Below are 115343 nucleotides of genomic sequence, written 5' to 3'. Positions count from 1 at the left end.
TTGAAAGGTTTTGTAAATGGAAAGGCTGTTTTAGTGGGTAACAAAGCACTAATGTTAGCCAACAATATTAATGTTTTAGAGGAAACAGAAACTATCGTAGAGTCTATAGTATTAGTATCTATAGACAATGCATTTTCAGGTTATGTTGTCATTGCAGACGAATTAAAAGAAGATGCAAAAGAAACGATTACTGCGTTACATAAAGTAGGTGTCAAAAATATAATGATGCTCTCTGGTGATAAAGACTCTATTACTCAAAAAGTAGCTTCTGAATTAAATATTGAAAATGCAAAAGGCGGTTTATTACCAGAAGATAAATTAAGTGAAGTTGAGGCTTTAAAGAAAAATCCAGAAAACAAAATCGCATTTATTGGAGATGGTATTAACGATGCACCTGTTTTAGCAGCAAGTGATGTAGGAATTGCGATGGGAGGTTTAGGTAGCGATGTTGCTATTGAAACTGCAGATGTTATTATTCAAACAGACCAGCCTTCCAAAGTGGTAAAAGCTGTAAAAATTAGTCGTTCCACTAGAAAAATTGTTTGGCAGAACATCATATTGGCATTTGGAGTTAAAGTAATAGTTTTAATTTTAGGAGCAGGAGGATTAGCAACGATGTGGGAAGCCGTTTTTGCAGACGTTGGAGTAGCATTATTAGCAATTTTGAATGCAGTTAGATTACAGAGGATGAATTGGGATTAAATTAAGTGAAAATGTCACATTATAGAAACAATATGAAAAAGTTTAGGAAATCAAAAAAGTCAAATAAGAGCAATGTTACGCAGAAAGATAAAATTGTTACAGTGTTGGCTTTTATAGCTTTATTTATAGCTCTGTTTTTGATTGTTAGGTTCGTGCTTTAATTTTTTGTTAAAAAACTGCCTATTGTTTGATTTTTTGTAACTTAGCGATTAGTATGAAACAAATATTCCGAAACATAATGTCTTTGGTGATGGCTTTTGTAGTGTTATTTTCTACACTATCATTTACTATTAACATGCATTATTGTGGAGGAGCTTTAGTGGAAACTGCTATTTCCCATAAAGTCAAAGGTTGCGGCATGGAAATGGAAAAACCTTCTACCGATGGTTGCTCAATTACAAAGAAAAATTGCTGTGATGATAAACAATTAGTAGTTGATGGTCAAGACGAATTACAACTAGCTGTTGACAAAATTTCGTTTGAGAAACAGATATTCATCACTTATTTTGTTAACACGTATATCAATCTTTTTGAAATAGTTGAAGAAAACATTTCATCATATGAAGATTATTCACCACCACTCGTCGTCAAGCAACTCTACAAAATAGACGAGACTTATTTAATTTGATTTTTAAACATTAAAATACGTTATCCAATAGCTTATGTTATGGGGTAATTTGTTGTATATGGTATTTTTCTAATATCAATACTATTTGTTTAATTATCATATTAAAACGTTATGAACATTTATAAAATAATCACAAGAGTTATAAAAAAAATCCGAAATGAAGGGCTATTAAAAACCTTAATGGATTTAATATCTTATTTATATGATCACTACTACGATATAAAATATAAAATTGATACTTATTCTTGGGTGTCTAAACAAGATTTAACTGCTGAAGATAAAATTGCTGAACACGCATCGTGTTATCAAGCTACAAAAGTATTGCCTTTAAGGAATCTTCTTAAAAAAATGAATATTCCAAAGGGCAAGGTGCTTGTAGATATTGGTTCAGGCAAAGGAAGAGTTTTATTAATAGCTTCAGAATTTGGATTTAAAGAAGTAAGAGGTATTGAATTATCATCTAAACTGTGCTCAATTGCAAATAAAAATATTACAAATTTCAAAAGTAGAGTTAATACAAATACCCTTTTTGAGGTAATTAATATTGATGCAACACAATATAATTTTAAAGATGATGAGTATGTTTTTTTTATGTACAATCCTTTTGACGAATTTATACTAAAAAAAGTATTGAATAATATTTTAATTTCTATAAAAAGGCAAAATAGACCAATTTTAATTGTCTATGCATATCCAGTTAATAGAGGTGTAATAGAAGAAATTATGAATATCAAAAAAGTAACAAATTATAAAATTTGGAATGGTGAATATACGGTATTTGAAATATAGATTAACCTTGAATAATAATTATTAAAAATCAAACCCAATGCTAAATAAAAGCATAAAATTTCTAATAGAAAATAAACTCGTTGCGGTACTAATGCTTGTCCTATTTATTGGATGGGGAACAGTAAATGCACCATTTAATTGGGACACAGGGTTTTTGCCAAGTAATCCAGTTTCAGTAGATGCTATACCTGATATAGGTGAAAATCAACAAATTGTGTTTACTAAATGGGATGGTCGTTCACCACAAGATATTGAAGACCAAATCACATATCCTTTAACAACTTCATTACTGGGTATACCAGGAGTAAAAACCATTCGTAGTTCATCTATGTTTGGCTTTTCTAGCATCTATATCATTTTTGAAGAAGATATAGAGTTTTATTGGAGCCGAAGTCGTATCCTCGAAAAACTTAACTCTCTACCTAGTGGCTTATTGCCAGAAGGCGTTAATCCAGCACTTGGACCAGATGCTACAGGTTTAGGTCAGATATTTTGGTACACACTTGAAGGACGTGATAAAAACGGTAATGTTACTGGTGGATGGGATTTGCAAGAATTACGTAGTATTCAAGATTACTATGTAAAATATGCGCTTTCTTCCGCGAGTGGCGTGTCCGAAGTCGCTTCCATTGGTGGTTATGTTCAGGAATATCAAATTGATGTAAATCCAGAGTTAATGCGTCAATATAACATCGGTTTAAATCAAGTGGTTAAAGCGGTTAAAGAAAGCAATAGAGATATTGGAGCACAAACACTAGAAATTAATCAGGCTGAATATTTAGTGAGAGGTTTAGGTTATGTGAAATCTATTCAAGATATAGAAAATGCAGTAGTTACTTCTGAAGATTACACATCAATACGAATAAAAGATATTGGAAAAGTATCATTAGGACCAGCAACACGAAGAGGTATATTGGATAAAGAAGGTGCAGAGGTTGTAGGTGCTGTTGTTGTAGCTCGCTATGGTGCTAATCCAATGGAAGTCATTAACAATGTTAAAGAAAAGATTAACGAGTTAAGTTCAGGATTACCTTCTAAAACATTAAGTGATGGGAGAACTTCACAAGTTACAATAGTGCCATTTTATGATAGGACAGAGCTAATTGAGGAAACATTAGGAACACTTAATGAAGCCTTAATTTTAGAAATTCTGATTACTATTTTGGTCATTATTGTAATGGTCTTTAATCTTCGAGCTTCAATACTTATATCAGGGTTATTACCAGTGGCTGTTTTAATGGTTTTTATTACCATGAAACTCTTTGGGGTCGATGCAAATATTGTTGCTCTTTCAGGTATTGCTATTGCTATTGGTACTATGGTGGATGTGGGTGTGATATTATCAGAAAACATAATTAGGCACTTGGATGAAGATGATAAAAACTTGCCTATCAATTTAGTTGTTTATAACGCCACAGCTGAAGTTTCTGGAGCCATTGTTACAGCTGTTGCCACTACTATCATTAGCTTTATACCAGTATTTACAATGATTGGAGCTGAAGGGAAATTGTTTAGACCTTTAGCTTTTACTAAGACCTTTGCTTTAGCTGCTGCTCTTATAATAGCATTGTTTTTAATTCCACCATTTGCTGCTTCCATATTTAAAAAGGCGAAGATTAGAAAGACAAGTTATTATGTTCTAAATGGACTTATGATTGTTCTTGGTATAGTCATTATGTTTTTTGGCTATTGGATTGGGATATTGCTGATAGGTTATGGCATTGTTGCATTTTTAAAATCAAATCAAAAGCTAACAGACAAAAGAGCTAACCTAATTAATATTATTATTTCAGCATTAGCCATTGTGTTTTTATTAGCTGAATATTGGAGACCACTTGGAGTTGATAAAAGCATAATATTAAACTTAATTTTTGTGAGTATTATTTGCTTTGGGTTATTGGGTGTTTTTGTGCTATTTCAGCATTATTATAGTAAAATATTAAAATGGGCATTAGAGAATCGATTACTGTTTTTAACTATTCCAACCACGTTGTTGATTTTTGGTTTTTATATCATGAAAAATACAGGCAAGGAATTTATGCCTTCTTTAAATGAAGGTTCTTTTCTATTAATGCCAACGTCAATGCCTCATTCTGGAGTTGAAGAAAACAAAAGAGTTTTACAACAGTTGGATATGGCAGTAGCCAGTATTCCAGAAATTCAAACAGTAGTTGGAAAAGCTGGTAGAACAGAGTCAGCATTAGATCCAGCACCTTTATCAATGTATGAGAATGTTATTCAGTACAAACCTGAATATATGTTGAATGAAAAAGGCGAACGTCAACGATATAAGGTGAATGAAAATGGGCTATTTGAATTGAACGATGGACGTTTTATCGCAAATCCAAATAATACTAATAGCTCAGTCATAACCAAACTTGATAGGGCTCAATTAATTGAGGATAAAGATGGGGAGTTTTATCGCAATTGGCGACCTGAAATACAATCACCAAATGATATTTGGAATGAAATCGTAAAAGCTACTAAGTTACCAGGCGTTACTTCTGCACCTAAATTGCAACCCATTGAAACACGATTAGTAATGCTACAAACAGGTATGCGCGCACCAATGGGAATTAAGGTGAAAGGTCAAGATTTAAAACAAATAGAAGCATTTGGGATACAATTGGAAAACATTTTGAAACAGGCTGAAGGTGTTAAACAGGAAGCAGTTTTTGCAGACCGTATTGTAGGTAAACCCTATTTGTTGATAGATATTGACAGAGAGAAAATTGCACGATACGGTATCACTATTGAGGAAGTCCAAAATGTATTAAAAGTGGCTGTTGGTGGTATGGTGCTAACTCAAACTGTTGAAGGAAGAGAGCGATATGGAGTTCGTGTACGTTACCCAAGAGAGTTAAGAGCAAATCCAACCGATTTAGAACAAATATATGTGCCTGTTGAAAAAGGTAGCCCAGTTCCATTAAGCGAATTAGCTACTATTAGATATGAACAGGGACCACAAGTAATTAAGAGTGAAGACACCTTTTTGGTAGGATATGTGTTGTTTGATAAATTGGATGGTTTTGCAGAAGTAAATGTGGTCGAAAATGCGCAGGCTCTTATTCAGAGCAAAATCAATTCAGGCGAACTTATAGTGCCTAAAGGGTTAAGTTATAAGTTTACAGGTACTTACGAGAATCAACTACGTGCAGAAAAAACCTTATCTATTGTTGTGCCATTAGCACTAGCAATCATCTTTCTTATTCTTTATTTTCAATTCCGTTCGGTGTCAACCTCATTAATGATTTTTACTGGTATTACTGTTGCCTTTGCTGGAGGTTTTATCATGATGTGGCTGTATGGACAAGATTGGTTTTTAAATTTCAGTTTGTTTGGTGAGAACTTAAGGGAACTCTTTAATATGAAAACAATCAATTTAAGTGTTGCTGTTTGGGTTGGGTTTATAGCCTTATTTGGCATTGCTACAGATGATGGTGTTGTTATGGCAACTTATTTAACCCAAAGCTTTGATAAAGAAACTCCAACGGATAAAAAAGGAATTCGATTAGCAACGTTAGAAGCAGCAGGAAAGCGTATTAGACCGTGTTTAATGACAACAGTTACTACTGTACTCGCATTGCTTCCAGTATTAACATCGACAGGCAGAGGGAGTGATATTATGATACCTATGGCTATTCCAATTTTTGGAGGTATGATTATAGATATTACATCTTATTTTATTGTTCCCGTTTTGTTTAGCTGGAAAAAAGAATTTCAACTTAAAAGATTAACAAATGAAAAATAAAGGTCATTACCTCAAATTAGTTTTATTTCTTGGTTTTTGTTTCATAGGGCTGAATACTCATGCACAAAAATTAGAAGTTCTTATTGATGAAGCTATAAAAAACAATCCAGAAATTCAAAAGGTTGAATTGCAATACAGTATAGCTTCTGAAAAAGTAATTGAAGTTAATTCTATACCCAATACTGAATTTGCAGTTGGGTATTTTATAAGTGAGCCAGAGACAAGAACAGGAGCACAACGTGCTCGTATTTCCGTAAAACAAATGTTGCCATGGTTTGGTAGCATTACTGCAAGAGAAAACTATGCGAGTTCGCTAGCAGACGCTAAATATGAGGACATTGTTATTACTAAACGCAAACTCATCACGTCTGTGTCGCAATCTTATTACAATCTCTATACTAATAAAGCTAAACAGCTTGTGTTGACTGAAAATATAAAACTATTGGAAACCTATGAAACTTTAGCTCTTACATCAGTTGAGGTAGGAAAGGCTTCAGCAGTAGATGTGTTGCGCTTGCAAATGCGCCAAAACGAAATGCAACAATTGAAAGATGTTTTGCAACAACAATTTTTGGCTGAACAAACTAATCTTAATAATCTTTTAAATAGAGACGATGCAATGTCAGTCCAGTTAATAGATGAATTGATAATTCCTTCAGAAGATGTTGAAATCAATTTAGGAGAATTGGCATTGCATCCAGAATTGTTGAAATATGATAAGCTTTATAAATCAGTAGAGCAATCTGAATTATTGAACCAAAAAGAAAGTAGCCCAATGATAGGTTTTGGGTTGGATTATATTCCAGTATCAGAGCGTACAGACATGAACTTAATAGACAACGGCAAGGATATAGTAATGCCAATGGTTTCGGTTTCCATACCAATCTTTAATAAGAAGTATAAATCGATTTCAAAACAAAACGAACTGCAACAACAAGAAATCAATTACCAAAAACAAGAACGATTAAATTCTTTGGAAACTCTTTTAGATAAGGCAATAAAAGAACGTATTTCTGCAAGAATAAGTTATGTAACCCAAACTAAAAACCTAAAACAAGCCAAAGATGCAGAGGGCATCTTAATCAAAAGCTTCGAAACAGGAACGATAGATTTTAATGATGTTTTGGATATTCAAGAATTACAACTAAAGTTTCAAATGAACCAGATAGAATCTATTAAAACCTATTACGTGCAGACAGCGATTATTAATTATTTAACTAATAGATAAAATGAAAAAGCAAATAAAATGTGTAGTTATATTCTTTGGAATACTGCCAACTTATTTCATATTCGGTCAAAATGTTGTTCGTTATAATTTAACAATGACAGACACAATTGTTAACTATTCTGGTAAAGAAAAAAGGGCAATTGCAGTAAACGGACAAATACCAATGCCAACCTTGACATTTACAGAGGGAGACATTGCGGAAATTGTAGTTCATAATAAATTAAACGAAAGCACCTCATTACATTGGCACGGAGTTTTTCTTCCCAACAAGGAAGACGGAGTTCCTTATTTAACTCAAATGCCAATTAAGCCTAGTGAAACATTTACCTATCGCTTTCCAATTATTCAGAGTGGAACGCATTGGTATCACAGCCATAGTGGTTTGCAAGAGCAAATTGGAATGTATGGCTCGTTGGTTTTATTGAAAAAAAAGGATGACCCAACATTTAGAAAGGGAATTGATGATTTGCCTGAAGTCCCGATAATATTAAGTGAGTGGACAGATATTAAGCCCGAAAATGTTCATCGAATGTTGCATAATGCAAACGATTGGTTTGCTATTAAAAAAGGTACCGTTCAAAGCTATTCAGAAGCCATAAAAGCGGGACATTTCAAAACCAAATTAGGAAATGAATGGAAACGTATGTTGGCAATGGATGTAAGTGATGTGTATTATGATAAGTTTTTAATTAATGGGAAAAACGAAAGCCAACTATCACAATTCAAGGCTGGAGATAAAGTTCGTTTACGCATTTCAAATGGTGGTGCATCCTCGTATTTCTGGTTGAATTATGCTGGAGGTAAAATGACCGTTGTAGCCAATGATGGTAATGATGTGGAGCCTGTAGATGTAGACAGATTGATTATTGGAGTTTCTGAAACTTATGATGTTGTAGTTACAATCCCAAATGATGATACGGCTTATGAATTTTTGGCAACACCAGAAGACCGAACAAAATCGGCTTCAATTTTTTTAGGAAAAGGTAAAATGCAACTAAAAAGTAGAATGCCGAGGCTAAAGTATTTTGAGGGAATGAAGATGATGAACAATATGATGAATATGGATGGTTCTATGGACGATATGGGAATGGATATGTCCTACCAGCAAATGGATATGAATACAGTAATGTATCCAGAAATTACAGGGAATCCTGAAATGAAAATGGATGAAAAGATGGTAATGGACGATAATATGAATCATTCCAACGATTCAATGAATGCTAACCAGGATATAATAACTTTAAATTATGGAATGCTGAAAGCACCACAGCCAACAACATTGCCAAAAGATGCACCAGTAAGGGAGTTGCGCTTTGAATTAACAGGAAATATGAACCGTTACGTTTGGAGTATGGATAACAAAGTACTTTCTGAAACCGATAAAATCCTCATAAAAAAAGGAGAAAATGTAAGGATTACCCTTTATAACGGTTCAATGATGCGACATCCAATGCACCTTCACGGACACGATTTTAGAATTTTAAACGGACAAGGTGATTATGCACCACTAAAAAATGTGTTAGATATAATGCCAATGGAAACCGATGTTATTGAGTTTGCTGCCAATGTTGAAGGCGACTGGTTTTTTCATTGTCATATTTTATATCATATGATGGCTGGAATGAATAGGGTTTTCAGTTATGAAAAACAAGCACCAAATCCATATTTACCAAATAAAGAATGGGCTTATAGGAAACTGCAATCAGAAAGCAACCAACTTCATTTTATGGCAGAAAATGACTTTGCAACCAATGGAAATGACGGAAAAGCAATGTTTCAAAATACACGATGGAGTTTTGGTACAGAATGGCGTTTGGGTTATCACGATGAACACGGTTATGAAACTGAAACGCATATTGGACGGTATATTGGTAAGAACCAATGGTTTATGCCATTTGTAGGTTTTGATTGGCGATACCGAAAAACCAATGGTAAGGTTGAAACAAACATTTTTGGACAAACCAACACAAAAGACCAAAGAGCGGTTTTGAGTTTAGGAGCAGAGTATACCTTACCTATGCTTGTTATATTACAAGGAGAAATTTTTACAGATGGCAATGTACGTTTTCAGTTAATGCGAGAAGATATTCCTATTTCGCCAAGATTTCGTTGGGCATTTATGATAAATACAGACAAGGAATATATGACTGGTCTTAAATATATAGCTACCCGAAATTTAGGAATTTCAACGCATTATGACAGCGATATGGGAATTGGTTTTGGTGCAACTTTAAACTATTGATAAATAGGGATATGGATTTTGAATTAAATAACCTCAAATCGGAAGAAAAAAACAATTTTAATTAAATAATAATCTAAACATAAACAAAATGAAAAAAGTAAGCGTAACAACAGCAATTATGGTAATGACTTTCGTTAGTCTATCAGCAATGTCTTGTAAAGACAGTAAAAAAGAACATTCAGTAGATGCAATGCACTCAGAAATGAATCACGATGAGGTAATGAACCACGACAATTTAAACACACCAAATGATGTGGTAGACAATAACGTTCAAACATCAGATGCAAAACAAGTTATGGCAGACTATATGACTCTTAAAGAAGCATTGGTAGCAACCAATAAAGAAGATGCTGCAAAAGCAGGTAAAAAATTGGAAAGTTCTTTAAAAAGTTTTGACGTAAGCAAATACACTGCTGAACAGCAAAAAGAGTTAAAAGATATCATTGCAGATGCAATAGAACACGCAGAGCATATCGGCAAAAGTGAAATGGATCACCAACGTGAGCATTTCAAGACCTTGAGCAAGGATATTATTGATATGGTTGCCATTACTGGAACAGAAAATACGTTGTACCAACAATTCTGCCCAATGTATGATGGTGGAAGCGCTTGGTTGAGTATGAGCAAGGATATTAAGAACCCATATTATGGTAGCAAAATGATGTCTTGTGGTAAAGTACAGAAAGAAATAAACTAAATGAAAATTGTAAAAATCATAGCATTGATTTTATTGGTAGCTTTTGTAGGCATACAGTTTGTGCCCGCAGAACTAAACCAAAGCGATGTTGTTCCTAAAACTGATTTTTTATTGGTAAACAATCCACCAGAAAACATTAGTACACTATTACAAGAATCTTGCTATGATTGCCACAGTAACAATACATCATACCCTTGGTATAATAAAATGCAACCAGTTGCTTGGTTTTTAGAAGGTCATATTAAAGAAGGAAAAGCCGAATTAAATTTTAGTGAATGGGACTCTTTATCAAATCGAAGAAAGGCAAGTAAACTTCGGTCAATTATAAAGCAAATAGAAAGTAATAAAATGCCATTAGAGTCTTATAAATCTATTCATAAAGAAGCAGAATTTTCAGAAGAAGAAAAAACAACTATTATTCAATGGATAACACTATTGGATGACAGTTTATAAATCATATCATATTATGAAACACACATATCACATACACGGAATGACCTGTAAGGGTTGTCGTACGCACGTAGAAGAAACACTTTCTAAAGTGGAAGGTGTGTCAAAAGCAACAGTTAATTTGGAAAAGGCAGAAGCTACCATTGAAATGACATCGCATATTCCAATAGAAACATTTAAAGAAGCCTTAAAAAAGGATGGTGATAGATACAGTATTCACAATCAAGGTGAACATCATCATCATTTAGAAGATAAAAAGGAAAACCAGCCAAAAGCAAAAGGCACAGGTACCTTTTATTGTCCTATGCATTGCGAAGGAGATAAAAATTATGATAAAGTAGGCGATTGTCCTGTTTGCGGTATGGATTTGGTTGAAGAGAAAAATCAATCATCAGCTCCAACAGAACAATGGACGTGTCCAATGCACCCAGAAGTTGTAAAGGATGAAGCAGGTTCATGTCCTATTTGCGGTATGGATTTAGTACCAATGCAACCAGACCTTTCAGCAGAAGAAAAAACCTATAAAAAACTATTGAAAAAGTTTTGGATAGCTTCAGCTTTTACACTACCTATTTTCTTAATAGCTATGAGCGAAATGCTAAATAATAATCCATTGTATGATATTATTGGGCAAAAATATTGGAATTGGGTACAATTCGTGTTATCAATTCCAGTAGTATTTTATGCTACTTGGATGTTCTTTGAACGAGCATACAAAAGTATTAAAACGTGGAATCTCAATATGTTTACGCTAATAGGAATAGGTGCTGGTGTAGCTTGGTTATTTAGTGTTTTTGGAATGCTTTTTCCAAATATATTTCCTGAACAATTTAAAACGGAATTGGGTGCGGTACATGTTTATTTTGAAGCAGCAACTGTGATTTTAACTCTTGTTTTGTTAGGGCAGTTGTTGGAAGCACGAGCACATAGTAAAACCAATTCAGCAGTAAAAGAATTATTAAAGTTAGCACCTAACAAAGCTATAAAAATAATAGATGGTGAAGAAGTTGAAGTTAGTATAGATAAAATAGAATTAAATGATATTCTAAAAGTAAAACCTGGCGATAAAATCCCTGTGGATGGTGTGATAACTGAAGGCGAAACAACTATTGACGAATCAATGATTACGGGAGAGCCTCTTCCTGTAAACAAATCACAATATGATAAAGTAAGTAGCGGAACAATCAATGGTAATCAATCCTTTTTAATGAAAGCGGAAAAGGTAGGAAGTGACACTTTATTATCTCAAATCATTCATATGGTTAATGATGCTAGTAGAAGCCGTGCGCCTATTCAAAATTTAGCAGATAAGGTATCAGGTTATTTTGTGCCAGTTGTAGTCTTTGTTTCTATCATCACATTTATTGTATGGTCTATTTGGGGACCAGAACCAGTCTATGTATATGCGTTTGTAAATGCCATTGCAGTTCTAATAATTGCTTGTCCTTGTGCTTTAGGTTTAGCAACACCAATGTCCGTAATGGTTGGCGTGGGTAAAGGTGCTCAAAACGGTGTATTGATTAAAAATGCCGAAGCTCTTGAGAAAATGGATAAAGTGAATACACTTATAGTTGATAAAACAGGAACAATAACAGAAGGGAAACCAACGGTAGAAAAAGTAGGTGTTTTTAGTGATACTCTAAACGAAAAAGAGCTACTACAATACATAGTTTCATTGAATACCAATAGCGAACACCCATTAGCAGAAGCTACGGTTAAATATGGAAAAGAGCGCAATACAGAAATTTTAGAATCACAAGATTTTAGTGCTGTTACAGGAAAAGGTGTTGAAGCTATAATAAATGATAAAAAAGTAGCATTAGGAAATCCTAAAATGATGGAATATGTCAAAGCAGATATTACTTCTAAAATGAAAGAAGAAGCTAAAAATTACCAAAAACAAGGTAAAACAGTTTCTTATTTATCATTAGATAAAGTCGTGGTTGGGTATGTAGTTATAGGAGATAAAATAAAAGAAACAAGTGCCAAAGCGATTAAAGCGCTTCAAGATAAAGGCATTGATGTTATAATGTTAACAGGCGATAATCATGATACAGCACAAGCAGTAGCATCAGAGCTTAATCTCGCAGATTTTAAAGCCAGTATGTTACCAGAAGACAAGCTCAAAGAAGTAGAGAAATTGCAAGAAAAAGGAAAAGTGGTTGCAATGGCAGGTGATGGTATTAATGATGCACCAGCATTGGCAAAAAGTGACGTTGGTATTGCAATGGGAACAGGTACCGATGTAGCTATAGAAAGTGCAATGATAACTTTGGTAAAAGGTGATTTACACGGAATTGTAAAAGCTAGAAATTTAAGTCATTCTGTGATGAGAAATATTAAACAAAATCTATTTTTTGCACTTATTTATAACACATTAGGAGTGCCTATTGCAGCTGGAGTGTTATTTCCATTTTTTGGCATTTTACTTTCGCCAATGATAGCGGCTTTAGCAATGAGTTTTAGCTCTGTTTCAGTAATAGTAAATGCATTGAGATTAAGAACAATTAAAATTTAACTATAAAAACAAACATATGAAAAACTTAAGTTTATTTATTGCCATTATGTTTCTAGTTGTAAGCTGTAAAGATAAAGAAGCCAATTCAAGTGATGAACAGCATCAGCATGTTGAAACTGAAAAATCTGAAGAAACTAAAAAGAAACCTCTAAGCCCACATACATCTGTAATGGAAATGATTGGCGATGCGCATATTCATATAGACTATTCATCACCAGGAGTAAGAGGGCGAATCATCTTTGGTGGGTTAGTTGGTTATGACAATATATGGCAAGCAGGAGCGCATAATGCCACTTGGATAGAAACAAATAAAGATTTAATCATAAATGGCGATATTCTTCCAAAAGGTAAATATGGATTTTTTACAATTCCATCAAAAGAGGATTGGACTATAATGATAAATAAAAACTGGAATCAGCATGGGAAAGACGATTACGATGAAAATGATGATGTAATAAGATTTAAAGTAAAACCAAGTATTTCAGATGAAATTAAAGAACATTTAGAATATAAAATAGATAAGATTAGTGAAACTGAAGGCAACATTTCTCTTACTTGGGAAAAAGTGACAATAAGTATTCCATTCAAAGTAAATCAATAAAATGGTAAGAAGGAATACAGCATTAAAAATTAGAAAAACACATCGTTATTTAGGATTGTTTTTGGGTATTCAATTTTTGTTTTGGACTATTAGTGGTTTATACTTTAGTTGGACAAATATCGATGATATACATGGTGACCATTTTAAAAATCTGGAATATCAACCTCAAGCATTCAGTAATTTAATTAGCCCATCACAACTCGATATTGACAATGGTGTTAATACTATTGAATTGAGAGATATTGATAATACGCCTTACTATTGGGTAAATAGCAAGCAATTATATAATGCTTTAGATGGAAGCACAAAGAATAGCATTACAAAAGAAGAAGCTTTATATATAGCTAAACTCAATATAAAAAATGATTTAGAGGTAGAATCTATAGAACAGATTAATGCAACTGGAAAACATCATGAGTATAGAGAAAAGCTCTTACCTGCTTTTGTGATTTCCTATAAATCTAATGAAGCTTTAAAGGCTTACGTATCTGTTGCTGATGGAAAATTTCAAACTGTTAGACACAGGAGTTGGCGTTGGTTTGACTTTTTATGGATGACACATACAATGGATTATGAAGGAAGAGATAACTTTAATACAGTTGTTTTAAGAGCCTTTTCATTACTCGGATTAATTACTGTATTGAGTGGGTTTTTATTGTGGTATACATCATCACATTCAATTAGAAAATTTTTAAAAAGAAATAAAAAATAAGAGATGAAAAAAAATGCAATTTATATAGGAATATTTGCTGTAGGCTTACTTTTAGGTTGGATGCTTTTTGGTGGTTTGTCAAAAGAAAAAATAGACCATAAGGTCGATGAGGTTTTGGTAACCAATCAAATGTGGACATGTTCCATGCATCCACAAATTATGCAACCAGAACCAGGCGATTGTCCTATTTGTGGAATGGATTTAATTCCAGCTGAAAGTGGAAGTGATGGGTTATTAGCAGACCAATTTAAGCTGACCGAGAACGCTATGGCATTGGCTAATATTCAAACTACCATAGTAGGTAAAGGAAATGTTGACGGTACATCACTTAAGTTATCTGGTAAAATAGCTGAAAATGAAGAATCAAATGCAGTACAGGTAAGTTATTTTTCTGGCAGAATAGAACGATTAAACATCAATTTTACAGGGGAAAAAGTTAGTAAAGGGCAACTTTTAGCAACTATTTATTCGCCAGAATTGTATGCGGCGCAACAAGAATTGATCACAGCTGCATCTTTAAAAGAATCGCAACCTGCATTATATAAGGCAGTCCGAAACAAATTAAAGTTGTGGAAACTTTCTGACAATCAAATCAATCAAATTGAAGATACGGGAAAAATAAAAGAGAACTTTCCAGTTTATGCAACCGTTTCAGGAACAGTTACCGAAAAACTGGTAGAACAAGGCGATTACATCAAACAAGGTCAGCCTTTATTAAAAATTGCCAATCTCAATACGGTTTGGGCTAATTTTGATGTATATGAAAATCAAATAGATTATTTTAAAATAGGGCAACAGGTAGTTGTAACTACAAATGCATACAACAATAAAGAGTTTAAAGGTGAGGTCGATTTTATTAATCCCGTTTTAAACGCTAAAACAAGAACAGTAATCCTCCGAGTTGTGTTGAACAATCAAGAGAATTTATTTAAGCCTGGAATGTTTGTTTCTGCACAGATTGAAGGTGTGATAAATAAAAATAAAGAAGTTTTAACTATTCCATCCTCTGCTATTCTTTGGACAGGGAAACGTTCTGTCGTGTACATAAAAAGTAATCCAGAGCAGCCAATTTTTCAAATGCAAGAAGTGGTTTTAGGAAATCAAATAGGTGATGAATATGAAGTGTTAGAAGGATTATTTTCTGGTAATGAGATTGTAACAAACGGAACTTTTACAGTAGATGCCGCAGCACAACTACAAGGCAAAAAATCAATGATGAATACAAATAGTAGTAATGTAAGGACGGGGCACGAAGGGCATTTGGGGATTGATAATATTGAGTCAAAAGAAGAGGATGTTAAATCGAATATGAATGAACGCATTGTGGTATCAGATAAATTTAAAAAGCAATTACTAATTGTCTTTAACGATTATATCGATTTAAAGGATGCTTTAGTTAAAGAAGCTCCAAAAGCTACGTCAGACAATGCAGCACGTTTACTAAACAATTTAAGTAAAGTAGATATGAAACTTTTGTCAGATAATAATGCTCATAAACACTGGATGTCCTTACAAAAAGAAATAAACTCATCTGCCAATTCAATTTCTAAGACATCAGTAATAAAAATTCAAAGAGACCATTTTAAGCATTTATCATCACACCTAATTAATGCTATTCAATTGTTTGGTGTGAATGAAAGAGTTTTTGTAGAATTTTGTCCAATGGCAGATAACAACAAAGGGGCGTATTGGTTGAGCAAAGAAGAAAAAGTAATCAATCCTTATTTTGGTGAATCAATGCTAACCTGTGGAGAGGTAAAGCAAATAATAGAATAATAATAAATCAAATAATAACAATTAAAATTTAGAACAATGAAGAAAGTAATATTAAGCGGAGCTGTAATAGCAATATTGGGTTTAGCAAGTTGTAAAAACGAAACAAAAAAAGAAACAGAAACAGCAACAATTGAAGCGTCTAATAAAATGGCTATGACAAATCTATCTTTTGGCGTAAGAGGTAATTGTGGAATGTGTAAAAAAACTATTGAAAACGCAGTCAATAATGTTGAAGGTGTAACAAGTGCTAATTGGAATGTAGATAAAAAGAAAATTGACGTGTCATTTGACGAAACAAAAACTGATATAATGTCAATTCACAATGCAATAGCAGCTTCAGGTTATGATACTGAAAAAGTTTTAGGAGATAAAGAAGCTTACAAAAATTTACCAGGATGTTGTCAATATGACCACGAAATGAAGATGAATCAATAAAGGGAAATTTTTTTTTGAAAAAATTTAAAGGAACAATATTTAATCAATATCGTCCCCAATGTTGTCCCCGTTAAAAGCAAAAACCCTTAAAACACTAATGTTTTAAGGGTTTTCTGGTGGTGCCTCCAGGAATCGAACCAGGGACACAAGGATTTTCAGTCCTTTGCTCTACCAACTGAGCTAAGGCACCAGTCGCTGTAAATGCGGATGCAAATATATATTCATTTTTATTATTCACAAAAATAAAATATATAAAAATTGCTTTTGTAAATTTACAGCTTTTAATTTAGATATGAACTTAATCATTGATGTAGGTAATACTTTTGTTAAATTTGCTGTATTTCAGCAGGATAGCTTGGTTGAAAAAAAGTCTGTTTCAGGTGAATTTTTTTTAAAAGAATTTAAAAATATTATCAAAAACCATAAAGAAATTGATAAATGTATTATCTCTTCAGTAGGAAAATTGAACAATCAAGATGTAAATTATCTCCAAAAAAAGCTAAAAACCTTTGTTTTAAATTCTGAAACTAAATTACCATTTAAAAATTTATATGAAACTCCTAAAACTCTTGGAGTAGATAGAATTGCTTTGGTTTGTGCATCTGTTGAACAATTTCCAGATAAAAATGTATTAATTATTGATGCAGGAACGTGTATTACATATGATTTTATTACAACAAAAAACGAGTATTTAGGTGGTGCAATATCGCCAGGAATCAGATTGCGTTATCAGGCATTACATAATTTAACGGCCAATCTTCCGTTATTAGAAACTAAAATGCCAGAAAGTACTATAGGAAACTCTACTGCTAGTTCAATTCATTCTGGAGTAGTTTTTGGTATTTTGAAAGAAATTGATGGCGTAATTGATGAATATCAACAAAAATATTCAGATTTAACAGTTATTTTAACAGGAGGTGACGCTAATTTCTTGTCAAAACAATTAAAAAATAGCATATTTGCCAACTCAAATTTTCTTTTAGAAGGTTTAAACTTTATTTTAGAATATAATTCAAACTAATGATAAAAAAACTTGTAGTAGTTTTAATAGTGGCTTTTGCATCTCAGTTGCAGGCTCAAGAAGGAACAGCTTCACCATATTCATTTTATGGAATTGGAAGTTTAAAGTTTAAAGGTACTGTTGAAAACAGGAGTATGGGTGGGCTTAGTATTTATAATGATAGTATTCATTTAAATTTATTAAATCCTGCAGGTTACACAGGTAATAATATAAAATCTTTTAATAACGAAAGTCGCCCTGTTAAATTTGCAATTGGTGGTAGTTATAGTAGTTTAAATCTTAAAAGTGATTCTGGAAGTGAAAAGGCTAACTCTACAACCTTTGATTATTTAGCATTGTCTGTACCTATGGGCAAATTTGGATTTGGATTTGGGCTTTTGCCTTATACTTCTGTAGGATATAAACTTGAGTCTAGAAATGATAATGATGATGTATCTAACAGGTATAGAGGAGAAGGTGGAGTTAATAAAGCGTTTGCTGGATTAGCATATCAAATTAACGAAAAGCTTAGCGTTGGAGTAGAGGCAAGTTATAATTTTGGAAATGTCAAGAATAGCTCAGTAGCTTACTTGTACGATGACGAAGGTAATTTAGCTCAATATCAATCAAGAGAAAATAACAGGTCAGATTTAAGCGGGTTAAATTTTAATATTGGATTGTCATACAAAACAATGATTAACGATAAATTAGAATTATCATCTGGATTAACTTATGCACCTGGAAGTAATTTAACATCAAACAACACAAGATCGTTTTCTACAATAATTATTAACGAAATTAGTGGGCAAGAGTTTGTAGTGAATACTATTGATGCAGATTTAGAAGATCAAAACTTAAAAACTACTGATTTATCATTGCCGTCAAGAGTTTCTTTTGGAGCAGGAATAGGTGAGCCTAGAAAATGGTTTTTAGGAGCTGAGTACACTTACCAAAATACAAGCAAATTCTCAAATCCAATATTTAGTATAGATAATGCTACGTTTGTAAACGCATCAACCATAGCTCTTGGAGGTTTTTATATTCCTGATTACAATTCTTTTTCAAATTACTGGAAAAGAGTAACTTATAGAGGAGGGTTGCATTACGAGAACACAGGTTTAGAAATTAATAATGAAACTATTAATGAGTTTGGCATGTCTTTTGGAGTTGGGTTACCAGTTGGAGGTTTATTTTCAAATGCAAATCTTGGACTTGAATTTGGTAAGCGTGGAACAACAAACCAAAATTTAATTCAAGAGAATTTTATAAATCTTCAAATAAGTTTATCTTTAAATGATAGATGGTTCCAAAAAAGAAAATATAACTAATAGATTAATAATTACAAAAATGAAAACGAGAATTACTTTAGTATTTGCAGCCCTTTTATTTGGTCTTAATATGAGTTTTGCTCAACAAGATGAAGAGTGCATGACTAACTTGACCATCTTTACAGATTACTACAAGAGCAAAAAGTATGATGAGGCATATAGTCCATGGATGAAAGTGCGTAACAAATGTCCAAAATTCAACAGAGCAATTTATGCTTATGGAGAAAAAATATTAGAGCACAAAATTGAGAACTCAACAGGAGCAGATAAAGTTGGTTATATTAACGACTTAATGAAGCTTTGGGATGAAGCTTTAGTTAATTTTTCATCTAACTATAGCAATGGAGAAGTTCTTGTTGACAAGGCTGAGTTAATGTACGATCATAAAAAAGAACTTGGTTTAAATGACAAGCAAATCTATGATGCTTTTGATAAAGCTTTTAAAACAGACTTAGAAAACTTTTCAAGCCCTAGAGGTTTATATATTTACTTTTCTACATTAGTAGATTTACATAATGCAGGTCAAGCGCCAATTCAAGATGTATTTAACAAGTATGATGATGTAACTGGTAAAATTGAAACAGAAAAAGATGCTTATACTAAAAAGCTAAATGAATTAATAGAAAAAGAAGAAAGTGGAGAAGGTCTTTCGTCTAAAGACGAGCAACGTAAAGCGTCTTATAACAGTTACCTTGAAAACTACGAAACAATTGGTGGAAGTATAGATAGTAAATTAGGGATTTTAGCAAATTGCGAAAACTTAATTCCTTTATATACTAAAGATTTTGAAACTTTTAAAAATGATGCAGTTTGGTTACAACGTGCTGTAAGCAGAATGTATAACAAAGAGTGTACTGATGATCCTTTATATATAAAATTAGTTAAGGCTTATGATGAAACTGCACCATCTGCAGATACCAAATATTTCGTGGCTAGTTTATTATTTAAGCAAGGTAAGAATAAAGAGGGTATGGATTACCTTAACCAATCTTACGATTTAGAAACAGATAACTTTAAGAAAGCAAAATTAGCTTATAGAATTGCTGGAAGTTTAAAAAACAAAGGAGATTACTCTGCAGCAAGAAACTATTACAGAAAGGCGTTAAGTTTAAGTCCATCAATGGGTAAAGCTTACACTTCAATAGCGCAAATGTATGCTGCAAGTGCTAATAGCTGTGGTAAAGATGAATTTGATAAAAGAGCAGTGTATTGGTTAGCAGCAGCAGAAGCACGTAAAGCTGCAAGAGTTGATTCTAATTTAGCATCATACGCTAACGGTTTAGCCGATAGTTATGAAGGAAAAGCTCCAAGTAGAAGCATGATATTTGAACAAAGTAAAAGTGGACAAGTAATCAATATTGGTTGTTGGATAGGTGCAAGTGTAACTGTGCCAAAACTATAAATGAAAAATAATAAATCATATAATTTACTATACATAGTCACAGCAATTGCTGTGACTATGTTTTTTTCATGTAAAAACAATTATGATGAAGTGCAACAAATAGGTATTTTACAGAACGAGCCTATTGGTGTTGCAGATACAATAAATTTAAAATACACAGATTCTGGAAGGATAAAAGCAGATTTAGTAAGTGTAAAGATGCTAGATTTTTCTAATAGAAATTTTGCTTTTACTGAGTTCCCAAAAGGGATTAAACTTACCTTATTTAGTGATAATAACAGAAAAAGTGTTATTCTATCAGATTATGCAATTTCTTACAGTGAAACCGATTTAATAGACTTACAGGGTAACGTTACAATTATTACTCAAGAAAACGACACGTTATTTGCAGAGCAATTATATTTCGATCAAAAAAGAGAATGGGTGTTTACAAATAAACCTATTCGCTTTGTATCTCCAACAAAAATAATGACAGCAAACGCTTACGATTCAGATAAAGATGTTAATGTCTATGGCTTAAGCGAAATAACAGGAATAGTTAATTTAGATTAATAATTAGTTATCTTTGCTCAATAATTAACTTATACAACCAACAATGCTTCAAAAAATTATTCAATACGCATATCTTTTTATAGCTGTTTTCTTTAGTTACGAAACTTACAGAAACTGGAATGTAGATAGAGAAAGAGCTTACATGCTTTTGTTTTTTGCTGTTTTAGCTGTTTTTATGTACTTTTTCAAAAAGTATTTCAGAAAAAAAATGGATAATAATAAGCAATAATCTATGGACGTTAATGTCTTAATAATTATTATATCACTTATTGCCTCTGCATTCTTTTCAGGTATGGAGATTGCTTATGTATCTTCAAACAAAATACATATAGAAATTGAAAAAAAGCAAAAAGATTTACTGGCAAGAGTATTAACTAAACTTACTGCAAAACCTTCAAAGTTTATAGCAACTATGCTTATTGGTAATAATATAGCATTGGTTGTTTATGGGTTTTTAATGGGAGACTTATTGGTTAATTGGTTTCAAAGTATGGTGCCAACACAATTACCTCAATTAGACTACTTACTAGTAGACTTAAGTTTATTGTCTCAAACCATAATTTCTACATTAATAATATTAATTACAGCTGAGTTTTTGCCTAAAGTTTTCTTTCAGATTTATGCTAATTACCTTTTAAAAGCATTAGCTATTCCAGCTTATGCATTCTATTTTTTATTTTGGTATGTTGCAGATTTTGTTATTTGGATTACTAATATGGTTATTAAGCATATTTTTAAAGCTCAAGGTGAAGATGTGCAATTAGTAATGACTAAAGTAGAATTAGGTAATTATATTAGTGAGCAAATGGAATCTGTTGAAGAGCATGATGAGGTAGATAGTGAAATTCAAATATTTCAAAATGCTTTAGAATTTTCCGAAGTTAAAGCTCGTGAAGTTATGATTCCTCGAACAGAAATAATAGCTGTCGATGTTAATGACTCTCTAAAAAATCTTAATGCACTATTTACATCTTCTGGGTTGTCTAAAATATTGGTTTATAAGGATACTATTGATGATATTATTGGGTATGTACATTCGTTTGATTTATTTAAAAAACCCAAAACCATCAAATCAATTGTAATGTCTGTTGAATTTGTTCCAGAAACAATGTTAGTTAAAGACGTACTTAATCTTTTAACTAAAAAAAGAAAAAGTATTTCTATAGTAATTGATGAGTATGGAGGAACCTCTGGAATTATTACTGTAGAAGATATAGTTGAAGAATTAGTTGGCGAGATTGAAGATGAACATGATACAGTAGAGTTGATTGAAGAAAAAATTGATGAAAACAACTATAAATTCTCAGCGCGATTAGAAGTAGATTATATAAACGAAACCTACAAATTAGATCTTCCAGAAGGAGAAAATTACGAAACTCTTGGTGGACTCATTGTTGATGAAACAGAAGAAATTCCTCATGTTAGCGATCAAATTATAATAGATAATTTCTTGTTTACAATTTTAGAAGTATCAACTACAAAAATAGACTTAGTTTCTTTAAAAGTGCTAGAAGAAGATTAAAACGACATCTTACAAATAAAAACCGATATTCTACTTTTATTATTTAATAGAAATTGGTATTTTCGCGCACTTATATTTTATAAACGTATACAACAAAATGGCAGTTTTAAATAAAATTAGACAACGTTCACTTTTCTTAATACTTATTATCGCGTTAGCACTTTTCTCATTTGTGCTTTCAGATTTATTTAAAAACAGTAGTGCTTTTACTGGTTCTCAAGATATAGTTGCAACAATTAATGGTCAAGACGTAAACCGTGTTGATTTCATGAATAAAGTTGAATTGGCTCAACGTCAATTAGGACCTAATGGTACTTCAACTCAAGCAATGAATAGAGTTTGGGATTTAGAAGTTAGAAAAGCAATTATGAAAACTCAGTTTGATGAGTTAGGATTAACTGTTGAAAAAGACCAGATGAGAGATTTATTGAAAAATAGTTTTTCAAGTTTTCCTGAGTTTTTAAATGAAGCTGGTGTTTTTGATGAAAATAAATTAAACGAGTTTATTGCTAACTTAAAAGCAACTGCTCCAACTCCAACTGTACTTGGTGGACAAATACAAATAAATTATGATGATTGGGTAGATAACGAAAAATCTATTGCTGTTGGTGCTCAAGAGCAATCATATTACAATATGATTAAAGCTGGTATTACAAGCACAATTGGAGAAGCTAAGGTTGATTATGTTCTAGAAAATGAAGCAGTAGATGTAAAATTTGTTCAAGTGCCTTTTACATCAATTTCTGATAGTATAGTAAAAGTATCAAAATCTGAAATTGAAGATTATATTAATGCTAATCAAAAGAAATTTGAAGTTGATGCATCAAGAGATATCAATTTTGTTGAGTTTAAAGAGGTTGCTTCAATTGAAGATGAAGAAGCAATAAAAAACAGTGTAATTGCATTGTTAAACAATAAAGTTGAGTATAATGATGTATCAAAGTTAAATGATACAATTATTGGATTACGTGAAACTAAAGACGTTGAAAATTTCATTAACACATATTCAGATGTTAAATACAACGACAACTTTGTTTCGAAAAATACATTACCAGCTACAGTACAAGATAGTATCTTTAAGTTAGGTGTTGGTCAGTATTATGGTCCTTACAAAGACAACGGAATGTTTAAAATTTCTAAAGTTGTTGCTGAAAAAACAATTCCAGATTCAGTAAAAGTAAGACACATATTAATCCCATTTGTTGGTGCACAAAGTGCGCAACCAGATGTTACGCAAACTGAAGCAGAAGCAAAAAAGACTGCTGATAGCGTTTTAGCAGTTGTAAAAGCTAATAAATCTAAATTCCCTGAATTAGTTACAGCTTTATCTTCAGATCTTGGAAGTGTTGAAAAAGGAGGAGAATATGATTTTCACCCATACAATACTATGGTTCCAGAATTCAATGATTTTGAGTTTGAAGGGAAAACAGGAGATTTAGGAGTTGTGAAAACAGCTTTTGGTTTCCATATTATCGAAATACTTGGTCAAAAAGAAAAGAATAGAGTTTTAAAAATAGCAACGTTAGGTCAAAAAATTGAGCCTTCAGAAAAAACAATTGATGATGTGTTTAATGCAACATCTAAATTTGAAATTGCTATTCAAGATAAAGATTTTCAAGAAGTAGCTACAAAAAACAGCTATGAAGTAAAACCAGTTAATGGTATTAAAGAATTAGATGAAAACATTCCTGGATTAGGAAGTCAACGTTCAATTGTTCGTTGGGCTTTTGAAGATGGAACTAAAGTAGGTGACTACAAGCGTTTTTCTATTCCTAATGGAGGTTTTGTTGTAGTACAATTATCTGCATCAAATAAAAAAGGGTTAATGAGTGTTGAAGCTGCCTCTGTAACTGCAATTCCAGAAATCAGAAAAGAGAAAAAGGCTAAAATGATTAGAGAGAAGATTGCAGGAAAGTCTATGGATGCAATTGCATCTAGTCAAAACGTAACTGTACAAAATGCTTCAGCTGTAAATATGAAAAACCCAACATTATCTGGAGCAGGTAATGAGCCATTAGTTGTTGGTAATGCTTTTGGATTAAAAGTAGGACAGAAATCAAAATTAATTGATGGTAACAACGGTGTTTACATGATTGAGGTTACTAATAAAACTGAAGCGCCTAAATTAGACAATTACCAAGCTGTTGCAAATAGGCTTACAGCTGCAAGAGTTGGTGCTGCACAAGTAAAAGTATATAATGCTCTTAAGGAAGCTGCAGAAATAGAAGATAATAGAGCTAAATTTTATTAATAAGTTTAGTTAATGCATAAAAAAAGCCTCACTAAAAGTGAGGCTTTTTTTATAGAATCATTTTTGAGTATCTTATGACTGTCTGGTAACCTTTGTTTTTAAAATAATCTACAGGGTTCTCTTTACAAGCGACCAAAACAAAATCTCCTCCCCAAGCACCAAGACTTTTTATACTGCCTTTAAAATCATTAAAAAGTTGCTCTTTTACTGTTTTTTGATGTATTGTTTTTGAAATTATAGATTCATGCTTGTCAATTAACAAGCTAAACTCATCAATTGTTTTACAAGACATCATTTGTGTAGTAATATCATTTATTTGATTAATTGCAACTTCAGTATTCGACTTGTTAGTTTTGTAATGAGCAATAGCATCTCTGCTGTTTTGCTTTTGGTTTAAAAATACAAAGTATAAATTGTCTTTAAATTCGGGTTTAAAAGCCACTGATTTTACTAAAGGTTTTTTGTCTTTTAATTGATATGTTATAGCTGAATTATATTGCGCACAAGCAATGTCGTAACCACTTCCTCCAAAAGTAAGTGCTAACAATTTGTAGGCGTCCACATTTGCCCAATTAGCAATATTATTAATTAGAGTAGAAGATGAGCCAAGTCCCCAATTTTTTGGAAAATCGAGCTTTGTAGTGACTTCAAATCCGCTTTTGGGATTTAAAAAGCCTGGATTTAGTTGTTGAGCAGCATTTAAAATTTGAATTAACTTGTTAGAAATATCATCATGTGTTGTATTTAAACCTTTTGAAATTTCATCTAAAGAAAGCTCATTTTCAAACCAAATATCATTGTTACAATCAATGCTTTTCCAAAGTAATTTTGATAATTTAATTGGATTTACTGTAAGAGACTGGCCATAAGTTGTAGGCAGAGCAAGTGATAATGCGCCATCAAGAACAAGATATTCTCCTGTGATCAATAATTTTCCGTTGCTGTAGTAGGTTTTCAATTTAGCTTTTTATTTCTTAACTTATTTATAGCCTCAACAACAGCATGGTGTGTCACGACATTGGTTTTAAAGTGATCTACAAGAATTATTTTCTCGTTATCTGTGGCTTCAAACTGATTAAGAATGTTCATTAAATGCATTTTCATATGTCCTTCTTGTATTCCTGTAGTTGTAAGTGAGCGTAATGCTGCAAAATTTTGAGCCAATCCAGCAACAGCTACAATTTTCATTAATTCTTTTGCTGAAGGCTTGTGAAGCATTTCTAAAGATAATTTTACTAAAGGATGCAAATTGGTTAATCCGCCAACAGTACCTAGTGCTAAAGGAATCTCAATCCAAAAGGTGAAGATTCCATTTTCAATTTTAGCATGTGTTAAACTTGAATATCTTCCATTTCTTGAAGCGTAAGCATGAACTCCAGCTTCAACAGCTCTAAAATCATTTCCTGTAGCTAACACAACAGCATCTATACCATTCATGATGCCTTTGTTATGAGTAACAGCTCTATAAGGCTCAACTTCTGCTATATTTACAGCTTGTAAAAATTTAGTAGCAAACTCTTCTGATGATACTTTTTTGTCATCACTTAACTCTTCAATCTTACAACTCACTTCTGCTCTTACTAAACAATTTGGCACGTAGTTAGATAAAATACTCATCACAATTTGAATATTTTTTTCTTCTGAAGTGAATAATTCAAAATGATGAGCTTCAGATTTAAAAGTTTTGGCAAATTGCTCTAAACACGAATTAATGAAATTAGCTCCCATTGCATCCAACGTTTCGAATGTTGCATGTAATTGATAATAGCCTTTAATATCTTTTGTTTTATCTCGTAATTCAATATCTAAAATTCCACCTCCACGTTTTTGCATGTTTTTTGTGAGAGATTCGGTATCTGCAATAAGTTTTGATTTTACACTGTCAAAATATTTTTTAAGCGTTTCTGTCTTTCCATTATAAATAAAATGTACTTGACCTATTTTTGTGGTTGATAGCACTTCGGCTTTAAAACCACCTCTGTCATACCAAAATTTAGCAGCTTTACTAGCAGCAGCCACAACCGAACTTTCTTCAATTGCCATAGGTATGGTGTACGATGTTCCGTTAATTAAAAAATTTGGAGCGACACCAAGAGGTAAATAATAATTGGTAATTGTATTTTCAATAAACTCATCATGAAGTTGTTGCAGCTTATCGTTAGAATTCCAATATTGTTTTATAATGTGTTTTGCATCTTCTTTATTAGAAAAATAGGTATCAACAATCCAATCGATTTTTTTGGATTTAGACAATTTTGAAAAACCAGAAATAGTTTTACTCATTAACTTTTATTTAGGTTTACAAAGATACTATTCTTAATACTAAAATTTGCAAGTTGTCCAACATTGCTTATTTAACGTTCAATAGTTAGTGTTTTTGCTTAATTTTTAGTAAACTTGGCATTATTTTGTCAAAAAATCAGACTTTCGTCTAAAAGACAGAAACTTAACAAACTATAACTAAACACATAAATTTATGTCTGCTACAACATTAAAGCCGCATCAAAAAGAACTTTTTGGGCAACCTATAGGACTTTATATTTTATTTTTAACAGAAATGTGGGAACGTTTCTCATATTATGGAATGAGAGCATTACTCGTATTATATATGACAACTCAAACTGTAGGAGACGACAGAGGAGCTGGATTAGGTTGGACAAATCAAGAAGCTTTAGCGCTTTATGGATGGTACACTATGTTAGTTTATGTAATGTCTATTCCTGGAGGAATGATTGCAGATAAATTAATCGGTCAGAAAAAATCAGTTTTAATAGGTGCAATTATACTGTGTTTAGGGCATGGTGTGTTAGTACTTACAGATATTTGGGCATTTTATACTGGTCTTGGATTAGTAATATTAGGAGTTGGATTATTAAAGCCAAACATATCTACTATGGTTGGTGGTTTATATAAAGAAGGTGATATACGACGCGATAAAGGGTTTAGTATTTTTTATATTGGTATTAACCTTGGGTCGTTACTAGCTACAATGATTGTAGGTTTAGTAGTCGCAAAATGGGGATGGCATGCAGGTTTTGGACTTGCAGGTATTGTAATGGTATTAGGATTAATTAATTACATATATGGGCAAAAATATTTGGTTCATGTTGGTAATTTTGTGCCTAGTAAAGGTGATAGCAATGCAATCTCATACGGACAATTATATTCTAAATTATTTAGCTCACCAAAGCAATTATTATTTACTGTAGTCCTATTATTAGCATCAGCTTTTGGATGGTATAAATTAGGATGGGGTTACGGATTGTTGTTTTTATTCTTAACAGCTATTGCTGCACTTTTAATGATGATTTATAAAGAACTAGACACACAAGTTTTTAAAGACCGTTTTATGGTATTATTGTTATCGTTTATAATGGTAATTATATTCTGGGGAGCTTTTGAACAAGCAGGTGGATTAATGAACTTATATACTGAGTCAAATACTGATAGAGTATTATTTGGTTGGGAAATTCCAACAGTAATGTTTCAAAGTTTAAATGCTGGATTTATTATCATTTTTGCTACAATTGTAGCAAGCTTCTGGGCAAAACGACAACTTAAGAGTAAAGAGGCTTCGTCGTTATTTAAAATGGCATTAGGTATTATAATTATGGGCTTTGGGTTCTTATTTATGGTATTTGCAGCTATGGAATTTGAAAAATCAGGAACATCAAGTATGATATGGTTAGTATTAGCTTACCTGTTTCATACTATTGGTGAGCTTTGTATTTCTCCTGTTGCCTTATCGTTTATTACAAAACTTGCTCCAGTAAAATATGCATCATTATTAATGGGTGTTTATTTTGCAGCAACAGGATTAGGTAATAAAGTGGCAGGTGTTGTTGGAGAATCAGCTTCAGAATTTGGAGAATATACTGTGTTTTTAGGAATATTAGTATTTACAGTTATAATTGGATCATTATTTATCATGATATTAAAGCCTTTAAAGCGTCTTACACATGGTGCTGAAGATAACGAACGCGTTATGCACACTGATGAAACAGAAGGCTTCGAATTAGCTGATAAACAATAATATAATAATGAGATAACCCTTGCAAAATAGCTTTTGTGAGGGTTTCTCTTTTTTAATAACCTTAATATTTTTTTATGAATACAGATATAGAAAATCTATTTAAAGACAAAGTTATTGGTCATCCTGCTGGGCTTTTTGTAATATTTTTTACTGAAATGTGGGAGCGTTTTTCATTCTATGGGATGAAAATACTTTTAGTTCTTTTCTTAACAGCACCTTTTTTAAGCGACAATCCAGGTTGGGAATGGTCACGCGAAAACGCTTTAGCATTAATAGGAACTTATTCTTCATTGTTATATTTAACACCAATTGTAGGTGGATGGATTGCAGATAAAATTACAGGCTATAAATGGGCAGTTATTATTGGATGTTTTATAATGATGCTAGGTCATGCTGCAATGGTTTTTGAGACAACTTGGTCTCTATACTTAGGTTTAGCTCTACTGGTTATAGGTACAGGGTTTTTTAAGCCTAATATGACCTCTATGATTTCTGAAATGTATAAAGGCAAAGAATCTAAAAAAGATGGAGCTTATACCATTTATTATATGGGAGTAAATGCAGGAGCATTCTTTGGAATGATGTTGTGTGGTTATCTAGCTGAAAACATTGGATGGAGCTATGGTTTTGGTTTGGCTGGTATTTTTATGCTTGGTGGATTAATTCAGTTTTGGCTTGCAAAAGATTTGTTTGGTTCAATAGGTGAAAGACCATCTAAAGTTCATGAAGTAGAATTACCTCAAAATATTAATGAAGAGAGTCCAAAAGAGCATGATACAACAGGTGCAACTGAAAAATTAAACCCATTTACTTCAATAGATATGGTTTTAATTGTATTGTCTTCTTTAGGAGGTGTATTGTATTTGTTTAATGATCCATTATCAAAAATTGGAAATATTAATTTATTAAATTTTAAGATTGGAAGTCTAGATGGTTCTAATGTTGTTATTCTTACAGCCTTGGTTCTGTTTTTATATTTAATTATTACAAGAATTGGTCGTTATTCAAAAATGGTTAGAGATAAAATTATAGCTGTTTCAATATTCGGAATTTTTACTGTGTTTTTCTTTGCTGCTTTTGAACAATCTTTGGGCTCAATGACTTTATTTGCAAGAGATTATACTGCTCGTGCCTTAACTGGAGATTCAGCAATGATATTTAAAATCATTGATTTAATTTTAACTGTAGCACCACTAGCCATAATAACTTGGGTGTTATATTTATTATTCAAAAAGACCTATAAAAAAATCCCATATTCAAACATTATTTTAGCTCTTACTTTTGTTTTTCTTTGGTATGTGGTGTTTTATAAAATTAATAATGAATTTAGTAAGGATACAACCGAAGTTGGTGCTTCATGGTTTGGAATATTAAATTCATTTTTTATTATTACGCTGGCGCCTTTGTTTTCAAAATGGTGGGAAAGTAAATATAACCCAAGTGTTGCTATGAAATACGGAATTGGACTCATATTATTAGGTCTTGGATTTGGTATTTTGGTGTTTGGTACTATGGGAATTCCTCAAGGAGCTAAAACAGCTTCAGTTAGTATGATATTTTTAATTTTAGCATATTTAATGCATACAATGGGAGAGCTTTGTATTTCTCCTGTAGGTCTTTCATATTTAAGTAAGCTAGTTCCAGGTCGTATGATAGGTTTTATGTTTGGTATTTGGTATTTGGCAATTGCTATTGGTCAAAAAGCTGCAGGTACAATGGGAGGAATGATTGATAAAATAACTGAACAATATTCATTAAGTACTTTCTTTTTAATATTTACGTTAGTTCCAATAGGTATTGGTCTTGTATCAATGATATTAAATCCTGTACTTAAAAAGTTAATGCATGGTGTAAAATAACGAATAAATCGTTAAAATAAAGACAAAATGCTCCAACTTGGAGCATTTTTTGTAAGTTCGGAATAACTTTTGCTTCTAAATGGTGAAGTAAATAAAAGATAAAAGAAAACGAAGATGAAAAAATTAGCAGTTGTATTTGCCTTAGCTTTATTTGTTTCTGCAAATAGTATAGCTCAAGAAATTAAATGGGTGACTTTTGAAGAGGCTTTAGCACTTCAAAAAAAGAAACCAAAAAAAATAATGATGGATGTTTACACTAACTGGTGTGGACCTTGTAAAATGTTAGATAAAAACACATTTCATAATCCAGATGTAGTTAAATATGTTAATGAAAACTACTATGCGGTTAAATTTAATGCAGAAGGGAATGATGTTGTAAAATATAAAGATAAAACATATTCTAATCCCAACTATAAAGCTGAATTAGCGTCCCGAAGAAACAGCGTGCACGACTTAACTCGTGTTTTAAAAGTCAATGCTTATCCAACCATTGTGTTTTTTGATGAAAAGGGAGAAACAATTTTCCCTGTTCGTGGATATCAAAATCCTCAACAATTAGAATTGTACCTTAAAATGTTTAAAGATGATAAGCATAAGGATATGAAGAAGCAAGAAGATTTTAATGCATACTATTCGGCATTTGTGCCTGCATTTAAAGGATAAGAAATCATTTACTTATTATAAAAGCTCCCTTTTCACTGGTTTTATAGAAAGGGATTTTTAGTTTTTTACAAGTTTCTTCCCACTGTTTAGTATACGATTTATAATTACTTCCATCTGCAATTATGAGTTCAGGTTTTAGTGAATCGGTTAGCCTTTTTAAATTTACTTTTGGAGAGTTTCTTAATAGAATGTAGTCTACATGAAAAGATTTTACATTGTAAACACCTAAGCTGTCTATAACAAGTAGTTTTTTATTAGCAAAGGTATATACTGACTTTAAATCGGTTTGATTAATTTTCTTAATATAGTTTCCAACTGAGTAGCTTTGTAAACTATTTTCGTTAAAAACTGAAGAGCTATCTATAGTGTGTGCAATAGTTAAGTTATTATTTTCTTTTAAACCAATTATAGTATGCCTGCTCTTATGAAAAATTACAAGCTCATTATTTTTAGTATCAAGCTTATTGAATATAAAAACGGATTGAAGAACAATTACAGAAATTAGTACAAAAGATAATCTTAAGTAATTTGGCTTTTTAAAATATTTAGTAACAGAAATGATTATTAAGTACGTTGCAATAACAAAACCAATTCCAAAGGAAATATCTTTAAACAAGAAACTCTCTTGTTGAGAAACCCATTCGATAAAGTGGTTCATTAAACTAATTAAACCTCCATAAATATCTGCAACAAATTGAGGAAGTATTTTTAGTGATGCTAAAATAATTACAATAAAACCAAGCCCTAAAATAAGTCCTAAAAAAGGAAGAATAACTAAGTTGGATACAAAAAACAACCCAGGAAATTGATGAAAGTAATAAAGGCTAATTGGTAAAACACCAATTTGAGCAGCGATTGTGACAGTAAAAATATTCCAAAAATAATTAACAAGTTTATACTTTGGAGTCCATACTTTTATAATCAATGGCTGTATACTCACAATTGCCAAAACAGCAATATAACTCATTTGAAATCCTACATCAAATAGGAGTAAGGGTTTAAAGAGTAATAAAAAGAACATCGAAATAGCTAAAGTATTATAGATGTTTGAAGGCCGTTTTAAATTCATAGCAATAGCTATAACAGTAAACATAGTTACTGCTCGAGTTACTGAAGGTCTTAGTCCTGCAATTACTGCAAAGCACCAAAGTAAAAGCACAACAATTGTAATTTTAATGTACTTGCCATTTTTTAAACGCTCTATTGGTTTGAGGCAAAAGTTTAGTATCAGAAAGATAATTCCAACATGAAGACCAGAAACAGCTAAAATATGAATTGCTCCAGCGCTAGCATAGTTGTCATAAACTTCGGAACTTATATCATGTCGCTGACCTAAAAGTAATGCATTAATTATAGCCAATTCATCAGGTTTAAAATGATAAGCCTCTAGTGAATTACTAATCTTTGTATGAATTTTATTTGCTAATCTAGAAATAGTATTGGGATCTGAACTTATTTTAAAAACGGATTGATAATCAGTCGAAATTTGATAGTAAACATATTGCTTTTTGAGATATGCACTATAATTAAATTGATAAGGATTTAGTGGTCGATTTATTTCTTTCAATGAAGTTGAAACGAACAACACATCATCTACATTTATTTTGTTTTCTAAAGAATCTTTATCAATATTAAACAACAATTTTCCTGTTACTGTTTGGTTGTCAATTTTTAAAATATCAACAATATACTTGTCATGGTATAATGTAGGTTTTAAAATATTTTTAACCTTAAAAGTAATTTGATGAGTTGAATTGTTTTTAGACGAAAAACTATGAGTATAATGAGAATTAAACTGTTTCTGATTGTGCAGTTGCACTATTAAAACACCAATACAAACAGTTGTAAAGTAAGCTAACAAGCCAAACCAAATGGTTTTGTGAATCTGTTTTTTAGCCAGAATTAAAGTGACTAAAAGGAATGCTAATAAAACAATACTTAAAAATAAAATTAGGTAAAAAGGGAGTGTAAAAAAAGTTGCTATGAGAATACCAATTATCAAAAACAAGGTTAATTTGATAATGGGAAAGTTTAGCAATTTCATCAATTTCTATTTATCGTTTTTCAATTTTTATATGTTATAAAATCCTTCGGGCTTCAACAAACGAAGTAAACCAATAACGCTCTGCTAAAGACGACACAATAACTCCTGCTTGGGTTGTAGAATGGATGAACTCTACTAATCCAGTTCGTGAGGTTACAACCAAACCAACATGCGATATTGTGTTTCTCTTTTTAGGGTTAGTGTGAAAAAATAGTAAATCACCTTCTTTTACATCTTCAATTTTTATTTTAACACCTTTTGTTGCCATATCTCTGGAGCTTCTAGGCAATAAAATATCGTAGGCTTTAAATGATTCAAAAACTAAACCAGAACAATCCATTCCGCTTTTTGTTGTGCCACCATATTTATACCTCACACCACTAAATTGTTTGGCATAATCTATAATATTAAAAGCTAAAACTGTTTCTGTTTTATTCGAATTAGTATTGGAAACATCTGGAAAATCTGTTGTATTAAGTTTTACTGAGTTGTCTTCAGGCAATGTTGTTTTGTTTGGCCTTGTATTTACATTGGTTGGAGCTTTAGTATTCTTAGAAGATTTACAATTATAAAAGCAAACAGATAAGCATATTAGTATTAGTAATTTTTTCATGAATTGTTATTTTTTATAGCATTAAAAATCAGACTAGCAGTTTTTTCACTAGCGCCTTTTCCACCAAGTTTTTTCTCTAATTCAAAATAATTCATAAATATATCTTCTCTTTTACTTTTGTTTAAAATATTATTAAGTTCTTTTTTAAGTCGTTTTGGGTTAAAATCATTTTGTATTAATTCGGTAACCACTTCCTTATCCATTATTAAATTTACTAAAGAAATAAATTTTAATGTTATAATACGTTTAGCAATTTGATACGAAATAGAATTAGCTTTATAACAAACAACTTGAGGTACTTTAAATAATGCTGTTTCTAATGTTGCTGTTCCAGAAGTTACTAATGCAGCAGTTGAAACACTTAATAAGTTGTAGGTTTCATTATTAATAAATGAAACATTGGCTTTTTTTATAAATGTATCATAAAATGCTCTGTCTTGACTTGGCGCACCAGCAATCACAAATTGATAATCTTTAAAATCATTTACTAAACTTAACATTACACCCAGCATCTTGGTAATTTCTTGTTTTCTGCTTCCTGGAAGTAAAGCAATAATAGGTTTGTCAGATAAGGCATGTTTTGCTCTAAACTCATATTCATTTATTTGAGTCCTGTCTGCAATAGCATCAATTAAAGGATGTCCAACAAAATTTACTTCATAGTCATGTTTGTCATAGAATTCTTTCTCAAAAGGGAGTATAACATACATAGCATCAATATCGCGTTTTATTTTTTCAACTCTACTAGCTCTTGATGCCCAAACTTGTGGGGAAATATAATAATGTGTTTTAAAATTTTGTTCTTTAGCCCATTTTGCAATACGAAGATTAAATCCTGAATTATCAATAAAAATAATTACATCTGGTTGAAAATTCTTAATATCGTTTTTACAATATTTTATAAGCCCTAAAATTTTTCTTAGGTTAAAAATTACTTCAGCAAAACCCATAAACTGGCGTTCTTTGTAATGTTTAACTAAAGTGCCACTAACAGACTGCATTAAATCGCCTCCCCAAAATCTAAATTGAGCATTAACGTCTTGTTTTTGTAATGCTTTCATTAAATTGGAACCATGTAAGTCTCCTGAGGCTTCGCCAGCGATAATGTAGTATTTCATGTGTTATGAAAAATATAAGTAATATACAATAAATGCAACTAAAAAGGTTGATAATACAATGCCTCTTGCTCTATAGTCTTTTTTCTTGTTAAGTAAAACAAAAAAAGCAATTTGACTAGGTATTGCTCCTAAAGCTAATAAAGCCCAAAGACGATTTTGTTCTTTTATAATATCGAAAGTTGAGGTAAACGATAGCTTTTGAAAGAAACTAAAAATGATAGTAGTTATAATAACACCAATTACCGTCGAGAGAATACCTATAATAAAACCAATAAATACTTCTTTTTTAATCATTTAATTCCCAAGTGTTTAAATTTTGAATTGCATGATGAGCAGTTAAATCAAATTGAACAGGTACAACAGAAATATAATTATTTTTTAAAGCCCATTCGTCAGTGTCTTCACCATTATCTAAATTTACAAATTTACCAGTTAGCCAATAATATTCTCGTCCTTGCGGATTTTTTCGTTTATCAAATTCCTCTTCCCAATTAGCTTTAGCTTGCCTGCAAACCTTAATGCCTTTAATGTCTTTTTTAGCAAGATTAGGAATATTAACATTTAAAACAACTCCATTTGGTATCCCATTTTTAAGTGCATTTTTAACAATAGTTTTTACAAAAGGCTTTGCGTGTTCAAAATTCGCATTCCAATTATAATCAAGTAACGAAAATCCAATTGCAGGTATGCCTTCAATGCCAGCCTCTAAAGCAGCACTCATTGTGCCAGAATATATTACATTAATTGATGAGTTTGAGCCATGGTTAATACCAGAAACACATAAGTCTGGTCGTCTGTCTAAAATTTGTTTTACTGCAAGTTTTACGCAATCAGCTGGAGTTCCAGAACAGCTATATTCGGTTTGATTCCCTTTATCTATAACTACTTTTTCTACAAATAAAGTAGAATTAATTGTGATGGCATGACCCATTCCGCTTTGAGGACTATCAGGTGCAACAACAACTACATCGCCTATTTCGTTCATTACTTCAATAAGAGCTCTAATTCCTGGAGCTGTTATTCCATCATCATTTATAACTAAAATAAGTGGTTTTTTTGACATAAATCTATCTTAAATTAAGGCTACTAAAATACATAATTTACCATTGAAATGCCCTATAAATAAGGTTTAACAAAAAATTAGTAGAGATTGGTTTTATTGGCATGATTTTTTCTTTTACTTTAGTGAAAAATATGCGTGAAATTTTATTATCTTATCAACCACACTTACAATAAGTAATATAAAGTGTAGTTTAATATAAATTGATTTCATAGTCCTAAAATTAATATGATGAACATTATGAAAAGGAATTATAAATTGTTGTTACTAGTACTGTTATTAGCTTTTGCTTCTTGCAGTTTTACAACAAAAAAATTTAGTGATCCAGACAAAGATAAATTACTTGTACAATTAATTACATACGTGCTCGATCAAGGTCATTTTAGCCCTAAAGATTTAAACGATAGTTTTTCTGAGCAAGTTTTTGACGATTATTTAGAGCAACTAGACCCATTTAAACGCTATTTCTATGCGTCTGATATTAAAGAATTTGCTGTATATAAAGACAAGTTAGACGATCAAATAAAAGCTTATGATTTATCGTTTTTTAATCTCACTCACGAGAGATTATTACAGCGTTTAGAAGAATCTAAGCAGGTTTATAAGGAAGTGTTGTCTGAACCTTTTAATTTTAATATTAAAGAAGATTTTTCGACAGATTATAAAGATTTACCTTATGTAAATAGCAAAAAAGAAATGAAAAATCGTTGGAGACAACAACTTAAGTTTTCAACAATTGCTAATTATGATGATTTAATCTCTCAACAAGAAAATGCAGTAAAAAATAATTCTGAAAAACCTAAATCACTTTTAGAAATAGAAAAAGAAGCTAGAGAAACTACTTTAAAATCTCTTGATGAGCTTTACGATTTTATTGATGACAGACAACGCCAAGATTGGTTCTCAGTTTATATTAATGCTATTGTAGAAGAGTTCGATCCGCATACATTTTATTTTGCACCTGAAGAAAAAGACCGTTTTGATGTAGCTATGTCTGGTAATTTTGAAGGTATAGGAGCGCGTTTACAGAAAAAAATGGATGTCATCACTATTAACGAAATTATTAGTGGAGGACCAGCATGGAGACAAAACAAGTTAGAAGTTGGTGATCAAATACTTAAAGTAAAACAAGATAGTGACGAGCCAGCAGTAAATGTTGTAGGTATGCGCTTAGATGATGCTGTTAAATTAATAAAAGGACCAAAAGGAACTGATGTTATTTTAACATTAAAAAAAGTGAATGGAACTATTGAAGATTTAAGAATTACACGAGATGTTGTTGAGTTAGAAGAAACTTATGCTAAGTCTTCAACAGTGATTAAGGACGGAAAAACATTTGGTGTTATAAACCTTCCAAAATTCTATGTAGATTTTGAAGATTATAACAAGCGTAATGCAGCGTCAGATATAAAACTAGAAATTGAAAGATTAAAAGCAGAAGGTATTGAAGGATTAGTTTTAGATTTAAGAAACAATGGAGGAGGATCTCTACAAACTGTTGTTGATATGGCAGGCTTATTTATTAAAGAAGGTCCTATAGTACAAGTAAAAACTGCAGGTGAGCCAAAAGAAGTATTAAATGACAAAGATCGTTCTATAGTTTGGGATGGTCCATTAGTTATTTTAGTGAATGAGCTTTCAGCATCTGCGTCTGAAATTTTAGCAGCTGCAATGCAAGACTATAAACGAGCAATAGTAATTGGTAGTAAACAAACCTATGGTAAAGGAACTGTTCAGAATGTATTAGATTTAAACAGAATGGTACGTAATAATACTAATGGTGATATGGGAGCATTGAAGTTTACAACTCAAAAATTCTATAGAATTAATGGTGGCTCAACGCAATTAGAAGGTGTAAAAAGCGATGTTGTAGTACCAGATCGTTATAGTTATATTAATGTTGGAGAGAAAGACCAGGAAAACCCACTTGCATGGGATAAAATTGAGCCAGCAGATTATACCTTATGGGAAAATTACTTTGATTATAATAGTACTATAGAGAAAAGTAAAGAGCGAATGGCAAATAATGAGCAATTAAAATTAATTGACCAGAACGCTCAATGGGTTAAAAAAATTAGAGACAGAGAAATTTATTCTCTTAATTATGACGATTATAAAGCTACTTTAAAGCTAAACGAAGAAGAGGCAAAACGATTTGATAAACTTTCAGATTATAAAACAAATCTAACTTTTAAATCATTGCCTTATGAGAATAAGCAAATGGAAATTGATAGCGTTTTAAAACAAAAGCGTGAACGCTGGCATGAAAGTTTAAGCCAAGATGTATATATCGAAGAAGCGTTAAATGTTTTAAACGATTTAAAAATGGCTTATCCAGTTAAAACTAAAGTTGCTACAAATGCAAAACAATAGTATAAATGAGTAAAGACAATAACTCATTATCTCAATTAGCGCTCCAAAAGTTCAAGAAGAACATTTGGGGCGTTTTAAGTTTTTGGTTTATTGTATTTGTTGGTGTTATTTCGATTTTTGCTTATGTTTTAGCTCCAGATAATTCTCAAAATGCAAATCAAATGCATTTAACAATCCATTCAAAAAAGCCTGGATTTAATGTTCAAATGCTAACAATCCCTTCACAAATTAAAAATGAGCAGTCATTTTTTTCAAAAGTGTTTTATGGAGTCAAAAACACTGATACTGAAATACCTATTACAAATTATAAAATTGAAAATAATGAGTTAGTTTATACCGAATACGCATCAGATGGATTGGAAGGTGTAACAAAACAGATATCATTAAATTCTTTTCCAAATCAAGATTATAAGCAATTTATAACCCTAAAAACATTTCAATTTGGAACAGATAAGTATGGGAGAGATTACTTAAGTAGAATATTAATTGGCTCTAGAATATCTTTTTTTATAGGTTTTATAGCTGTTTTTATTTCTTTAATTATTGGCATTTTTATGGGAAGCATTGCTGGTTATTTTGGAGGCAAAGTAGATGCGATAATTATGTGGATTATTAATGTGACTTGGTCCATACCAACACTACTGCTTGTAATTGCAATTACATTAGCTTTAGGCAAAGGGTTTTGGCAGGTTTTTATAGCAGTTGGATTAACAATGTGGGTTGAAGTGGCTAGAGTTGTGCGAGGACAGGTTATTAGCGTAAAAGAAATGCAATATGTTACAGCTGCAAGAGCATTAGGGTTTAATGATTATCGTATAATAACAAGGCATATATTGCCAAATATTATGGCTCCAGTAATAGTCATTTCTGCAGCTAATTTTGCAGGAGCTATACTTATAGAAAGCGGATTGAGTTTTCTGGGTATTGGAGCACAACCACCAATGGCAAGTTGGGGAGCAATGATAAAAGATCATTATAATTACATTATTTTAGGTAAGCCTTATCTAGCATTAATACCTGGTTTGTGTATTATGCTTTTAGTTATGGCTTTTATGTTAATTGGTAATGCTTTGCGTGATGCTTTAGATGTAAAAAACTAATTCTGTCTTAGTTTATTAATTTCCTGATTTGTAATATCTATATTTTGAAGTACTTCATCTCTGCCAACCGAAGATGTTGACGAGGTTATAAAATATGTAGGTGTTTCTTCCCAAGTTTTTAGTAACTCTTGAGTATAAGCCTCTACATTTCGCTCAATAGCTTTTGGTTTTAGTTTGTCGGCTTTTGTAAATATAATTGAAAATGGAATCGCATTTACTCCCATCCATTCCATAAACTCTAAATCTATTTTTTGCGGCTCATGTCGAATATCTACTAATACGAAAGCAGCAACCAATTGTTGTCGCTTTTCAAAATAATCTGTAATAAACTTTTGAAATTTCTTTTTTGCAGTCTTTGAGACTTTTGCATAACCATATCCAGGTAAATCTACCAAAAACCAATTTTTATTAATCAAAAAATGATTGATTAACTGTGTTTTTCCAGGACGTCCAGAGGTTTTTGCTAAATTTTTATGGTTAGTTAGCATATTAATTAACGAAGATTTTCCGACATTACTTCGACCAATAAATGCATATTCTGGGAGCACATCTTTAGGGCATTTAGCCACTTCAGAATTGCTCATCACAAATTCAGCAGTTTTAATAAGCATAATTTATAGTTTTCGGTCAGTCAACCATTTATCAAGAATACTATTGAATTCATCAGGATGCTCCATCATTGCAGCATGTCCGCATTTATCTATCCAAAACAAATCTGAATCAGGAAGTAATTGATTAAATTCTTCAGCAACTTCTGGTGGAGTCACATTATCATTTTTACCCCAAATAATGCAAACAGGAAGTGACATTTTTGGTAAATCTTTAGCCATATTATGGCGTATTGCACTTTTAGCAATGGCAAGTGTTTTTATAAGCTTATTTCGGTCGTTTACAGTCTCATAAACTTCATCAACAATCTCTTTTGTTGCAATTGCAGGATCGTAAAAAACTTCTTGAGCTTTTTTCTTTATAACTTCATAATCACCACGCTTGGTGTAGCCTCCACCCATAGCACTTTCGTATAAGCCAGAGCTACCAGTTATAACAAGAGCTTTTACTTTTTCTGGATATAATTTTGTATGATATAATCCAATATGACCTCCAAGCGAGTTGCCTAATAAAATAACATCATCTAGACCTTTAAAAGCAATAAAATCATGAAGATATTTAGCAAAGCTTTTAACATTGGTTTTAAGTAAAGACATAGAATATATTGGTAATTCAGGTATTATAACTTTATAACCCTTGTTACCAAAATAATGTAAAACAGCATCAAAATTACTTAATCCACCCATTAATCCGTGAAGAACAATAATTGGTTTGCCTTCTCCAACTTCAATATAACTGTAATTTTTTTCTTTTTTTAAGAGGTGTTTCATGTAATTGGTTAGTCATTTACTTAAAAAACAAATATAGTCAAATCATTCAAATTTTATTTCTTTTTCACAAGACTTCCAAAGATTAATCAAATAATAGTTTTCGACAAGCAATTGATAAGTTTTTTACCACTTTTTAACATATTGATATTTAGAGTGTTGTAGCTTTTTGTGGTGCCCTAAAAATATAAAAACACGCTCATTTTTTAAAATTTATTAACAAAAGTGGTAAAATGTGGTAAAATGTGGTAATATTTTCAATATATTTGAATTCTAGTCGTTAGAAACATAAACCAATCAGTTTGAACTCATTAATTGGAACATACGAGTGTAAAGTTGATGCCAAAGGAAGGCTGATGCTACCTGCTTCGATAAAGAAGCAGTTATCTCCTATGCTTCAAAATGGTTTTGTTTTAAAGCGTGCTGTTTTTCAGCAGTGCCTAGAATTGTATCCAATGACTGAATGGGAAGCATTAATGCAAAAAATGAATAAGCTTAATCGCTTCAAAAAAAAGAACAACGATTTTATTCGTCGTTTTACAGCTGGAGTTAAAATGGTTGAGGTTGATAGTGCAGGACGTTTATTAATCCCGAAAGATTTAATGTTATTCTCAGATATTACTAAAGATATTGTTGTGTCTTCAGCAATAAACATTATTGAGATTTGGGATAAGCAGAAATATGAACAAGCAATTGATGATGCAACAGTAGATTTTGCTGATTTAGCAGAAGATGTAATGGGACAAGATGATGATAACAATGGACTATCATAATGCAGTTTTACTTAAAGAGACAGTAGATGGTTTAGATGTTAAGCCAGATGGTGTTTATGTAGATGTCACCTTTGGAGGTGGAGGACATAGTCGTGAGATTTTAAAACGATTAGGGCCAAAAGGGAAGCTGTATGCTTTTGATCAAGATAAAGACGCTCTTTTAAATACTATTGATGATAATCGCTTTACACTGATTAACGAAAATTTTAGATTCATTAAACGATTCTTAAGGTTTTATGGAGTTAAAGAAGTTGATGGAGTTCTTGCAGACTTTGGAGTTTCTTCTCATCAGTTTGATGTTGCCGAACGAGGATTTTCTACTCGCTTTGAAGCTGATTTAGATATGCGAATGAATCAAGACAGTCAATTGTCGGCTTTTCATGTAATTAATAAATATGAAGAAGAGCAATTAAAGAATGTGTTATTGCAATATGGCGAATTAAGACAAGCTCCTGCAATGGCAAGAGTGATTATTGAAGAACGAGTTCAAGGAGAAATTAAATCGAGCGAACACCTTAAAGAAGTTTTAAAAAAATTTGTAAAACATAAAAACGAGCATAAAGTATTAGCACAGATTTATCAAGCTATAAGAATTGAAGTGAATCAGGAAATTGAAGCTTTAAAAGAATTATTAAGTCAAATGCCTGAAGTTTTAAAAGTAGGTGGGCGCTTAAGTTTTATTTCTTACCACTCTTTAGAAGACAGGTTGGTAAAGCGCTTTATAAGAAACGGATTATTTGAAGGAGAACCTGTTCGGGATGTATATGGAAATTTTGAAGTGCCTTTAAGAAAAGTTGGAGGTTTAATAGTGCCATCAAAAACAGAAATAAAAGAAAACAATAGAGCTAGAAGTGCAAAGTTAAGAGTTGCAGAAAAAATATGAAACAAAGTATTTACAGCATATTAAAAGGTAAATTTTTGGTTAGTGATGATTCTTTTAAAAATTGGAGAATCATCATATTCATTTCTGTTTTAGCGATTATTATGATTGCTAGTTCGCATAGTGCAGACAAAAAAGTGCATGAAATTGCACAATTAAATAATGAAGTAAAAGAATGGCGTTCGGCATTTGTTGATGGACGTTCAAAATTAATGAGGCTAAAAATGGAGTCGGCTCTTGTTGAAAAAATGGCAAAAAAAGGAATAGCGCCTTCAGTGATTCCACCAAAAAAAATAAAAGTAAAAACTCAAGAATAAGCTAAGTGGCAGTTACAGAGAAACGCATATTAAACCGATTGTATTTTGTTGCAAGCATTATGTTTGTTTTCGCAATAGCTATTGCTTTTAAGTTATTTAATATTCAATTTGTTCAAGGAGAAAAATATAGAGATTTAGCAGAGCAACGTACTATTAAAAATGTTATAATTCCTGCTAACAGAGGTAATGTTTATGCTTCAGATGGAAGTTTGTTAGCAACTTCAATACCTAAATATGATATAAGGCTCGATGCAATTACGCCAACAAATAAAATATTTGAAAAATATATAACACCGTTATGTGACTCTCTATCAAAATATACAGGTAAATCGTCTAGCTATTATCAAAAAGATATTAGAAAAGCAAGAGCTAATAAAAACAGGTATTACCTAATTGCAAGAAATATAAATTATACAGACTATACGCGTTTAAGAAATTTTCCATTATTAAATCTTGGAGCTTTTAAAGGCGGATTAATTGTTGAGCAAACCACTAAGAGAGAACATCCAATGGGTGGAATTGCACAACGTACTATAGGCTATGAGCGTATTGATGAAGATAATAATGTAACTAGAGCAGGGATTGATGGTGCTTTTGGGGTAAAATATTTAAGAGGAACCGATGGTCATCGTTGGAAACAAAAAATAGGTCATGGACAATGGAAGCCAATAACAGACTTCAATGAAGTAGAGCCTAAAGATGGTTATGATGTGTACACAACTATAGATGTAAATATTCAAGATATAGCACATCATGCACTTTTAGAACAGCTTGAAAAATATAAAGCAGATCATGGATGTGTTATTGTAATGGAGACCAAAACTGGCGAAATTAGAGCTATTTCAAACCTAGGGCGTAATAGTGATGGTTATTATTATGAAAGGTTAAATTATGCAATTGGCGAATCTCATGAGCCAGGTTCTACTTTTAAATTAATGGCTTTAACTGCTGCTTTAGAAGATAAAGTTATTGATACAAGTGATGTTGTTGATACTAAAAATGGGGTCTTAACTTTTTATGGAAAGCCAGTAAGAGATTCAAAACATGGTGGATATGGAAAAATATCTATCGCTAAAGCTTTTGAGGTGTCTTCAAACACAGGCATTGTAGCAGCAATAGATAAAGCATATAAAAATCAACCAAGTAAGTTTGTTGAACGATTATATTCAATGAATCTTAATAACGATTTAGACTTGCCATTAATTGGTGAGCCTAAACCAATAATTCCAGATCCTAGAATTAAAAATGGCAGATGGAGTGGTATTGCTTTGCAGTGGATGGCCTATGGTTATGGAGTTTCGTTTACACCACTTCAAACATTAACTTTTTATAATGCTATTGCAAATGATGGTGAAATGGTGAAACCTCAATTTTTAAGAGAGGTTAGAGAGTTTGATAAAACAATTGTGCCTTTCAAAAAAGAAGTCATTAATCCGCAAATCTGTTCTAAAGAAACAATTCTTAAGGTAAAACAATTGCTAAAAGAAGTTGTTGAAAAACCACATGGCACTGGGCATAAGTTGTATTCGCCAAATTTTTCTATGGCTGGTAAAACAGGTACTTGTCAAAAGGATTATGCTCAAAAAGATAAACTGAGTTATATCTCATCTTTTGCAGGTTTTTTTCCTGCTGAAAACCCAAAATATTCTTGCATTGTGGTAATACATGAGCCAGATAAAAGTGTAGGGTATTATGGCGCTGATGTTTCAGGTCCTGTATTCAAAAAAATTGCTCAAAAAATATTTACAGATACACCAATTACAGACGAAGTTAAGTCACTTCAGTTTAAAAATACAATTGTAGATAATGATTTTCAGACCTACTATGATGTAGCCCAAACTTATAAAACCATAATGCCCGATGTTACAGGAATGCCAACAATGGATGCTTTAGCATTGCTTGAAAATATGGGACTAAAAGTTAAAATCGGTGGTGTAGGAATTGTAAAATCACAATCAATTGAAAAAGGAATAAAAGTAAAGCGAAATCAAACAGTCTTTTTAGAAATTTAATGACAGAGTTAAAAGACATATTATATAAGGTAACCATTAATGCAGTTGTAGGTAGTACAAGTGTAAAGGTGAATGCTGTTGATTTCGATTCTAGAAAAATATCAAAAAACGACGTTTTTGTGGCTATTAAAGGTAGTGTTGCTGATGGTCATAAGTTTATTGATGTTGCAATTAATAATGGTGCTGTAGCTATAATTTGTGAAGAGTTACCAATAAATCTTCAAGACGGAATTACTTATATACAAGTAGAAAGTGCAAGTCAGGCACTAGCATTTATGGCTTCAAATTATTATGAGAATCCTTCAGAAAATTTGAAACTCGTTGGTGTAACTGGTACAAACGGAAAAACTACAGTTGCCACTTTGTTATATCAATTATTCAAAAAAGCAGGCTATAAAGTTGGGTTACTTTCTACTGTAAAAATAATGGTTGATGACAAAGAGTATAAAGCTACACATACTACACCAGATTCATTAACTATTAATAAGTTTTTAAGTTTGATGAATGATGAAGGTGTTGAGTTTTGTTTTATGGAAGTAAGCTCACATGGAATACATCAAAACAGAACAGAAGGGTTAAAATTTGAAGGCGGTATTTTCACAAATCTGTCGCATGATCATTTAGATTATCACGACACATTTGCAGAATATAGAGATGTAAAAAAATCATTCTTCGATAATTTACCTAAAGATGCCTTTGCATTAGTAAATATTGATGACAAGAATGGGTTAGTAATGCTTCAAAACACAAAAGCTAGAAAAATTACTTATGCATTAAAAACCTATGCAGACTATAAAGCACAAATTTTAGAGAACCAACTCGGAGGTTTACTTCTTAAAGTTAATGAAAGTGAAGTTTGGACACGATTAATAGGCAATTTTAATGCTTATAATATATTGGCAATTTATGCTACTGCTGAATTATTAGGACTTGAAAAAGTTGAAAATCTTCGTCTTATAAGTGAGTTAGAAAGTGTTAGTGGGCGTTTTCAGTATTTAATTTCTGATGAAAAAATCACTGCTATAGTTGATTATGCACACACTCCAGATGCATTGCAAAATGTGTTAGAGACAATTAATAGTATTCGTACTAAAAATGAAGAGCTAATTACAGTAGTTGGTTGTGGTGGAGATAGAGATAAAACAAAGCGTCCGAAAATGGGACATATAGCTTCGGCTTTGAGTACTAAAGTCATTTTCACAAGTGATAATCCACGTAGCGAAGTACCAGAAACAATTATTGAAGAGATAGAAAAAGGTGTTGAACCTCAAAATTTCAAAAAAATTGTTTCAATTGTAGATAGAAGACAAGCCATAAAAACAGCTTGTCAATTAGCGCAACCTAATGATATTATACTAATTGCAGGAAAAGGTCACGAAACTTATCAAGAAATAAAAGGTGAACGATTTGATTTCGATGATTATAAAATAGTACAAGAACTTTTAAAACAATTACAAAAATAATTATCTAAATGTCACCTTGAGCGTAGTCGAAAGGTCTTAAAAATGAAATTATAATATGCTGTATTACCTATTTGAATATTTAGAAAAGCACTTTCAGATTCCTGGAGCATCTCTTTTTGGGTTCATCACCTTCAGAGCTGCAATGGCTATAATTCTGTCGTTGCTTATTTCAACTATTTATGGTAAGCGCATTATTAAATTTTTACAAAGACAACAAGTAGGTGAAACTATTAGAGATTTAGGATTAGAAGGTCAAGTGGAAAAAGCTGGCACACCAACAATGGGTGGAATTATAATAATTCTAGCAACACTTATTCCTGTAGTATTACTTTCAAAGTTAGATAACATATATGTTATTCTTTTAATAATTACCACGCTTTGGATGGGAACCATAGGGTTTATTGATGATTATATCAAAAAATTTAAAAAAGACAAAGAAGGACTAAAAGGAAGGTTTAAAGTTTTAGGTCAAGTAGGATTAGGAATAATTGTAGGCGCAACATTGTTTTTTCATAAAGATGTAACTATAAAAGAAGAATTGCCACAAAAGCAACAGCAGGTTTTAGTGATGTCTAATGCTCCAATTACCAAACAATTTAAGCCTGAAGAAAAATCAACAAAAACAACAATTCCATTTGTAAAAGAAAACGAATTCGATTATGCAGATGTTATTACTTGGATTAACCCAGAGTTAGAAAAATATTCTTGGATTGTTTTCATACTTGTAAGCATCTTTATTATCACAGCAGTATCTAATGGTGCAAATCTTACGGACGGAATTGATGGCTTGGCAGCAGGCACATCAGCAATTATTGTCCTCACTTTAGGGATTTTTGCTTGGGTTTCTGGTAACATCATTTTCTCAGACTACCTCAATATAATGTACATCCCAAGAGTAGAAGAGATTACTATTTATATCGCAGCATTTGTGGGAGCACTCATTGGGTTCTTATGGTATAATACTTATCCAGCTCAAGTGTTTATGGGAGATACAGGAAGTCTTACAATTGGTGGAATTATAGCAGTTATAGCAATTGCAGTTCGTAAAGAATGGTTAATTCCTGTATTGTGCGGAATTTTCCTAGCCGAAAACTTATCTGTAGTCATGCAAGTAAGTTGGTTTAAATACACAAAGAAAAAATATGGTGAAGGACGACGCATTTTCAAGATGTCGCCTTTGCATCATCATTTTCAAAAATCAGGTTACCACGAAAGTAAAATTGTAACACGATTTTGGATTATAGGAATCCTACTCGCAATTGTATCTATAGTGACACTGAAAATTAGGTAGAATGAAACGATTAGTGATTCTAGGAGGAGGAGAAAGTGGTTTAGGTACAGCGCTTTTGGGTAAAGCAAAAGGGTATGAAGTTTTTGTTTCAGATAAAGGAACAATTAAAGAAAAATATAAAAACGTTCTTATAAATAATGAGATTGAATTTGAAGATGAGCAGCATACAGAATCGAAAATACTGAATGCTGACATTGTGATGAAAAGTCCAGGAATTCCTGACAAAGCACCTTTGGTAAAACAAATACGTGATAAAGGAATTTTGGTGATTTCTGAAATTGAGTTTGCTTCAAAATATACCAATGCAACTATTGTAGGTATAACAGGAAGTAATGGTAAAACAACAACAGCAACATTAACGCACCATATTCTAAAACAAGAATTAGAAGTTGGTTTGTCAGGAAATATTGGTGAAAGTTTTGCAAATCAGATTTTAGAAAAAAATTATCCAAACTATGTGTTAGAAATTAGCAGTTTTCAGTTAGATGATATTGTAGATTTTAAACCACATATAGCTGTACTGTTAAACATCACACCAGACCATTTAGATAGATATGATTACAAGTTTGAAAATTATATCAATTCTAAATTTCGAATAGCCTTGAATCAAACCAAAGAAGATTATTTAATCTACGATGCAGATGATGAGGTTATTAATGAGTGGTTAATGCTAAACAAAATTCAATCCACATTATTGCCATTTTCATTAACAAGAGTCATTGAAAATGGAGCGTATTTAGACAAAGAGAATATAAAAATAACAATAGATAACAACCAGATAATTATGCCAACAGCAAATTTAGCTTTAGAAGGAAAACACAATATTAAGAATGCAATGGCAGCGTCGACTGTGGCGCATTTGTTAAAAATTAGAAAACAGACAATAAGAGAAAGTTTAGAAAACTTTCAAGGTGTTGAGCATCGTTTAGAGCATGTACTAAAAATTAATAAGGTGCAATATATAAACGACTCAAAAGCAACTAATGTTAATGCAACATATTATGCATTAGAAAGTATGGATACACCAACGGTTTGGATAGTTGGAGGAGTTGATAAAGGCAACAATTATGAAGAACTTTTTCCTTTTGTAAACGAAAAAGTAAAAGCTATTGTTTGTCTAGGTGTTGATAACGAAAAATTAATGAGCACATTTAGCAATATGGTTGATGTTATTATTGAAACACAATCAATGAATGAAGCAGTAAAAATTGCTTACAAACTTGCTGAATCTGGTGATTCTGTATTGTTGTCTCCAGCATGTGCAAGTTTCGATTTGTTTGAAAATTATGAAGATAGAGGTCGCCAATTTAAAGATGCGGTTAGAAATTTATAATTAAATCATTCTGTTAAAACAGAATTTAAAAGGTTAGTGTTTCTGTGTTTGGTACCACAGAATAAAAAAGGGGAAAATGGATAATGTTTTAAAAAACATAAAAGGGGATCGATTAATTTGGGCGATAGTTACACTATTGGCAATTTTCTCATTCCTTCCTGTGTACAGTGCTGCTAGTAATTTAGCATATTCTGTAACTTCAGGAAGCACCTTTGCATTTTTTATTAAACATTTTATGCATCTCTTTTTAGGGTTTGTAATAATGTATGGTGTTCATATAATTCCATACAGATATTTTAGAGGCTTATCTATGGTAATGTTACCAATTGTTTTGGTATTACTTGTGGTAACTATGCTTCAAGGTACTACTATTGAAGGCGCAAATGCAAGCCGATGGATACAAATTCCAATAGTTGGAATGTCTTTTCAAACATCAACTCTGGCTGCAGTTGTGTTAATGGTATATGTAGCGAGGTATTTATCTAAAATACAAGACAAGGATATTACTTTTAAAGAGTCAATTTTGCCATTATGGTTACCAGTTTTTTTAGTATTAATATTAATTCTTCCAGCTAATTTTTCTACAACAGCTATCATGTTTACAATGGTACTGATATTAGCTTTTATTGGAGGTTATCCAACAAAATATATTGCAGTAATCATTGGTACAGGAATAGTCGCTTTAGGATTATTCGTGTTGGTTGCAAAAGCGTTTCCTGACCTAATGGAAAATAGGATAAATACTTGGGAAAATAGAATCGAAAATTTCATGCAAGGTGGTGAAGATACTGAAGCTGATTACCAAATTGAAAAAGCTAAGATTGCTATTGCTTCTGGAGGAATACAAGGCGTTGGACCAGGCAAAAGTGTACAAAAGAACTTTTTACCTCAATCGTCGTCAGATTTCATATTTGCCATAATCGTTGAAGAATATGGTTTAATTGGAGGTTTGTTTTTAGTTGTAATGTATTGCTGGTTGTTATTTAGAATAGTAATTATTTCGCAAAAAGCAGATACTATTTTTGGCAAACTTTTAGTATTAGGAGTTGGGCTTCCAATAGTATTTCAAGCATTTATAAATATGGCTGTTGCAGTAGAATTATTTCCTGTTACTGGTCAAACATTACCATTAATTAGTAGTGGTGGAACATCAATTTGGATGACATGTCTTGCTTTTGGAATCATTTTAAGTGTAAGTGCTAAAAGAGAAGAAATAAAAGAAAAAGAAGCTAGTGAAGAAAACCCACTCGAAATTTTAAGTGAAGCAATTTAATGAGCAAGTATAAAATCATATTATCAGGTGGCGGAACAGGTGGACATATCTATCCTGCAATTGCTATTGCAAATGAGTTAAAATCTCGTTTTCCTGATGCTGAGTTTTTATTTGTTGGTGCAATGGATAGAATGGAGATGGAAAAAGTACCACAAGCAGGTTATAAAATTGAAGGACTTTGGATTTCTGGCATACAACGAAAACTTAGTTTGAAGAATTTAGTATTTCCATTTAAGTTGATAATAAGTTTGTTGAGAGCAAGAAAAATTATAAAATCATTTAAGCCAAATGTAGCAATTGGTACTGGTGGTTTTGCTAGTGGTCCATTATTAAAAATGGCTACTGCTAACGGAGTTCCAAGTTTAATCCAAGAACAGAATTCTTATCCTGGTATTACAAATAAATTGTTAGCTAAAAAAGTTGATAAAATATGTGTTGCTTATGACGGTTTAGAGCGCTTTTTCCCAAAAGATAAACTTATTAAAACTGGAAACCCAATACGTCAAGATTTATTAAAAATTGACAATAAAACAATTGAAGCTAAAGACTTTTTTAAGCAAAAACATGGTAAGCATACACTGTTAGTTTTAGGAGGAAGTTTAGGAGCTAGAAGAATAAATGAGCTTATAGAAAAAGAGTTGGAGTTTTTGCAAACACAAAATGTACAAGTTATATGGCAATGTGGGAAGTTGTATTACGATATGTATAAAAAATACAATAACAATGACGACGTACAGGTTCATGCGTTTTTAAATAATATGGATTTTGCTTACGCAGCATCCGATTTTATTATCTCGAGAGCAGGAGCAAGTTCTGTTTCCGAACTGTGTGTAGTTGGTAAACCTGTTGTTTTTATTCCTTCTCCAAATGTGGCGGAAGACCATCAAACTAAAAATGCAATGGCTATTGTAAACAATGATGCAGCATTGCTAATTAAAGAAGAAGATTTAGATATAGATTTTGAAAACAGGTTTTCTCAGCTAGTGTCATCTGTAGAAAAACAAAAAGAATTAAGCAATAACATAAAAAAATTAGCTTTAGTAAATGCAACAAAAGACATAGCAGATGAAGTTGAAAAACTATTAAAAAGTAAATGAATATAAACAACATACATAACGTCTATTTTATAGGAATTGGAGGTATCGGAATGAGTGCTCTTGCTCGTTATTTTGTTGCTAATGGAAAAATTGTTGCTGGTTATGACAAAACTAAAACAGATATAACAGAGGCGTTAGTTGATTTAGGTGTGAAAGTTCATTTTGAAGATTCAGTAAATAATATTACTGCACCATTTTTAAATGCTGAAACAACTTTAGTAATTTATACTCCAGCTGTGCCAAAAGATCATAAAGAATTAAACTTCTTTAAGAATAATAATTATGAAGTTTTAAAACGATCAACAGTTCTGGGCGAAATCACAAAAAATACATTTTGTCTAGCAGTTGCAGGCACTCATGGTAAAACAACAACAACAAGTATTCTTGGGCATTTGTTATACCAAAGTAATGTTGAAGTCACAGCTTTTTTAGGCGGAATAAGTGAAAACTATAATTCTAATTTTATCCTAAACGGAACTAAAGTTACTGTAGTTGAAGCTGATGAATTTGATCGTTCGTTTTTAACTTTATCGCCAGACATGGCTTGTATTACATCAATGGATGCAGATCATCTCGATATTTATGGTGAAGCAGATGAGCTTAAAAAATCCTTTGTAGAGTTTTCAAAAAAAATAAAGCCTAATGGTAAACTATTCGTTAAGAGCGGATTACCTATAAAAGGAATTACATACGGAATAGAAGATGATTCTGATTATTCTGTTCAAAATATAAAAATTATTAATGGCAGTTATGAGTTTGATGTAAAAACACCAACTCAAACGCTACACAACTTCAAATTTAACCTACCTGGTAGACATAACTTGTCGAATGCATTAATAGCCTTGGCGATGTCTGTAGAATACGGCATCCCTCAGCAACAGCTCGCCACGGCATTAGCATCTTATAAAGGGGTTAAAAGAAGATTTACATATCAAATAAAAACAGAAGATTTAGTTTTTATTGATGATTATGCACATCATCCTGAAGAAATAAATGCAGTACATCAAGCTGTACGAGAAATGTATCCTAACAAAAAAGTGTTAGCTATTTTTCAACCGCATTTATTTAGCAGAACAAGAGATTTTGCAGACGATTTTGCGAAAAGCCTCTCGCAATTTGACGACATTTTATTGCTAGATATTTATCCAGCAAGAGAGTTGCCAATTAGCGGAATTAATTCAGAATGGTTATTGACAAAAATTAAAAATAATAACAAGAAGTTAATTCAAAAATCAGAATTAATTTCAAGTATAAAGCAGTCAAATGCCCAAGTTATTTTAACTATTGGAGCAGGCGATATAGGTGAAGAAGTTAAACATATAAAACAAGCTCTAAGCGTTGCGAGTTAATTATAATTACATAAAAATCAGTGTATTGCTAATTTTGGTAATATTCCTTTTTGCATTTTCTTCATTTAGAAACTCTGCAAGAAAAGTGAGTGCGCCAAACATTGAATTTATTGGTGAAGAAAATTTATTCGTAACAAATGAAACTGTTAGTAAATTGTTAATACAAAATCAACAGAGTGTTACGAATAAGCCTAAAGAAATTATAGATTTGAACGAGTTGGAAAATACCCTAAATTCTAACCCAATGATTAAGGAAGCGCAAGTGTTCATCAATGTTGATGGAACATTAACAGCCGAAATCATTCAGAAAAAACCTATAGCAAGAATAAGTACAAATGCGTCCTATTACGTTGATGACGAAGGGAAAGACATGCCTTTATCAACAAATTACAGTGCAAGAGTGCCTTTAGTGACTGGATTTGTAAACAAAAAAGAATTATATAATGTGACTGTTGTTGCAAAAAAAATTCAAAGTGATGAGTTTTTAAAAAACCATGTTGTAGAAATTCATCAAAACGAAAATAGAAGTATCGATTTAAGATTTAGAAAGAACGATTTTAAAGTTCAATTAGGGTCTATAAAGCAATTAGATAAAAAAATAAATAATCTCAAAGCTTTTTACCAAAAGGCAATGAGAGATAATACGCTTAATAGTTATAGTGTAGTGAACTTAAGGTTTGATAAACAAGTCATTTGCACCAAAAAGTAAACGATGGAAAACAATAAAATTTCAGTAGGATTAGATATCGGAACCACAAAAATTGTGGCTATGATAGGTCGTAAAAACGAATATGGCAAAGCCGAAATTTTGGGTATCGGAAAATCCAAAAGTTTAGGTGTGCACAGAGGAGTTGTTAATAATATTACACAAACTATTCAATCTATTCAGCAAGCTGTACAAGAGGCTGAAGCTGAAAGCGGATTAAAAATAAAAGACGTAACTGTTGGTATTGCTGGACAACACATTAGAAGTTTACAGCATAGTGATTATATAACTAGAGCAAATTCTGAATTGGTTATTGATGAAGATGATATTGATAGACTAATCAATCAGGTTCATAAATTGGTAATGTTGCCAGGTGAAGAAATTATTCATGTATTACCACAAGAATATAAAGTTGATGGTCAGGCAGAAATTAAAGAACCTATTGGGATGTATGGTGGACGTTTGGAAGCAAACTTTCATGTTGTAGTTGGGCAAGTGTCTTCAATAAGAAATATAGGACGTTGTGTTAAAAGTTCAGGATTAGAACTTGAAGGGATTACACTAGAGCCATTGGCATCTGCAAATGCGGTTTTAAGTCAAGAAGAAAAAGAAGCTGGAGTTGCATTAATCGACATAGGTGGTGGAACTACAGATTTAGCTGTCTTTAAAGACGGAATTATTCGTCATACAGCTGTTATTCCTTTTGGTGGCAATGTAATTACTGAAGACATTAAAGAAGGTTGTTCAATAATTGAAAAACAAGCTGAATTATTAAAAATTAAGTTTGGTTCAGCATGGCCAGGAGAAAATAAAGACAATGAGATTGTATCAATTCCAGGATTACGAGGAAGAGAGCCAAAGGAAATTACTCTTAAAAATCTTTCTAAAATTATTCATGCTCGAGTAGTTGAAATTATTGAGCAAGTGTATGTAGAGATTAAAAACTATGGACACGAAGAACAAAAAAAGAAACTTATTGCAGGAATAGTTTTAACAGGTGGAGGAGCACAATTAAAACACTTAAAGCAATTAGTAGAGTACATAACAGGAATGGATACCAGAATAGGGTTTCCTAATGAGCACTTAGCTGGAGATAGTGATGAAGAAGTTGCAAGCCCATTATTTGCAACAGCAGTTGGTTTAGTAATGGACGGATTAAAACGCCAAGAACGCAAACGAATTGAAATAGAAGCCTTAGAAGAGGCAGAAGCTGAATCTAATGAAGAAGCAATTATTGAAGAAGAAGAGATAGTGCAACCAAAAAAAGAGCGTAAATCGTTTTTAGATAAACTAACAGAACGTGTTAAAGATTTTTTAGATAACGCAGAGTAAAAATATTAGATATTAATTATAAATCCAGAAAAAACCCAAGTATATGAGCAACAAAAATGAATTTGGAAACATCGCATTCGATTTGCCAAAAAATCAATCCAATGTCATTAAAGTGATAGGTGTTGGTGGAGGTGGAAGCAATGCTATTAACCACATGTTTCAACAAGGTATTAAAGGAGTTGATTTTGTAATCTGTAATACAGATGCTCAAGCACTGCAAAACAGTGGAGTCCCAAACAAAATTCAACTTGGTGTGAACTTAACCGAAGGTCTAGGAGCAGGTGCTAATCCAGATGTTGGAGAGCAAGCTGCTGTTGAGAGTTTGGAAGATATCCACAGAATGTTAGATACCAATACAAAAATGGTATTTATAACTGCTGGAATGGGTGGAGGAACAGGTACTGGAGCTGCTCCTATCATTGCTAAAATGGCAAAAGAATTAGATATTCTTACTGTCGGAATCGTTACTATGCCTTTTCAATTTGAAGGTAAAACACGTAACGAACAAGCACAAAAAGGTATAGAAACACTACGCGCTCACGTAGATTCATTAATAGTTATTAATAATAATAAGCTTCGAGAAGTATATGGTAATCTTGGTTTTAAAGCAGGATTTTCTAAAGCTGATGAAGTTTTAGCTACTGCCTCTAGAGGTATTGCTGAAGTTATTACACATCACTATACACAAAACATCGATTTACGTGATGCAAAAACTGTGTTAAGCAATAGTGGAACAGCAATAATGGGTTCTGCAACGGCATCTGGAAAAACACGTGCTCATGAAGCAATTATGAAAGCCCTCGATTCGCCATTGTTAAATGACAATAAAATTACTGGAGCCAAAAACGTATTGTTGCTTATCGTTTCTGGGTCTCAAGAAATTACTATTGACGAAATTGGAGAAATTAATGACCATATTCAAAACGAAGCTGGTCATGGAGCAAATATTATTATGGGAGTTGGTGAAGACGAATCTTTACAAGAATCAATTTCTGTTACAATTATTGCTACTGGGTTTGATGTAGAACAACAAGACGAAATATCTAACACAGAAGTTAAAAAAGTAATTCATGCATTAGAAGATGATCAAAATAACGACGTACATGTTAAAGAGCGTGAACCAGCAATTATTACTCCAGATATCATTCTTGAAAAAGAAGAAGAAAAGGAAACTATAGTAAAGCATACACTTTTTGAAGATGAAGTCGTAATTGACACAAAAATGGATTTAATACCAACAACCGAGTTTATTAAAAATTTGAATGTTGTTTATGATGAGGTTTTAGACACTATTGAAGAAGACGATTTTGTTATTACACCAATTCAACCATTTAAAGACGAGGTTGAAGAAATTATTGAGGAAGAAGAACAAATCACATTAACCTTTGATTTGCCTTTGTCTGATGCTCAAAAAGAGGCAGTAAGTAATGATGAAAATAGAGTGTTATTTGAGTTAGAAGATGAAGTGAAAGATTTAAAAGTAAACGATTATGTTGAAATTATTCCTGTAACTGAAGCAAATGAAGAAGGTGAAAAAAGATATGCTTTAGATGATTTTATGTCATTTGAATCATCAATGAATACTACAAAAAAGAAAGTAATAGAAATTGATGAAGAAATTGTTTTTGAAAAGAAAGTAGTTGCTTCTGATGAAGCTATATCTACTGAAAAAGCTGAAATAGACCCTATGAACAGTCCAATTTCAGATATGTTAAAAGAAAGAGCAGATGAAAGAAGACGTAAGATGAAAGATTTCAATTACAAATTCAACAATGCTAAAATAGATGAAATTGAAAAAGAACCAGCTTATAAAAGACAAGGTGTGAACTTGGAAGACACACAACACTCTTCTGAGACGAATGCTTCTAGAATGTCTGTTGGCACTGACGACAACGACGATATTCAATTACGAAGCAATAATTCGTTTTTACATGATAACGTAGATTAATAGCAAATTTTAGTTTAGTGTTTCACACTTTCTAACCCGAAAAGTTTAATTACTTTTCGGGTTTCTTTTTTATCTTCGCACAAAACAAATGATTATGAGTTTACAAGAAGGTATCATGGCAGCAATGAAAGCAGCCATGAAAGAAAAAAATCAAGAGGCATTAGCAGCATTAAGAGCTGTAAAGTCGGAAATATTATTAGCTCAAACCGAAACAGGTTCAAAAGAGGAGTTAACAAAAGACCAAGAAATTAAAATTCTTTCAAAACTAGTTAAACAACGAAAAGACAGTGCGGCAATTTTTACAGAACAAAACAGAACCGATTTAGCTACACCAGAATTGGCACAAGCTGAAATTATTAGTCAGTTTTTACCAGCTCAATTAAGTGAAACAGAGATTGAAAAGGTAGTTGTAGAAACTATTGCTAAAGTAGGAGCAGAAGGAATGAAAGATATGGGTAAAGTAATGGGAATTGTTAATCAACAATTGGCAGGAAAAGCAGATGGTAAAACAATTTCTACAATTGTAAAATCTAAACTTTCTTAAATTACCTAAGCAGTCTATAATTAGTATTAAAGGCTGCGTAGCTCAATTGGATAGAGCACTGGATTTCGGCTCCAGCGGTTGTAGGTTCGACTCCTATCGCAGTCACGAGTAAAACAAAAAGCAAGCTTTATATTTAGCTTGCTTTTTGTTTTGTATATTTATTTCAAAATAATAAAACCCTCACAATGTAGATTATGAATTAACGTTATTTAAAAGTGGTAAATAAGCATCTAATTCTAATAGAACAATTTTCTTTGGGAGGAAAGATTATAATCGGAGTTTTCTTTTGTGTTCTACTCGTTATGCTTTTTAGTTTTGTGCTAAAAATGTTAGAGATGGGATATGTGATGAGGCATAAAAAGCCATTTTTTGTTCATTCACCTTTCTTTTTAAAAAAACTAAAACCTAATCAAAAGTTTATTTTAGAACAACAGTTTAAGTTTTACAATAAACTAACTCCCAAGCACAAGATATATTTTGAGCATAGGGTAGCATCTTTTATAATTGATAAACATTTTATTGGCAGAGATAACTTACATGTCACTGAAGAAATGAAAGTACTTATATCAGCTACTGCTGTGATGCTCACTTTTGGTTTTAGAGACTTTTATATAGGTTTAATAAATAAGATATTTATTTATCCAGAAGAGTTTTATTCAAATATGAATCAAGATTATCATAAAGGGGAATTTAATCCAAGGTTGGAGACTTTAGTTTTGTCTTGGAAAGATTTTAAAAAGGGTTTTGAAATTGAAAAGGATAAACTAAACTTAGGAATTCATGAGTTTGCTCATGCTATACATTTAAATAGTATGAAAGAGAGAGATGTGAGTTCTACAATTTTTTCAGACTCTTTTAAAGAGCTTACAGAACTTTTAGCAAATACCGAAACATTACGAAAAGACTTAATAAACTCTGAATATTTTAGAGAATACGCATACACTAATCAATACGAGTTTCTTGCAGTAATAATTGAATCCTTTATTGAATCTCCAGAAGATTTTAAAACTCAATTTCCAGAAATCTATAGTAAAACTAAGCAAATGCTTAATTTTAATTTTGCAGGTTACTAATTAAGAATTAGCTAAAATTCTTAAGTCTTTTATTGTTTTTGGCTGGTCACTGCTTTTAAAAACATAACTCCCAGCAACCAGAACATCAGCTCCAGCATCAACTAATTGTTTTGCGTTTTTATTAGTAACACCACCATCAATTTCAATTTTTGTAGAAGCGCCTTTACGTTCAATTAAAGCTTTTAATTGTGTGACTTTATTATAAGTGTTTTCAATAAAACTTTGACCTCCAAAACCAGGATTTACACTCATTAAGCAAACTAAATCTATATCATTAATGGTGTCTTCTAAAACATTCACATTTGTATGAGGATTAAGAGCGACACCTGCTTGCATTCCTTCTGCTTTTATAGCTTGCAATGTTCGGTGAAGATGAGTACAAGCTTCATAGTGAACAGTTAAGATATTGCTTCCTAATTCTGCAAAAGTTTTAATATAACGATCAGGTTCAACTATCATTAAATGCACATCAATTGTTTTTTTGGCATGTTTGCTAATAGCTTTCAAAACTGGCATTCCAAAAGAAATATTAGGCACAAAAACACCATCCATAATATCTATGTGAAACCAATCTGCATCACTTTGGTTAATCATTTCTATATCACGTTGAAGATTTGCAAAATCTGCTGCTAAAACTGAAGGTGCTATTAATTTAGAACTCATTGTTGTGTTGTTGTTATGTTTTTGCAAAAGTAGGTAAAAAAATGAACCCAGAGTAATCAGCTCTGGGTTCTTTCATCAATCAAAAAACGAACAGTTATGTTGTAACTGTTTGTTACGTTAATTTAGTCGTAATTATTGGGGATTACTAACCTAAATATGTTTTTAATATTTTGCTTCGTGAGGTATGTTTCAACCTACGAATTGCTTTTTCTTTAATTTGACGTACGCGCTCACGAGTTAGGTCGAATGTCTCACCAATTTCTTCTAAAGTCATTGGGTGTTGATCTCCTAAACCAAAGTATAAACGAATAACATCTGCTTCACGAGGTGTTAATGTTTCTAGAGCTCTTTCAATCTCTGTACGTAAAGATTCATGTAATAAATCTCTATCAGGATTTGGAGACTCTCCAGAACGTAATACATCGTATAAGTTAGAGTCTTCACCTTCTACTAAAGGAGCATCCATACTTACGTGACGACCAGAGTTTTTCATAGACTCTTTTACGTCGTTTATAGTCATGTCCAACTCTTTTGCAATCTCTTCTGCACTTGGTGGGCGTTCATGACTTTGCTCTAAAAACGCAAATGTTTTGTTTATTTTGTTAATAGAGCCAATTTTATTTAATGGTAAACGTACAATACGAGATTGCTCAGCTAGTGCTTGAAGAATCGATTGACGAATCCACCATACTGCATAAGAAATGAATTTAAAACCACGAGTTTCATCAAAACGTTGTGCAGCTTTTATAAGACCTAAATTACCTTCATTTATTAAATCTGGTAAAGTTAATCCTTGATTTTGGTATTGTTTAGCTACCGAAACCACAAAACGTAAATTAGCTTTAGTCAATTTTTCTAAAGCAACTTGATCTCCTGCTTTAATACGTTGTGCTAATTCTACTTCTTCGTCTGCGGTAATTAAGTCAACTTTTCCAATTTCTTGAAGATATTTGTCTAGCGAAGCTGTTTCTCTATTGGTAACCTGCTTCGTAATTTTGAGTTGTCTCATCTAATGTCTTTCTGTAAATTATAAATGTGAATATTACATTGCTACATAGTTATACGTAAGAAGTTGTATAAATGTTACAATAATCTCAAAATTAAATTAAATTTTAATAGGTTTTTTGTCTTCAAGATGAATGTCTTCTAACATTTCTTGAGTGAATTTATAATGACCACGTGTTGTGATAATTTTAAAACGACGTGATTTTAAATTGCTCAATGTGTTTAAAAACAACCATTTAGATTTTAAAAGTTTAGGCTTGTCTGATTTTAAACTCAACTCAAAATAATGAGTTCTACCTTCTTTTTCGGCAACAATATCTGGTGTAATATTAATTTCGCTTCCTTTTTTAAGATACGATTTTGGAGTTTCATAACCCTCAGCATCGGCTTTGATGTTTTCAAAACCACTGTTTTCTAAATACGTTAATGAGCTGTTTAAAATGTCCGAGTATTTCTCTTTGTCTGTATAAATCATAACTGATAATATAATGAAAATATCGAGAAAAGCAAATTATGACATGTTTTTAACAATTTAAAATTTATATTCAAGGCCACTTGTTATAGAAATTACAAAAGGATTAAAATCATTTTGTACTGAATATGGTTCAAAGTGATACTTAAACATTGGCTCCAGATTCAAATAGAGATTATTATAAATTTTGGTTTGAAAACTTAAGCCTGCATTTAGTGATAAAGTAGATTGATTAAATGAATCTGAATTATCGATAATTAAGTTGATATTACTCTCATCTGTTGAAGTTTTTGTTGCATCATTTAGAAATAGATAACTAAAGCCACCAACAAAATATGTTTTTATTTTATGTTGTGTTAATGCATACTTAATTTCTAAAGGAACTTCTATATAGTTTACTTCTTGTTTTATTGTACTGTTATTGTTGGTGTATGTTTGCTTTAAGTTTAGTTTATTTACTCCAAGTCTAAAGTTAATTTTATCAGATCCAATATAATTGAAGTATATACCATAAGTAATTGAAGTTTGATTTTTAAAAGATGTTTTAAAGCCATCATAATATACAATAGAAGCATTAGGATAAACACTCCATTTTGACTTTTGTGGACTTTTAATAGAGTCTTCTATAGTTAACTCTTTTTTTAACTCTTCCTCATTGCTTGCTAACTCATTGCTATTTGAAATTGAGTCTAAAAGAGTTTTTTCTATTATGTTTTCACCAAATTCTTTTGGTAAAATATTAGAAGTTTTCTCTTTAAAATTTAAGTTATTGGCTACATCCTTGTTTGATGCAACTTTTTTATCTGCTTTATATATAGAGGTAGATTTGGTGGCTGTTGTTTTAGATGATGAATTATTGGTATTTAATACTATAATAACTTCCTCTTTTGAGTTTAATATTTTAGTATTTATAGGATTATTTGAATGATTTGAGCTGTTTATTAAATCTGATTTTTTATTCTCATTATTTGTAACTGTATTTGAGCTAGTATTTATTGTGTTTTTTGGTGAATTATTATTGAAGATAGAATCTTTATTCAGAAATAAGATCATAAGCAATACTGCAGCAATGCTTCCGTATTTTAACCAAAACGGAATAACTCGATCATCTTCTTTTTCTTTCTTAAGTTTGGCTTCAATGTTCTCCCAAACTATGTTATTGGGTGAGTCATTAAATTCTGATAAGCGTTCTTTAAACGCATTTCCTATATCTTTTTTAGTTCCCATGATGTTTTATTTTGTGAATTTGGGATTCGTTAATTTTTTTTATGTTCTCTTTCAAGATTAGTTTCGCCCTATGCAAATTCGATTTAGATGTTCCTTCAGTTATTGATAACATTTTTGAAATCTCTTTATGAGAATAATTGTCTAACTCATAGAGATTAAAAACCAATCGATACCTGCTAGGTAGTTCTTGAATTAAGTTTAAAATAATATGCAGAGGCACATTTAAATTGTCTGTATCTATAGTTGTGTCTTCTAAAATGTCATCATTAATTACAATGTTTATATAGCTTTCTTTTTTGTACTTATCTATAGCCTTATTAATTGTAATTCGTTTTATCCATCCTTCAAAAGAGCCTTTACCATTATATTTTTTTATATTCTTAAAAATTTCAATAAAAGCATCTTGAAGATTGTCTTGTGCTTCTTCAATATTTTTGCAATACTTTAAACTTAAAGTAAACAAGATGTCTTTGTATGTGTTATACAAATCGCATTGAGCTTTAAGATTGTTTTTTTTGCAATCTTTTATTAATTTTTCTAGATTCAAACACTTTATTTTTTAAGTAATTATAAGCTTAGTTAGATGTTTGCGATTAATTTCATATTGTTTTATCTTTTATTTATCGTTATTGATTCGGTACAAATTTCATCTCCAACAGCTCTTCCAAGAACAACTCCAGTAGTAAAATCATTTCCAAATTCTAAAGTAACTACTGATGTGTTTTGCCCAGAAATAATTGTAATTGAACCAGAAACTATTTCCCAAGTAAAAACTGAGCTAATTATGTTGCTGTTATACTGATAAGTCAAATTTTCTCCAGGATTTGCTAGTTCTGAACCAGTTACGCAACAAATAGTCCCAGAGTAATTTAAAATTTCTTCACCACAAACTAATTCTGAATTTGCATTATTGTTGTCATCAGTATTTGAGCACGAAATAAATACAAAGGCAAAAAAGGTAAATTTTCGAAAACTTTTTAAAATTAATCTCATTATGGGTTTCATAGGTTTAATAATTTAAAGTTAACAACTAATAGCGTTAATAGTAATAGGAATTATAATATATTCTAAAGAATCTAAATTTTCAATTCTAACCCAAATCACTTGGTCTTGTTCTAAATTAATATATGGTTGTGAAGATAAAATTGCATTAGAATTAGTTTCAGAATCATCATATGTTTCATGAAAAGTAACATTTAAATTTTCTGCATCAGTAATACCTTCAACAAGAAAAAGAGTTAAAATACAGGTCTTATAATTATCAAAAATAAATTCTGCATGTCCAGAATTATTGGTTAATTCACATTCATTATAATTTAATCCTGTATTTGTGCACGAATTGTTGTTGTCACAGATTTGAGTTAATAAAACAGAATGATTTTCTGTTGATAAACGCATTGCACTGCTTCCTAAATATGTTACAAGCCAATCGTTATTCCAAAAATCAGCTACTTCATTTGTGCTATTAAGATGAATGTTTAAATGTAATTCGTCTTCAATAAATAATGGAGACCAAGAACCGAAAAGTATATTGCCATCAAAATTAAAGGTGGTTGCTCCATCGTTTTCTTGAAAAATTCCACCTACATATGTGTTTTCAGAATCTTCTAAATAAATCACTTTCCATATGCAATTTCTAATTAGTTCTTGGCAATTACCAATAGCTTCGTCTCTTATACAATTATCTATAGCTTCTTTTAGCTGCTCATTAGTTTCAATTACAAAAGTGCTACCATCGTTTAATGTGCTTGTTATAGGATAGCTAACGCTTATTGAGTATGTTATATCTAAACTCCCTAATAAATCACTAAACTGTTGGTCTGTTGTTATATATTGTGTGTTAGAATATTCTAAGTTTTCATCAAAAATATAAATGGTTAAAGGATAAACAAACTCTATACAAGTTATCGGTTCTAGTTCTTCACCTTCGTCAGCTATACGTTCTAATAAATTATAAAGCTCAGAGTCTACGTTTATGACTTCTCCGTTTACAAATATGCCGCCAAATGGCTCGTTGTCGCATGATGTTATTGAAATAAATAAAATAAAGACTGATAATATTTTTAAAATTGATTTCATAGCTTAGTTCTTTTGTTTTAACTATAGTCTGAAAAACAAAAAAAGGTTGCGTTAAAACAAAAAAAACCTCGCAATATTAATTGCGAGGTTTTCATTTATTGAGTTAAAAAGAATTAATCTTCTTTTTTATCTTCTCTTGGTTTTCTATCGTCACGTCTATTATCACGTCCACGATTATCTCTACCTCTGTTATCACGTCCACCACGATCGTTATTGTCTCTTGGTGGTCTAGCAACATAACCTTCTGGCTTATCTAATAATGCTTTACGAGATACTTTTTCTTTACGTGTTTTTGGATCTACACCAAAATATTTCACTTTAAAAACGTCTCCCATATTAACAACGTCAGATACATTCTCTGTACGTTCCCAAGCCAATTCACTTACGTGTAGTAAAACTTCGTTTCCTGGAGCTTGAGTATATTCAACAACAGCACCAAAATCTAACATTTTAATTACTTTTACTTCGTAAGTTCCACCAACTTCAGGCTTAAACAATAAAGAATCTATTTTTGCTAATACAGCATTAATACCATCTTGACCTACACCTAAAATTTCAACAATACCTTCTTCAGTTACTGGGTCTTCGTTAATAACAATTGTAGTTCCAGTTTCTTTTTGTAATTCTTGAATTACTTTTCCTCCAGGACCAATTAATGCACCAATAAATTCGTTAGGAATTCTTCTGGTAATCATTTTAGGTGCATGAGGCTTAACATCTGCTGCAGGAGCTGCAATTGTTTCGGTTAATTTACTTAGTATGTGTAAACGTCCATCACGTGCTTGTTTTAAAGCATTTACTAAGATTTCATACGATAATCCTTTTACTTTAATATCCATTTGGCAAGCAGTAATACCATCAGCAGTACCTGTAACTTTAAAGTCCATATCTCCTAAGTGATCTTCATCACCTAAAATATCAGATAATACAGCATATTTTCCAGAATCTCCATCAGAAATTAATCCCATTGCTATACCAGAAACAGGTTTTTTTAATGTTACACCAGCATCCATAAGTGCCATAGTTCCAGCGCAAACAGTTGCCATAGATGAAGAACCATTAGATTCTAATACTTCAGAAACTACACGTACTGTGTATGGGAAATCTGAAGGAATCATATTTTTTAATGCACGTTGTGCTAAGTTTCCATGTCCTACTTCACGACGAGAAGTACCTCTTAAAGGTCTAGCTTCTCCTGTCGAAAAAGGAGGGAAATTATAATGTAAATAGAAACGCTCTTCACCTTCAAAAGATGGCATATCTATTTGGTTAGCTTCTCTTGATGTTCCTAAAGTTACTGTAGCTAATGCTTGAGTTTCTCCACGAGTAAAAATTGAAGAACCATGTGTAGATGGTAAATAGTCAACTTCACACCAAATTGGTCTAATTTCATCAGTCTTACGACCATCAAGACGTAAACCTTCATTTAAAGTAAGGTCACGAATTGCAGCTTTTTCTGCTTTGTAGTAATATTTAGAAACTAATCCGTCAAACTCGGCTAATTCTTCTTCAGAGAAAGTAGCTTTAATTTCTTCCTTAATAGCATCAAATGCAGCACTACGTTCGTGCTTTGCAGAAGCAGCTCTTGCAACAGCATACACTTTATCGTAAGCCATATCACGAACTTTCTTTTCTAAAGCTTCATCTTCACGTTCTGGTTCGTACTCACGAGTTTCTTTCTTACCGAAAGCTTCAGCTAATCTTATTTGAGCAGCACATTGCACTTTAATAGCTTCATGAGCAAATTTAATTGCCTCTGCCATTTCTTCTTCAGAAATTTCTAGCATTTCGCCTTCAACCATCATTACTGAGTCTGCAGATGCACCAATCATCATATCGATGTCTGATTCTTCTAATTGTGCTCTTGTTGGATTGATAATAAACTCACCATTAATACGTCCAACTCTTGCTTCAGAAATTGGAGTTTCAAAAGGCACGTCAGATAATTGAATAGCAGCAGATGCAGCTAAACCTGCCATAGCATCTGGCATAACATCTTCATCATGAGACATTAATTGAACCATCACTTGTGTTTCTGCATGATAATCTTTAGGGAATAATGGACGTAAAACACGGTCTACAAGACGCATTGTTAATACTTCACCATCACTTGGTCTAGCTTCTCTTTTGAAAAAACCTCCAGGATAACGTCCTGAGGCAGCAAACTTTTCTCTGTAATCTACAGTTAATGGTAAAAAGTCTACATCACTTTGTTTGTAATTGGAAACAACTGTACATAATAACATACATTTTCCAGATTGTACAACAACCGATCCATGAGCTTGTTTTGCTAATTTTCCGGTTTCGATGGAAATAGTACGTCCATCACCAAGGTCAATGACCTCTTTAAAAACTTTTGGAATCATAAATTTTTTAATTCTAATTAAACAATGGTCGTTGTGTTGTTGTAGTTGTTGTGTTTGTGACCAATGAAAAACTATAATAAGCTTCTTCAATGCGTATTTATACTCTGCGCAGAGTTGTATTTAAAACAAAAAAAGAGGCGCGAAGCCTCTTAATTTGATTATTTTCTTAATCCTAATTCTTTTACTATGGCACGATATCTTAAGATATCTTTCTTAGTTAAGTAATCTAGTAAGCTTCTTCTTTTACCTACTAACTTTACTAATGAACGCTCAGTGTTAAAATCTTTACGATTGTTTTTTAAGTGCTCAGTTAAATGGTTAATTCTGTAAGTGAATAAAGCAATTTGCCCTTCTGCAGAACCTGTGTCTTTTGCATCTTTACCGTGTTTTTTAAAGATGGCTTCTTTTTCTTTTTGATCTAAATACATGCTAATATTATTGTAAATGATTTTTATGTATATGAAAGTTTCTCTTTCAAGCGGCAAATATAGTAATTTTTAGTGATTTACAAGCTAAAGCTTATTTTTTTGATGTCATTCATCGAATTTTTTATAATGATATTAAACCTTTTTACTCATAGTTGGTCTTAACTTTATATTAACATTAAATAAAGTAATGATGAAAAAAATTGATTTAACAAAAAAGGTTATGTTTTTCCTTGTGGTTTTAGGATTGGCATTTACAAGTTGTAGTGATGAAGAGTCTGTAGATACTCAAGAACAAGATACTACTGAAGTTGCAAAATCGTCAGAAATTGACGAAATAGAAGTTGTGTTAGGTGATGTTATTATTGATGCTTACGAGGGTCAGGAATCTGATGAGTTAGGTCGTTCCGCTCAACAATCTGGGTTGCCAGCTTGTGTAACTATTACTGTGGTTATGCAGCAAAATTACAGAGAAGTGACTGTAGACTTTGGTACAGAAGGTTGTATAGTTAATGGTCATTTACTAAAAGGACAAATTGTGTTTACTTATAGTAGAAATCCAGAAGCCCAACAAGTATTGATTACTTATACTCTTGAAGATTTCTATTTTGACAATAAGAACATAATTGGTAGTAAAACTTTATTGAAAGAGTTGTCTAATGATAATGGAAACCCACAGTTTACACATACTTTAGATTTAACTGTAATTTGGCCAAACGGAGCACAAGCAAGTAGAGAAGGAGTAAAAATTAGAGAATGGGTTGAAGGTTTTGGTAGTGGAGTTTGGAGTGATAATGTTTTTGAAATTACTGGAAACTGGTCAACTACTTTTGTAAATGGTAATACACATACTTATGAAGTTGTTATACCATTACGTAGAGAGGTTATTTGCTTTTATTTTGTTAGCGGAAGCATTAACGTACAGCGTACAAACTTTGGTGGTGTGTTTGATTATGGTAATGGTAATTGTGATAACCAAGCAACATTTACGTTTAACAATGGTAATGTTGTAAATATTACATTGAATTAATTTATTGCTATTAATTTAAAAAGGCGAACCAATTGGTTCGCCTTTTTTTTATGTTTTAAACTCTTAAAGGTTGATTTGTTATTAAATCAATATATAAGTTGACTTTATTTTTTAAGTCTCTACGTTCAGTAATAAAATCTAAAAAGCCATGTTCTAATAAAAACTCAGCAGTTTGAAAATCTTCTGGTAATTCTTGTCCTGTTGTGTCTCTTACAACTCTAGGACCTGCAAAACCAATTAATGCTCCTGGCTCACTAATATTAATATCACCAAGCATAGCAAAAGAAGCAGTTGTTCCTCCTGTTGTTGGGTCTGTAGATAATGAGATGTAAGGAATATTTGCATCAGCTAATTGCGCGAGCTTTGCTGATGTTTTTGCAAGTTGCATTAATGATAATGCAGCTTCTTGCATACGTGCTCCACCAGATTTTGAGATAATCATAAACGGGATTTTCTTTTTTAGAGCATAGTCTGCTGCGCGTGCAATTTTTTCACCTACAACGCTACCCATTGAGCCTCCAATAAAGTTAAAATCCATACAAGCAATAACCAAATCTTTACCTTTAGATTTTCCTACTGCACATCTTACAGCATCTTTAAGATTTGTTTTTGCTTGAGCAGCTTTTAGTCGATCTGGATATTTTTTAGTATCCTCAAATTTTAAAGGATCTTTAGAATCTAAATTTGCATCTAATTCTTTAAATTTATTGTCGTCAAATAAAATTTGAAAATATTCTCTACTACCAATTCTTACATGGTATCCATCTTCTGGACTTACATAAAAGTTTTTTTCTAACTCTTCTGTATCTATAATTTTTCCTGTTGGTGATTTGTACCACAGACCTTTAGGAGTATCTTTCTTCTCTTCGGTTGTGGTAGTAATACCTTTTGTTTTTCTTTTAAACCAAGACATTAAAAGTGAGTTTTAGTTATTTAGTTATGGTGCAAAGTTATAAAGTATTTACATTATTTAGGTCTTCAAACGCTTTTTTTAAGCGTTCAACAAATGTTTGTTCGCCTTTTCGTAGCCAAGCCCTTGGGTCATAATACTTTTTATTTGGAGAATCCTCACCATCTGGATTCCCAATTTGTGATTGCAAATAAGCTTCATTAGATTTAAAATAATCACGAACTCCACTCATAAAAGCATATTGCATATCTGTATCGATGTTCATCTTTATAACACCATAACCTATTGCTTCTCTAATTTCTTCTACTGTAGAACCAGAGCCACCATGAAACACAAAGTCGATATGATTATGGCCTACTCCAAATTTTTTAGACACATAATCTTGAGAATTTTTTAAAATTTTTGGTGTCAGCTTTACATTACCTGGTTTGTAAACACCATGTACATTTCCAAAAGCAGCTGCTATTGTAAACTGATTACTTATTTTACTTAACTCTTCATATGCATAAGCAACTTCTTCAGGTTGAGTGTATAATTTTGAATCATCAACATCGCTATTATCTACACCATCTTCTTCGCCACCTGTAATTCCTAATTCAATTTCTAAAGTCATTCCCATTTTACTCATTCGTTTAAGGTATGCTTTACAAATCTCGATGTTTTCTTCAATAGGTTCTTCAGATAAATCAATCATATGAGAACTATAAAGAGGTTTTCCTGTTTCAGCAAAGTGTTTTTCGCTTGCATCTAATAAACCATCAATCCAAGGCAATAAGTTTTTTGCACAATGGTCTGTATGTAAAATGACAGGTACACCATATGCTTCTGCTAATAAATGAACGTGTTTAGCACCAGCAATTCCGCCAGCAATAGCTGCTTTTTGGTTATCGTTACTTAAACCTTTACCTGCATTAAATACTGAGCCTCCATTAGAAAACTGGATGATAACAGGAGCGTTTAAAGCTGCTGCTGTTTCTAATACTCCATTTATACTACTAGAACCAATTACATTAACTGCTGGTAATGCAAAGTTTTTTTGTTTTGCTAGTTTAAAAATATCTTGTACAGCTTTTCCAGTTGCAACTCCTGGTTTTATGTTGTGACTCATTTTTTTTGATTTTATAGTTGAAAAATATGTGACTCAAAAGTAATCAATTTTTCAATAATTTTTGGAGAATTATAAACTTACTTCGACTTAAAAACAGCGAAAACGTTATAGCAAAAAAGATGTTTTGTTCTAGAAAGGATAGTTAATACCTATATTATATACAGCATTACTAAAGTTATAATCTTTAAACCAACGATTACCATCATTGTTTGATGGATCGTAAGTTTTAAAACCAATATCACCACGCAAAATGAAGAATCTAAAATCATAACGTAACCCAAAACCTGAGCCAACAGCTATATCTTTTAGAGAGCTTAAACTACTAAAGGTATAAGAGTCATCAGTAATATTATCGAAAACATTCCAAATGTTTCCTGCGTCAACAAATAGTGCTCCATTAAAACTTCCAAAAATATTAAAGCGCTGCTCTGCACTAAAGTGAAGTTTTAAATTTGCTTCATTAAACTCGTTTGTTGAGTTTGAGCTTCCTGGGCCTAAGTTGTAAGCTGTCCATGCTCTGTTGTCATTAGGTCCTCCTGCAAAAAAACTTTTTGAAAAAGGTATGCTGTTTGAGTTGCCATAAGGGATAGCAATACCAAAATAGCTACGAACAGCAAAAACATTACGTTTTCCTAAATCCCAATATTTAACATAGTCAAATTCAGTTTTTGCATATTGAGAAAAAGCTACGCCAAAAACTTCGTATCTATTGTCTGAATTTTTATTTAAACCTGCTAAACTAGAAATGTTTGAAAGTAAATTTCCTGCTAGTTCTAATCGGAAACGTAATATGGAAAAATCATTATCAAATAAATTTTCTCTTCTGTTTTTAACATAGTTAAAACTACTTGCGAAGATGAGGTTGTTTTCTGTTAGTCTATTCTTACGTTGTGAAATATTGCTTACGTTAATTAAATCATCATCAGTTAGATTTAAGGTTGAATTTGGATCAAGAGCATCTGTAATAAAACTATTTGCGCCTTGCGGAATGATTAAATTGCCATTTGTATCAAAATAACTAGGATTGGTATTGTAAGTTTGGGCAATAGTATTAAGTCTACTAAATGAGTTTTGATATACACCAAAATAATTGTCAATATTTAGATTTTTTACAAATTGAATATTAAACAAATCTAAAGTGTTTGTTACTTTTCGGGAAGGGTACCAATTATAACTAAGTAAACCAGTAAAACTTTGCTTGTCTAAACCAATATTTTGCTGACTCGTAGCACCTAAGCCTATTCTTGTAGTTGGAGACATGAATTTTGGAATTACTTTATTAGTATTCACAGGAAAAAACATACGAGGAATAGTTAACTTTATATTTGCGCCAACTTCATTAATATCAAAAAACTGGTCTCTTGAGTTTCCAGCTTCTTTAGAAGCACCAATAGCTCCTAATGCAGAAATTTCAAGGGTTTCGGCACCTCTAAATATGTTTCGGATTAATAAACCTGTACTAAATGAAAACCCAACTGTTTGTATATTGCTTTGGGTAATATCAAGATCTATATTAAGCCCATATTTCTTTTTAGGAGTTAAGTAAATATTTGCAGTTAGTGTTGTGTCGTTAGCGTTTTCGATATACTCAATATTAGGGTATTTAAAAATCTTTAACTCACTTAAATACCTATAAGTACGACTTCTATCAATATCTTTAAATACATTTCCTTTAGTTATAAAAACTGCGTCTGTAATGGCTTTAGGCCTGTATTTTAACTTATTATAACTATATAAATTGTAGTTTTTGTAAGTTGTAGAATCTGTTATTTTTGAATCTTTATTTTCGAAAAAGTCGTCAGTATAAATATTTACATCTTTAATTTTATAAACCTTAAAAGGAGTTCTTACAATAGAATCTTCATTTCTTATAATTCGGTTTTGAATTTGAATTTCAGTATTTACTTTTTTATTAGTGCCAACTGTATCAATTTCAAATTTAATATAGTCTTGACCGAAATAATATAAACCTGAATTTCTTAATTCTGTAGTTAAACGTTCTCGTTCACCATCAAAATTACTAGCATCAAATTGCTGTCCTTTTTGAATTAAAGATTTTTTCTTAAGTGTTTTATAAAGAGTATCAATAATAGGAGTTCCTATTTTAGATGTAATTGAGTCTAAAATATATGGATCGCCAGTAGTTACTTTATAATCTATAGTGGCTCTTTGATTGCTATCTTTTTTAATTTCGTATGATGTTGCTACATCAAACCAGCCTTTGTTGTAGTAATATTTTTTTAGATTAATGATAGATTTTTCTGTTCTAAGCTCATTAACAATTACTGGAGCTTCACCAGTTTTTTTTAACCAATCATTAAAATCTTTTTTTGATTGGTAATACTTATCAAATTGTTTTTGAGATAGAAGCTTAGTTAAACGCTCTTTCTTTTTAGGATTTGCATTTATTTGCGAATCTACTATAGAGTCTATATTTGGTCTAGCTAAATTGTATATGTGCAGCCTAAGTGGGAAGCCAAGTAGTTTTCCGTTTGGTTTTTGGTACAGTAAATTTGTTACAGCCTCACTATTGTTTTTCTTATCATTAACATAAACTGTATTATCAGTAAGCAAGTAATCTTCTTTTTTTACACGTTTTATAACATTACAAGAAGTAAATAGTATAACGATTAACGTAATAAATGATATTTTTGCCAGAGTGAGTTTCAATTAAGTAATAATAATTTAATTAATAGATTCAAATTTACTGTTTTAAGATTGTTATTGCTAAACAAAAATTAGTCCAAAATATATAAGAATCTAAAAGCATAACAAAAGTAAATACATTTTGATGTTAACAAAGAACCAAATAAAATTAATTACAAGTTTAGATCAAAAAAAGTTTAGAAATCAGCATCAGCTTTTTGTTGTTGAAGGGAAAAAGGGAATTGCAGAGTTTTTAAATTCAACGTTTGAATTATATCACTTATTTGCAACAGAACCTACTTTTAAAGTTAATGATGAAAAATTCACATTAATTACAGAGTCCGAACTTAAAAAGATAAGCAAATTAAAAACTCCTAATACTGCCTTAGCTCTTTTTAAAATTCCAAATACAAAACCTGTTGATGAATCTAAATTAATATTGGCTTTAGATGACGTTAGAGATCCAGGCAATTTAGGTACAATTATTAGGCTTTGCGACTGGTTTGGTATAAAAGATTTGGTTTGTAGTAACGCAACAGTAGATTGCTATAATTCAAAAGTGGTACAGGCAACAATGGGTTCTTTAACTAGAGTAAATGTTAGTTACTTAGATTTAGAGGTTTTTTTAAAAGCACATAAAAATGATGTTTTTGGAGCTTTTATGGAAGGAAAAAATGTTTATGAACAAATGTTACCAGATAAAGGTGTTATAGTTTTGGGAAATGAAGCTAATGGTATATCAGCAACTATTGAAACATTTGTAAATACAAGAATTAGCATACCTCGCTTTGGAAATCTTCAGGCAACAGAAAGCTTAAATGTAGCAACGGCAACTGCTATTTTGTTAAGTGAGTTTAAAAGGGGTTCTACTGAAAAGTAAAATTTAAAAATACACCACGAGTTTTCATAGTAGAAATATTGCTTGTCCATGGACTATTTGGATCAACATCTCTAACTAGCTCATCGTTTAAAGCAAAAACGCCTCTAATAGTTGGTGTGAATTTAAACCAATACAAGTAAAAATCGACACCAAAACCTAACTCATAAAAGTACATAGCTCTTTTGGTTCTAAACTGTCCTACACTATTATCGTCAGGATTTTCTTCGTTACTTGATAAATTTATTGCTGTTGATAATCCGCCAACAATAAAGGGTTTAAAGTTGTTAATTCGCTTTGTAGAGACTTTTAAAAGTAACGGTAAATGTATATATGTAGATTTTACTTCTCTATTCAAATCAGCTTCTGTAAATGCAATAGTATCAAAGCTACTTTGATTGTAAAGCAAATTTCGTTGTGTAATATATAAGCCAGGTTCAAAACGTAAATTAAAATAATCGTTAATACGCATATCACCAATTAAGCCCACGCCAAAACCAAGATTAGTTTGTACTTCTATGTCTTTTAAGTCTTGTTCATATTCAAACTTAAAATCATAACTATTGAAGCCAATAAAATAACCCCAAGTCAAAAAATCTTTATCAAAATTTTCTTGATTCTTTATTTTTTCTTTGCTGAAAAGTTGAGCAGAAGCCGTTTGGGTTACAATTAAAAGTATAAAAAGAGCACTTATTTTTTTCATATAAATTACTTTGTCGCTGTATAAATTGTTGCTACACCAAATGTTTGTGGCAAGTTATTAACACTATTAAACCCAATTTTTCTTAAAATATTGTTTAATGCTTCGCCATAAGGAAATACAGAAGCCGATTCACATAAATAAGAATATGCTGATTGGTCTTTAGAAAAAATCTTACCAATTGTTGGTAAAATATATTTTGTATAAAACTTATAGCCTTGTTTGTATGGAGTTTTTGTAGGAACAGAGGTTTCAAGAATTACAAATACACCATTTGGTTTTAGCACTCTATGTATTTCAGAAAGACCAGTTTCTAAAGTTTCAAAATTACGTACACCAAAGGCAACAGTTATGGCATCAAAAGTGTTATCTTCAAATGGTAAACTTTCAGAATCTCCAAGAACCATTTTTATTTTATCGTCTAGTTTTTTGTGAGCAATTTTTTGCCTGCCAACTTCAAGCATTCCATCGCTAATATCTAAACCAACTATTTCTTTTGCATTAGTTTTAGTTAAACTAATGGCTAAATCACCAGTTCCTGTAGCAATGTCTAATATGTTTTCAGGATTTGTTTTAGCAACAATATCTACTACTTTTCTTCTCCACTTTACATCAATTCCAAAAGAAATAACACGATTTAACCCATCGTATTCTTTCGAAATGGTGTCAAACATTTTAGTGACCTGTTGTTTTTTGTTTAAATCGCTATCCTTGTATGGCTTAACTTTTATAGACATTCTTTTTATTTTTGACAAAACTACATAAATAATTTGATTGTAAATTTGCTAAATAACAATGAAAAAAGCATTACCACGAAAAGATATATTAGTTTCATTACTACATATTTAAAATAAAGTATATTTGTATGTTTTTTGAATACTTTACATAATGAAAATAATCATTGCAGGTGCAGGAGAAGTCGGATTTCATTTGGCAAAATTACTGTCCTACGAGTCGCAAGAAATTACTCTACTTGACACAAAAAAAGAAAGTTTGGTTTATGCCATAGACCATCTAGATATTAGAGTAATTAAAGGTGATGCAACATCAATAGCAGTTTTAAAAGATGCTAGGATAGACACTTCAGATTTATTTATAGCAGTTACCTCTTCCGAAACTACAAATATTACAGCTTGTGTTTTAGCAAAACAATTAGGAGCTAGAAGAACAATAGCTAGAATATCTAATACTGAGTTTATTGATCAGAAGGAAGAAGTTGGGTTTTCTAAATTTGGAATAGATGAACTTATCTCGCCAGAGTCATTAGCAGCATCAGAGATTGAATTATTATTAAATCAATACGGATTTAATGATAGTTATGAGTTTGAAGATGGAGCATTAACGATGTTGAGTTTACGACTTTCCAGAACGGCATCATTTGTAGACAAAACAGTAAAAGAAGCTGCAGAAGTATTTCCAGAACTTCATTTTATTCCAATAGCAATTCAACGCTTCGGTACGCAATATACTATAATACCAAGAGGTGATACTCAGTTTAAAGAAGGAGATAAGGTGGTTTTTATAACCTCTAAAGGAGGTGATGAAGAGCTTTTTGAACTTTCGGGTAAAGTAAAAATTGATATTAAAAAAGTAATGATCCTTGGAGGAAGTCAGATTGGTTATAAAACAGCCAAAGATTTGTGTCAAGGGAAATTTAGTGTAAAACTTGTTGAACATGATAAAGACATTGCTTTTGATTTAGCAGATGAGCTACCAAAAGTATTAGTAATTAATGGAGATGGTAGAAATGTAGAGCTTCTTGAAGAAGAAAACATATCTAAAATGGATGCATTTATTTCTGTTACAGGAAATTCTGAAACTAATATAATGTCCTGCTTAGTTGCAAAATCTAAGGGTGTTAAAAAAACTATTGCATTAGTTGAAAACATGGATTATTATCAATTATCACAATCTATTGGAATAGATACATTGATTAATAAAAAACTACTAGCTGCTAATAATATTTTCAGATATATACGTAAAGGTGAAGTAGTAGCAATGACCAAGCTTAACAATATGAATGCAGAATTGTTAGAGTTTGTTGTAAATTCAAAATCAAAAATAACCAATAAACTTATTAAGGATTTAGATTTTCCTCGTTCTGCAATTATTGGTGGAGTTATAAGAAATGGAAAAGGAATTATTCCATTAGGTAATTTTAGAATCGAAGCAGGAGATAGAGTAGTAGTTTGTTGTTTGCCTAGATCTATAACCGAAGTTGAAAAGTTTTTCTTTTAAATATTTTAGTGCTGTTGAGACTCAATTATAAAATCATTTTTCACTTTTTAGGACTATTACTTTTATGTAATGGAGGTTTTATACTATTGTCTACATTGGTGAGTTTAATTTATAAAGATGGAGTTACTTTAAATCTCTTTGCTTCTGGAGTTGGTGTTTTAGTAGTTGGAACTTTATTAATGCTTTTAACAAGAAAGCATAGTAAAGAGATGAACAAACGTGAAGGTTATATTGTTGTAACCTTAGGATGGGTTGCTATGGCAATTTCTGGAGCGATTCCGTATATGGTTACTAACGTTATACCAACATTTACCAGTGCTTTTTTTGAAACGATGTCTGGTTATACTACTACTGGAGCAACAATATTAAACGATATTGAAATAGTACCTAAAGGTGTTTTGTTTTGGAGAAGTACAACACATTGGATTGGTGGTATGGGAATTATCGTGCTTGCTATTGCCATCTTACCATTACTAGGTATTGGAGGTATGCAGCTATTTGCTGCTGAAGCTCCTGGACCAAGTGCAGATAAATTACATCCAAGAATTACCGATACTGCAAAGCGATTATGGCTTATTTATTTTGGATATACTGTTGCAGAAACCATTTTGCTAAAGGTAGCAGGAATGTCCTTTTTTGACGCAATAAACCATGCAATGAGTACATTATCTACAGGTGGATTTTCAACAAAAAATGCTAGTGTAGCGTATTGGAATGATAGACCAATTATTCAATATATCATTATTGTTTTTATGTTTTTAGCAGGAACAAATTTTGTACTAAGCTATTACGCATTTAAAGGAAGAGTACAAAAGGCAATACAAGACGAAGAGCTTAAATTGTATTTTAAGTTTATAGCTTTATTTACTATTATAGTTTCACTGATTATTTATTTTAAAGCAGATTTGGCTTTGTCAACAATAGACCATCCTATGGTTTGGGGTAAAGCTGAAAGTGCTTTTAGGCATGGTTTATTTCAGGTGCTGACCGTGATTACAACAACAGGGTTTATTACAGCCGACTATACCTTATGGACACCCTTTTTAGTTGTATTCTTTTTTGGAATTATGTTTCTAGGAGGATCAGCAGGAAGTACTTCTGGAGGCGTAAAAGTAATGCGACATTTAATACTTATTAAAAATGGTTTTTTAGAGTTTAAGCGTGCTTTACATCCTAATGCAGTTTTGCCTGTACGTTATAACAAAAAGGCAATTTCTGGAGATATTGTATTTAATATTCTAGGTTTTTTTATTTTATATATGCTTTCATTTATTGTTGGAGCACTTGTGTTTTCAATGTTTCAAATAGACTTTCAATCTGCAATAGGATTATCAGCATCTAGCTTAGGAAATATTGGCCCAGCACTCGGTAATTTTGGTCCAGTTAATAACTATGCTGCATTGCCTCCATTAGCACAATGGTGGTCTTCATTTTTAATGTTAATAGGTCGTTTAGAGTTGTTTACTGTGCTTATTTTATTTACACCTTTCTTCTGGAGAAACAGATAATTGTAACATTTTGTTACATTATGCTACTTATTATTAAAGAAGCTTTTTTTTAAAACAAAAACAATTACATTTAAGAGTCAACTCTACAAAATGTATATGGTTTTGTATTCCAATAATTAATTTTTAAAACTTAGAACTTATGGGAGGAGAAGGCTCAATGATGGCAGCAAATAATTCATTAAAGAATAATAGAAATTTGGTGTCAAAAAGAAAAGAAAAAAGGAGTTTATCAGGCAGTTATACTGATGTTAAATTAGCTAAATTTCCTGAAGCTACTCCAGAACTTTTATTGGAAATTAAGTTGCAATTAAAGAAAGAAAAAAGGAGTTTGCATTTAAAGCAAGCCATTTTATTCTTAATAATTGTGATTGTACTAATTGCTATTTTAACCATTTAAATTCAGTTACAAGATGCCATTGTCAGAATCAATGTTAAGTGTTATCAAGAGCAATAAAAGCATAATGCTTGATAAAAGTAAAAGATTCAGAAAAACTTTAGGAGGTTATGATGCCAAAGAAAAATCTAAGTTTAACTTTCCTGAGGCTACTCCTCAAATGATTAAGGAATTAAGATTGCGGTTAATAAAAGAGAATAAACAAAGAAGACTTAAACAATTTTTATTATTAGGAGTCATTCTAATTGGGTTAGTTATAATGCTAATTTTAATGTAATAAAAAAGCCACTAAAATAGTGGCTTTTTATTTTATACTAATGCTGCTTTAATTCGTTTTATAGCTTCAATAATTTCAGCTTGTGATGCTGCATAAGATATTCTAATACAATCTGGATTACCAAAAGCTTCTCCATCGACAGTAGCAACAAGTGCTTCTTCTAATAGGTAGAAAGAAAAATCGACTGCATTTTTAATTAGCTTACCTCTTAATGTTTTTCCGAAATAATATGAAACATCAGGAAACACATAAAAAGCGCCTTCTGGCATATTGTTTTTAAAGGTCGGAATATCATTTAGTAAACTAATAATTAAGTCGCGACGTTTTTTAAATTCATCAACCATAAACTGAACTCGTTCTGGAGATTCATTTAACGCAGTAATAGTAGCACGTTGTGCAATACAATTTGCGCCACTTGTTATTTGACCTTGCATTTTATTACAAGCACGAGCAATATACTCTGGAGCGCCAATATAACCTATTCTCCAACCAGTCATTGCAAATGCCTTTGAAACACCATTTACAGTTACAGTTCTATTAAACATGTCATCAAACTGAGCCATACTTGCATGTTCGCCAATAAAATTGATATGCTCATAAATCTCGTCAGACACTACAATAATATTTGGGTGTTTTTGTAATACATCAGCTAACGCTCTAAGCTCTTCTTTACTATAAACTGAACCACTAGGGTTGCATGGCGAACTATACCAAATCATCTTAGTTTTTGGAGTAATAGCTGCTTCTAATTGTTTAGGTGTAATTTTAAAATCAGTATCTATTGATGTTTTTACTTCTACAGGAATTCCTTCATTTAATTTTACTAAATCAGCATAACTTACCCAATAAGGACAAGGAATAATAACTTCGTCACCTTTGTTTATTAATACAGCAGCAACATTTGCTAAAGATTGTTTTGCACCTGTAGAGACTACAATTTGAGATGCAGTGTATATAAGATCATTGTCTCTTTTAAATTTTTTAATGATAGCTTCTTTTAGCTCAACATAACCGTCAACAGGAGTGTATGAACTATAATTATCATTAATAGCTTGTATTGCAGCTTCTTTTATGTAATCTGGAGTGTTAAAATCTGGCTCGCCTAAGCTTAAACCAATAATATCTTTTCCTTCTGCTCTTAATTCTCTTGTCTTTGCTGCCATTGCTAAAGTTGCAGAGGTAGACATGTTTAAAATTCTATCTGATAATAAGTTCATTGATAAATAAAATATGAAAATTTACATTTGCAGTGAAGGCTTCATTCCCATTTCTTTTAAGAATTTAAAATGAGCAATAATTGCTTTTCTGGTTGTTTTATATTCTTTATACGGTAAATTGAATTCTTTAGCTGTTTCTTTTACAATTTTTGAAATCTTAGTATAGTGAACATGGCTAATATGAGGAAATATATGATGTTCTACTTGATGATTTAATCCTCCTGTAAACCAATTTACTATTCTGTTTTTTGTTCCAAAGTTAACAGTAGTAGTAAGTTGGTGTATAGCCCAAGAGTTTTTCATTGTTCCGTTTTCTTCTGGTAAAGGCATTTCTGCTTCATCCATAACATGTGCTAATTGAAATACAACACTTAATATTAAACCAGCAACATAGTGCATAATAAAAAAGCCAATTAATATTTTCCACCAAGCAATGTTGGTTAACAGTAATGGTAACACAATCCAAATAGACACATATATAATTTTAGAAATAACAAGTTTACTCCATTCGGTAGCAGGATTTGGAAACTTACCATATGATAGTTTGCGTTTTAAATAACGCTTCATTTGCATAAAATCGGTAGTAATTGCCCAATTTATAGTTAATAATCCATAAAGTAAAACAGAATAGTAATGTTGAAATTTATGATGTTTATGCCATTTTGCGTGTTGAGAAAAGCGTAATATACGACCAGCTTCTAAATCTTCATCATGACCATGAATATTTGTATATGTGTGGTGTAAAACATTGTGTTGTACCTTCCAGTTATAAACATTTCCAGCTAAAATATATATACTACTTCCCATTAAACGGTTAACCCATTCTTTGTTTGAAAAAGAGCCATGATTACCATCGTGCATTACATTCATTCCAACACCAGCCATTCCAATTCCCATAACAATTGTAAGAAGAATCATAGACCAAGTTGGTAAATTGAGTGTAAGTATTAAAAAATAAGGCGCTAAAAACAGTGAAAACATTACTACAGTTTTTACCCATAGTTTCCAGTTTCCAGTACGTTTTATATTGTTATCTTTAAAGTAATCGTTAACTCGTTTATTAAGAGTTCTGAAGAATTTTGCTGAATCTGTTCTTGAAAAAGATAAAGTTTGCTCTGTCATAATTGTATTTTTATATGGTAACGTTAAATTAGGAGTTATCATATTTTGGTGCCAAATATAATTAATAAATACTGCCTATATCACAATATTGAATTAAAAATATCCACACAAAAATGATACTTTTGTTCAAAATTTTAGTTTCTATGAATTTAGTCCAGCATTATTTTCCAAATTTAACGGAGTTACAAGTTAAACAATTTGAGCAATTAGAGAGCCTTTATAAAGATTGGAATCTGAAAATTAATGTTGTTTCTCGTAAGGATATAGATGAGTTATACTTAAGGCACGTGTTGCATTCTTTAGCTATTGCTAAACTAATTACTTTTAAGCCTCACGCTAAAATTATGGATGTTGGGACAGGTGGAGGTTTTCCAGGTATACCTTTGGCTATTATGTTTCCTGAATGTAATTTTCATTTAGTAGATAGTATTGCAAAAAAGATAAAAGTTGTTGATGAAGTAGTTGAAGGATTAGGTTTAACTAATGTAAAAACTTCTCATTGCAGAGTTGAAGAAATTAATGATACTTATGATTTTATTGTAAGTAGAGCTGTTGCTGCTATGCCAACATTTGTACATTGGATAAAAGGGAAAATAGCCAAAAAGCAAAATCACGAACTTAAAAATGGGATTATTTATTTAAAAGGAGGTGATTTAACTGAAGAGCTTCAAGATTATAAAACCGCAACAATTTATAATATAACCGACTATTTTGATGAAGACTTTTATGAAACAAAAAAAATAGTTCACTTACCAATAAAATGGAAAGGTTAATTGTAAAACCTCAGATATTAAAAAAACCCATCAAACATTATCATTTGATGGGTTTTTCTTTAGAATATATTCTTTATCCTAAAAAAGGATAACGATAATCTGTTGGAGTTACAAACGTTTCTTTAATCATTCTTGGTGACACCCAGCGTAATAAGTTTTGTGAACTACCAGCTTTGTCATTTGTTCCAGATGCTCTTGCTCCACCAAAAGGTTGTTGACCAACAACAGCGCCAGTTGGTTTGTCGTTTATGTAGAAATTACCAGCACAGTTTTGTAAAGCTTTAGTAGCTTCTTCAATTGCATATCTGTCTGTTGCTAAAATAGCTCCAGTTAATGCATACTCGCTTGTTTCATCAACCAATTTTAGTGTTTTACTGTAATCTTTATCTTCATAAACATAAATAGTAATTACAGGGCCAAATAGTTCGGTACACATAGTTGTGTATTTCGGGTTTGTAGTTACAATAACTGTTGGTTCAATAAAATAACCTTTAGATTTATCATAGTTACCACCAACAATAATCTCAGCATCTTTATCTTTTTTAGCTTGGTCTATATATTTCGCTAATTTATTAAATGAACCTTCATGAATTACAGCAGTTATAAAGTTGCTCATATCTTCAGGAGAACCCATTTTAAATGACTTAACATCGTCAATCACTTGTTTTTTTACATCTTTCCATAAGCTAGTTGGAACGTAGGCTCTAGATGCAGCACTACATTTCTGACCTTGAAACTCAAATGCGCCTCTTACAATTGCAGTAGATACTTGTTTAGTGTTGGCTGTTTTATGCGCAACTATAAAATCTTTTCCTCCAGTTTCTCCAACAATTCTTGGATAGGTTTTGTAAGTTTCGATGTTATTTCCAATTTGTTTCCATAGCTTTTTGAAAATATCTGTCGATCCAGTAAAGTGTAATCCTGAAAAATCTGGACTAGCAAGAACAGTATTTGTAATCATTATAGGGTCACCAAATACCACATTAATAACTCCAGCAGGTACACCAGCTTCTTTAAATACATCCATAATTACTTTAGCAGAATATATTTGGCTATCACTAGGTTTCCAAACAACAACATTTCCCATTAATGCCATGCACGCTGGTAAGTTTCCTGCAATAGCAGTAAAGTTGAAAGGAGTTACTGCATAAGTAAAACCTTCTAATGGACGATATTCTATTCGGTTCCAAGCATCACTTGTGCTTTCAGGTTGTTCCATATAAATGTCAGTCATAAACTGTACATTAAATCTTAAAAAATCTATCAACTCGCAAGCAGCATCAATTTCTGCTTGATGAATAGTTTTAGATTGGGCAATCATAGTAGCTGCATTAATTTTTGCTCTGTAAGGACCAGCAATTAATTCGGCTGCTTTTAAGAAAATACCAGCTCGTTGTTCCCAAGGCATTTGAGACCAAGCTTTTCTAGCCTCTAAAGCTGTTGAAATAGCATCATCAATATGTTTTTTCTCTGCTAAATGATAAGTTCCAACAATATGCTTGTGGTCATGAGGAGGAGACATTGTTCTAGTATTTCCTGTTTTTACATCTTTTCCATTAATATACATTGGTACATCAATAGTGTTGTTAAACATATCTTTGTATGCTTTTTTTACTGCTTCACGTTCTGGTGATCCAGGAGCATAAGATTTTACTGGTTCATTAACTGCTACTGGTACATTGAAGAATCCTTTTCCCATGAGTATTTTGATTTTTTAAATGTTTGAAAAATTGAAATGCAAAGGTACAAAATTTTGTTCGCTTTCTGTTTGAAGACCTATTAAATCAAAGTTAAAAATAAGCGTAATTTTTTGTAAGTTGCCAAACTGTAATTTGAACCATTATATATTGATGAATAACGGAATTATAATCACTTTAGCTTATCCTGAAACTATTGTTATGGTTGCCGATGAGTGGTATTCACATTATTTGCGATTTTTTGGTATTGGAAAGAAAAATTATGTTAGAGCAGGACATGCAGCTTTAGTACTAATAAATAAAAAAACAGGAATTTTAGAGTATCATGATTTTGGTCGTTATATAACTCCTGAGCCTAACGGAAGAGTAAGAGGAAAAGATACTGATCATGAGTTAGAGTTTCCGATTGTCGCAAAAATAGAAAATGATACTATTGTAAATTTAGATGAGATACTTAAATTCCTATCAACGCATCCTAAGCTTACACATGGAGATGGAACGCTTTACGCATCAGTTTGCAATAGTGTGAATTATGAAAATGCGAGAGATCATATTACAATGATGCAAAACAGACATTTTATTCGTTATGCAGCTTTTATAAAAGATGCTTGTAACTGTGCTCGTTTTGTAACCGATTCATTAATTGCTGGAGTTACAGATAAAGCGATTGTGAATAATTTAAAAAGATCAAAATGGTTTACGCCAAGTACTATTGGCAATGTTGTTATTGCAAATACTGAAGCAAATGTCTACAAAGTTTCTGAAGAAGGAATAATTTCTTATTTCGAATCGTCAGTAAGTAAAGAAAACAGACGTTTGTTTTTAGATAAGTTGTCAAATCATAATCCTGATTTTGTTGGTACACTTCACCCAAAGCATAATAACACGAAACATGAAAATGCACAGTGGTTATCTGGTATTGCTGCAGGAGCTTGGTTTGAATTGCATGATTTAAAGCATGACAGGGAGTATCGTTTTAGAAGAGTTTCTCCTCATGGACATATTGATGTTGATGGTATTTATATTATTAATGAAAAAGGATTCGATATGACTATTGACCACGAATTTGTTCAATATTCAAATTGTAGCTTCTTCCATGTAAAACAAAATGGAACTACATTTAGATTTGATTTTCTTCGTAAGAATGAGTGATGTTTAATTAAGAGCAAAAGGTGCGCTTAACTTAAAACTTGGTATGTAAACTTTAAATTTATTGGCATTGGTAAAGTTAACCATATTATAATGGCCTTGCATAGCACCAAAAGGAGATGTAAGTAAACACCCAGAATTATATGTATGTGATTCGCCTGGTTTTAAAACTGGTTTTTTTCCAATTACGCCTTCACCTTCAATAATTTCAATATTGTTTAGGGCATCAAAAACTTTCCAATGACGAGAATTTAATTGTACAGAATCTTTGCTTTGGTTTTCAATAGTTACTTTATAACCAAAAGCAAAGTGCACTTTATAATTTTTATAAAATGTGCCTTCAAAAGTGGTTTCAACGGAAATTTTTATGCCGCTTGTAACTTGTTGTACCATCATTGTTTTTTTACAGATTAGCTAAAATAGGATAAATTTTAATTAAATACACATCTTTTTCGTCATAAGGGACTATTTTAACAATCGCTAGGTGAATTACTTATTGTTTCAATCATGTTATTACTATCAACAAAATGTTCAATAGTTTTAAAAAAGTTTAAAATATCATGTTCTTCAACTAAAGTATTTATAGTTACCAATCTTATAAATTCTTCTTCTTTAAAAGTACCATAGCCAACCATTAATTTTGAATGTTCATATAATAAAGTACATAAAGTTTTAGCAGAAATATTTTTATAATTAAAACACACTGAAATTGAGTTATCAAAGCTGTATAAATTATAATCTGGATGCGATTTAATATAATTTCTAGCTACATCTGCTAAATAAAATTGTTTGTCTACGATACTTTCCAAACCATTGTTTCCAACAGATTTCCATAGTGTCCAAAGTTTTAAAGCGTCATTACGTCTACCACATTGTAATGATGTTTTTCCAAGATTAAATTCGTCATCGTTAGTTTGGTACAAGTATTCTGCATCGTTACTAAAAGATTGGTATAAATGTTTTTTGTTTTGTGTAACTATTATTGAGCAGGTTAATGGTGTGCCTAACATTTTATGAGCATTTACACTAAACGAATCTGTTAATTCTAAATCTTTTAAAAGGTGTTTATATGATTTACTAAATATAACAGCACCACAATAAGCACCATCTACATGAAGCCATAAATTATAAGTTTTACAAACCTTGCTAATACTAGTAATATCATCAAATGCACCTAAAACAGTTGTGCCTGCAGTAGCATTAACAAAAAACGGTTCGCAACCTAATGCAATATCATTTTTAATTTGAAGTTCTAAATCATCGGCTAACATTTCACCAAAATCATTTGTTTTAATAAGCCTTACTTGTTCGCGACCTATACCAATTAAAGAAGCATTTTTTGAAATGGAGTAATGTGAATCTTCAGATGTGTAAAGAGTCATTTTACTATGAATACCTTTACTTCTTATTGTTGGATTAAAGCGATCGCGAGCCATAATCATTGCCATATAATTACTCATGGAACCACCTGGAGCAAATGTGCCATCACTTTCAGTTCCGTATCCAATAATCTCACAGATTTTATTAAGAATGGTTTTTTCAATACCAACTTGCGGGCCTGCAACTTTATATGTATACATGCTATTATTAAGCATAACAGCCAATAAATCACCTAATATTGATTTGCTTACTCTTCCTCCAAAAAGCTGATTAAAAAAAGAAGTAGAAGCTGTTTTTGGAGTGCTAACAATAAGTTGAGATAATATCTTTTTAAAATCTGAATCTAGTGCAGGTTCATCGTTTAATTTAAGATCTAATGCTTGGTATAGTTTGTCTGTGTCAATTGGAGTTGCAACAGGATGTTTTTTTTCTTCTTGTAAAAGCAATTCGACAAGCTCATTAAAAAGCTTTATATCATTAATCATTTAGTAAGGATTGATTTTTGTATTTATCTATCTGTCGTACTAAATATCAGAAAATTAATTCTAATTAGAAATATTTATTGAAGATCCTTCACCAAATCCAATTAATCTATCGTAACGAGCTCCTAAATCACGATAATAAATAAGTACTTTGTAATTGTTTTCAGTTTGATAAAAATTACCACTAATAGCACCTTCTTCAAGATGTCCTTTTTTATTTACAATCACATATTTATAGTTGTAAAAACCTTGCTTTAGTTTAAAAGCACATTCATATAATCCATTTTCTGGGTTATATAATAATTCATTTTCTTTGTTTAAGGCATAATTATTAAAATTGCCATAAACATATATTTTATTTCCATCAGTAACTGGTTGATATTGTAACGAAAAATGAATCATAGTGTAATCTGCTTCTATGTCTACATTATCAGCATCTAAAGAGGTTATTAAAAAGTTACCATTTATATCAGGATTGTAAGTGTAAGGTCTGCTTGCTCTTTCGGTATTAATAAATAGGTAATTATGATAAATATCTTGCAAATCGGTATATTGAACACCAACATTTGCAGCACGCACATCTTTATTTTCAAAATATAAATATTCATTTCCAGCCCAAAAACTAGACTCGGTATCATACCTGTAAATTAATTCATTTCCTAGTGTGTATTGAGGTTTTAAACCTGAAATAGCTGTGTTGAGGTTATTGTTTTGAATCACTAAAGCTTTAACTGTTTCAGAAGGATTATTAAAATTGAAACTGTTATTTGAAACTATAAAATCAACAGATTGTTTCTCGTTAATAAACTTAACATCTCTAGAGCGTTTTATTGTTACTCCAACATTTACAGCTTCTTCATAAATCATGAATTTTCTTGAAAAAACGAGTTCATCATAATCATCATAAACTAAAACCATATAGTTTCCTGTCTTGAGAAAGCCTCTGGTTTGCTGATTAGGGATTTTAAGATTATAGTGTGAGTATATTTGATAAGCGTTAAAAGAGTTTTCATAATTAACAATTCGTTGGTTATCAAATCCACTTAAATATTCTGCTTTTGAGAGTTGTGAAGGTGTCCAATCATAATTATAATGTTCAATAACATAATAAAAATCAGCTTCGTTTCCATTAAGTGCATCAAATTCTAACAATAATGGTTCACCTAATCTTAAAATAGGTAGCTGACTTTGGCTAGTACTACCTTTAAAGGTGATTGTTTTTATATAACTTGGAGGATTGATTTCATCAACTTGGGCAAAAATAAAAGTCGGGAAAAACAGTAAAAAAAGAAGTTGTTTAAACTTTAATGTCATTTTTATGCTATTTGAATTGTAAAGATAAACAAAATTTGTGCCTAAAAATTATCTGCTAAAGTCTCACATAAAATTTATTACAAATATTATGAAATCTGCATTATAAATTCGTAAATTTGCACGGATTTTTGAGTCGATTAAAAATCAAAATACTATAACTATTAACAAATAGACTTATAATATGTCAAACGACATTAAGATTAAAAAAGGTCTCAATATTAAATTAAAAGGCGAAGCTGAAAAAACCACTGAAAAGGCTATTATCAGTAACTTTTATACGATTAGACCTGAAGATTTCCACGGTGTTACTCCAAAATTAATTGCAAAGCAAGGCGCTAAAGTAAAAGCAGGTGAGCCTATTTTTTACGACAAAAATGATGAATCTGTTAAGTTTGCGTCTCCAGTTTCTGGAGAAATTATTGATATTGCACGTGGTGAAAAACGTAAAATATTAGCAATAAAACTACAAGCTGATAAAGAGCAAACCTACCAAGATAATGGTAAGTTTAATGTAGACGCATCTAATGCAGAAGCTATAAAAGCTCATTTATTAGCAGCAGGTTGCTGGCCTTTTATTAAACAACGTCCTTACGATGTAATAGCAAAAACTGATGGTGTGCCAAAAGCTATTTTTATTTCAGGCTATGCTAGTGCACCTTTAGTGGCAGATTTAGATTATGTGCTTCAAGGTAAAGAAGCTGAATTACAAGCTGCAGTTACTGCTTTGGGTAAGTTAACAGAGGGTAAGGTACATGTAAGCGTTGGAAAAAAATCTAATTCTCCATTAGCTAGTTTAGCTGGTGTTACACTTCATAAGGTTTCTGGACCACATCCTTCTGGAAATGTTGGGACATTAATCAATAAAGTGAATCCTGTAAATAAAGGTGAAGTAGTCTGGACAGTTGCTGCTCAAGATTTAGTTATCATTGGTGAGTTATTATTAACAGGCAAATTTAATGCAGAACGTGTTGTTGCGCTAGCAGGTTCGTCAGTTAAAAAACCAAGATATTTTGTAACCAAAATAGGAAGCGAAATTGCTACAATGGTTTATGATAATGGTGTTGAAAAAGATGGAAACGACCGAATTATTTCTGGAAGTATTTTATCAGGAAAAGAAGTAAAACCAGATGGATATTTAGATTATTATAGTAATACAATAACAGTAATTCCAGAAGGAGATGATTATGAGTTTTTTGGATGGAACAAACCAGTATTTAATAAAATTTCAACGTCAAGAGCGTTAACATTTTCATGGTTAACACCAAACAAAAAATTTGATTTAAATACTAACACAAATGGCGAGCATAGAGCATTTGTATTAACTGGAAATTATGAAGAGGTTTTTCCTTTAGATATTTATCCATTACAAATATTAAAAGCTTGTATGTACAAAGACTTAGATGAAATGGAAGCTTTAGGAATGTACGAAGTTGCACCTGAAGATTTTGCTTTAACTGAGTTTATTTGTGTGTCTAAACAGCCACATCAAGCTATTATAAGAAAAGGTTTAGACTTAATGATTAAAGAGATAGGATAATGGGTTTAAAAAGTAGTTTACACAACTTAAAAGAAAAGTATAAAGGAACTAAAATGGCTCCTGCGTTTAACGCAATACATACCTTTTTATACTTGCCAAATGAGACCACACATGGTGGAACTCACATAAAAGTGGCTGACGATTTAAAACGTACAATGAACATTGTTATCATGGCAATGGTTCCTTGTTTAATTTTCGGAATGTTTAATGCTGGATATCAGCATTTCCTAGTTCTAGGAGAAATTGGAAGAGCTGAAGGGTTTTTAGATGTCACATTTTGGAATTGGAATAACCTTGTAATTGGTTTACAAAAAGTATTGCCATTAGTAGTTGTTTCTTATGGTGTAGGTTTAGCAATTGAGTTTTTATTTGCAGTTATTAAAAAACATGAAGTAGAAGAAGGTTATTTAGTAACAGGTATGTTAGTGCCTCTAATTGTGCCAATCGATACACCATTATGGATGCTTGCAGTAGCAGTAGCTTTTGGTGTTGTAATTGGAAAAGAAGTTTTTGGTGGTACAGGAATGAATATTTTAAATCCTGCATTAACTATTAGAGCATTCTTATTCTTCGCCTATCCAACATGGATGTCTGGAGATAAAGTATGGGTTCATGGTGCAGTAGCAAGAGATAAAGCGATTGCGGCTGGTGAAAATTTAGACGCAATTTCTGGTGAAACCGTATTAGGAGCTTTAGCTCAAGGTAAAGAAGTAGCTTATTCAGCTTGGGATATGTTCTACGGAATTATTCCTGGTTCGGTTGGTGAAACATCAGCATTACTTATTTTACTAGGAGGTTTATTTTTAATCTTTACAAAAATTGGGAGCTGGAGAATTATGCTATCGTCTGTTTTAGGTGCTTTAGCAATGGGATTAATATTTAATGCTGTTGTTTCAAGTGGTTGGATTACAGAGAGTAGTAAATTTTATGCATTAATGAATACCGAATTTTGGCACCATTTATTAATTGGTGGTTTTGCTTTCGGTACTGTATTTATGGCAACAGATCCTGTAACAGCATCTCAAACAAATAAAGGAAAATGGATTTACGGATTCCTAATAGGGTTTATATCTATATTAATTCGTGTGTTCAATCCAGCATATCCTGAAGGCGTGATGCTTGCAATTCTATTAATGAATGTGTTTGCTCCAACTATTGACCATTATGTGGTTCAAGGAAATGTGAAAAGAAGAATGAAACGTCTAAAAGTTAAAACTGCTTAATGATGGAAAATAGAACAGATAAAAATTCATACACTATAATTTTTGCCATCGGAATGGTATTGGTTGTTGGTGCATTGTTAGCTTTTGCTGCTGCATCATTAAAACCAACTATTACTGAAAATGTGCGATTAGAAAAGCAGCAAAACATTTTGTATGCAATGGGTGTTAATGATAACGATGAAAGTAGTGCAGTATTTATATCTACTGACAAAGCACCTGAAGCATTTTCAAAATACATCACACAACAATTAGTAATTGAAGGTGATAAAATAAATGAAGACGACAAAGCTTATTTAATAGACGTCAAAAAAGAAAAGTCGTCTGCTAAAGACCCTAATTACGATAGAAAACTACCATTATTTGTAGGTGAGAAAGACGGAAAAACGTTTTATGTAATTCCTATTTATGGTAAAGGTCTTTGGGATGCAATTTGGGGTTATGTAGCTGTTGATAAAGATATGGTTGTGCAAGGAGCGTATTTTGACCACAAAGGAGAAACTCCTGGTCTTGGTGCTAATATCAAGCAACGTTTCTTTATGGATGATTTTATTGGAGAACATCTTTTAGACGAATCTGGAGATTTTAGTGGTATTACAGTTGCTAAAGGAAATGCAGACCCAAAAAATAACGATAAAACAGATAACGAGGTTGATGCTATAGCTGGTGCAACAATTACTGGCGATGGTGTTACTGCAATGATTAAAAGTGATTTAAGATTGTATGTGCCTTATTTCAAAAATTTAAAAAACGAGTAAGATATGGGACTTTTATCAAAAAAAGATAGCAAATTAATATTAGATCCATTAGCAGATAATAACCCTATTACTATTCAAGTATTAGGTATTTGTTCTGCATTAGCAATTACTGCAGAGCTTAAAGCTTCTATTGTAATGGCCATATCTGTATTGTTTGTATTAGGTATTGGAAACGTTGTAATCTCTCTTATGAGAAACATCATTCCATCTAAAATTAGAATTATTGTACAATTGGTCGTAGTAGCCGCTTTGGTTATTATTGTTGACCAAGTATTAAAAGCTTTTGCTTACGAATTAAGTAAAACCTTATCAGTTTTCGTAGGATTAATTATTACCAACTGTATTATTATGGGTCGTTTTGAGGCTTTTGCTTTAGCAAATGGTCCTTGGAGATCTTTTCTAGATGGTATTGGTAATGCTGCAGGTTATGGTTTAATTCTTGTAATCGTTGGTTTCTTTAGAGAACTTTTAGGTTCTGGAACGCTATTAGGTTTTCCCGTATTAGGTAATCCTATTCCTGGAGAATTATCAGGATTATATGCTTTAGGATACGAGAATAACGGATTTATGTTATTATCTCCAATGGCATTAATTGTTGTAGGAATTATTATTTGGGTACAACGTAGTAGAAATAAAACATTAATTGAAGATTAATATTTAAAAATATGGAATATATAGAATTATTTTTAAAATCAATATTTATAGATAACATGGTATTTGCAACATTCTTAGGAATGTGTTCTTACCTAGCAGTATCTAAAAAAGTAACAACAGCAGTTGGTCTAGGTGCAGCCGTTATCTTTGTATTAGCGATAACTGTGCCTTTAAACTGGTTACTTGATCAGTATTTATTACAACCAGGAGCGTTAAAATGGTTAGGTGCTGATTATGCAGATTACGATTTAAGCTTCTTATCATTTATCATGTTTATTGCTACTATAGCAACAATGGTACAATTAGTAGAAATTGTGGTTGAGAAATTTTCACCATCACTTTACAATTCACTTGGTATTTTCTTACCACTTATTGCAGTAAACTGTGCTATTTTAGGAGGTTCATTATTTATGCAATCTCGTGAGATTCCTACTTTAGGTTTAGCAACGGTTTACGGAATAGGTTCTGGAATAGGTTGGTTTTTAGCAATTTTAGCTATTGCGGCAATTCGCGAAAAAATCAGATATTCTAACGTGCCACCAGCATTAAGAGGATTAGGAATTACATTTATCATTACAGGATTAATGGCAATCGGATTTATGAGTTTTGGAGGTATGTTAACAGGTGGTGATGAAGCTCCAAAAGAAGAAAAAACAGTAAAGGTTGAAGAACCTAAAAATAATACTGATAAAGAGTTAGCTAACAATACAAAAGTAAACGAGTAAGATGATTTTATTAGCAGCAGGAACATTAGGAACCATAATAGCAACAGTAGTAGCTTTTTTAATAATTACCCTTTTACTGGTATCGCTTTTATTGGTAGTAAAACAAAAATTATCACCATCTGGCCCAGTAAAAATTACTATTAATGGCGAGAAAACAATTGAAGTTGCTTCAGGAGGAAGTTTACTTTCAACGTTAGGAAATAATAAAATATTTTTACCATCTGCTTGTGGTGGTGGAGGTACTTGTATTCAATGTGAATGTCACGTATTATCTGGAGGAGGCGAAGCTTTACCAACAGAAACTCCACATTTTACACGTAGTGAGTTAAAACATGGAGCACGTTTATCTTGTCAGGTAAAAGTGAAACAAGACATGGAAATCACTATTCCAGAAGAAGTATTCGGAATTAAAAAATGGGAAGCGACTGTTGTTCGTAATTATAATGTTGCATCTTTTATTAAAGAGTTTGTAGTAGAAATACCTGAAGACATGGGTTATAAAGCTGGAGGATATATTCAAATTGAAATTCCACCATGCGAAATAAAATATTCAGATATCGACATTACTGCACATCCACAAGAGCATGAAACTCCAGATAAGTTTCAAGCAGAATGGGATAAATTTAATTTATGGCCATTAATGATGAAAAACACTGAAACTGTTGAAAGAGCATATTCTATGGCTTCTTACCCAGCAGAAGGACGTGAAATTATGTTAAACGTACGTATTGCAACTCCACCTTGGGATCGTGCTAAAAACGGTTGGATGGCTGTTAATCCTGGTATTGCATCGTCATACATTTTTGCTCAAAAACCTGGTGATAAAGTAACTATTTCTGGTCCTTATGGAGAGTTCTTCATTAATGAGTCAGATTCTGAAATGCTATATGTTGGTGGTGGAGCTGGTATGGCACCAATGCGTTCGCACTTATACCACTTATTCAAAACCTTAAAAACAGGTCGTAAAGTAACCTATTGGTATGGTGGACGTTCTAAACGTGAGTTATTCTATTTAGATCACTTTAATCAATTAGAGAACGATTTCCCTAATTTTAAATTCTATTTAGCATTATCTGAACCTTTACCAGAAGATAACTGGAAAGTAAAAGAAAACATTGATGCTCCTGGAGATGGTTTTGTTGGGTTTATTCACAATTGTGTGATTGATAATTACTTAAGCAAACACGAGTCGCCAGAAGATATAGAGTTGTATTTCTGTGGACCTCCATTAATGAATCAAGCGGTTCAAAAAATGGGTGAAGACTTCGGAATTCCAGACGAACATATCAGATTTGATGACTTTGGAGGATAATCTTCAGTACATATAAAATCAAACCCAATACGAAAGTGTTGGGTTTTTTCGTTACAATAATTATGAAATGCCCATTTAATGAAATGCGCCAAACCCACTAGAATTATAATTTGGGCATTGCATCTGACCATTAAAAAACAAATAAATATTATCAGATGAAAAAGCTAATTCTTATTTTATCTCTACTTTCAGTATTTGTAATTGTTGCTTATCAATTTAAACCTGTTAAGCAAGCAACCAATATGATTGTTGGTTCTATTGAAAAGACCAATCATATTAATGAAGATAGTCTAACTATAAAAAGTAGAGTAAATATTCCTGAAGGTTATAAACGTGTAGATTACCCAAAAGGATCATTTGAAGAGTATTTGCGTAATTATAAGCTGAAAGCGTATGGCTCAAAAATTATTAATTATGATAATACTGATTATTTTTGGCAAGGTGGACATATTGGTATTTTAGAAATTCCAGTACCTTCAAATGGGCTGCAACAATGTGCTGATGCACTTATTAGAATTAGGAGCGAATACCTTTGGGATAATAATAGAAAAGACGAGATAGGCTTCAACTTTACAAGTGGTGATTATTGCTCTTGGGATAAATATGCAGATGGCTATCGACCTATTATTAATGGTAATAAAGTAACATTTAGTAAATCTGCATCTAAAAACGAATCTAAAGCTAATTTTTATAATTATTTGAACCTAATTTATATGTATGCAGGAACATTATCACTTTATAATGAATTGCCAAAAATTAATGATGCTAAACAATTAAAACTAGGTGACATGCTTATAAAAGGAGGCTCTCCAGGGCATATTGTAATGATTTGTGATGAAGTAATAAATGATAAAGGAGAGAAATTATTTCTTTTGTTTCAAGGTAATACACCTGCACAAAATGTACATCTAGTTAAGAATCTAGTAGACACTACAATTTCACCATGGTATAAATTAGAAAAAGATGCTGTAATACCAGTTTCTAATTATACGTTTTACGACTCTAAATTTGTGAGATTTAAATAAACCAAACAAAGTAAAAAAACTTTTTATCATTTTGTACTTTTGCATTATGAGCAAACCACTTACAGAACAAGAACTTCACAACCTTGCAATGAATCATGTTGGTAAGGATTTAGAGCAACGAGGTTTTGAATTTATAGCTATAAATAGTAAACTTAAAAAGCACCCACAATTTGTGTGTATAGATAAAAACAAACAATATTTTTTTGTCATTGTTAAAGTGGTTATCCTACCAGAAAACCCAAACAATTATGATGTAATTTGGATGGAATCTTTTAAAAAGCATGCGAGAGATAAAGATGCTAAAGTATTATATGCTGGCGTTGGTTTAGGAAATCCAAATGGAGAAGATTTGCCAATATATTTAAACGAAGACTATTTAATTGAATATAACGGAATACAAGTTGTAGAAACTAATCTGAATTAAATGAGACATTTTTTATTTACACTTTTATTATTAATTGTTTTTAGTTGTAAACAAGATCAGAAGAATACAAAGCTAACTGGTGATGTATTTGGTACAACATATTCAATTCAGTATTACTCTGAAGAGAGTGACGATTTTCAACAACAAATAGACAGTTTATTTTATGTGATTAATAAATCGATGTCTACATATCAAACCAATTCAGATATATCAAAACTAAATAGAAACGAATCAGTTGAGGTTGATGAACATTTTAAAAAAGTATTTTCGGCTTCACAAGTGATTTATGAAGCTACAGAAGGTGTTTTCGATCCAACTATAGGTGTTTTAGTTAATGCTTGGGATTTTGGGCCTGAAGGAAAAATAATCAGCTTAGATAGTCTTAAAATAGATAGCTTAATGCTTTCTGTTGGATTAAATAAAGTAAAGTTAGTTGATAATACAATTATTAAAGAAAACACAAATACATTTATAGACTTTAATGCTATTGCTAAAGGTTATGGAGTTGATGTTATTGCTGATTTTTTAGAAAGCAAAAATATTGAGAATTATATTGTAGAAATTGGTGGTGAAATTAGATGCAAAGGTACAAATATTGAAAAACAAAAACCTTGGAAAGTAGGTGTAGAGATGCCTCATTTTGATGGTACACAATCTATAATGAAAGCAATTTCGCTTCACAACGAATCAATGGCTACTTCTGGAACTTACAGAAAATTTAAAACCGACAGTTTAGGTAATCGATATTCACATATTATAGATACAAAAACGGGTTATCCGAGTAAAACCAATTTATTGAGCATTTCAGTTATTACCAGTAATTGTATGACTGCTGATGGTTATGCGACTGCTTTTAAAGCCATGGGAATAGAAAAGGTGAAAGACTTTTTAAAAACGCATCCAGAATTGAAAGTGTTTTTAATTTTTGAAAACGAAAATAAAGAGTTAGAAACACTGTCTTTAAATGGATTTCCAGAGAATTAAACTATTTGTAAACCACAGGAATAATTTCGCCTTTGGCAAGACAGAATTTTGCAACATCTTCTTTTGAAAGTTTAGAAGTGTAATCTACTTCATCAACTTTAAAACCAATACGTCTAAGTTTATTAAAATAATCACGACCATAAACTCTAACATGGTCATATTGTCCAAAAATTTTAGCGCGTTTTTTTTTATCTGTAATAGAATCGTCTTCAAAGGTTTTTTCTCTATTTAAATCTTGCGGAATTTGAAAAATTCCCATACCTCCAACTTTCATCACACGATACAATTCTTGCATAGCCTTAGTATCATCAGGAATATGTTCTAATACATGATTACATAGTATAAAATCAAATTCATTATCATTAAATGGAAGATTGCAAATATCTGCTTTTACATCTGCGATTGGAGATAACAAATCTGTTGTAGTATAATCTAAATTACTAAGCTTTTTAAATCGTTTTAAAAAACATTGTTCTGGGGCAAAGTGTAATACTTTTTTTTGTGCAGAAAAAAAATCAGTTTCATTTTTTAGAAACAACCAAAGTAAACGATGACGTTCTAAACTCAATGTAGATGGCGATAGTACATTGTTACGTTGTTTACCATAACCATAAGGTAAAAAAGACTTAAAGCTTTTGCCATCAATAGGGTCAGTAAATGTATTGCCTTTTAAAAAAAATGCTAAAATAGGACGAGCTACATAACTTAACCTAATCAGTAAAGGTCTTGGAATTGTATTAAGAATAAGTTTGAAAAGCTTTTTCATTTACTATTAAAGCACTAATGCTTTTTGGCGAAATTCATCTTCTTCATTAGATGTAATACCTAAAGCTTCATAAACATATGCAAACGTCGATAAGATTTCTGGTTTTCCGTCAACAATAGCCACATCGTGTTCAAAATGAGCACTAGGTTGTCCATCTAAAGTAACAATTGTCCAGCCATCGTTAAGTTGCTTTACTTTATGAGTTCCCATATTTATCATAGGCTCAATAGCTACAACCATACCTTCAATAAATTTTTTACCACGTCCTCGTTTACCATAATTTGGCATTTCAGGATCTTCATGCATTTTCTTTCCTAATCCATGACCTACAAGTTCTCTTACTACACCATAGCCTTGAGCTTCGCAGTAATTTTGTATAGCAAAACCAACATCGCCAACTCTGTTTCCAACTTTTAGTTCTCGAATTCCTAAATACAACGATTCTTTAGTTACTTGAAGTAATTTTCGAGTCTCTGGAGCTACTTCTCCTATTTCAAATGTATAGGCATGATCACCATAAAATTCGTTTTTTATAGCACCACAATCAATTGATACAATATCACCTTCTTTAAGTGGAACATTGGTTGGAAGTCCATGTACTACAGCTTCATTAGTACTACAAAGTAACGTTGAAGGGCAATCATACAAACCTAAAAAACCAGGTATTGCACCTTGTTCTCTTATGAATTCTTCAGCCATTTTATCCAATTTGGATGTGGTTACTCCTGGCTTCACTTCTTTGGCTAACATTCCTAATGTTTTAGAAACTACCAATGCACTTTCGCGCATTAATTCAATTTCTTCTCTTGTTTTTACTATAATCATGCTTAAAAAATATTGGCAAAGATACTTAAAATAAAAATTGTAATCTTTTATTATCAAAACATGATTTTCGACAGTTTTTAAACGGTTTTTAATAAATAATTTTGCTGCTTAAATCAATTATTATGTACTCACCTGTAAGTGCTGAAGAAGCAGTAAAAGTTATAAAATCAAACAATCGTGTTTATATTCATGCAGCAGCAGCTGCGCCTCAAGCGTTAATAAAAGCGATGGCTAATCGGCATGAAGAATTAAGAAATGTTGAGGTTTGTCAATTACATACTGAAGGCGAAGCGCCTTATGCAAATCCAGAATTAAAAAACAGCTTTCATGTAAATTCTTTTTTTATAGGTAAAAATGTTAGACATACTATAAAGGCTGGAAACGGATCATACACTCCAGTGTTTTTAAGCGAATTGCCATTATTGTTTAAACGTAATATTATTGATTTAGACGTTGCATTAATTCAAGTATCTGTTCCAGATAGACATGGTTATTGTTCTTTGGGAGTTTCGGTTGAAGCAACATTAGCAGCTATAGATAACGCAAAATATGTTATAGCTCAAGTAAATAAATATATGCCAAGAACTCATGGTGCAGGAATTATTCATGTTTCTGAAATTGATGTGTTTGTTGAAAGTAATGAGTTGTTACCAAGTCATAATATGCCTGAACCAACTGAAATTGAAAATAAAATAGGAGATTATGTGGCTAATTTAATTGAAGATAGAAGTACACTTCAAATGGGAATTGGTAGTATACCAAATGCTGTATTAACTCGCCTAACTAATCATAAAGATTTAGGGTTACATACAGAAATGTTTTCTGATGGTGTTATTGATTTAATTTTAAAAGACGTTGTAAATGGTAATTATAAGTGTATTAATCGAGGACGAGCATTAGCCACTTTTTTAATTGGCTCTCAAAAATTATATGATTATGTTGATGATAACCCGTTTATAGAAATGCGTGCTTCTAATTATGTTAATGATGTATCTATTATAAAACAAAATCCAAAAATGGTTGCTATTAATTCGGCAATTGAAGTTGATGTTACAGGTCAGGTTTGTGCAGACTCTATAGGTCCAAATATGTATTCTGGAGTAGGAGGACAAATGGATTTTATTAGAGGAGCTTCATTAAGTGAAGGAGGTAAGGCTATAATTGCATTACCATCAGTAACAAGCAAAGGAATAAGTAGAATAGTGCCATCTTTAAAGCCAGGAGCAGGAGTTGTTACTACAAGAGCTCATGTGCATTATGTGGTAACTGAATATGGAGTGGCTAATTTATATGGAAAAACTATAAAAAATAGAGTGAAAGCCTTGGTAGATATTGCTCATCCAGATCATAGAGAGTCTATTGATAAACACTATTTTGAACTTGTAAGAGGATAAAGATTATTTAAAAAAAGAGAAGAATCCTTTTTTCTGATTTTCTTTGATGTTTGGCTTCTCGTTAGTAATCATTTGGTAAACTTCTCCCCAACCAAGAATGCCACCAATGTTTCTATCGTCAATATATAAGTCAGCATATATTTTGCGGCTTTTGCTATAGTCAAACTTTTCTTCAGGGAAACTTTTGTTTACTGCATAAAAAACGATGCCATTGTCTTCGCAAAATTTAACAGCTTCATCAAGTTTTTTACCACTTCTATAAGTCCATAGTATTAAACGATGCCCTTCATCTTGTAAACGCTTTAATGTTTCGAAAGCGAAAATACGTGGTTTACCAACTTTTGGATATGCGTCTTCAACGATAGTTCCATCAAAATCTATTGCAATAATTAATTTGTCCTGAAAGTTCATTGATTAATTTTTATGATGCTAAAATACAATAATTATCTATGTTTGAAGATTAATCAATTAAAGCCTGTCTTGTCATTAATTTTGGTTGTTGTACTCCCATAAGTTTTAATATTGTTGGAGCTATATCACCCAAAACGCCATCATTTATATGTTTTAATTCGTTATCAATTAAAATTACAGGAACAGGATTGGTCGTATGTGCAGTATTTGGCGATCCATCAGGATTTATCATTGTTTCGCAATTACCATGATCTGCTATAAGAATAGTTGTGTAATTATTTTCTAACGCAGTTGTAACAACATCTTTAACACAAATGTCTACTGCTTCACATGCTTTAATTGCAGCTTCCATAACTCCAGTATGACCTACCATATCACCATTTGCAAAATTAAGGCAAACAAAATCTACATCGCCTTTTACTAGTTCTGGAACTAAAGCATCTCTAAGTTCGTAAGCACTCATTTCTGGTTTTAAATCATAGGTTGCAACTTTTGGTGAGTTTCTTAAAATTCTAGTTTCTCCTTTAAAAGGTAATTCTCTTCCTCCTGAAAAGAAAAATGTAACGTGTGGATATTTTTCAGTTTCAGCAATACGAATTTGTTTTTTATGATGTTTTTCTAAAACTTCACCTAATGTTTCTGTTAGATTATCTTTTTCAAAAACAACTTTAATATTTGAAAAGCTTTCATCATAATTAGTCATGGTTACATAATACAAATTAAGCTTATGCATATTTTGTTCATGAAAATCATTTTGAGTTAAGGCTTCGGTAAGCTGACGACCTCTATCTGTTCTAAAGTTGAAAAAGATAACAACATCACCATCTTTAATATTTGCAATAGGTTGGTTGTTACTATCTGTCATTATGATGGGTTTTATAAACTCATCAGTAATATCATTTTTATAACTTTTTTTTACGGATTGTGTAGCGTTGTTTGATAGTTCTCCAATACCATTTACCAATGCGTCATAAGCTAACTTAATTCGTTCCCAACGTTTATCTCTATCCATTGCATAATAACGCCCTGTAATTGATGCTAGTTTTGTGTTAGAATTTTTAATATGTTCTTCAAGTGCAGTTACAAAGCCAAAACCAGATTTTGGATCTACATCTCTTCCATCGGTAAAAGCATGTACAAATGTGTTTCGCACACCATAATCTTCTGCTGCATCTAGTAAACCTAATAAATGATCAATATGAGAATGTACGCCACCATCACTTAGTAGGCCTAAAAAATGAACAGGCTTATTATTAGATTTAGCATATTTAAAAGCATCAATAAGCACAGGTTCATTAGCTAATGTTTTGTTTTTAACTGCAAGGTTGATTTTAGCTAAATCTTGATAAACTATTCGTCCAGCACCAAGATTCATATGTCCAACTTCGCTGTTTCCCATTTGTCCTTCTGGTAAGCCTACGTGCAAACCATCTGTTCTTAAAGTTGCATGTGGATACTTAGTATATAAGGAGTCTATAAAAGGTGTATTAGCATTATCAATTGCAGAAACTTTTGGGTCTGGAGATAAACCCCATCCATCAAGAATCATAAGAATAACTTTTTTATTCATGGTGAATTACATTTAATGTCAAAGATAAAAGTTTAATAAACTAATAACTTTAAAGAAGAGTACAAAATGTTTAAAATTATGGTAAAATTAATATTACTCAAATTGTTTGTTATGGTAATTGTTGAATTTTTGATACTCTTAACATATTTGTTTACAATTAGTTAAATAAATGTTATATATAAATTTTTCTGTAACAGTTAAGAATTAAAGTCGTCTCTTTAGTGTAATCAAATAAAAACAATCAATTTAAAAATCACTCATCATGAAAAAAACAATCGTTATTATCGCAATTGCTTTAGGGTTTTCAATGACTACTTTAAAAGCTTCGAATCAAATTACAAACTCTAACGCTACTGAGTTTGTTAAAACAAAATCATCTGTTAGCCCTTTCTGTATTTCTATCATTAAAGGCGATTTAGATACTGTAAAAAAACTAATAGAGTTTGGTGCTGATGTTAATCAAAAATCAAACGGAATGACACCAGCAATGTATGCTGCAAAGTATAACAGAGTAGAAATCCTTAAACTTTTAATAGAAAAAGGTGCCAACATCGAAAAAGAGTCTGATAAAGGTATGACTGCTTTTGACTATGCTAAATTATCTAATGCTAAAGATGCATTGTCATATTTAGAAGGTTTAGAATCTTAGTATTAAAGCAGAAAGTTTGAGTTAGTAAAAAAAGCGTTTAATTTAATTAGACGCTTTTTTATATTTCTCAATGGCTTCTTTAATTTTTTCTATTCTGTTTTCAGGGTCTGGATGTGTGCTTTGCATTTCTGGAACTCTACTCGGTCCAGCTGCAGCTTTTAATATTTTCATAACACCAATCATTTCTTCGGGATTATAACCAGCATCTAACATAAATTTTACACCAAGCTCATCACTTTCAAGTTCATCGCCACGACCATTAGTTAATAAAGTTTGTTGTCCATAACTATTAACTAATCCTCCCATATCAGCACCAACTGAAGCTCCAGTTGATAGTGTTTGCCAATATTCACTTTCAGCAATTCGTTCGGCAGAATGACGACCCAACACATGACCAATCTCATGACCTAACACTCCAGCAAGTTGGTCTCTATTTTGCAGTTTAGAAAATAAAGCATAGGTTATATAAATTTGTCCACCAGGAAGTGCAAATGCATTTATTGTATTTGGATCTGCTAATAAATGGAACTCATATTTGTAAGGTGTTTGTTTTGCTATACTTGAATTAACTAATTTTTGTCCAACATTATCAACAATAGCTTGATATTCTGAATTTGGATATAATCCTCCATATTGTTGAGCCATTTGTGGAGCACTTTGCAAACCAATTGCTATTTCTTGATCTGAAGTCATATTAATAGTTTGTACTCTACCAGTATAAGGGTTAGTTTCTTTACTGTTACATCGTTTTACAATTGCAAAAATCACGATGGCTGCACCTATTAATAGTCTTATTTTTAAATTACCGCGTCTCATTTATTAAAAAAAATTAGAGTTACAATTTACAAAAGATTTACATATTATAACTTCTTATACATTACATAATGTTTGCCAACTCCCTTAATTTCAAAAGAATCACCTATTGTTTGATAATTGTTTTTTTCGTAAAAACCAATGGCTATCTCTCTTGCGTTAAACCAAATTAATGCGCCATCTTTTAGCTTTATTTGTTGCTCGCCATATTGTAAAAGTGAGTCTCCAAAGCCAAAACCTTGATGTGACTTTAAAACTCCCATTCCTCTAAGTTGATATTGATTAGTTTCAGAAAATAATTGGTTGTTATTTAATAAAAAAGTAGCGACACCAACCAAATCATTATTAGTATAGAGTCCAAAATGTAATGTTGTTTCTAAATCGTCATTATCAAAAGCGCAATCTTCAATTGGTCGTCCTTCGCGCAAAACAGGATGCCTTACAATATAAGTTTTAACTGAAGATATTTGCTTAATTGTATAGTTAGATTCTTTTTTCATTTAGTAAAATAGTGTTGCTCAAACTTAACTAATTTATCTTTGAAGTAAATTATTTATATTCACTTAAATTTTTTACTACAATGCCATTTACATTCAAAATTATTGATAAAACGGAAATCAATTCTATTATTCCATTAATTCAGAAGCTAACCAATAATAAAAATTCTGATGAACTGTTAAAGCAACGATTTTCAGAAATGGTTACTCAAAATTATGAGTGTGCAGTTATTTATGATGGCAATAAACTTATTGGTGTTACAGGGCTTTGGTATTGTACAAGGCATTACTCAGGAAGAAGCGTTGAAGTAGATCATGTTTATATTGATGATAGCTACAGAAGTAAAGGTTTAGGGAAACAATTTTTTAATTGGCTTTACGAATATGTTAAGCAAAAAGGGTATGAAACCATGGAATTGAATACATATGTTCAAAATTATCCTTCACATAAATTTTATTACAATGAAGGCTTTCAAATACTTGGCTATCATTTTTTAAAAAAGCTTTAATTTTTTCTTTAAAATGAATACCTGTTTATATATATTTGCCTCAAGAATGCGAAAGTAGCTCAGTTGGTAGAGCGTCAGCCTTCCAAGCTGAATGTCGCGAGTTCGACCCTCGTCTTTCGCTCTAAAGCTTCACAGAAATGTGAGGCTTTTTTATTTAAGTGTATTTAACTCTGTGTTAGACTCTACTTCGTAAGGCGATTTATTGTATTCAAATATTCTTGCAGATAAACTGCCTTTTAATACAATTGATTCATCTTTAACTTGTAGCCAGCTTCCTTCTCGCAACCCAACAACTGGAGGTGAGTTAAACGCATGAAACTCTTGTATTCGTGTTTCTCTGGTTTCTCCCATATGTTTGCTATTAGGTTCTGGGTCTAAATAATGCGGATTTATATTAAAAGGAACCAAACCTAAAGTTTTAAAGCTTGGAGGATACACAATAGGCATGTCGTTAGTAGTGTTTATAGTTAATCCACAAATATTGCTTCCTGCACTTGTGCCAAGATAAGGAGTGCCATTTTGTATAACATCTTTTAAAGGCTCAATTAAATTAAATTTATATAACTGTGTTACTAAAACAAACGTATTACCACCTCCTGTAAAAATTCCTTTTGCGTTTTTTAAAGCTTCAATTGGGTTTTCAAATTCATGAATTCCTCTAGCTTTTTTTCCTATTTTACTAAAAGCTTCATTAGCTTTTTTTGTGTACTCATCATGACTTATTCCACCAGGTCTTGCAAATGGGATAAATAAAATATCATCTGTGTGTTTAAAAAAAGATTTTAATTCATCTAAAATGTATTCTAAATATCCACTACCATGAATTGTAGATGTGCTTGCTATGATTATATTTTTCATCTCGGTTAATTTGTTGTAAATTTAAGTAAAGTATCCTTTTAACAAAAGTTTAGATATGTTTTGCATTTTAATTAAGATATGAAAACCGTACTTTATCTTTTAAAACCAATTTTAATGAAAAGACTTTTACTTTTTACACTACTTTTTAGTTCCTTTTTTACAATTTCAGCACAAGATCTTGAGCGTATAGAAATTTCTGGAAAAATTGTTGTTGATAGCAATGATTTAGAAGGAATTACAGTTTATAATTCATCTTCTAATAAAGGTACAGTTACAGACGAAAACGGTAAATTTTTATTAAATGTGGCTTTAAACGATATTGTTGAATTTAGGGCGTTGCAATTTCAGGATTTTACGGTTACAATAGATGAGAACATTATTAAATCTAAAAAAATGACTGTCTTTTTGGTTGAAAAAGTAAATAAGCTAGATGAAGTTGTTATTTTACCATACGATCTTACAGGAAATTTGGCTGTAGATATAGAGAGTGTTAGAACTTTTAATCCTAATATGGATGCTATTTATTTTGGAATACAAAATTTTAGTGATTATGAGTTTCCTGACGATTATAAGTCTAAAGTGGAAAATATTGCTATGCGTGGACCAGGAAATGATATAAGATACCAAGCAGATGCCATTGCAATTATTGGTATGTTATTAAAGCCGCTTTTTAAATCTGATAAATCAAAAAAGGAGAACATTAAAGACAAAGTTCCAGATATTCCTACATCAGGATTAAGAGATTATTATAGTTCGCAGTATATACTAACCAATTTTGAAATTCCTAAAGACAAGATAGATGAGTTTATTGCTTTTGTTGAAAATAATGGTTTAGATTATAACCTACTAAAAGCAGGAAAAGAAATGCAGTTTTTAGAGTTCTTAACTCAAAAAAGCAAACAATTTTTAGAAAGCTTAGATGGGAAGCATTAGTAAACTCTTCTTTGTAATTATATTTTTATGCTTTTCTATTTCTAATGCCCAAAACATAGATGTAGAAGGTAAAGTTATTGCTCCAGATGATCTTGAAGGTATTCATATTATTAATAAAACTGCAAGCAGATTTACCATAACAAATAGTAATGGTGAGTTTATTATTCCTGCTAAACTAAATGACACTATAATAATTAGTGGAATTCAGTATCAACCCAAAGAAATTATTATAAATGCATCAATTGTAAAGTCTAAATCTGTAACTGTTTTTTTACAAGAACTTGTAAACCAATTAGACGAAGTTGTTGTTGGTAAAATATTGACAGGCGATTTATTATCTGATATTGAAAATTCTGAAGCAGAACGAGATATAAATTTTTACGATTTAGGTATTCCTGGTTATACAGGCAAGCCACTTACACAAAATGAAAGGCGGTTAAAAGAAGCATCAGATTTAAACCCAACAGTTGGTGGTTCGTTAGGTGGAGGTGGAGTAGGCTTATCACTAAACCCAATTATAAATGCAATATCAGGACGAACAAAAATGCTTAAAAATCAGGTTAAATTAGAACGACAAGACGAATGCATGTCGAAAATTATTTCTAATTTTTCAGAGTTACTTTTTAATGATAGTGATTTAGACGAAGAGCTAAGATCTGAGTTTTTTTATTTCTGTTCTGAAGATGAGAATTTTTCTAACTTATGTAAAATTAATAACCATATAGCTATATTAGAATTTCTTCAAGAAAAGCTGAACGTATATAAAGCTAATCTTCAAATAAAAAAAGACTAGCTTAGTTGTAGTTAAAGTTACTTTCCTCATTATAAAAATATTCTACATACATTATATAATCTTAACAAAACAACTTAGTATATTTGCATTGTGATACTATTAACTACATTTTTATTTATTGGTACAACCGAAATTATGTTCATACTATTTATAGTAGTCATGGTTTTTGGAGCCGATAAAATACCAGAAATTGCCAGAGGTTTAGGCAAAGGAATGCGTATGCTTAAAGATGCCTCAAACGATATAAAAAGTGAGGTGACTAAAAGTGCACATAAACATGGTATAGATACATCAGACTTCACTAAAAACTTTAAAGAAGAAGTAGACAAAGTTAAAGATGAGGTTGAAGATGCTATGGGATCTGTAAAGCGAGAGCTATAGTATATACCAATCTTCATTGATATCATTTTTCAATTAAAATATTTAATATATTTAGAATACTATTAACCATCTAAATATCATTAAATGAAAAAACTACTTTTTAAATCATTTATTCTTTTATTAATTACTATAGTTGCTTGTTCTAAAAGTGACGAAATAGTACAAGAAGAATCTGTAAATTATCAGAAAGATCCGTTAAGTATTTCTGAAATTAATAGTAAAATAAGCGAAACACTATCCACTAAAGGAAATTTTAATTGGAGTAATACAGACGCTCATTTTTTGTGGAGCGCTTTAGTTCATGGAAATAACATTTTAACCGTAGGATATGGTAGTGAAAACGAAATTTTTAGTGAAAACAGAAGTCAAAGTTTAATAAATAAAAAAGACGAATTAGTTTCGCTTATATCTAAAAATGAAAAAATAAGTAAAGACAAATTAACAATTGTTGAGCATCAAATTATAAATGTTTTTGATATTGAAGTTAAGTCAATAGAAACAATAATAGCTTTACGTAAAAGTAAGAATGTAAGATATATAGAACCTAATGGGTACAATCATTATACTAATGATCAATACCAACGGTCTAGCTCAGGATGTAGTAAAAATGGAGAAACCATAAATACTGCTCACTATACTACAATTGCTCCAAATAATGCTCAAGTATCTTGGCATTTTAACAAGCATAATATACAACAAGCTTGGAATTACAGTACTGGTTCAGGAGTAACCGTTGGATTAATTGATACTGGTGTTTCTGAATCACAGCAATTACTAAATTCAGTTGGTTTTAATGATGGTTATTCAAGTGGAAGGTTTGTACAAAAGTATGGTACTTTCATTGACTCTGCTTGGTGGTGGTCTAGTAACTATGATGGTCCACATGATAAATGTGGTCACGGAACAGCAATGGCATCGACAATTGCAGCTCCAAGAAATGATAACGGAATGCCTGTAGGTGTAGCATATAATTCAAATTTAGTTGCATATAGAGCTACAGAAGATGTTTTACTTAACGATTATCATGAACGCAAAGGAGTATCAGATGCGTTAACACAATTAGGTAATAGAAGTGATGTTAAAATCATTTCAATGTCTATTGGGTATATATGGTCAATAGGTAACATTTCAGATGCAGTAAAATATGCATACAGTAAAGGAAAATTAATTTTTGCAGCTGGAGGAACTTCAACAAGTTTTACAAATGGGTTTGGTGTTATTTTTCCAGCAACTATGAGCGAAACAGTAGCTGTTACTGGAGTAAATGATGGGTTAACTTACGAGCGTTGTGAAACTTGCCATAGTGGTGATAAAATAGATTTTACTATAATAATGGAAGGTGATAATGATACGTCTAAAGCACCACCTGTTTTAGGTTTTTATAATGGAGAAAGACGTTATACAGGTGGTTCATCTGTTGCAACTGCAACTACAGCAGGAATTGCTGCTTTGGTTTGGTCTAAATATCCAAGTTGGACAAGGACTCAAGTTTTAAATCGTTTAAAGCAATCTTCAGAATTTTATCCTAGTAGAAATAGTAGCTTTGGATATGGAAATATTGACGCATTACAAGCTGTACAATAATAACTTTTAATTCTATTTAAAATCCTCTTCAAGTTTTTTGGAGAGGATTTTTTTGTAGGTTTTTTTAAGTGTTTTATTTAGAATAGTTGCGTGGTTATATGAGAAAGCAATCTAAAATAGACAATGTCCTCTATACTGTGTCACCCACAGATTTTTATTTTATCAACTTTATATATTCATTCAATTTCGGCTGTATATACCAAACACCAATGATAAAATAGCAAATTCCAAAAAACAACCCAATTCCATTTGATTGTTTTAATTTTTCTGCTTTTTCAAATTTTATTATTGTCATTGATGTCAAAATTACTAATAAAAACATACAAATTATAGCTCCGAAATGAAAAGGCAAAATCGCATTCATATCCGAAATTCCAGATATTAATAAAGTTAATCCAATTGGAATATAAATAATCGGATATGCAATGAGTCCAATAAGAGTTATTTTATTTAGTCTTCCGCTTTCAGGGATTTTCCTATTCAGTTCAATTCCTATTGAGTAAATCCAAATCAAAAAAGGAATTCCTAAACAAAATAACCAGAACAATTCTTTCGGATTTTTACTTAAATATTCTTTTGTCATTTTTATTTTCTAGGTTTTTCTCAAATTGAGGCCAACAACCTAATATGAATTCGTTTTAACGTTATTTAGTTTGAGTTTTTTTAAAATTAAAAAACATATAACTACCAAAAACAATTTCAATTATTGCACCTGATAAAACAGACGAAAAGGCATCTGCCTTTAAAGAAAACAGAATAAAGGCAGAAATACCTAGCAAACTACCTAATAGCCAATATAATTTATTGCCATATAACGTTTGAAAGGTTAAATAACGACCTCCAATAATCATTATCATAGCTTGAAAAAACCATTCAATGTTTTGAAATGACAATAAAAGTGCAATAGGTATACACATAAGCATTAAAAAAGTGCCTTCCATTGCAAGTTTTCCCAAAGGATTGTCTTTAGAGTGCGAATCTGAAAGACCTATTAATTTATTAACTAACAGGCTTAAAGGAAAAATTAGTGCACCACCAATTAGTAGCGACCAAACTCCTGATTTAGGTGTTGCAAATACAATTATTAATGCAGAAATTAACCAAACAATCCCTGAAATTATTATACCTGTTGAACCATTTGCATAGTTTTTAGACATTTCGTTTTGTGCATCTTTTATGTTTTCCATAAATGTTTTTTTAAAATTAAAAGATTACTTTTTTCTGCTAATTGTTAATCCGTCTCTAATAGGTAGTAAAACAGTTTCTATTCTATCGTCGGTTTTTAAAAGTGTATTATAATCTAAAATAGCTTTGGTTGAAACATCTTTGTCATCAAGAGGTTCAATAACTTTTCCGTGCCAAAGCACATTATCAGAAAGTATGATGCCTCCAGGATTTAGTTTCTCAATAATTAAATGAAAATAGTTAATATAGTTTGGTTTATCAGCATCAATAAATACAAGATCAAAGGTTTTATCTATAGTAGGTATAATATCTATTGCATTGCCTAAATGTTGATGAATTTGCTTTCCATAATCAGATTTGTCAAAATACTTACGTTGAAAATCTAATAGTTCTTCATTAACATCTATAGTATGTATTTCGCCATTTTTTTGTAAGCCTTCAGCTAGACACAGTGTTGCATAGCCTGTAAAAGTGCCTAACTCTAATATGGTTTTTGGTCTTATTAATTTTGAGATTATACTTAGAACGCGACCTTGATATGGTCCACTAAGCATAATAGGTTGTAATATTTTTTGATAAGTTTCGCGAGTAAGCTGTTGTAATAATTCTGGTTCTTCTTCAGAATGAGCCACAACATAATCGTCTAGTTTTTTTGGTAAAAAGTGCATTAACTTAAAATTCGATTAATCAGTCTTTGCTTGGCAGCTTCATCATCACCACATAACCACTGTATAACGTTATCTTCCCAAATAGCATCGCGTTCATCTTCGGTAATAATATTACGTTCTATTGCTAAATCTAATATTTTACCAGGATAAGATGATTGTTGAGCACTTTCCATTTCTCCTAAAGGATAAGGGTCGTCTAATCCCATTAAAACTTGTTTTGAGGTTTGGTTTTTAATTAGTAATTGTAAACCACCAGTATCATGAACTAATGTGTCAAAAAAGATATTTTTATGCCCAACTGCTTTTCTAGGATGGTGCTTGCCTTCAAACAAATCTGGTCGTCCATCAAATCCTTGTATACGTCTTCCTAAGTTAATTTGTGCCAATTGGCCTCCATGAGCAAAGCAAGTGCGCATATTTGGGTATTTATCTTGGTAGCCATTTAAAGTTAAAAAATGATATGCATCTGCACATTGTGCTAACATCCAAATTAAATGAAAACGCCAAGAAGTATTTTCTAATTTTATGAATTTTTCACCATCATAAGGATGGATTTCTACTGCAAGATTATATTTATTAGCTAACTCAAAAATAGGTTCGTTTTCTTCATCAAAAATACAGCGCCAAGTACCAATAGTATCCATATAGTGAGTTGGTAAGCACAATAATTGCATGCCTAATTCTTCAACACAACGCTCAATTTCCCAACAAGCTCCTCTTACAAAACCTGGATGAACAACAAAACCACATGTAAACTTACTTGGGTTTTCTCTCTGAATTTTTGCATTAAAATCATTCTGAAAACGCAAGGCTTGCTTCATTTCTTCCACTCGCAAACCATTACCATATAATTGAGAAAGGTTTAAAACAACTGCATGGTCAATTTTAAAGCGTTCCATCCATGCTAGTTTTTCATCTAAAAAGAAACTAGAGTCTGTAACTGGTCGACTCCAATCTTTTTGAAGCATGAACTTTCGGTCTTTATCTACCCAAAAAATACCTTTGTCTTTCATAAACTGAGGAATTTCCTCAGGATAAGGTAGTAGGTGAGAGTGACCGTTTATTCTTAGTTTGCGTTTCATAATTAGTCTATCTGAACTTTTTTAGGTGGTTGCATTATTTCGCCACAATTAGGGCAACTGCGTTTGTCTTTATCACCATAATATTTATCAAAAATTTTAGGCATATCTGTTTCAATATTTTCTACCTTAAAATCTTCTTCGTATAATTTTGTTACACAGTTTTCGCAAAACCAAAGTAAAGCATCACGCATACCTTCAGGTCTTTTATATTCAATAACTAAACCTACTGTATTTGCACCTCGCTGAGGAGAATGTGGAACTTTAGGTGGTAATAAATAAATATCACCTTCTTTTATATGCACATCTTTAGGAGTGCCTTTATCAATAATTTTTAATACGATATCACCTTCAATTTGATAGAAAAATTCAGGTGTTTCGTTATAATGGTAGTCTTTTCTACTATTTGGTCCACCAACAACCATTACTATAAAATCGCCATCTTTCCACACAACTTTATTACCAACTGGTGGTTTTAAAAGGTGTCTGTTTTCTTCAATCCAATCTTTAAAATTTAAAGGAGATACTAAGTTGCTCATAATTCAAAAATTTTATGATATAAAGTTACAAAGATTTTGTTCGTCCACCATCAACAGGAAGGTTAATTCCGTTAATATATCCAGCGCATTCACTTGCTAAAAATACCACTGCATTAGCTATTTCCTCAGGTTCGGCAAATCGTTTTGCTGGTGTAACGTTTTTCATCATAGCTTCAGCTTGTTCGTAAGAACCATTTATTTTTTTTGCCACATTATGAAGAATTGAAGTTAGTCGTTCAGTAGCAGTAGCTCCTGGAAGTACATTATTTACTGTAATTCCAAAAGGTCCAACTTCTGTAGCTAATGTTTTGCTCCAATTTGCTACAGCACCACGAATGGTATTACTTACACCTAAGCCTTCAATAGGTTGTTTAACCGAAGTTGATATCATATTAATTATTCTACCATAACCTTCTGTTTTCATAAAAGGAATAACAGCTTGTGCTAATACGTGGTTGCACTTTAAATGCTGAATAAATGCACTTTCAAACTCGTCTAAATTTGCATCTAAAACAGTTCCAGCTTTTGGACCACCTGTATTGTTAACAAGAACATGAAACCCATGGTTTTTTGATATATAATCAGATACCTTTAATTTTAATTCTTCAGGATTAGTAAAATCTGCAACTATGTAATTATGTTTTCTCTGGCTGGGTAATTCTGCTAGTACTTCTTTTAGTTTGCTTTCATTTCTTGCAACTAAAGTTACTTGTACACCTTCTTGTGCCAATGCAATTGCTGTTGCTCTACCAATTCCTGCTGTGCTTCCGCAAACTAAAGCATATTTATTATTTAAGTTTAAATTCATTTATTTAAGTTTAAAACTATTTAAAATTTCGTTTCCTGTTTTTAAGTAAGAATCATAAGAGTTTTCTAAAGCTGTAAATGTAATTACATATATTTTGTTGTTTTTTAAAAAATATAACTGCTTAAATTTTAAATCATTATTAGCAACAAACCCACTAAAAACGATTGAGTGTGAAAAATTATCACCTTTACTCTCAATAACTTTTCCATTACTAGTATAAGCTTTGATTTGGCTTTCTGAAAGCTTTACAAATTCAGGCATAGTCATTTTTTGCTCTCCTAAATCTTGAATGACCAAGTTAATGTTTTCTCTAAATTCATCGTTTGAAGTTAGTGCAGAAAAGAGTATAAACTCTGAATCCATTTGCCCAGAAGTATCTAATTTCCAAGTGTCTGGGTAATTAATTGAGTAATCATTTTTTTCAAAAGTCAACAACTTGTCTTGACTGAAAGAAAAATTAAAAAGAAGAATTACAATAATTGATAAGAATATTTTTTTCATTGAAATTTATTTATGTCAATTAGTATTTAATACACACATTTTTTGCTTCAGTAAAAAAGCGTAAGGCTTCAAATCCACCTTCACGCCCAACACCAGATGCTTTTACACCACCAAAAGGTGTTCTTAAATCGCGCATCATCCAAGTGTTAACCCAAACAATTCCAGATTGTAATTGGCTACTCATTCGCATAGTGCGTTTTAGGTTATTAGTCCAGAGTGTAGCAGATAAGCCATATTTTACTTTGTTTGCCATTTGTAACACTTCATCTTCTGTGCTAAAAGGCATAATGGTTACTACTGGCCCAAAAATTTCTTCTTGATTAACTCTACATTCATCATTTTGGACTTCAATAACTGTTGGTTCTAAATAGTATCCATTTTCATAGCCATTCACAATTACTTTTTTTCCTCCACAAAGTATTGTTCCTTTTTCTTGCTTAGCAATGTTTATATAATCCATTACTTTTTCAAGATGAGGTTTTGATACTAAAGCTCCTATATTGGTTGAATCTTCTGAAGGATGTCCAACTTTTAATGCTTTAACTCGCGTAACAAAATCTTTTTTGAATTTCTCATAAATAGAAGCTTCAACAAAAATGCGACTTCCGCATAAACATATTTGTCCTTGGTTTGCGAATGATGAGCGAACAGTTGTTTCCAACATATCTTCATAATCGCAATCTGCAAAAATGATATTTGGGTTTTTACCACCTAATTCTAAAGATAATTTCTTGAACATTGGAGCTGCTACCTTAGCAATATGAGCTCCTGTTGCTGTACCTCCAGTAAACGAAATAGCTTTAATATCTGGATGTTCAATTATAGCTTGACCAGTTGTTGTGCCCAATCCATGTACAATGTTTAAAACGCCTTTAGGGAGGCCAGCCTCATTTAGTATCTCACTCAAAAGGTAAGCTGTCATTGGTGTCACTTCACTTGGTTTGGCTACCACACAGTTTCCTGCTGCTATTGCTGGAGCAATTTTCCAGGTAAACAAATAGAGTGGAAGGTTCCAGGGACTTATACAACCAACAACACCAATTGGTTGGCGTAGCGTGTAATTTACAGCATCTTGCCCAACACTTTCATGACTTTCACTTGCAAATTGGGTAATGGCATTTCCGAAAAAGCGAAAATTACTCGCTGCTCTTGGTATATCAACTGATTTTGCTAAACTCACTGGTTTTCCGTTGTCTTTGCTTTCGGCTTCAGCAAAACGCTGTAGGTTGGCTTCAAGTAATTCGGAAATCTTAATCATTATTCTACTGCGTTCTTCTAAAGTAGTTTGAGACCAACTAGGAAAAGCAGATTTTGCAGCTATATATGCATTTTCAATATCGTCTTTAGATGAGTTTGGGATTTTTCCATATACTTCACCATTAGAAGGGCAATAGTTGTCTATCCATTCATTAGACGTTGGATTATGGAAATTACCGTTTATGTAGTTTTGGATGTTCACTTTATTCTATTAGACCATTAATATTAAGGTTAATTTTTCCATCTTGATAGTGAGTAGTTGCCCATGCCATATCTTTGTTTTTATTTGCTATATAATGTACCATAATTACGTTTTCGGCATTGTAAAATAAATTATCTTTAATTTCATTCGCTAACCAAAGTAATTCATTTTCTTTAATTATTTTTTCAATTTCAATTTCGACATCACCTCTTCCTTTTATTGCCCAATAATTTTGTTTAATTATTTTAAAATTTATTGAAATCCCACCAGTTATTTCTTTTGGAATTTCTTTTAAATATGTCACTTTATTGGTGTTAATATCATCAATTGCTTCTGCTTCAAATTTATAAGTTTTTGGCAATTGTATCATTTGAAAATATTTTATACCTCTACCTTTTAATCTGTTCATTAATTCATTTTTTTGGTTTAAACTCATATTTAATCCAAAATAAATAGATTTAACTGATTGATAATAATAATTATTAATTCCAAAATCGTCAGTTATAATTCTATATTCTTTTTCATAAATCCATTTTTCATATTTATAACCAAACATTTTTTTTATAAGATCATTTGACTTGATAGCAATGTCTTCTATGCCAATTTCAGGTATTTTGTTATTATAAATAACTGAAAAGTTATGTTTATAATTTTTTGTTAATAATTCTAAATCATATTCAATACAAAAACCTTTATGAGAATTTCCATAATGAGCCCATAATAATTCATTATTATAAGTTTTTGATAATGAATAAATTCCAACCTTTTCAAGTTGCTTCATTAGATTTTCAAGAGCATCTTTGACTTTAATAAAACTTTCAGTTTTCTTTCTACCAAATAACCATTTTAATGAATTAGATTGACTAGTAAATCTATCTGTTGAAATTAACCCTTCGCAAGGATCATTCAAATCCTTATAATAAGTTCCCCAGAAATAATTCTTTTCAATTGAAATCAAATCTCTTTCAAAGTTTGAGATTTTTTGCCCTTCAAACTTAATATCAATTGCATCTCTGTATTTATAAACTAACAAACTACAATTTTTTATAGGCCATCACTTTAATTTCAACTACCAAATCTGGATGCGGTAATTGATGTACAGCAACTGTGGTACGTGTTGGGCCTGTTTCTTTGTCAAAAAATTCGGCATAAGCTTTATTATAGCCTGCAAAATCATTCATATTAACTAAAAAAGAAGTGACATCTACT

Annotated in this window: 110 protein-coding genes and 3 tRNA genes (2 of these 113 cut by a window edge); 66 read left to right on the top strand and 47 right to left on the bottom strand. The window is 31.6% G+C overall.

Annotation, left to right across the window (positions count from 1 at the left end; genetic code table 11):
* The 13 genes from IEW41_RS04530 to IEW41_RS04470 all read left to right on the top strand — a co-directional run.
* Positions 1-702, top strand: the 3' end of a protein-coding gene (locus IEW41_RS04530) for a heavy metal translocating P-type ATPase (RefSeq protein WP_188605137.1). It extends 1248 nt beyond the left edge of the window; 702 of the gene's 1950 nt are visible here — the last part of the coding sequence; the start codon falls outside the window, past its left edge; the stop codon is at positions 700-702.
* A gap of 214 nt (positions 703-916) precedes the next feature.
* On the top strand, positions 917-1330 hold the full coding sequence (locus IEW41_RS04525) for an HYC_CC_PP family protein (RefSeq protein WP_229660163.1): 414 nt from the start codon (positions 917-919) through the stop codon (positions 1328-1330).
* Positions 1331-1510: 180 nt separating this feature from the next.
* On the top strand, positions 1511-2119 hold the full coding sequence (locus IEW41_RS04520; RefSeq protein ID WP_188605136.1) for a class I SAM-dependent methyltransferase: 609 nt from the start codon (positions 1511-1513) through the stop codon (positions 2117-2119).
* Positions 2120-2156: 37 nt separating this feature from the next.
* Positions 2157-5870, top strand: a complete 3714-nt coding sequence (locus IEW41_RS04515; RefSeq protein ID WP_188605135.1) for an efflux RND transporter permease subunit — start codon at positions 2157-2159, stop codon at positions 5868-5870.
* Positions 5860-7098, top strand: coding sequence for a TolC family protein (locus IEW41_RS04510; RefSeq protein ID WP_188605134.1), 1239 nt, complete (start codon positions 5860-5862; stop codon positions 7096-7098). The genes IEW41_RS04515 and IEW41_RS04510 overlap by 11 nt, the downstream gene beginning before the upstream one ends.
* Position 7099: 1 nt before the next feature.
* Entirely contained in the window at positions 7100-9340 is a 2241-nt protein-coding gene (locus IEW41_RS04505) for a multicopper oxidase domain-containing protein (RefSeq protein ID WP_188605133.1), read from the top strand.
* 88 nt (positions 9341-9428) lie between these two features.
* Positions 9429-10037: a DUF3347 domain-containing protein gene (locus IEW41_RS04500; RefSeq protein WP_188605132.1), complete on the top strand. Its 609-nt coding sequence runs from the start codon at positions 9429-9431 to the stop codon at positions 10035-10037.
* Positions 10038-10490 (top strand): heme-binding domain-containing protein, encoded by a 453-nt coding sequence (locus IEW41_RS04495; RefSeq protein WP_188605131.1) that lies wholly within the window; start codon positions 10038-10040, stop codon positions 10488-10490. It abuts the gene before it with no gap.
* A gap of 13 nt (positions 10491-10503) precedes the next feature.
* Positions 10504-13005, top strand: coding sequence for a heavy metal translocating P-type ATPase (locus IEW41_RS04490; RefSeq protein ID WP_188605130.1), 2502 nt, complete (start codon positions 10504-10506; stop codon positions 13003-13005).
* 16 nt (positions 13006-13021) lie between these two features.
* Positions 13022-13606 (top strand): DUF2911 domain-containing protein, encoded by a 585-nt coding sequence (locus tag IEW41_RS04485; RefSeq protein ID WP_188605129.1) that lies wholly within the window; start codon positions 13022-13024, stop codon positions 13604-13606.
* Position 13607: 1 nt separating this feature from the next.
* Positions 13608-14318, top strand: a complete 711-nt coding sequence (locus IEW41_RS04480) for a PepSY domain-containing protein (RefSeq protein ID WP_188605128.1) — start codon at positions 13608-13610, stop codon at positions 14316-14318.
* A gap of 3 nt (positions 14319-14321) precedes the next feature.
* Entirely contained in the window at positions 14322-16094 is a 1773-nt protein-coding gene (locus tag IEW41_RS04475) for an efflux RND transporter periplasmic adaptor subunit (protein ID WP_188605127.1), read from the top strand.
* A gap of 36 nt (positions 16095-16130) precedes the next feature.
* The gene (locus IEW41_RS04470; protein ID WP_188605126.1) at positions 16131-16529 is read left to right on the top strand and encodes a heavy-metal-associated domain-containing protein; all 399 of its coding nucleotides are present in this window, start codon (positions 16131-16133) and stop codon (positions 16527-16529) included.
* Between the two features lie 114 nt (positions 16530-16643).
* Here IEW41_RS04470 and IEW41_RS04465 read toward each other — a convergent pair.
* Positions 16644-16719 (bottom strand) — tRNA-Phe (locus IEW41_RS04465).
* 102 nt (positions 16720-16821) lie between these two features.
* Here IEW41_RS04465 and IEW41_RS04460 point away from each other — a divergent pair.
* From IEW41_RS04460 to IEW41_RS04430, 7 genes are all read left to right on the top strand, one after another.
* On the top strand, positions 16822-17550 hold the full coding sequence (locus IEW41_RS04460) for a type III pantothenate kinase (RefSeq protein WP_188605125.1): 729 nt from the start codon (positions 16822-16824) through the stop codon (positions 17548-17550).
* Entirely contained in the window at positions 17550-18857 is a 1308-nt protein-coding gene (bamG, locus tag IEW41_RS04455) for a BamG family beta-barrel-assembly machinery protein (protein ID WP_188605124.1), read from the top strand. Before IEW41_RS04460 ends, bamG begins: the two co-directional genes overlap by 1 nt.
* Positions 18858-18876: 19 nt before the next feature.
* Positions 18877-20259: a tetratricopeptide repeat protein gene (locus IEW41_RS04450; protein WP_188605123.1), complete on the top strand. Its 1383-nt coding sequence runs from the start codon at positions 18877-18879 to the stop codon at positions 20257-20259.
* A complete protein-coding gene (lptC, locus tag IEW41_RS04445; RefSeq protein ID WP_188605122.1) occupies positions 20260-20811 on the top strand; it encodes an LPS export ABC transporter periplasmic protein LptC in 552 nt (183 codons plus the stop codon).
* Between the two features lie 43 nt (positions 20812-20854).
* Positions 20855-21040 carry a hypothetical protein gene (locus IEW41_RS04440; protein ID WP_188605121.1) on the top strand — a complete coding sequence of 62 codons (186 nt, stop codon included), beginning with the start codon at positions 20855-20857 and terminating at the stop codon, positions 21038-21040.
* A 3-nt stretch (positions 21041-21043) separates the two neighbouring features.
* A complete protein-coding gene (locus IEW41_RS04435; protein ID WP_188605120.1) occupies positions 21044-22333 on the top strand; it encodes a hemolysin family protein in 1290 nt (429 codons plus the stop codon).
* A gap of 97 nt (positions 22334-22430) precedes the next feature.
* Positions 22431-24584, top strand: a complete 2154-nt coding sequence (locus tag IEW41_RS04430; protein WP_188605119.1) for a peptidylprolyl isomerase — start codon at positions 22431-22433, stop codon at positions 24582-24584.
* Positions 24585-24633: 49 nt separating this feature from the next.
* Here IEW41_RS04430 and IEW41_RS04425 read toward each other — a convergent pair whose 3' ends face one another.
* Positions 24634-25542, bottom strand: a complete 909-nt coding sequence (locus tag IEW41_RS04425) for a GYDIA family GHMP kinase (protein WP_188605118.1) — start codon at positions 25540-25542, stop codon at positions 24634-24636.
* A complete protein-coding gene (locus IEW41_RS04420) occupies positions 25539-26867 on the bottom strand; it encodes a hydroxymethylglutaryl-CoA reductase, degradative (RefSeq protein WP_188605117.1) in 1329 nt (442 codons plus the stop codon). Before IEW41_RS04420 ends, IEW41_RS04425 begins: the two co-directional genes overlap by 4 nt.
* Positions 26868-27060: 193 nt before the next feature.
* On the opposite strand from IEW41_RS04420, the gene IEW41_RS04415 reads away from it, so the two are divergent.
* The 3 genes from IEW41_RS04415 to IEW41_RS04405 all read left to right on the top strand — a co-directional run bounded on the left by IEW41_RS04415 (position 27061) and on the right by IEW41_RS04405 (position 31139).
* The gene (locus IEW41_RS04415) at positions 27061-28617 is read left to right on the top strand and encodes a peptide MFS transporter (RefSeq protein ID WP_188605116.1); all 1557 of its coding nucleotides are present in this window, start codon (positions 27061-27063) and stop codon (positions 28615-28617) included.
* A gap of 74 nt (positions 28618-28691) precedes the next feature.
* Positions 28692-30476, top strand: a complete 1785-nt coding sequence (locus IEW41_RS04410; protein ID WP_188605115.1) for a peptide MFS transporter — start codon at positions 28692-28694, stop codon at positions 30474-30476.
* Between the two features lie 114 nt (positions 30477-30590).
* On the top strand, positions 30591-31139 hold the full coding sequence (locus IEW41_RS04405) for a thioredoxin family protein (RefSeq protein WP_188605114.1): 549 nt from the start codon (positions 30591-30593) through the stop codon (positions 31137-31139).
* A 4-nt stretch (positions 31140-31143) separates the two neighbouring features.
* On the opposite strand, the gene IEW41_RS04400 is transcribed toward IEW41_RS04405, so the two are convergent.
* From IEW41_RS04400 to surE, 5 genes are read right to left on the bottom strand one after another with little or no spacing between them, the layout of a single operon-like run.
* A complete protein-coding gene (locus IEW41_RS04400; RefSeq protein ID WP_188605113.1) occupies positions 31144-33183 on the bottom strand; it encodes a ComEC/Rec2 family competence protein in 2040 nt (679 codons plus the stop codon).
* A gap of 34 nt (positions 33184-33217) precedes the next feature.
* Entirely contained in the window at positions 33218-33796 is a 579-nt protein-coding gene (locus IEW41_RS04395; protein WP_188605112.1) for a C40 family peptidase, read from the bottom strand.
* Positions 33793-34914: a lipid-A-disaccharide synthase gene (gene lpxB, locus IEW41_RS04390; RefSeq protein WP_188605111.1), complete on the bottom strand. Its 1122-nt coding sequence runs from the start codon at positions 34912-34914 to the stop codon at positions 33793-33795. The genes IEW41_RS04395 and lpxB overlap by 4 nt, the downstream gene beginning before the upstream one ends.
* 3 nt (positions 34915-34917) lie before the next feature.
* Complete coding sequence (locus IEW41_RS04385) at positions 34918-35208, bottom strand: hypothetical protein (protein ID WP_188605110.1); 291 nt, start codon at positions 35206-35208, stop codon at positions 34918-34920.
* Positions 35201-35977, bottom strand: a complete 777-nt coding sequence (gene surE, locus IEW41_RS04380) for a 5'/3'-nucleotidase SurE (protein ID WP_188605109.1) — start codon at positions 35975-35977, stop codon at positions 35201-35203. The genes IEW41_RS04385 and surE overlap by 8 nt, the downstream gene beginning before the upstream one ends.
* 237 nt (positions 35978-36214) lie before the next feature.
* Between surE and IEW41_RS04375 the strand changes: the two genes are divergently transcribed.
* Together IEW41_RS04375 and IEW41_RS04370 are read left to right on the top strand one after the other, a co-directional pair.
* Positions 36215-38347, top strand: coding sequence for a carboxy terminal-processing peptidase (locus IEW41_RS04375; RefSeq protein ID WP_188605108.1), 2133 nt, complete (start codon positions 36215-36217; stop codon positions 38345-38347).
* A gap of 5 nt (positions 38348-38352) precedes the next feature.
* Complete coding sequence (locus tag IEW41_RS04370; protein ID WP_188605107.1) at positions 38353-39447, top strand: ABC transporter permease; 1095 nt, start codon at positions 38353-38355, stop codon at positions 39445-39447.
* Here IEW41_RS04370 and yihA read toward each other — a convergent pair.
* Both yihA and IEW41_RS04360 read right to left on the bottom strand, forming a co-directional pair.
* Positions 39444-40058, bottom strand: a complete 615-nt coding sequence (gene yihA / locus IEW41_RS04365) for a ribosome biogenesis GTP-binding protein YihA/YsxC (RefSeq protein WP_188605106.1) — start codon at positions 40056-40058, stop codon at positions 39444-39446. The genes IEW41_RS04370 and yihA overlap by 4 nt on opposite strands.
* A gap of 3 nt (positions 40059-40061) precedes the next feature.
* Complete coding sequence (locus IEW41_RS04360; RefSeq protein ID WP_188605105.1) at positions 40062-40826, bottom strand: alpha/beta fold hydrolase; 765 nt, start codon at positions 40824-40826, stop codon at positions 40062-40064.
* 299 nt (positions 40827-41125) lie between these two features.
* Here IEW41_RS04360 and mraZ point away from each other — a divergent pair, with 299 nt between their 5' ends.
* From mraZ to IEW41_RS04280, 16 genes are all read left to right on the top strand, one after another.
* Positions 41126-41596 (top strand): division/cell wall cluster transcriptional repressor MraZ, encoded by a 471-nt coding sequence (gene mraZ / locus IEW41_RS04355; protein WP_188605104.1) that lies wholly within the window; start codon positions 41126-41128, stop codon positions 41594-41596.
* Entirely contained in the window at positions 41583-42479 is an 897-nt protein-coding gene (gene rsmH, locus IEW41_RS04350; protein ID WP_188605103.1) for a 16S rRNA (cytosine(1402)-N(4))-methyltransferase RsmH, read from the top strand. The genes mraZ and rsmH overlap by 14 nt, the downstream gene beginning before the upstream one ends.
* Entirely contained in the window at positions 42476-42793 is a 318-nt protein-coding gene (locus IEW41_RS04345; protein ID WP_188605102.1) for an FtsL-like putative cell division protein, read from the top strand. The genes rsmH and IEW41_RS04345 overlap by 4 nt, the downstream gene beginning before the upstream one ends.
* Before the next feature lie 59 nt (positions 42794-42852).
* The gene (locus IEW41_RS04340) at positions 42853-44805 is read left to right on the top strand and encodes a PASTA domain-containing penicillin-binding protein (RefSeq protein ID WP_188605592.1); all 1953 of its coding nucleotides are present in this window, start codon (positions 42853-42855) and stop codon (positions 44803-44805) included.
* Positions 44805-46268 (top strand): UDP-N-acetylmuramoyl-L-alanyl-D-glutamate--2,6-diaminopimelate ligase, encoded by a 1464-nt coding sequence (locus IEW41_RS04335; protein ID WP_188605101.1) that lies wholly within the window; start codon positions 44805-44807, stop codon positions 46266-46268. Before IEW41_RS04340 ends, IEW41_RS04335 begins: the two co-directional genes overlap by 1 nt.
* A gap of 55 nt (positions 46269-46323) precedes the next feature.
* Complete coding sequence (gene mraY / locus IEW41_RS04330) at positions 46324-47559, top strand: phospho-N-acetylmuramoyl-pentapeptide-transferase (RefSeq protein ID WP_188605100.1); 1236 nt, start codon at positions 46324-46326, stop codon at positions 47557-47559.
* Position 47560: 1 nt separating this feature from the next.
* A complete protein-coding gene (gene murD, locus IEW41_RS04325; protein WP_188605099.1) occupies positions 47561-48892 on the top strand; it encodes a UDP-N-acetylmuramoyl-L-alanine--D-glutamate ligase in 1332 nt (443 codons plus the stop codon).
* Positions 48893-48968: 76 nt separating this feature from the next.
* The gene (locus IEW41_RS04320) at positions 48969-50165 is read left to right on the top strand and encodes an FtsW/RodA/SpoVE family cell cycle protein (protein ID WP_188605098.1); all 1197 of its coding nucleotides are present in this window, start codon (positions 48969-48971) and stop codon (positions 50163-50165) included.
* Positions 50165-51262 carry an undecaprenyldiphospho-muramoylpentapeptide beta-N-acetylglucosaminyltransferase gene (gene murG / locus IEW41_RS04315; RefSeq protein ID WP_188605097.1) on the top strand — a complete coding sequence of 366 codons (1098 nt, stop codon included), beginning with the start codon at positions 50165-50167 and terminating at the stop codon, positions 51260-51262. Before IEW41_RS04320 ends, murG begins: the two co-directional genes overlap by 1 nt.
* Positions 51259-52611 (top strand): UDP-N-acetylmuramate--L-alanine ligase, encoded by a 1353-nt coding sequence (gene murC, locus IEW41_RS04310; protein ID WP_188605096.1) that lies wholly within the window; start codon positions 51259-51261, stop codon positions 52609-52611. The genes murG and murC overlap by 4 nt, the downstream gene beginning before the upstream one ends.
* Positions 52612-52645: 34 nt before the next feature.
* The gene (locus IEW41_RS04305; RefSeq protein ID WP_229660162.1) at positions 52646-53320 is read left to right on the top strand and encodes a cell division protein FtsQ/DivIB; all 675 of its coding nucleotides are present in this window, start codon (positions 52646-52648) and stop codon (positions 53318-53320) included.
* 3 nt (positions 53321-53323) lie between these two features.
* Positions 53324-54649, top strand: coding sequence for a cell division protein FtsA (gene ftsA / locus IEW41_RS04300; protein WP_188605094.1), 1326 nt, complete (start codon positions 53324-53326; stop codon positions 54647-54649).
* A 43-nt stretch (positions 54650-54692) separates the two neighbouring features.
* Positions 54693-56597, top strand: a complete 1905-nt coding sequence (gene ftsZ / locus IEW41_RS04295) for a cell division protein FtsZ (protein WP_188605093.1) — start codon at positions 54693-54695, stop codon at positions 56595-56597.
* Positions 56598-56691: 94 nt separating this feature from the next.
* Complete coding sequence (locus tag IEW41_RS04290; RefSeq protein ID WP_188605092.1) at positions 56692-57141, top strand: GatB/YqeY domain-containing protein; 450 nt, start codon at positions 56692-56694, stop codon at positions 57139-57141.
* A gap of 31 nt (positions 57142-57172) precedes the next feature.
* Positions 57173-57246 (top strand) — tRNA-Arg (locus IEW41_RS04285).
* Between the two features lie 230 nt (positions 57247-57476).
* Entirely contained in the window at positions 57477-58214 is a 738-nt protein-coding gene (locus IEW41_RS04280; protein ID WP_229660161.1) for a zinc-dependent peptidase, read from the top strand.
* On the opposite strand, the gene rpe is transcribed toward IEW41_RS04280, so the two are convergent.
* From rpe to rpsO, 9 genes are all read right to left on the bottom strand, one after another.
* On the bottom strand, positions 58215-58877 hold the full coding sequence (rpe, locus tag IEW41_RS04275) for a ribulose-phosphate 3-epimerase (protein WP_188605091.1): 663 nt from the start codon (positions 58875-58877) through the stop codon (positions 58215-58217).
* A gap of 145 nt (positions 58878-59022) precedes the next feature.
* Entirely contained in the window at positions 59023-59886 is an 864-nt protein-coding gene (locus IEW41_RS04270) for a sigma-70 family RNA polymerase sigma factor (protein WP_188605090.1), read from the bottom strand.
* Positions 59887-59982: 96 nt separating this feature from the next.
* Positions 59983-60357, bottom strand: coding sequence for a hypothetical protein (locus IEW41_RS04265; RefSeq protein ID WP_188605089.1), 375 nt, complete (start codon positions 60355-60357; stop codon positions 59983-59985).
* 57 nt (positions 60358-60414) lie between these two features.
* Positions 60415-61581: a putative outer membrane beta-barrel protein gene (locus tag IEW41_RS04260; RefSeq protein ID WP_188605088.1), complete on the bottom strand. Its 1167-nt coding sequence runs from the start codon at positions 61579-61581 to the stop codon at positions 60415-60417.
* The gene (locus tag IEW41_RS04255) at positions 61571-62128 is read right to left on the bottom strand and encodes an RNA polymerase sigma factor (protein ID WP_188605087.1); all 558 of its coding nucleotides are present in this window, start codon (positions 62126-62128) and stop codon (positions 61571-61573) included. The genes IEW41_RS04260 and IEW41_RS04255 overlap by 11 nt, the downstream gene beginning before the upstream one ends.
* Before the next feature lie 62 nt (positions 62129-62190).
* On the bottom strand, positions 62191-62586 hold the full coding sequence (locus tag IEW41_RS04250) for a hypothetical protein (RefSeq protein ID WP_188605086.1): 396 nt from the start codon (positions 62584-62586) through the stop codon (positions 62191-62193).
* Between the two features lie 18 nt (positions 62587-62604).
* Complete coding sequence (locus IEW41_RS04245; RefSeq protein WP_188605085.1) at positions 62605-63660, bottom strand: FIDD domain-containing protein; 1056 nt, start codon at positions 63658-63660, stop codon at positions 62605-62607.
* 113 nt (positions 63661-63773) lie between these two features.
* Positions 63774-66026: a polyribonucleotide nucleotidyltransferase gene (locus IEW41_RS04240; protein ID WP_188605084.1), complete on the bottom strand. Its 2253-nt coding sequence runs from the start codon at positions 66024-66026 to the stop codon at positions 63774-63776.
* Positions 66027-66184: 158 nt separating this feature from the next.
* On the bottom strand, positions 66185-66454 hold the full coding sequence (gene rpsO, locus IEW41_RS04235) for a 30S ribosomal protein S15 (RefSeq protein ID WP_188605083.1): 270 nt from the start codon (positions 66452-66454) through the stop codon (positions 66185-66187).
* A gap of 187 nt (positions 66455-66641) precedes the next feature.
* On the opposite strand from rpsO, the gene IEW41_RS04230 reads away from it, so the two are divergent.
* Complete coding sequence (locus IEW41_RS04230; RefSeq protein ID WP_229660160.1) at positions 66642-67481, top strand: hypothetical protein; 840 nt, start codon at positions 66642-66644, stop codon at positions 67479-67481.
* A gap of 55 nt (positions 67482-67536) precedes the next feature.
* Here the strand turns inward: IEW41_RS04230 and accD are convergent, their stop codons facing one another.
* The 3 genes from accD to tamL all read right to left on the bottom strand — a co-directional run bounded on the left by accD (position 67537) and on the right by tamL (position 72169).
* Complete coding sequence (gene accD / locus IEW41_RS04225) at positions 67537-68394, bottom strand: acetyl-CoA carboxylase, carboxyltransferase subunit beta (protein ID WP_188605082.1); 858 nt, start codon at positions 68392-68394, stop codon at positions 67537-67539.
* 37 nt (positions 68395-68431) lie between these two features.
* Positions 68432-69499, bottom strand: coding sequence for a class II fructose-bisphosphate aldolase (gene fbaA, locus IEW41_RS04220; RefSeq protein ID WP_188605081.1), 1068 nt, complete (start codon positions 69497-69499; stop codon positions 68432-68434).
* A 129-nt stretch (positions 69500-69628) separates the two neighbouring features.
* The gene (gene tamL / locus IEW41_RS04215; protein ID WP_188605080.1) at positions 69629-72169 is read right to left on the bottom strand and encodes a translocation and assembly module lipoprotein TamL; all 2541 of its coding nucleotides are present in this window, start codon (positions 72167-72169) and stop codon (positions 69629-69631) included.
* 121 nt (positions 72170-72290) lie between these two features.
* Between tamL and IEW41_RS04210 the strand changes: the two genes are divergently transcribed.
* A complete protein-coding gene (locus IEW41_RS04210) occupies positions 72291-73025 on the top strand; it encodes an RNA methyltransferase (RefSeq protein WP_188605079.1) in 735 nt (244 codons plus the stop codon).
* Here IEW41_RS04210 and porT read toward each other — a convergent pair.
* Entirely contained in the window at positions 73012-73725 is a 714-nt protein-coding gene (porT, locus tag IEW41_RS04205; RefSeq protein WP_188605078.1) for a type IX secretion/gliding motility protein PorT/SprT, read from the bottom strand. The genes IEW41_RS04210 and porT overlap by 14 nt on opposite strands.
* Before the next feature lie 5 nt (positions 73726-73730).
* Entirely contained in the window at positions 73731-74459 is a 729-nt protein-coding gene (ubiE, locus tag IEW41_RS04200; protein WP_188605077.1) for a bifunctional demethylmenaquinone methyltransferase/2-methoxy-6-polyprenyl-1,4-benzoquinol methylase UbiE, read from the bottom strand.
* 151 nt (positions 74460-74610) lie between these two features.
* Here ubiE and trkA point away from each other — a divergent pair, with 151 nt between their 5' ends.
* The 4 genes from trkA (at position 74611) to IEW41_RS04180 (ending at position 78139) form a co-directional block, all read left to right on the top strand.
* Positions 74611-75960, top strand: coding sequence for a Trk system potassium transporter TrkA (gene trkA, locus IEW41_RS04195; protein WP_188605076.1), 1350 nt, complete (start codon positions 74611-74613; stop codon positions 75958-75960).
* Between the two features lie 11 nt (positions 75961-75971).
* On the top strand, positions 75972-77468 hold the full coding sequence (locus tag IEW41_RS04190) for a TrkH family potassium uptake protein (protein ID WP_188605589.1): 1497 nt from the start codon (positions 75972-75974) through the stop codon (positions 77466-77468).
* Between the two features lie 139 nt (positions 77469-77607).
* Positions 77608-77865, top strand: a complete 258-nt coding sequence (locus tag IEW41_RS04185; protein ID WP_188605075.1) for a hypothetical protein — start codon at positions 77608-77610, stop codon at positions 77863-77865.
* 13 nt (positions 77866-77878) lie between these two features.
* Positions 77879-78139: a hypothetical protein gene (locus IEW41_RS04180; protein ID WP_188605074.1), complete on the top strand. Its 261-nt coding sequence runs from the start codon at positions 77879-77881 to the stop codon at positions 78137-78139.
* A 32-nt stretch (positions 78140-78171) separates the two neighbouring features.
* Here IEW41_RS04180 and IEW41_RS04175 read toward each other — a convergent pair whose 3' ends face one another.
* Positions 78172-79356 carry a pyridoxal phosphate-dependent aminotransferase gene (locus IEW41_RS04175; RefSeq protein ID WP_188605073.1) on the bottom strand — a complete coding sequence of 395 codons (1185 nt, stop codon included), beginning with the start codon at positions 79354-79356 and terminating at the stop codon, positions 78172-78174.
* Positions 79357-79377: 21 nt separating this feature from the next.
* Complete coding sequence (locus tag IEW41_RS04170) at positions 79378-80478, bottom strand: fatty acid desaturase family protein (protein WP_188605072.1); 1101 nt, start codon at positions 80476-80478, stop codon at positions 79378-79380.
* 143 nt (positions 80479-80621) lie between these two features.
* On the opposite strand from IEW41_RS04170, the gene rsmG reads away from it, so the two are divergent.
* A complete protein-coding gene (gene rsmG / locus IEW41_RS04165; protein ID WP_188605071.1) occupies positions 80622-81251 on the top strand; it encodes a 16S rRNA (guanine(527)-N(7))-methyltransferase RsmG in 630 nt (209 codons plus the stop codon).
* A 73-nt stretch (positions 81252-81324) separates the two neighbouring features.
* On the opposite strand, the gene pruA is transcribed toward rsmG, so the two are convergent.
* Entirely contained in the window at positions 81325-82950 is a 1626-nt protein-coding gene (pruA, locus tag IEW41_RS04160; protein WP_188605070.1) for an L-glutamate gamma-semialdehyde dehydrogenase, read from the bottom strand.
* Between the two features lie 151 nt (positions 82951-83101).
* On the opposite strand from pruA, the gene IEW41_RS04155 reads away from it, so the two are divergent.
* On the top strand, positions 83102-84100 hold the full coding sequence (locus tag IEW41_RS04155) for a DUF6695 family protein (RefSeq protein WP_188605069.1): 999 nt from the start codon (positions 83102-83104) through the stop codon (positions 84098-84100).
* 3 nt (positions 84101-84103) lie between these two features.
* Here IEW41_RS04155 and apaG read toward each other — a convergent pair whose 3' ends face one another.
* The 3 genes from apaG to IEW41_RS04140 all read right to left on the bottom strand — a co-directional run bounded on the left by apaG (position 84104) and on the right by IEW41_RS04140 (position 87273).
* On the bottom strand, positions 84104-84490 hold the full coding sequence (apaG, locus tag IEW41_RS04150; protein WP_188605588.1) for a Co2+/Mg2+ efflux facilitator ApaG/CorD: 387 nt from the start codon (positions 84488-84490) through the stop codon (positions 84104-84106).
* Positions 84491-84567: 77 nt separating this feature from the next.
* A complete protein-coding gene (locus IEW41_RS04145) occupies positions 84568-85962 on the bottom strand; it encodes a pyridoxal phosphate-dependent decarboxylase family protein (RefSeq protein WP_188605068.1) in 1395 nt (464 codons plus the stop codon).
* A gap of 60 nt (positions 85963-86022) precedes the next feature.
* Entirely contained in the window at positions 86023-87273 is a 1251-nt protein-coding gene (locus IEW41_RS04140; protein ID WP_188605067.1) for a type IX secretion system plug protein, read from the bottom strand.
* A 181-nt stretch (positions 87274-87454) separates the two neighbouring features.
* Between IEW41_RS04140 and IEW41_RS04135 the strand changes: the two genes are divergently transcribed.
* The 9 genes from IEW41_RS04135 (at position 87455) to IEW41_RS04095 (ending at position 95912) form a co-directional block, all read left to right on the top strand.
* Entirely contained in the window at positions 87455-88810 is a 1356-nt protein-coding gene (locus IEW41_RS04135) for a Na(+)-translocating NADH-quinone reductase subunit A (protein WP_188605066.1), read from the top strand.
* Positions 88810-90033, top strand: a complete 1224-nt coding sequence (locus IEW41_RS04130; protein WP_188605065.1) for an NADH:ubiquinone reductase (Na(+)-transporting) subunit B — start codon at positions 88810-88812, stop codon at positions 90031-90033. Before IEW41_RS04135 ends, IEW41_RS04130 begins: the two co-directional genes overlap by 1 nt.
* Positions 90034-90035: 2 nt before the next feature.
* Entirely contained in the window at positions 90036-90788 is a 753-nt protein-coding gene (locus tag IEW41_RS04125; RefSeq protein WP_188605587.1) for a Na(+)-translocating NADH-quinone reductase subunit C, read from the top strand.
* Positions 90789-90791: 3 nt separating this feature from the next.
* Entirely contained in the window at positions 90792-91442 is a 651-nt protein-coding gene (locus tag IEW41_RS04120) for an NADH:ubiquinone reductase (Na(+)-transporting) subunit D (RefSeq protein WP_188605064.1), read from the top strand.
* Positions 91443-91453: 11 nt separating this feature from the next.
* Positions 91454-92167 (top strand): NADH:ubiquinone reductase (Na(+)-transporting) subunit E, encoded by a 714-nt coding sequence (nqrE, locus tag IEW41_RS04115; RefSeq protein WP_188605063.1) that lies wholly within the window; start codon positions 91454-91456, stop codon positions 92165-92167.
* Between the two features lie 4 nt (positions 92168-92171).
* Positions 92172-93479 carry an NADH:ubiquinone reductase (Na(+)-transporting) subunit F gene (gene nqrF, locus IEW41_RS04110; protein WP_188605586.1) on the top strand — a complete coding sequence of 436 codons (1308 nt, stop codon included), beginning with the start codon at positions 92172-92174 and terminating at the stop codon, positions 93477-93479.
* Between the two features lie 155 nt (positions 93480-93634).
* Entirely contained in the window at positions 93635-94504 is an 870-nt protein-coding gene (locus tag IEW41_RS04105; protein WP_188605062.1) for a DUF4846 domain-containing protein, read from the top strand.
* Between the two features lie 46 nt (positions 94505-94550).
* Positions 94551-94928: a DUF8840 domain-containing protein gene (locus IEW41_RS04100; RefSeq protein WP_188605061.1), complete on the top strand. Its 378-nt coding sequence runs from the start codon at positions 94551-94553 to the stop codon at positions 94926-94928.
* Positions 94929-95912, top strand: coding sequence for an FAD:protein FMN transferase (locus IEW41_RS04095; RefSeq protein ID WP_188605060.1), 984 nt, complete (start codon positions 94929-94931; stop codon positions 95910-95912).
* Position 95913: 1 nt separating this feature from the next.
* Here the strand turns inward: IEW41_RS04095 and IEW41_RS04090 are convergent, their stop codons facing one another.
* Together IEW41_RS04090 and map are read right to left on the bottom strand one after the other, a co-directional pair.
* Entirely contained in the window at positions 95914-96678 is a 765-nt protein-coding gene (locus tag IEW41_RS04090; protein WP_188605059.1) for a class I SAM-dependent methyltransferase, read from the bottom strand.
* A 6-nt stretch (positions 96679-96684) separates the two neighbouring features.
* Positions 96685-97503 (bottom strand): type I methionyl aminopeptidase, encoded by an 819-nt coding sequence (gene map / locus IEW41_RS04085; RefSeq protein WP_188605058.1) that lies wholly within the window; start codon positions 97501-97503, stop codon positions 96685-96687.
* 122 nt (positions 97504-97625) lie between these two features.
* On the opposite strand from map, the gene IEW41_RS04080 reads away from it, so the two are divergent.
* Positions 97626-98897 (top strand): acetyl-CoA hydrolase/transferase family protein, encoded by a 1272-nt coding sequence (locus IEW41_RS04080; RefSeq protein ID WP_188605057.1) that lies wholly within the window; start codon positions 97626-97628, stop codon positions 98895-98897.
* A gap of 3 nt (positions 98898-98900) precedes the next feature.
* Here IEW41_RS04080 and IEW41_RS04075 read toward each other — a convergent pair whose 3' ends face one another.
* Positions 98901-99308, bottom strand: coding sequence for a BT0820 family HAD-type phosphatase (locus tag IEW41_RS04075; protein WP_188605056.1), 408 nt, complete (start codon positions 99306-99308; stop codon positions 98901-98903).
* A 49-nt stretch (positions 99309-99357) separates the two neighbouring features.
* Positions 99358-100878, bottom strand: a complete 1521-nt coding sequence (gpmI, locus tag IEW41_RS04070; protein ID WP_188605055.1) for a 2,3-bisphosphoglycerate-independent phosphoglycerate mutase — start codon at positions 100876-100878, stop codon at positions 99358-99360.
* Between the two features lie 262 nt (positions 100879-101140).
* On the opposite strand from gpmI, the gene IEW41_RS04065 reads away from it, so the two are divergent.
* Positions 101141-101527, top strand: a complete 387-nt coding sequence (locus IEW41_RS04065; protein WP_188605054.1) for an ankyrin repeat domain-containing protein — start codon at positions 101141-101143, stop codon at positions 101525-101527.
* A 42-nt stretch (positions 101528-101569) separates the two neighbouring features.
* Here IEW41_RS04065 and IEW41_RS04060 read toward each other — a convergent pair whose 3' ends face one another.
* Together IEW41_RS04060 and IEW41_RS04055 are read right to left on the bottom strand one after the other, a co-directional pair.
* Positions 101570-102343, bottom strand: a complete 774-nt coding sequence (locus IEW41_RS04060) for a M48 family metalloprotease (protein ID WP_188605053.1) — start codon at positions 102341-102343, stop codon at positions 101570-101572.
* A 44-nt stretch (positions 102344-102387) separates the two neighbouring features.
* A complete protein-coding gene (locus tag IEW41_RS04055) occupies positions 102388-102840 on the bottom strand; it encodes a GNAT family N-acetyltransferase (RefSeq protein WP_188605052.1) in 453 nt (150 codons plus the stop codon).
* An 80-nt stretch (positions 102841-102920) separates the two neighbouring features.
* Between IEW41_RS04055 and IEW41_RS04050 the strand changes: the two genes are divergently transcribed.
* Entirely contained in the window at positions 102921-103346 is a 426-nt protein-coding gene (locus IEW41_RS04050) for a GNAT family N-acetyltransferase (RefSeq protein ID WP_188605051.1), read from the top strand.
* A gap of 48 nt (positions 103347-103394) precedes the next feature.
* Positions 103395-103467: transfer RNA gene (locus IEW41_RS04045), tRNA-Gly, on the top strand.
* A gap of 29 nt (positions 103468-103496) precedes the next feature.
* On the opposite strand, the gene pepE is transcribed toward IEW41_RS04045, so the two are convergent.
* The gene (gene pepE / locus IEW41_RS04040; RefSeq protein ID WP_188605050.1) at positions 103497-104204 is read right to left on the bottom strand and encodes a dipeptidase PepE; all 708 of its coding nucleotides are present in this window, start codon (positions 104202-104204) and stop codon (positions 103497-103499) included.
* 114 nt (positions 104205-104318) lie between these two features.
* Here pepE and IEW41_RS04035 point away from each other — a divergent pair, with 114 nt between their 5' ends.
* The 4 genes from IEW41_RS04035 to IEW41_RS04020 all read left to right on the top strand — a co-directional run bounded on the left by IEW41_RS04035 (position 104319) and on the right by IEW41_RS04020 (position 107895).
* Positions 104319-105137 (top strand): carboxypeptidase-like regulatory domain-containing protein, encoded by an 819-nt coding sequence (locus IEW41_RS04035; RefSeq protein WP_188605049.1) that lies wholly within the window; start codon positions 104319-104321, stop codon positions 105135-105137.
* Positions 105124-105930, top strand: a complete 807-nt coding sequence (locus IEW41_RS04030) for a carboxypeptidase-like regulatory domain-containing protein (RefSeq protein ID WP_188605048.1) — start codon at positions 105124-105126, stop codon at positions 105928-105930. Before IEW41_RS04035 ends, IEW41_RS04030 begins: the two co-directional genes overlap by 14 nt.
* 135 nt (positions 105931-106065) lie before the next feature.
* Positions 106066-106311, top strand: a complete 246-nt coding sequence (locus IEW41_RS04025; RefSeq protein ID WP_229660159.1) for a Sec-independent protein translocase subunit TatA/TatB — start codon at positions 106066-106068, stop codon at positions 106309-106311.
* 84 nt (positions 106312-106395) lie between these two features.
* A complete protein-coding gene (locus IEW41_RS04020) occupies positions 106396-107895 on the top strand; it encodes a S8 family peptidase (protein WP_188605046.1) in 1500 nt (499 codons plus the stop codon).
* A 154-nt stretch (positions 107896-108049) separates the two neighbouring features.
* Here IEW41_RS04020 and IEW41_RS04015 read toward each other — a convergent pair whose 3' ends face one another.
* The 10 genes from IEW41_RS04015 to IEW41_RS03970 form a co-directional block, all read right to left on the bottom strand.
* Complete coding sequence (locus IEW41_RS04015) at positions 108050-108478, bottom strand: hypothetical protein (protein WP_188605045.1); 429 nt, start codon at positions 108476-108478, stop codon at positions 108050-108052.
* Between the two features lie 61 nt (positions 108479-108539).
* Complete coding sequence (locus IEW41_RS04010; protein WP_188605044.1) at positions 108540-109082, bottom strand: DUF7010 family protein; 543 nt, start codon at positions 109080-109082, stop codon at positions 108540-108542.
* A 24-nt stretch (positions 109083-109106) separates the two neighbouring features.
* Positions 109107-109748: an O-methyltransferase gene (locus IEW41_RS04005; protein ID WP_188605043.1), complete on the bottom strand. Its 642-nt coding sequence runs from the start codon at positions 109746-109748 to the stop codon at positions 109107-109109.
* Positions 109748-110830 carry an amidohydrolase family protein gene (locus IEW41_RS04000; RefSeq protein ID WP_188605042.1) on the bottom strand — a complete coding sequence of 361 codons (1083 nt, stop codon included), beginning with the start codon at positions 110828-110830 and terminating at the stop codon, positions 109748-109750. Before IEW41_RS04000 ends, IEW41_RS04005 begins: the two co-directional genes overlap by 1 nt.
* Positions 110831-110832: 2 nt before the next feature.
* The gene (locus tag IEW41_RS03995; protein WP_188605041.1) at positions 110833-111366 is read right to left on the bottom strand and encodes a 3-hydroxyanthranilate 3,4-dioxygenase; all 534 of its coding nucleotides are present in this window, start codon (positions 111364-111366) and stop codon (positions 110833-110835) included.
* 25 nt (positions 111367-111391) lie between these two features.
* Positions 111392-112174, bottom strand: coding sequence for an SDR family oxidoreductase (locus tag IEW41_RS03990; protein ID WP_188605040.1), 783 nt, complete (start codon positions 112172-112174; stop codon positions 111392-111394).
* Positions 112175-112675 carry a PsbP-related protein gene (locus IEW41_RS03985; RefSeq protein ID WP_188605039.1) on the bottom strand — a complete coding sequence of 167 codons (501 nt, stop codon included), beginning with the start codon at positions 112673-112675 and terminating at the stop codon, positions 112175-112177. It lies immediately after the preceding gene.
* Between the two features lie 19 nt (positions 112676-112694).
* A complete protein-coding gene (locus IEW41_RS03980; protein ID WP_188605038.1) occupies positions 112695-114134 on the bottom strand; it encodes an aldehyde dehydrogenase in 1440 nt (479 codons plus the stop codon).
* A 1-nt stretch (position 114135) separates the two neighbouring features.
* The gene (locus IEW41_RS03975) at positions 114136-115167 is read right to left on the bottom strand and encodes a DUF2971 domain-containing protein (RefSeq protein WP_188605037.1); all 1032 of its coding nucleotides are present in this window, start codon (positions 115165-115167) and stop codon (positions 114136-114138) included.
* Between the two features lies 1 nt (position 115168).
* Positions 115169-115343, bottom strand: partial view of a RidA family protein gene (locus tag IEW41_RS03970; RefSeq protein ID WP_188605036.1) — the end only. 230 nt of this gene lie beyond the right edge of the window; 175 of the gene's 405 nt are visible here — the last part of the coding sequence; its start codon lies beyond the right edge, outside the window; it ends in the stop codon at positions 115169-115171.

The organism is Aquaticitalea lipolytica, from assembly GCF_014641635.1.
Classification (GTDB): domain Bacteria; phylum Bacteroidota; class Bacteroidia; order Flavobacteriales; family Flavobacteriaceae; genus Aquaticitalea; species Aquaticitalea lipolytica.
This window is presented reverse-complemented; position numbering and strand designations above follow the sequence as displayed.

Bases quoted from the DNA above. Each gene is read 5' to 3' on its own strand.
- porT (WP_188605078.1), bottom strand. From the start codon at position 73,725: ATGAAAAAAATAAGTGCTCTTTTTATACTTTTAATTGTAACCCAAACG.
- IEW41_RS04480 (WP_188605128.1), top strand. From the start codon at position 13,608: ATGGTAAGAAGGAATACAGCATTAAAAATTAGAAAAACACATCGTTAT.
- IEW41_RS04090 (WP_188605059.1), bottom strand. From the start codon at position 96,678: ATGAAAAAGCTTTTCAAACTTATTCTTAATACAATTCCAAGACCTTTA.
- IEW41_RS03985 (WP_188605039.1), bottom strand. From the start codon at position 112,675: ATGAAAAAAATATTCTTATCAATTATTGTAATTCTTCTTTTTAATTTT.
- IEW41_RS04435 (WP_188605120.1), top strand. From the start codon at position 21,044: ATGGACGTTAATGTCTTAATAATTATTATATCACTTATTGCCTCTGCA.
- IEW41_RS04095 (WP_188605060.1), top strand. From the start codon at position 94,929: ATGAGACATTTTTTATTTACACTTTTATTATTAATTGTTTTTAGTTGT.
- surE (WP_188605109.1), bottom strand. From the start codon at position 35,977: ATGTCAAAAAAACCACTTATTTTAGTTATAAATGATGATGGAATAACA.
- IEW41_RS04475 (WP_188605127.1), top strand. From the start codon at position 14,322: ATGAAAAAAAATGCAATTTATATAGGAATATTTGCTGTAGGCTTACTT.
- IEW41_RS04035 (WP_188605049.1), top strand. From the start codon at position 104,319: ATGAAAAGACTTTTACTTTTTACACTACTTTTTAGTTCCTTTTTTACA.
- IEW41_RS04450 (WP_188605123.1), top strand. From the start codon at position 18,877: ATGAAAACGAGAATTACTTTAGTATTTGCAGCCCTTTTATTTGGTCTT.
- IEW41_RS04500 (WP_188605132.1), top strand. From the start codon at position 9,429: ATGAAAAAAGTAAGCGTAACAACAGCAATTATGGTAATGACTTTCGTT.
- IEW41_RS04055 (WP_188605052.1), bottom strand. From the start codon at position 102,840: ATGAAAAAAGAATCTAACTATACAATTAAGCAAATATCTTCAGTTAAA.
- trkA (WP_188605076.1), top strand. From the start codon at position 74,611: ATGAAAATAATCATTGCAGGTGCAGGAGAAGTCGGATTTCATTTGGCA.
- IEW41_RS04155 (WP_188605069.1), top strand. From the start codon at position 83,102: ATGAATAACGGAATTATAATCACTTTAGCTTATCCTGAAACTATTGTT.
- pepE (WP_188605050.1), bottom strand. From the start codon at position 104,204: ATGAAAAATATAATCATAGCAAGCACATCTACAATTCATGGTAGTGGA.
- IEW41_RS04420 (WP_188605117.1), bottom strand. From the start codon at position 26,867: ATGAGTAAAACTATTTCTGGTTTTTCAAAATTGTCTAAATCCAAAAAA.
- IEW41_RS04030 (WP_188605048.1), top strand. From the start codon at position 105,124: ATGGGAAGCATTAGTAAACTCTTCTTTGTAATTATATTTTTATGCTTT.
- IEW41_RS04490 (WP_188605130.1), top strand. From the start codon at position 10,504: ATGAAACACACATATCACATACACGGAATGACCTGTAAGGGTTGTCGT.
- murC (WP_188605096.1), top strand. From the start codon at position 51,259: ATGAATATAAACAACATACATAACGTCTATTTTATAGGAATTGGAGGT.
- IEW41_RS04015 (WP_188605045.1), bottom strand. From the start codon at position 108,478: ATGACAAAAGAATATTTAAGTAAAAATCCGAAAGAATTGTTCTGGTTA.
- IEW41_RS04270 (WP_188605090.1), bottom strand. From the start codon at position 59,886: ATGAGACAACTCAAAATTACGAAGCAGGTTACCAATAGAGAAACAGCT.
- IEW41_RS04060 (WP_188605053.1), bottom strand. From the start codon at position 102,343: ATGAGACGCGGTAATTTAAAAATAAGACTATTAATAGGTGCAGCCATC.
- IEW41_RS04025 (WP_229660159.1), top strand. From the start codon at position 106,066: ATGTTCATACTATTTATAGTAGTCATGGTTTTTGGAGCCGATAAAATA.
- rpsO (WP_188605083.1), bottom strand. From the start codon at position 66,454: ATGTATTTAGATCAAAAAGAAAAAGAAGCCATCTTTAAAAAACACGGT.
- accD (WP_188605082.1), bottom strand. From the start codon at position 68,394: ATGTCTTGGTTTAAAAGAAAAACAAAAGGTATTACTACCACAACCGAA.
- lptC (WP_188605122.1), top strand. From the start codon at position 20,260: ATGAAAAATAATAAATCATATAATTTACTATACATAGTCACAGCAATT.
- nqrE (WP_188605063.1), top strand. From the start codon at position 91,454: ATGGAATATATAGAATTATTTTTAAAATCAATATTTATAGATAACATG.
- IEW41_RS04240 (WP_188605084.1), bottom strand. From the start codon at position 66,026: ATGATTCCAAAAGTTTTTAAAGAGGTCATTGACCTTGGTGATGGACGT.
- murG (WP_188605097.1), top strand. From the start codon at position 50,165: ATGAGCAAGTATAAAATCATATTATCAGGTGGCGGAACAGGTGGACAT.
- IEW41_RS04385 (WP_188605110.1), bottom strand. From the start codon at position 35,208: ATGATTAAAAAAGAAGTATTTATTGGTTTTATTATAGGTATTCTCTCG.
- gpmI (WP_188605055.1), bottom strand. From the start codon at position 100,878: ATGAATAAAAAAGTTATTCTTATGATTCTTGATGGATGGGGTTTATCT.
- IEW41_RS04050 (WP_188605051.1), top strand. From the start codon at position 102,921: ATGCCATTTACATTCAAAATTATTGATAAAACGGAAATCAATTCTATT.
- IEW41_RS04290 (WP_188605092.1), top strand. From the start codon at position 56,692: ATGAGTTTACAAGAAGGTATCATGGCAGCAATGAAAGCAGCCATGAAA.
- fbaA (WP_188605081.1), bottom strand. From the start codon at position 69,499: ATGAGTCACAACATAAAACCAGGAGTTGCAACTGGAAAAGCTGTACAA.
- IEW41_RS04010 (WP_188605044.1), bottom strand. From the start codon at position 109,082: ATGGAAAACATAAAAGATGCACAAAACGAAATGTCTAAAAACTATGCA.
- IEW41_RS04410 (WP_188605115.1), top strand. From the start codon at position 28,692: ATGAATACAGATATAGAAAATCTATTTAAAGACAAAGTTATTGGTCAT.
- IEW41_RS04265 (WP_188605089.1), bottom strand. From the start codon at position 60,357: ATGATTTATACAGACAAAGAGAAATACTCGGACATTTTAAACAGCTCA.
- IEW41_RS03995 (WP_188605041.1), bottom strand. From the start codon at position 111,366: ATGAGCAACTTAGTATCTCCTTTAAATTTTAAAGATTGGATTGAAGAA.
- lpxB (WP_188605111.1), bottom strand. From the start codon at position 34,914: ATGAAATACTACATTATCGCTGGCGAAGCCTCAGGAGACTTACATGGT.
- IEW41_RS04145 (WP_188605068.1), bottom strand. From the start codon at position 85,962: ATGATTAATGATATAAAGCTTTTTAATGAGCTTGTCGAATTGCTTTTA.
- IEW41_RS04525 (WP_229660163.1), top strand. From the start codon at position 917: ATGAAACAAATATTCCGAAACATAATGTCTTTGGTGATGGCTTTTGTA.
- IEW41_RS04120 (WP_188605064.1), top strand. From the start codon at position 90,792: ATGGGACTTTTATCAAAAAAAGATAGCAAATTAATATTAGATCCATTA.
- ftsZ (WP_188605093.1), top strand. From the start codon at position 54,693: ATGAGCAACAAAAATGAATTTGGAAACATCGCATTCGATTTGCCAAAA.
- IEW41_RS04405 (WP_188605114.1), top strand. From the start codon at position 30,591: ATGAAAAAATTAGCAGTTGTATTTGCCTTAGCTTTATTTGTTTCTGCA.
- IEW41_RS04180 (WP_188605074.1), top strand. From the start codon at position 77,879: ATGCCATTGTCAGAATCAATGTTAAGTGTTATCAAGAGCAATAAAAGC.
- IEW41_RS04470 (WP_188605126.1), top strand. From the start codon at position 16,131: ATGAAGAAAGTAATATTAAGCGGAGCTGTAATAGCAATATTGGGTTTA.
- IEW41_RS04320 (WP_188605098.1), top strand. From the start codon at position 48,969: ATGGATAATGTTTTAAAAAACATAAAAGGGGATCGATTAATTTGGGCG.
- IEW41_RS04020 (WP_188605046.1), top strand. From the start codon at position 106,396: ATGAAAAAACTACTTTTTAAATCATTTATTCTTTTATTAATTACTATA.
- IEW41_RS04105 (WP_188605062.1), top strand. From the start codon at position 93,635: ATGAAAAAGCTAATTCTTATTTTATCTCTACTTTCAGTATTTGTAATT.
- IEW41_RS04360 (WP_188605105.1), bottom strand. From the start codon at position 40,826: ATGAAACACCTCTTAAAAAAAGAAAAAAATTACAGTTATATTGAAGTT.
- IEW41_RS04000 (WP_188605042.1), bottom strand. From the start codon at position 110,830: ATGAAACGCAAACTAAGAATAAACGGTCACTCTCACCTACTACCTTAT.
- IEW41_RS04510 (WP_188605134.1), top strand. From the start codon at position 5,860: ATGAAAAATAAAGGTCATTACCTCAAATTAGTTTTATTTCTTGGTTTT.
- IEW41_RS04260 (WP_188605088.1), bottom strand. From the start codon at position 61,581: ATGGGAACTAAAAAAGATATAGGAAATGCGTTTAAAGAACGCTTATCA.
- IEW41_RS04485 (WP_188605129.1), top strand. From the start codon at position 13,022: ATGAAAAACTTAAGTTTATTTATTGCCATTATGTTTCTAGTTGTAAGC.
- IEW41_RS04395 (WP_188605112.1), bottom strand. From the start codon at position 33,796: ATGAAAAAATTACTAATACTAATATGCTTATCTGTTTGCTTTTATAAT.
- IEW41_RS04005 (WP_188605043.1), bottom strand. From the start codon at position 109,748: ATGCACTTTTTACCAAAAAAACTAGACGATTATGTTGTGGCTCATTCT.
- IEW41_RS04230 (WP_229660160.1), top strand. From the start codon at position 66,642: ATGATGAAAAAAATTGATTTAACAAAAAAGGTTATGTTTTTCCTTGTG.
- IEW41_RS04135 (WP_188605066.1), top strand. From the start codon at position 87,455: ATGTCAAACGACATTAAGATTAAAAAAGGTCTCAATATTAAATTAAAA.
- IEW41_RS04375 (WP_188605108.1), top strand. From the start codon at position 36,215: ATGAAAAGGAATTATAAATTGTTGTTACTAGTACTGTTATTAGCTTTT.
- IEW41_RS04495 (WP_188605131.1), top strand. From the start codon at position 10,038: ATGAAAATTGTAAAAATCATAGCATTGATTTTATTGGTAGCTTTTGTA.
- IEW41_RS04170 (WP_188605072.1), bottom strand. From the start codon at position 80,478: ATGACAGAGCAAACTTTATCTTTTTCAAGAACAGATTCAGCAAAATTC.
- IEW41_RS04280 (WP_229660161.1), top strand. From the start codon at position 57,477: ATGGGATATGTGATGAGGCATAAAAAGCCATTTTTTGTTCATTCACCT.
- IEW41_RS04065 (WP_188605054.1), top strand. From the start codon at position 101,141: ATGAAAAAAACAATCGTTATTATCGCAATTGCTTTAGGGTTTTCAATG.
- IEW41_RS04250 (WP_188605086.1), bottom strand. From the start codon at position 62,586: ATGAAACCCATAATGAGATTAATTTTAAAAAGTTTTCGAAAATTTACC.
- map (WP_188605058.1), bottom strand. From the start codon at position 97,503: ATGATTATAGTAAAAACAAGAGAAGAAATTGAATTAATGCGCGAAAGT.
- IEW41_RS04345 (WP_188605102.1), top strand. From the start codon at position 42,476: ATGAAACAAAGTATTTACAGCATATTAAAAGGTAAATTTTTGGTTAGT.
- yihA (WP_188605106.1), bottom strand. From the start codon at position 40,058: ATGCTTATTAAAACTGCTGAATTTGTGATGAGCAATTCTGAAGTGGCT.
- IEW41_RS04440 (WP_188605121.1), top strand. From the start codon at position 20,855: ATGCTTCAAAAAATTATTCAATACGCATATCTTTTTATAGCTGTTTTC.
- IEW41_RS04100 (WP_188605061.1), top strand. From the start codon at position 94,551: ATGAGCAAACCACTTACAGAACAAGAACTTCACAACCTTGCAATGAAT.
- pruA (WP_188605070.1), bottom strand. From the start codon at position 82,950: ATGGGAAAAGGATTCTTCAATGTACCAGTAGCAGTTAATGAACCAGTA.
- IEW41_RS04175 (WP_188605073.1), bottom strand. From the start codon at position 79,356: ATGAACTTATTATCAGATAGAATTTTAAACATGTCTACCTCTGCAACT.
- ubiE (WP_188605077.1), bottom strand. From the start codon at position 74,459: ATGTCTATAAAAGTTAAGCCATACAAGGATAGCGATTTAAACAAAAAA.
- murD (WP_188605099.1), top strand. From the start codon at position 47,561: ATGAAACGATTAGTGATTCTAGGAGGAGGAGAAAGTGGTTTAGGTACA.
- rsmH (WP_188605103.1), top strand. From the start codon at position 41,583: ATGGACTATCATAATGCAGTTTTACTTAAAGAGACAGTAGATGGTTTA.
- mraY (WP_188605100.1), top strand. From the start codon at position 46,324: ATGCTGTATTACCTATTTGAATATTTAGAAAAGCACTTTCAGATTCCT.
- IEW41_RS04080 (WP_188605057.1), top strand. From the start codon at position 97,626: ATGTACTCACCTGTAAGTGCTGAAGAAGCAGTAAAAGTTATAAAATCA.
- IEW41_RS04210 (WP_188605079.1), top strand. From the start codon at position 72,291: ATGTTAACAAAGAACCAAATAAAATTAATTACAAGTTTAGATCAAAAA.
- IEW41_RS04415 (WP_188605116.1), top strand. From the start codon at position 27,061: ATGTCTGCTACAACATTAAAGCCGCATCAAAAAGAACTTTTTGGGCAA.
- apaG (WP_188605588.1), bottom strand. From the start codon at position 84,490: ATGGTACAACAAGTTACAAGCGGCATAAAAATTTCCGTTGAAACCACT.
- IEW41_RS04460 (WP_188605125.1), top strand. From the start codon at position 16,822: ATGAACTTAATCATTGATGTAGGTAATACTTTTGTTAAATTTGCTGTA.
- IEW41_RS04520 (WP_188605136.1), top strand. From the start codon at position 1,511: ATGGATTTAATATCTTATTTATATGATCACTACTACGATATAAAATAT.
- IEW41_RS04125 (WP_188605587.1), top strand. From the start codon at position 90,036: ATGGAAAATAGAACAGATAAAAATTCATACACTATAATTTTTGCCATC.
- IEW41_RS04130 (WP_188605065.1), top strand. From the start codon at position 88,810: ATGGGTTTAAAAAGTAGTTTACACAACTTAAAAGAAAAGTATAAAGGA.
- IEW41_RS04430 (WP_188605119.1), top strand. From the start codon at position 22,431: ATGGCAGTTTTAAATAAAATTAGACAACGTTCACTTTTCTTAATACTT.
- rpe (WP_188605091.1), bottom strand. From the start codon at position 58,877: ATGAGTTCTAAATTAATAGCACCTTCAGTTTTAGCAGCAGATTTTGCA.
- IEW41_RS03990 (WP_188605040.1), bottom strand. From the start codon at position 112,174: ATGAATTTAAACTTAAATAATAAATATGCTTTAGTTTGCGGAAGCACA.
- bamG (WP_188605124.1), top strand. From the start codon at position 17,550: ATGATAAAAAAACTTGTAGTAGTTTTAATAGTGGCTTTTGCATCTCAG.
- IEW41_RS04185 (WP_188605075.1), top strand. From the start codon at position 77,608: ATGGGAGGAGAAGGCTCAATGATGGCAGCAAATAATTCATTAAAGAAT.
- rsmG (WP_188605071.1), top strand. From the start codon at position 80,622: ATGAATTTAGTCCAGCATTATTTTCCAAATTTAACGGAGTTACAAGTT.
- IEW41_RS04340 (WP_188605592.1), top strand. From the start codon at position 42,853: ATGTTTGTTTTCGCAATAGCTATTGCTTTTAAGTTATTTAATATTCAA.
- ftsA (WP_188605094.1), top strand. From the start codon at position 53,324: ATGGAAAACAATAAAATTTCAGTAGGATTAGATATCGGAACCACAAAA.
- IEW41_RS04515 (WP_188605135.1), top strand. From the start codon at position 2,157: ATGCTAAATAAAAGCATAAAATTTCTAATAGAAAATAAACTCGTTGCG.
- IEW41_RS04140 (WP_188605067.1), bottom strand. From the start codon at position 87,273: ATGACATTAAAGTTTAAACAACTTCTTTTTTTACTGTTTTTCCCGACT.
- IEW41_RS04370 (WP_188605107.1), top strand. From the start codon at position 38,353: ATGAGTAAAGACAATAACTCATTATCTCAATTAGCGCTCCAAAAGTTC.
- IEW41_RS04505 (WP_188605133.1), top strand. From the start codon at position 7,100: ATGAAAAAGCAAATAAAATGTGTAGTTATATTCTTTGGAATACTGCCA.
- IEW41_RS04245 (WP_188605085.1), bottom strand. From the start codon at position 63,660: ATGAAATCAATTTTAAAAATATTATCAGTCTTTATTTTATTTATTTCA.
- IEW41_RS04075 (WP_188605056.1), bottom strand. From the start codon at position 99,308: ATGAACTTTCAGGACAAATTAATTATTGCAATAGATTTTGATGGAACT.
- IEW41_RS04335 (WP_188605101.1), top strand. From the start codon at position 44,805: ATGACAGAGTTAAAAGACATATTATATAAGGTAACCATTAATGCAGTT.
- IEW41_RS04400 (WP_188605113.1), bottom strand. From the start codon at position 33,183: ATGAAATTGCTAAACTTTCCCATTATCAAATTAACCTTGTTTTTGATA.